The organism is Streptomyces sp. NPDC014995, from assembly GCF_043080745.1.
GTDB lineage: Bacteria > Actinomycetota > Actinomycetes > Streptomycetales > Streptomycetaceae > Streptomyces.
In genome coordinates this window covers 57,672-169,816 of record NZ_JBIBVX010000002.1, presented here as the reverse complement: position 1 = coordinate 169,816, position 112,145 = coordinate 57,672, and the positions used below count along the sequence as shown (strand labels likewise).

The following is a 112,145-nucleotide window of genomic DNA, read 5'->3' as shown; positions in this document are numbered from 1 at the left end:
TCGGCCGGCCGGCCGGGCCGGGGGCCGGCCGGTGCGTCAGCTGAGCGTCACCTGGCGGTTGGTCAGGCCGCCGCGCGCGCGTCGCTCGTCCCCGGTGAGCGGTGCGTCCGAGGCCAGGGCGGTGGCGAGGCGCTCGGCGAACTCGGCGGCCGGCTTCTCCACGTCGTCCGCGGACACCCCGCTCGGCAGGTCCCAGACCGGCACCGTCAGGCCGTGCGCCCGGAAGGAGCCCACCAGCCGGGTGCCCTCGCCCAGGTTCGAACGGCCCGCCGCGTGCAGCCGCGCGAGGGCGTCCAGAAGCTGCTCCTCCGGGTACGGCATGACCCAGCGCAGGTGGTTCTTCTCCGGCGTCTCGCACCAGTACGCGGCGTCCACACCGGTCAGCTTCACGGTCGGGATCGCCGCCGCGTTGGCCCGCTCCAGGGAGGCGGCCACCTCCGGAGTCGCGTTCTCCGGGTCCGGCACCCAGAACTCGAAACCGGTGTGCACAACTGGCTCGAAGACGCCTTCGGGGTCGAGCAGGTCCTGCATCCGCGGGCCGTCGGCCGGGGCGCGGCGGCCCTGCACGGGCGTGCCCGGCTGCGCCTCCAGGGCGCGCCGCAGGGTGTCGGCGAGGTCGCGGCTGATGTCGCCCGACGCCGTGTCGTTCTGCAGGCCGAGCAGGACCGAGCCGTCGTCGCGGCGCAGGGCCGGCCAGGCCATCGGCAGGACCGTGGCGAGCGTGACCGACGGGACGCCCTCGGGCAGGCCGTCCTTGAGCGTCAGCTCGACCGTGGCCGCCGGGACCAGCTCGCGCAGCGCCACCCAGTCGCACTCGGAGGGCAGGCCCTCGAACGGACGCTGCACCAGCTCGGTCACGGCGTGCGCGGCGGCCCGGCCGTGACAGGCCTTGTAGCGGCGGCCGCTGCCGCAGGGGCAGGGCTCCCGGGCACCGACGACCGGGACGTCTCCATCAGCGCCTCCGGCGCGGGCGCCGTCACTGAGCTGCGGCCGCTTGGCCTTCGTCTGGGGTCGCTTCTTGGCCATCTGGGTGTCTCCCGGGTACGGCTCGTCTGGTACGGCGGGAGCCTAGCCGTTCGTACCGGGAGTCACGGGAACCTGTGGACAACGGACGGGTTGTGGACATCGGACGGGCTTGTGGACAAACCGACGACCCTGTGGACAACCGTGTCACTCCCCGGTCGCCCGGGTGACCTCTGACCCCGGGACACCGGGCCGCGTCTTTCGGATCAAGCCGGGGTCGCGGGGCTCAGTCGAGGCCGTCGAACGCGTCCCCGAAGTCCAGGTCCGGCATCGACGACACCGAGGGCGCCGTGATCCGGGAGGCGAAGTCGTCGCGTCGGCCTCCGGCGTCGGGGTCGTACACGTCCGCGTGGACGACGACCCAGACGGTGACCTCGCCCCGTGTGTCGTCCCGGACGCCCCAGTCGTCGGCCAGCGCCGTGATGATGTTGAGTCCGCGGCCGCCGTGCGCGGTGACCGAGGGGGTCGCCGGGGCCGGGCGGGTCGGGCCGCCGCCGTCGGTCACCTCGACCACGAGCCGGCCACCGGGGTCCACCCGCCACGCGGCCCGCACGTCGCCGTCCCCGGCGAGAGCGTCGCCCAGGGGCCGACCGTGCTTGCACGCGTTGCTCAGAAGTTCCGACAGGATCAGTACGGCATCGTCGATGACCGATTCCGAGACCCCGCCGCTGCGCAGCTGGTCGCGCATGCGGTGTCTCGCCTTCCCCACGCCCGCAGGGCCATGGGGTACGGCCATGCTCGACGACGCGGGCACCTCCTGTGCCACCACCAACGCCACCCCCGAGACCTCCTTCGCCCCACGCCACGGTGTGGATGCCCCATTGGCCTGTACCGGAAACCGGCCAGTCCCTGTGCCGTGACGCACTCGCGACGATCGAACACGGACCGAACGCGCCGGAGCACTCCCCGTGAGGGGACGGTCCCTGTGTGGCTTGATTTCTTCGGTATGGCTGAGAACGGAGGATGCTTCAGTGGGCCTCTGTGGTCAAGAGGTGTGGATGGGGCTTGTGGGACTTCTGTGATTTCCTACGGCATGCCGGCCCGGCCTCGGCGTGTCGGGGGCGGACGAGACGGGCTCAGCGGCCCAGTCGGCGCAGCACCGCGCGCGGGCGGTTGGTGATGATGGCGTCGACGCCCAGCTCGACACAGAGGTCGATGTCCTCCGGCTCGTTCACGGTCCACACGTGGACCTGGTGGCCGGCCCGCTTCAGCCGCTCCACGTAGGTGGGGTGGCTGCGCACGATCCGGATCGAGGGACCCGCGATCCCGACGCCCGCCGGCAGCCGTCCGTCGCGCAGCCGGGGCGAGACGAACTGCATCAGGTAGACCGTCGGCAGCGTCGGCGCCGCCGCACGCACGCGATGCAGCGAGCGCGCCGAGAAGCTCATGACCCGCACCGGGGACTCGGCCGGTGTGGCCGGCGCGTCCAGGCCGAACCGCTTCAGGAGCGCCAGCAGCCGCTCCTCCACCTGCCCCGCCCAGCGCGTCGGGTGCTTGGTCTCGACGGCCAGTTCCACCCGGCGCCCGGCGTCGGCGACCAGTTCCAGCAGCCGCTCCAGCGTCAGCACGGAGGTGTTCTCGCGGTCCTCGGGGTGGACCTCCCAGTCGGGCTCCTCGCGCGTGCTCCAGGTCTTCCGCGTCGCACGGGTCCGCGGCCTCTCCCGGGCCTCTCTCACCTCCCGGGCCTCCCTGGCGGCCTCCCGCGCCTTCCACGAGCCGAAGTCGAGCGCCGCGAGGTCCGCGAGCTCCAGGGCGGAGACGGCTCCGCGGCCGTTGGACGTACGGTTGACGCGGCGGTCGTGCACACAGACGAGATGCCCGTCCGCGGTCAGCCGTACATCGCACTCGAGGGCGTCCGCACCGTCCTCGATCGCCTTCTTGTACGCGGCCAGGGTGTGCTCGGGGGCCTCCTCGGAGGCTCCGCGGTGGGCGACGACCTGAATCGGGTGCTGCTGCCGTGCGTGGGTCACCGCGTCATGGTGCCACCGGCGCGGGGTACGCGTCCGGCCGGAGGCAAACCAGGGTGCCGGGGACCGGCTGTCTGAGAACCCTCTGAGATGTTCCGGCGAAGTGTCCGGATTATAGAAAAAGCCCCATATAAAGAATGGCCATGGACCCACAGCCACCGCTTATGGTGCTCTGACGGCCCGTGGGAAAAGCTGAGCGATACAAAAAGGCACATGCACAGCTGCAGCGCGCCGGGTCGACGACGAGCGTGAACGAGCGTGACCCAGTGCGACCGAGGACAACAGCCGTGGATCGAGGAGAAGAGCTGTGAGCACCGAGAACGAGGGCACCAGCGAGGGCACCGCGGTTCCCCCGGCCCCGTCCGCACCCCCCGTGCCGGTGGAATCTCCCTCGGCCTCCCCGCAGACGCCGGCCCAGACACAGACACAGGCACAGCAGGCACAGGTGCAGCCCGCCCAGGCGCCGCAGGCCCAGCCGCCGGCGCCCGACGCCGCCGCGCCCACCACCCCGCTCCCCGTGACGCCCCCGAGCGCGGCGTACAGCACGGCCGGCGCGCCCCAGGGTGACTGGCCGCCGCCCACCGTGCCGCAGGGCGCCGCCCCGCAGGGCGCCGTCCCGCACGGTTCCGCCACGCCCGAGGGTGCCTGGCCGCCGCCCCCGCCGCCGAACACCCCGTCGTACGCCGACGGCTTCGGCGGGCACTCGGGGGGCGAGCCCGTCTGGGGCGCGGCCTACCAGCAGCCCACGCCCCCCAAGGCCCGCCGCGGTCGCGGCGGACTCGTCGCCGCGCTCCTGGTGGCCGCGCTGGCCGCCGGCGGCCTGGGCGGCGGTCTCGGCTACACCCTCGCCAAGAACGAGGACACCGGCTCCACCACCGTCTCCGCCTCCGACAGCGGCGGCTCCGTCAAGCGCGACCCCGGCACGGTCGCCGGGGTGGCCGCCAAGGCGCTGCCCAGCACCGTGACCATCGAGGCCGAGTCCAGCAGCGGCGAGGGCGGCACAGGCACCGGCTTCGTGTTCGACACCCAGGGCCACATCGTCACCAACAACCACGTCGTCGCGGACGCCGTCGGCGGGGGCAAGGTCACGGCCACCTTCCCGAGCGGCAAGAAGTACGACGCCGAGGTCGTCGGCCACGCCGAGGGCTACGACGTGGCGGTCATCAAGCTCAAGAACGCCCCCTCGGACCTGAAGCCGCTGACACTGGGCGACTCCGACAAGGTCGCCGTCGGCGACTCCACCATCGCGATCGGCGCGCCCTTCGGCCTGTCCAACACGGTGACGACGGGCATCATCAGCGCGAAGAACCGCCCGGTGGCCTCGTCCGACGGCACCGGCAGCAGCTCCTCCTACATGAGCGCCCTGCAGACGGACGCCTCGATCAACCCCGGCAACTCCGGCGGCCCGCTGCTGGACGCGCAGGGCAACGTCATCGGCATCAACTCCGCGATCCAGTCCACCGGCAGCGGCGGTCTGGGCGGCACCACCCAGTCCGGTTCGATCGGCCTCGGCTTCGCCATCCCGATCAACCAGGCCAAGTACGTCGCCCAGCAGCTGATCAAGACGGGTGAGCCGGTGTACGCCAAGATCGGCGCGTCCGTCTCCCTGGAGGAGTCCACGGGTGGCGCGAAGATCAGCGACCAGGGCGCGGGCGGTGCCGCCGCGGTCGAGACGGGCGGCCCCGCGGACAAGGCGGGCCTCAAGCCCGGCGACGTCATCACCAAGCTCGACGACACGGTGATCGACAGCGGCCCGACCCTCATCGGCGAGATCTGGACCCACCAGCCCGGCGACAAGGTCACGATCACCTACGAGCGCGACGGCAAGTCCCACACCGTCGAACTCACCCTCGGCTCCCGCAAGGGCGACAGCTGACCCACGCGCGCGTACCTCCCCGGTTCAGCCACAACCGACCCACACACGCGCGTGCCCACCCGTTACTCTTGTCCCCGCGCCGCCCTTGATCGGACGGCGCGGGGTGGGTTGCCCGAGCGGCCTAAGGGAACGGTCTTGAAAACCGTCGTGGCAGCGATGTCACCGTGGGTTCAAATCCCACACCCACCGCAGCAGGTCAGAAGCTTGCAGGTCAGAAGGGGTGCCACTCTCCGGAGGGGCACCCCTTCTGCGTTCACCCTGTCTCACCCTGGCTCGCCTGTATCCCGGGTTTGACCAGTGCGTATGGGCCATCTGTGGGCCAGCGTGGGGCGATCACCCGCCCTTGTTCAGCTCCTGCGCGATGAGCTGATTGGACCGTGCCTGCCCGCCCTGGAGGATCTTGGCGTAGAAGCGGAAGAGCACGGCGATGCTGTGGCCGGCCCGGCGGGCAACCTCCACCGGGTCCACCCCAGACTTGATCCACAGGGACACTCCTGCGTGCCGGAGCGAGTACGGCACTGCGGCGAGGGGCGAGGCCGCGTCTTCTTCGCTGAGGGCCTGCGCCCGTGCGGCATCCCACAGGTCGCAGTACTCGGTGGAGCGCACCCGCCCGCCCCTGGCAGCGCGGAACAGGCGACCGTCAGGGGCCGTCCCGTAGGCCGCCATGTGGTCGCGCAGCATGCGGACGAGGATGGGCGGAATCGGGACTGGGCGCGTTGCCTTGCGAGCCCGGCGTTTGAGACCTCTGGTTTCGTACGATGCTCCGTCGTCCGTCCAGCCTCCGCCCACCTCTGGGCGGCTTTCGGCGAGCAGCAACTCTCCCCAGTGTTCCGCCGCTTCGGGGGTGTCCGGCGGCAGCGTGCAGTCGGCAGCCTTCAGCGATGCGATCTCCGCTGGCCGCATGGCGGCGTAGTACAGGCACCCAAAGAACGCTGCCAGGTGCCGCCCCCGCTCCCCCGACTCGCTCACAGCCTTGATCAGTGCACGGGCCTGCGCTGGTCCGGGCACATACCGGAAGTCGATCTCGTCGTCCGTCTCGGCAGGCGTCCAGTCGACTCGGGGAAGAGGATTGGCGGAGAGCAGCCCTTTTTCCTCCACGGTGTACCGAAGAAGGTTGCTGAGGACCATGCGTTTCCGCCGGGCGGTGTTTTCGGCAGCCTTCTTCCCGTCCATGCGCCGCGACAGAGCGTCGAGCGTCGGCCGCAAGAGCGTGGGGTTTTCCAGGGACTTGACCTTCATGGAGTGCGCAGAGAGCCAAGATAAAGCCGCCGTGATCTCCTGCGGCGGCTCCTCGGCCTCGTGGCGCGCGACCAGCTTGCCTTCCGGGCCCTCTACCGCGCGGAACGCCCACTGGTAGAGCGCCTTGCGCAGCGTCTTCGGATCCGGCGCTCCGCGCGTCGTCGTGACCAGGGTGGGCGTGATGACCGAGAGAGCCTCAGCGATTCCCGCGCGGTGCTTGGCCGCAGCTCGCGGCCACTTCATGAGCGCGTACGCCGTGGCGTGCTCGAACCAGGTGGGGGAGTTGAGTGCGGCGAGTTCACGCGCCGGCAGGCCGGTGTCCTCGTCGAACTGCTCGCGCTCGCGCAGCGCGGTCATCAGTTCCGCGCGGCGGCCGTCTGCCTGCGGCTTTAACTTGAAGCTTTTGGAGTGGGGGCGGGATCCGACTCGCCAGCGCAGTTCGTACGGTTTCTGGCGACCGGTGCGCTTGCGGATGGACCAAATATCAACGTCGTACGTGAGCATCGATCTCCAATGGGCGAGGGGCCCGCGTATACGGGCCCCTCTGGTAGGTGAGTGAAGTTATGCAGCGTTCTCTCCGCACCGCTGCCACCAGGCGTCCAAATCGGCCCGACTCACGCGCAGTTGCCCGTTGGGGAGCTTGCGGAGGCGGGGCGCCTGCCCGCGGGCTCGCATGCGGTAGAAGGCAGCGCGGCTCATGCCGATCTCTTGAAGGACTTCGGGGAGCTTGAGCATCTGGGTGTGGGCCAAAGTGCGACTCCTTGTCTCCGTCTTCCTTCTGGGGAATCCGCCACGTCCGCCACGCCGCCACATCGCAGGTCAGAGCCTTGATCGTGTGGCGGATCGCGGTCTTGTGGCGGATAGGTGCCGCCACACCCCGCGGGGTATGGGGCGGCACCAGGGCGCTTGCTCGGTCAGTGGGCGAGGGTGGGCTGTGTGGCGGTTTCCGCGGGCGTGTGGCGGATGGCTGTGGCGGTATCCGCCACGCATTCATCCCTGTTGACCTGCGGTGTGGCGGACGTGGCGGACGTGGCGGATTCCTCCGGGGACGGAGGGCAGTACCGCGTCCAGGCGTCCGTGAGGTCGTCCGCGTAGTAGCCCTTGGGGAAGCCCGAGGGGGTGCGGATACCGCGCGGCTTGATCGGCTTGTTGGCCGGGGTGACGTACTGACCCAGCAGCCGGGCCAGGGTCCGGGAGTTGATCGGCTTGTCGTCCAGGTCACCCCAAGGGGCGTCGTCCATGCGCAGCAGGCATTCGATGATGGCGGCTGTCGGCATCCGGTCGGCGCCGCAGAACACCTTGTCGCGCAGGTCGGTCAGCAGCCGCACCCCGAGTGAGGCTTCGTCGTTGTCGTGGGCGGCGCTGATCAGTTCCAGGCAGGCGGCGCGGGCCCGGCCGGGCCAGTCGCCTCCGATCGCGTCCGCGACGGCAAGCAGGGGTTCCCACACGTCGGCGGGCCGGTCGGAGACTCCGTCGGGCATGGCCGGCCAGGCTTGGGCGACCTGGTCGCGGACGGTGTCGGCCCACTTGGCGAGCCGGTCGCGCAGGGCGTGCCCTTGCTTCTCGTGGATGCGCTGGCGGTAGGGCTCGACCTTCTCGTTCGGGGCGCGCTTGCGCATGCGGACGATGACCGACCTGGTCAGAACGGTGTCGGGCAGCGAACCGAGTCCGGCCATGGCGACCGCGCAGTAGGAGTTGAAAACCTGCGCGTTCTGGTTGGAGCCTTCCCCGACACAGCGCAGGGCGCCGCCGATGCGGCGGTAGCCAGCGTTCAGGAAGCCACGCAGTGCCTCGTCGGCGCCGGCCTTCGGGCCGAAGATGGTGTCCACCTCGTCGAACAGCACCGTGGGCAGGCCCTCGGCGGAGTCGACCAGCCGGTAGAGGGCATTGGCGGACGCGGACACCGTGGCGACCGGGCGGGGCGTGAGCAGTTCCACGATCTCCAGCGCCCGGGACTTCCCCGACCCCGGCTCCGGGGACAGGAACGCGATCCGCGGGGTGGTCTCGAAGCAGTCGATGAGGTGGGCGTGCGCGTCCCACAGGGCGACCGCGACGTAGGCGGCTTCGGTGGGGAAGACGTTGAAGCGGCGGTGGAAGGCTTCCACCTCATCGAGCAGCGCGGCGCCGTCGATGGCGTTCGGGGCGGTCATGCGGCGTTCCTCCCTTCGGCGGGCGCGGGGGGCGCCCCGGTGCAGGCGGACTTGTGGGCGTCGTACTCGGCGACCAGTGCGGCCACGTTCTCGGTGCCGGTGGCGGTGCCGGTCTGCCCGCAGGAGCAGGCGTAGGCGGCGGTGGGCAGGGCGCCGGGCTTGGTGGACCAGCGGGCGCCGTCGTAGTGGTGCCGGTAGACGGGCGGGGCAAAGACCCTGATGCCGGGGGCGTCCGGTGTGGGGTCGTCTCCCGGACGGGCCGGGGACCGGTTCGAGCGAAGAGCAGTGATGACGCCCTTACGGGCGGCGCCTTTCGGCTCGCCTACGCCCGCTGTGTCCACAGGCTGTGGAGCGGCGCGCGGGCCAGCGGTCGGGCCGGTGGGGCAATCCAGGCGGGGGGAGACGGGGGCGGTCATGAGGCTGCCTGCCGTGGGGTGGCGTGGGTGATGACCCAGTCCATGGCGCTGCGGATTGTCGTGCGGCACTCGGCCGACGGCAGGCCCGTGGACTCCCCCGCCCCCTGGATTGCCTGCTCCGCCACGTCTCGGGGGAGGTCGCCCCATGCGACGAACCGGGCGACCTTGCAGGCGCTCTTGTGCAGGGTGTTGTTGCGTCCGCCGGGTCCGCCCTCGGCCGCGGCGGCGATGACCGCGCATTCCCGCTCCAGTGCCACGCGAGCGGCCCGCGTGCCGTCCCTCAGCGGCGCCAGAGCGACGACGGCGGGCCTGGCCGGCTCGGTGAGCCGTTCGGCCAGCCATCCGGGCAGCGGTGCCACCGGAGCGTCGTCGACCACCTCGTACGCGCCGTCCGGGGTGGTGCTGCCCGGGGCGACGACGTAGCCGCCCCACGCGCGGGTGTCGAGGTGCGGTCCGAGACGGTTCGCGCTGCACTTCAGCCGCACACCGGCCGGGGCGGTGAAGTACAGGTGCTCCCCGCCGCGCGCGGTCCGCACCCGGTAGGTCGCGGGGATGGCCTGGCCGGCGCGCTCGCAGAGCGCTTGCAACGAAGTGGCGCCGTCAGGCGCTCCTTTCGGCTCTTCGGGCTTGCACACGTCCAGATCGACCACTAGCAGCCCCGCCGGACCGGTCGCGATCCCCACGTTGTAGGGGCGCGCCGCCCAGGTGGCGTGGATGAGGTCGGGGCTGGTGGTGGCGCGTTGCTCGGGCTTGCGGTGCCCGCCCGCGCACCGGCCGGTGCCGCGGCAGACGCGTTCGGCGTGCCCGGCGGGCCGCTTGGCCCTCGGGTGCAGGGGAATGACGGGCCAGCCGCGCTCTGCCGACGACAGTGCGGAGGCGAGCAGGGGCAGGCAGGCCAGATCGACGGTCAGGATGCCGCTCATGCCGCCACCCCCAGCACCGGGGCGAGCATGGTGAGGGCGGCGCGGCCGATGTGTTCGGCGTAGGCCGGGGGGATGCACTCGCGGATGCCGTCGCGGTTCATCCACGGCACACCCAGCGCCTCACGGGCGAGGGCGACACCGGAGAAGTTGCCGACGAACTGCCCGTAGTGGCCGGGCGGGACCGGGCGCCCCATCTTGGCCTGTGGAACCAAATGCGCGGGGTGGTCGGGCTGAGCGAGGGTGAAGCCGCCGCCGGTCTCGAAGTACCGGTGCCGGTAGTTGGCCAGCCGGAACATCTGCCCGCACAACATCACCGGAGCACGGAGCTTGGGTACCGCACCGCGCACGTTCTCCATCGCCCACGGCCGCCCTGTCGCTTCAAGAGCCGTGCGGGTGGGGGCGATCAGGTCGGGGTGGTCGTTGGACTGGATGCGCTGGCACTCGCTGTCGTGCTGGCACGGGGGCGAGGCATGGATGAAGTCGAACGCGGCGCCGTGTTCGAGGACGAACGCGATCGCGTCGGCTTGGACGAACCGGAACGGGTAGCGGGGCTGCGGGTCCTTGTCGACGCCGGTCACGTCGAACCCGGCGTCGTCGTAGCCCTTGCCTGCGCCGCCCTGGCAGCAGTACAGGTCCAGTAAGCGCGGGCGTCGGCCGCGCACTCGCCGGAAGGTGGCGGGTTGCGTCATGCTGGGAGACCTCCAACGGGTCTGTAGTGGGCTGGTTGGCCGGGGCGACCGCGCATCTTTGGCGAGAGGGGCGGTCGCCCCGGGCGTATCTAGGTGGTCTTGCCGCGGGCGAGCTTGAGGGTGATACCGCCGATGCCGATGGGCCCAGCGGCGCCCGCGATGACGGTGGCGGTGTGGGCCGCGGCGTCGAGCAGCAGGCACAGGCAGGCGACCAGTCCCCAGCCGCCGGCGACGGCGGCCCCGGCGATCGCGAACGGGATCAGAGCGCGGCGCCAGGGAATGCCGGCCGGGTGGGTGTCGTGGACGACGATGACGACCGGCTGTCCGGTGGCCTGCGCGCGGCGGTAGGCGTCGGCAGGTATGTGCGGGGCGATGTTCCCCGGCGGGGTGCGGTGGTCCATTTCGGGCTCCTTGGGTGAGCCGCGGGCCCGCACCACCAGGTGGTGCGGGCCCGCGCGGATGGGTGGCTGTGCTTGTCGCGTGGCTTGTCGTCTTCCTTGTCGCGTGCTTGTCGTGTGGCTTGTCGCTTGTCTTGTCTTGTCGCTTGTCGCCTTGCAGGTCACAAGCCGTTTCCGCGCCCTCAGACGCAGCCGGACGGCATGTCTTCTGGCGTGGGCGACAAGCGACAAGTGATCAGCCCTCGGGTGGCTGCTCGGGGGCGTGCTGGCGGTGGACGTAGCGGGCCTTGGTGCCCTCTCCGACGCGGACGGCGGTGCCGTCCTTCACCCAGTCCCGCAGCCAGCCCACGACCGTCTGACGGGACGTACCGTGCTCCGCGGAGAGCGCACGGGCGATAGCGGAAGCCCCGGTGCCCTCCCGGCCGGCGGCGAGCAGCAGCGCCAGGGCCGCCTGTTGCGCGGGGCTGTCCTGCTCGCCCCGCAGCGCCGACAGGTTCAGCCCGCCCGCGGCCGGCGGCCCGTCATTCGCGGGTGCCTGCGGTTCGGGGGCGGTGCCGAACTGGGCGTCGATCTGCTCGCGGAACTTGCGCAGCATCTCGTCTTCCGGCGACACCTGCGCCTGCTCCGGACTGCTGAGCGCGGACAGCTTCAGCCCCGTTCCCGCCGTGCCGGTGACGCTCGCGTCGTCGGTGGTGGCCTGGTCGCGCATCCATGTGGTGCGGTCCGAGTCCCAGCGGCGGGCGTAAGCGGGCCCGGCGGCCTTGGCCGACACTGCGTCCAGGGTGGGGTGCCGATCGGAGGTGGCAGCGATGATCTCCCGGATCTGGTTGGGCAGGATGCGCCATGCCTTAAACAGCGCGGCCGGCGACTCCGGGGTGCCCATGAACCCGGCGCCCTTGTGCGGGGCCTGGTCGACGCGCAGCCCGCGGGAGCCGGGGAACATCTTCGACAGGTCCATGCCCTCCGTCTCGCCGCCGGTCAGGGCGACGCGGACCTTGGCTTCCCGGCGGATCATGAGGTTGCTCAGCACGCTGCCGGTGGCCCCGAGGGCGGTGAGGACGGTGCGGATGCCCATGGCGCGGGCGATCCGGATCACTTCCAGGATCTTCTCGCCGAGCTTGCGGACCTGCCGGTCCGGGCTGGCCAGGATCTCCGCGCCCTCATCGATGACCAGCATGATCTGGGGAATCTTCGCGCTGATGGGCAGCAGGTCTGTGTTCGCGCGGGACAGGACGTCCTGGTAGCCCATCTTTCGCTGCTTGGCCACGCGCACGGCCACATCGAGCATGGTCATGGCCTCGTCGTACGTGCCGGCGAGCCAGTCGATGCCGGGCCGGACCGCCTTGCCGTCCGGGGCGTTGATCTCGCCGTTGAGGGCGGGAAGCACCCACGGGAGGCCGGCCGATCCGGCGTTGAGGTCGATGACCCAGGTCAGGATGTCGTCGGCGCGGGCGAACCCGGCGAGGATCGAGTGGACCATGTTGGTCTTGCCCGATCCAGTCGGGCCGACGATCAGGGCGCACTGCTCGCGCAGGTAGGCCAGGATCTGTTCCGCGTTGGTCCGATACCCCCACGGGATGCCGGTGTGGACGGAGAGCGGCCCGTAGTCGGACGGGTAGGTGCGCTCCTGCTCCAGCACGTTGACCGTGGTCACGTCGATGATGACGCGGCCCTGGTGGATGCCGGGGGAGGCGGTGGCGGTGCAGCCGTGCGGCAACCGCGCATCCGCCGACAGCCGCGCAGACTCCGCGGCGATCTTGTTCCAGGTGGCGCCGCCGGCCGGGAGCTCCGCGTCGATGGAGTAGCCGGCGCCGGTGGCCCACTGCTCGACGCCGACCACGCGCACGGTGATCGAGCACACTCGCTGGATGCGGTTGACCCATTCCGCAGCGATCGCTCGCCGGTCTGCGGACAGCTCGGCGGCGACCTGGCGCCGCTCCGCGGCGATGGCCTCCTCCTCGCGTGCCTCCTCGAACAGGGCGGAGGATCGGGCGGCGGCGCCGATGCCGACGCCCATGGTGGCGAGGGAGCCGAGGGCGGTCCAGGTGAGAGGCCCGGTGGTCATGGCCCAAGTGGTCCATCCGGCGCCGACCAGCCAGGAGGCGGCGCGGGTGGCCAGGGTGCGGCCGGCGTTGCGGACGCGCAGGCCGACGATGGTGTGGCCGAGGGCGCCAGCCGCGCCGACGGCCAGGGCCCAGCCGGGCGGCATGGCGGTGGCGGCGCCGGTGGTGGCGACGGCGAAGGCTCCGGTGGTGGCGGACAGGGCGCCGGTCACGGGTCCGTGACCGGCCGCCCAGTCCAGCACCGGGCCACTGCTCGCGTTCTGCTTGGCGGTGGCGGTGGTGGCCATGATCAGACGTTCCAGCCCTTCTCAGCCTCGGTGCCGTTGCGGGGGTCCTCGTGGCGGGCGATGTCCTGCTCGTGGGCCTGCCGGAACAGCGGTCCCATGTCTTCCGCGACCGCGACGGCGCTCATCAGGGCGCCGAAGATGTCGTTGAAGCCGTCCGCGACTTCCTTCTCCAACGGGAACTCACTGTCGGAGCGCTCGGCGAGGATCTTCATCACGTTCGCCACGCTCGTGAGCGCGGCGGGCAAGCCCTCGACCATGGCGAGGATCTCCATGGCGTTCTCGGGGTCGTACTGGGTGGCGGCCTGCTCCATTTCGGCGGCGGCCTCTTCGAACCGGAAACCGGACACGTGCTCTCCCTCGATCGACGGGTCGTTCGTGCTGGTGGGAACGGTGGATGCGGGTCGCTCGACGCTGTCGGCGATGCCGTCGGCGCCGTCCTTGGCGGCCTCCGCGTCGGCGGCGGCTTCCTGCTCGGCCTGCTCCTGCCGGATCGCCTCATCCCGCGCGGCCCGCTGCTCGGCAGCGACGCCGACCAGACGGCGGAACAGGCGCCGTCCGGGGTGGACGAGCCAAGGCAGTCCGAGCTTCCGGCCGATCGGGCTGGTGACCAGACCGAGCAGACCGAGCGGCAGGGCGAGCAGGGCGGCGAGCAGGCGCCGGCCGTGGAATCGGGCCGCAGACCGGCGCAACGCCTGCCGCGCCGCCCGCCGAGCGGGCGCCTTACGGACCGCGCTGCGCTTGGTGGCGACCGTGCCAGCGGTCTTGGCGTCGCGCTGGGCTCGGTTCTTGGCGATCGCCGCGTCCCGCGCGACGCGGGCCTTGCGGGCTGCACTGCCGAGCATCCGGCCACCCAGACCGCCCCGGCGACCGGCGCGGGAGGTGATTCCCCTGGTGCCGCGAGCGGTGGTGCGGGCCTTGGCGTTGCGGCGGGCGTCCGCGACCGCTCGGCGGGCAGCGGTGGTCTGTGCCCGCTGACCGGCCCGAGAGCCAGCCGCGGCCTGCTGCGCGGACCGCAGGGCCTTGACCTGCCCCATCTTGCCCGCAGCGTTCGCAAGGGTCCCGGCCGCACGCTTGGACGTGCCCGGGCCGGTCTTGCTGCGGGTCTTCCCGGTCATGCCGGTTGCGGTGTCGCTGTGGCGGGCGGTCGTGCCTGCTCCGCGGCGGTGCTGGCCGGAACCGTTGGCCGACTTGCTACCGGAGCGGCCAGCGCGAGAACCCGCCGAACGGTTGCCCCCGGCTGGGCTGCTGCCGACGGTGCCTGCTCCGGTGCGGCGCAGGCCCGCGCTGCGGGCGGCGGACCGGCCGGCCGTGCGGGCGGCGGTGCGGCGGGCTTCCTTGCGCGGGTTGGTCTTTCGGCTGCGGGAGCCTGCCACGGTGCCGAGGACGACGGCGCCGGTCGCGGCGACCATGGCGGCGATCGGGCCGCCGGCCAGGGCCGCGGTGGCGACCATGCCCACGGTGCTGTTCGCCCCGGCCAGAGCGAGCGGGACCACCGGCCACCCGCCGGGCGTGTGTTCCACACCCGTATCGGCCGGGGCCTGCTCGACCGGCGCGGGTGCGGGCGGGGGCGGGGGCGGTGCGGGAGCCGGGATGGCTACCGGCTCGGCGCTGAGTTCCGTCATGCTGTGAGCACTCCTTCAGGGGAGTAGGGCCCGGCCGGTGCTGTAGGAGGCGTGTGGCCGGGCCTGCCAACAGGGCTTATGCAGCGCGCTGTTCCTCGGGGTAGGCACACGGGGTGCACATGCCGAGCGAGGGCGGGACGACGTATCCGGCATCCCGCCCGCACTTCGGGCAGATCCGCCGGGCGGCGTTGGCCTTGCCCAGGGCCGCCCACTTCGCGGGCGTCATCGGCCTCACGGGCTTGGCCTGCTCGATGAGGTAGAGGTAGGCGACCAGCGGTTCTCGCCGTCGGCGGGGGCGTTCGAGCTGCGCGGCCACGTCCTGCCCGCCGGGCCGCAGCCCGAGCGCGCGCAGTTGGCGGCGCGTAGCCAATCCGTCCGGGGCGAGGCGCCACCGGTAGACCGGAACGGCGGGCATCAGACGCCCGCTGTGTCGACTGGCCGCAGGACCGGCCGGGCCGGCTGCTCGTCGTCGCGGACCGCGAGGATCTGCTTGCGTCCCCACGACTCGCTCATGCCGAATGCCTCACCCAGCGCACGGGCGCTGAGTGGGCGGCCCGCCTGTGCGGACTCGGCATACGCACGGCGGGCGTCCTGCCGCATCCGCTCCAACTCCGCCTCCTCGAACTGTGCCTGGCGCAGCGCGTCATCGGCGCTCTCAGCCTCGGGCGTGCTGGCGGTGTGCGGGGTGTGCGGATCACCCTCCCGTCCGTCATCCGCACGGGCCGCAACCAGCACAGACGCCGCAGGAATCGGAGCAGCGGCCAGCGGGACCGGGGCGCTCTGGCCGACGGGTGCGGGGGCGTGCGGGCGGGGTGCGGATTCCTCTCCGTCCGGCCCGCACACCTGCTCCTGTGCGGCGGGGCCGCGCTGGTGCAGCACCTTGGCCACTAGGTCGGAGCCGAAGTAGATGGAACCGACCGGAAGGGACGTGGCGAGCAGGACGAGCACCCAGTGCGCCATGTCCCACTCGGCCAGCCGCACTCGGCCGGCGCCGTGCGCGGCGGGGACGAGCCCGTGCACGTAGTTCAGCACCAGCGACGCGAGGGTGTAGGTGGCCAGCACCCGCAGCGCGAACCGCTTGTCGCGTTCCTCGGTCAGCACGAGCGTGGCCACCAGAGCCAGCGCCATCAGACCGTCCACCACAAACGGGTACAGCGTCGCCGCGGTCGCATCCGCGCCGACCACCCGGGCCACGTCCCGTAGCGCGTTCCACGAAACCCGGAACGCCATGGCCACCACGGCGACCAGCGCCAGGACCAGCAGCGTCTTACCGGAACGGTTCACGCCGCACCCCCCGCCGAAGCGGTCGCCGCCGTGTACACGGCGTAGACGCGGAAGTCGACGCCGTAGACGGTCGCCTCGAACTCCAGCGACGGCCGGTCGCCGATCCGGTCGGCGACGACCAGGCCGGCGTCGACACCCAACGCCTCCCGCCACGCCTCCAGCGCGGCGGGGCTGTCGAGCTGAACACTCAGCGCACGCGGTGAGTGCTGGCTGACAGTGATGTAGGCGCCGGGCAGGTGGGGGTGAGCGACGGCGAGACCGGCCAGGCACGTGATGGTGGCCGCCTGCGCGGCCAGGTTCTGCACGCTCACGCCGCCACCCCCGAAACGGTGGTGCAGCGCACGGTGCGCTGACGCCGGGAGCTCCCACGCGCACGGCGCACGTTCGGCCGCGCCTTGAGCGGGCTCGTGCGCAGCAGCGTGGCCGCGTACGCGGCGGCCTGCGGGTCCGTCTCGCGCAGCTCCGCGAGCACCTCGCGCGCCACGTCCAGACGGGCCGCCCGCTCCTCCTCGGACTCCGCCACGGCGGGACCGGCGAACAGCTCCCGGTCGAGACCGAACGCCAACTCCGCGAACTCGGCCGCCGTAACGGCTTCATGACCAGCAACGATGCACTTCATGGGTCGTCTCTCCTTCACGTGGAACGGCCCGAAAGCGGCTCCCGGGAGGCACCCCGGGAGCCGCGCGCCGTTGGAGCCGACGGCTCCCCGCACCCCGCCCGTACGGCCGCCGCACGAGGGGCGAGCCGGACGGGCGGGGGAGGCAACCGGCCGCAGCGCCGGCGACGCTGCGGCATGACCCCCGTACGCGGCACGAGACCACCGGTCAGAACCGGGGCACCCCGCACACGGGAGGGGCTGTAGAGACTCAGTGGGCGATGCCGTCTGTGTCGGTCCGGCACGGACGGTGCCCTAGGTATGTCGTCGGTTCATGACCGACCTCCCGCAGATCGCAGGGACACGGCTTCACCGGTTCGCCGTTGCCGCGGAGCACCGGTCCCGAGCCGGAAGAGTCGGGTGCGTCATCGTCACTGCTCTGACGCCAGCAGGGCGGCTTGCACGAAGCAGGTGCAGGTTGGCGTGCCGCCGACGACATCACCCGGTCGCCGCGGGGGCGGTCTCACTCTTGCCGCCACGTGCGTTGGGGCCCCGCTGTACTTCTCCACACCCGGAGACCGGGTGGCGCCTGCCAAGCGCGTAGGGGAGAGGCGACGTTCATCACGACGGTTTGCCCCCGGACCCTCGCCCTAGGCACCTGCCGCGACCGCCGCCTCCGCGTCAGCCCCGCACGATCACTGTTCAGTTCTCAAGCAATCAGCACTCAGGGTGCCTACAGGCCGTCAGAAGATGGTGCTGACCGAGCAGTTGGACTTGTTCCAACAACCTGATGGGTCATGAGTTTGCATGTCTCGCTTGGGGTGCGCAAGCGAATCGGCGTATGTTGTTGGAACAAGTCCGTCAAAGATCTAGGAGAGTCAACGTGGGTGAGCAGACGCCCCGTTACCACCGCATCGCCGATGAGCTGCGGCATCTCATCGACACGGGCGAGCTGAAGCCTGGCCAGCAACTGCCCACCGAACACCAGCTGATGGGCCAGTACTCGGCGAGTCGCAACACCATCCGGCTCGCTCTCAGGCGGCTCACGGACGAGGGATTGCTGGTTGCTGGTCAGGGGCGCGGCAGCTTCGTGCGGAAGAAGCACCCGGCCGCCGTCTGGGACTGGTCAGTGCTCGAGTCGCGATCACGACACAACTCGGCACATAGCAACGGCGATCAGTGGTCAACCGTGGTGGAGGAGAGCGGTAGGAAACCCCGCCAAGAGGTCAACGTCTCCATCAGGCGCCCACCGCCCGACGTGGCCGAACAGTTGGGTCTCGACCCTGAGACCGCCTTGACCGTTGTCCGGGAAAGGGTGAGGTACGTGGACCAGGAGCCCTACGCCATCGCGGATTCCTACTTCCCTGAAGAACTCGTCAGGGGGACGCCGTTGATGTTGCCCGAGGACGTGTCCGCACCCGGTGGTGTGCTCGCAGCCAGTGGCCTTATCACGGAGCGCTACCAGGATGAGATCACTGTGCGGATGCCGACTCGCGCGGAGTCCGAGAAGCTCGGCCTGCCGGCCGGGACCCCAGTCGCTGTGCACCGGCGCACTGGCTACGACAAGGACGGACGCGCACTACGCGTCATGATCAGTGTCTTGCCCGGGGACCGCCACATCATCCGCTACGACGTTTCGGCGGAGTAACCCCTTGATCATTCCTAGGCAACTGGACCGGTTTGCGCCGCAGTCCTCCGAGTCGGTCCACCCTCGGCAGGTTTGGTACGCAGCCTTCGGCTCCAACATGCACTTGGCACGGCTCACTTACTACCTCGTGGGCGGACGCCCGCCTGGGGGCCGTCGTACATACCCCGGATGTCGTGACGGCAGCCCGCCGGAACGCACGGTGCCCGTGATGCTCCCAGGCGCGTTGTACTTCGCCCTTGAATCCCAGGCGTGGACTGGAGGTATGGGCTTCTACGATCCGGACGTTGACGGCCAGATGGCCGCCCGGGCCTACCTGCTCACGGCAGAGCAGTTCTCGGATATCGCCGCTCAAGAGATGTACCGAAAGCCGGGGGAGAATCTCGACCTTGCCAAGGTGCTGGAGTCGGGGCGCGCTGTGATGGGTCCCGGACGGTACGAGACGCTGGTCTGTCCTGGGTATCTCGACGGGCACCCGGTCCTGACCTTCACGGCTCCCTGGTGCATGGGCGACGTCGAGTGGAACTCGCCGGCCGCTAACTACCTCCGGAATCTTGGCTCCGGTCTGGGTGAGTCTCACGGGTGGTCATGCGAGCGGATTGCCGAGTACTTGGCAAACCGTCCCGGGGCCGCTGGTCACTGGACCACAGAAACTGTGACTGCCCTCCTGGAGAGTGCGGGTGGTGCAGGCCTGCGGAACTGAAACTGATCGGTTACTTGTCAATTGCTCAATTAGGCAGTGACCCTTGCAGATACAGGCCGGCAAAGGGAAAGTCGCCGGTTCTTCCCCGCTTCCGAAGGCTGTACCTATGCAACGTGAACGCCTCTCAAAAGAATGCCAGGAGCGGACACGTCATGAGTGTCGGGCATCAAGGGTTGCGCCATGATGCCGCTAGCTACCATGCTTTCCCTTTCTCCGGGCACCTCCTGAACATCTGCGGTCACCCATACGCTTCTGCCACTCGCAAGCGGCAAGGGGCCTCCGATCAGCCGGATGCCATCAGGCAGGTCGACATCAGGCTCCGTCATCCAGATCTGTGCCATTGTGATCTGATCCCAGCGATCTTCTACGGCTATATGAGTGTCATTGGCGTCGAGCGGACCAGGTATAAGTGCCCCCCTTGAAGCAGCCACGACGAACGCGAGACGACGGCCATCTACGAACTCCGTGGGGGCGAATTTCCACGGTGCGCGATCCTCCGTTACGGGCCAAACTGGATTTTCGCTCCGCAGATGCTCGGCTGTCACGGCGATTCGCCATGCAACTTCTCCATGCAGCGAAACCTTCCATGTGCCATTGAGTGCAACGGAGGTCATGTAGGTGTCTTCTTTGCTGGTCCATACGCGAAGCGATCCGCTTGTCAGGCCACGATTTTCGCCGTGCTGAATAGTGAAGGCGAATCTAACTTTGCTCCTCTTGGACATTTGCACTACTCATCTCTGTCGTGTGGGTTGTCATATGGGTAATGCTGTTGCCAGCCGTCAGGCGTCCAGAGGAGTACTCGTTGCGCGAACTGGGGTGCTAGCCAGAGGTGCGTAACCGATATTGGCAGAGGAGGAGGGGTGGTTGGCAATGCATCTCCCTCCATCAAGCCGTATGCCACATTAAACGGCAGAGCGGTAAAGTGTAGCGGCACGAACAAATGACGTTCATCTGCCTCCGCTCTCGCGATTTTGTCGAGATGTTTATTCATGTGTGGGCGCAGAAACGCCTCATCGAGCGCCGACCGGAGCCCATTTAGCGAACGGTCAACGCCTCCACCTCGACCGCTCGGAACGACCATTACGTCTCTCTTCAAATTCCCTTCAACGGCCGGAACCGACGGGTAGCCGTGCATATCCGATGTGGAATCTTCGATTAGCCAGGAAAGATCCGGATCCTCGTAGTTCGCGCGCCAAAGGGCATAGGGGCTATTTACATTGTATTGCTCGCAGAGTAGTGCAAGACGTGCATAGCATTTTCGGAGTCGGGGGATGTCGTACGGGGAACCTATCTCGATCGACCACCACCAGCGACCGGGAGCAGGCCAGGCATGGTTGTCTCTGCCCAAGATGGAGTCAATTTGTAGGGCACCGTCGGCGGCAAGTTTGGTTACCTCAAAAGCAGCTCTTTTACCGGAAGGCAGGATCAGCATGGCGTCGACGGCCCCTTGGCGTCCGTCGACGTCCCAAGGGATCGCTGTGGCTCCAAGGACCCGTTCCGCGATCAGGCAGGCAGCTCGTTCGTCAGCAGGCAGATCGCGCGTTGTCTCACTCATCACGACATTGCAGCACGGGCGCTCCGCGGGCGACACACCTTTACGGAGGTGTTGGCCGGTGCGTGAGCGCGTCCACGTGCAATGTGGCGTGTGGATGTCTTGCCGAGCTACGTCGATGTGCCTGGAGACGTACGTTCGAGCAGGTTACGGGACGCGTGGGCGCAGTCGGCGCGACGCTCTGCGGGCCGTTCACAGACGGGCACGAATTGCCGAGCGGTCAGACTTCGCAGGGCGGTAGCTTGGCCGGGCTGCTAATCGTGACATCCGGGTCGGCTACCGCGAAGGGCAACCCATGAGCCAGCAGAGTCCTTACCCCTTCCTCAGCCTCTGGATGAAGAAGACGAAGCCCAGTCACCCGCTCATCGAAATGATCAAGGCAGACACCCAGAGTGGCGGTTCAGACAGCAACACCCGGGCGGTCCTCATGGCCTACGACAGCGTCATCGAGACACTGGAGGCGGCACAACCGCTCCGTCTCGATGGCGAACGGACCGAGTTTCAGAAGGCGCAGACTCACGGGGATCTACGGATCGTCCGGGCCGAGCTCGTGGCGGGTGCAAAGCTAGCGCGGGCGGCCGTGACCTTCGAGTTTGGCCGACGCAATGGAGCACCCCAACCTGATCTGATCCTGTGTCAGCGGAATCTCGCCATCGAAGTGAAGACGCGTCGGCTGGACGGGCTCGGGGACCTGTACGGGGAGCTAGAGGCCGCGTTGGCCGACATCCATGCGCCGGTCGTAGTGCACGTCATTTGTGACGAACGGCCGCTCGAAATAAAGGCTGCGGATCGGGCACGGCTGGTAGAGCAGACCATCCAACGCGTGCTTCGCGGGGAGCACGGCACGGTAGAGGTCTCGGTGCAACAACCTTGGACCGCTCGGAAGCGGCTCCTGATCGCCGTACAGATCATAGAGACGGCGGCTCCACCGACCGGTCGGCGAGTGGTGACCAGCACCGGTGGCACACTGAGCGGCCACTTCCAGGACCTGGAGAAGAAGGTTCTGGAAGTCCTGAACGAGGACCAGAAGCGGCAGCAGGCTATGTCCATTCCGACGATCTTGCTGGTGGAAGCGTCGCAGACCGGACTTGCCTGGATGAGGCCGCAGCAGACCTGGGCAACACGATTGGCTTCCCAGCTACCCGAGTCGACTCCGTTCCGGGGTGTGGGTGTGATGATTTCGTCTCTTGACAGCCCCGACGTATCACTGTCCATTGGAGTACACCCCAACATCTCGCTGGCGGACGCCAGCGCTATCCAGGGTCTGGCGAAGGACCTCGGGCTCTCGGGCCCCTGAGGGGCTGAGCACCGCCTGGCGTTGGCCAGGTATGGGCCATGTGTGGGCCAACGGTAGGCCGGACCGTCTCCCGCAGAGGGTTGACGCAGGTCAGGGAGCGGATCCCTAGCGACAGCGCAACGGTCTTGAAAACCGTCGTGGCAGCGATGTCACCGTGGGTTCAAATCCCACACCCACCGCAGGATGAACGGCCTCTGACCAGGTAAGACGGTCAGGGGCCGTCTTGCTGACGGCTGCCGGCCGACGACCGCCGTTCCGCGTGGGTCACCGCCGGCGGGCACGGAGGGGGCACGCGATCCGAGGGCCTCGGGCTCGCCGCCCCCGTGGCCGTCGCGGACGGGTACGGCACTCGCCGCCTTTTCGATTGTGGGGCCGGAGGCCGGCGGAGATCATTGGGGCATGAGTCCTGGATTACGTCGCACGGCTGGTGCGGCCGGCGCGCTGGTCGGCGTCGCCGTTGCGGTCTGGCTGGTCCTCGGTCCTCCCCGGGACTGGGAGGGCGGCATGAGGTGGTTGCGTCACGGCCTGGCACTGGGGTCCCTGGGAGTGATCGTCTTCTCCGCCCGGCTGATGTTTCCCGACACTCAGGACGGCACGGCGGACACGGCGTCCGACCGCCCCGGCCACGACGGGTTCTGATCCGACCTCTGCCTTCCCAGTCCAGTCCAGCCCAGCCCTGGCCTGGTGTTCGTGTTCGCCCCCCTGTGGGCGCCGACGCCCGCCCCGCGCCGCCGTGCCCTGCGCGGGCACCTCTGATCTCGATCGGACACGGACCCCGCTCGGCACTGCGCCCCCGTGGCTTCCCACGCGCCCCCCAGCCCAGCAGTTGAACATGTTCAAAAGAGCTGTCAACATGGCGGTCGTCATCGTCGAACGGTCGACTCGTGGTCGCCGTCGGTGCTGCCTCCTACGGGGAGGGGATGGTCGTGCCGGCCTGCTCATCCGGTCCTGCCCGAGGCCGAGGGTGGCGCGCGGTGTTCGTCGTCTGTCTGCTCGCGCTCGCGGGATGCGGTCCGCACACGTACGACGCAGTGCCCGCCCTGCATGACGCGAAGCCGGCCGAAGTATCGGGGTCGTGGATCGGCTACGACCGGACGAACGTCGTCTTCCGGCCCGACGGGAAGGCCGACATCCGTCTCCTGGACGGACAGGAGTGGGACTTCCATGACAGGTGGCGCCTGTCGGGTACGGGGAGCTGGAAGGTGACCGACCGGCGGACCGGGTGGAGCGACGGTCGGCACGTGCAGCTGACTCTCACCTCACGCACCGCGGTGGCGACTCGCGCGCCCGAGCCCGGCGAGCCTCTCGACCCGCCTGCGGACCGCTCCGAGGCGCCCAGGACCTACACATGGACGTTCGAGTTGGAGCGCGACGACAAGGAGGCGCTCACGCTCTACTTCTTCTTCGGCGACCCGGACTCGCGCAGCACATACGTCCTGGAGAGAGCGGAGCCCGGTCCCCCGGTGCTCACGAGCGGTGGATCGTCAGGCGCTCCGCCGAGGTGACCGTCGCGCGGGCCTCGCGTTCGGTCAGGCCGGTGTGTACGGCGGCGGCGACGAGGGCGTCGGACAGCTCCGGTCCGATGCCGTCCTCGTACGCCCGGCAGGCCGCCCAGAACAGCCGGGTGTTGCGCTGCCCCTCGTGCGCGGCGAGGACGAACTGGACCAGGCCGCGGCCGTGCGCGCCGCCCGCCGCAGGGGGCGCGGGGTGGTGCGTGCGGGGCGGGGGGAGCAGGAGGCGCAGGAGGGCGCGCGGGCAGGGCGCGGGAGCGAGGTGTGCGGTGCCGGGGGCGGTGGCGTACACGCCGTGTGCGGTGCGGGAGCCGGGGCCGACCAGGTAGCCGCCGGCGCCCCGGATGTCGATGCCGGGGGCGAGGCGGCCGGCCGAGTTGGGGACGACGACGTCGGGCGGGCCGGTGAGCCAGAGGTGGCGGCCGCCGGAGGGGGTGAGGACGACGACCGTGGGCGGGATCGTGAACAGGTGCCGCAGGGCCAGTTCGCGCAGGGCGGCCGAGGAGTCCGCGCCGGACTTGGTGTCGAGGTCGACGCCGATCAGATGGTGCGGGGGCAGGCCGCAGGCGATGCCGTAGCCGGTGGCCCAGGGGGCGGCGGCGAAGAGGGCGCGGATGCGGACCGGGTCGGTGGTGGCGTCGTACACACCGTGGCCGGGGCGGCCGCACTCGCCGTGGCAGGGCGGGGCGGTCGGGTCGTCGCGGTGGGGGGAGCGCAGCGCGGGGAGCTTCGTCCGGGACAGGGGGAGGACGGCCAGACCGCGTTCGGCGGCCGACAGGGCGTGGGCGAGGGCCAGCGTGGTGGCCTGCCGGGGGTACCGGTCGGTGGTGGCCATGGCTCCATGTTCGTATGTGTGTTCGAAAAAGGGAAGGGGTTGTCGCCGGGGTGGGTGCGGGCGGGCGGACCGGCGGGAGGTGCGAGCGGAACGCTCGCGCGGAGGTGCTTCGGTGCCGCCGTGCGCGGGCGGGGCCGGGTGACCTTGACAGGAGTCGGTATCTGACGGACAGTCAGGAAACCGTTCCGTACGGGTCCCGGGAGGAGTGCGGTCGTGGGTGACGACGAGCTCCACGCACGGCTGAAGGCCTACGAGGGGCGGCCCGCCGCCGTCGCCGGTACCGGCCGGGACCCCGTCAACGCGCCCATGATCCGGCACTGGTGCGAGGCGATGGGCGACCGGAACCCCGCCTACACCGGGCCCGACGCGATCGCCCCGCCCACCATGCTCCAGGCGTGGACCATGGGCGGCCTCGGCGGCCACGCGGGGCGCGCCCGGCCCTACGAGGAACTCCTCGCCCTCCTCGACCGGGCGGGCTGCACGTCGGTCGTCGCCACCGACTGCGAGCAGGAGTACGTCCGTCCCCTGCGGCCGGACGACGAGGTCACCTTCGACACGGTGATCGAGTCGGTGTCGGAGCGCAAGACCACCAAGCTGGGCACCGGCCACTTCGTCACCACCCGCACCGACGTGCGCGTGGACGGCGAACTCGCCGGCACCCACCGCTTCCGCATCCTCAAGTACGCGCCCGCGCACCGGAAACCGAAGGAGCGCCGCCCCCGCCCGGTGGTCAACCGTGACAACGCCGGCTTCTGGGAGGGCGTCAGCCGCCACCGCCTCCTCATCCAGCGCTGCGCCGCCTGCGCCACCCTCCGCCTCCCGTGGCTGCCCGGCTGCCACGCCTGCGGTTCCCCGGACTGGGACACCGTCGAGGCGGGCGGCGAGGGCACGGTCTTCTCGTACGTCGTGATGCACCACCCGCCCTTCCCGGCCTTCGACCCGCCCTACGCGGTCGCCCTGGTCCAGCTCGCCGAGGGCGTCCGCATCGTCAGCAACGTGGTCGGCGTGCCGTACGACGAGGTCCGGGTCGGTATGCCGGTGCGGCTCGACTTCCGGCGCTACGACGAGGAGCTGGTGCTGCCGGTCTTCCAGGGGGTGGCGGCGTGCGGCCCGGGGACGAGCTGAGGCCGCTGGAGATCCCGGTGACCCGCACCCTGATCGTGGCCGGTGCGGTCGCCTCCCGCGACTACCAGGACGTGCACCACGACCCGGAGGCCGCCCGCGCGAAGGGCTCGCCGGACGTCTTCATGAACATCCTCACCACCAACGGCCTGGTCGGCCGCTACATCACCGACCACTTCGGCCCGACGGCGGTGCTCCGCAGGGTCGCCATCCGGCTCGGCGCCCCCAACCATCCGGGCGACACGATGGTCCTGCGGGGCACGGTCGAGGAGGTCGACGGGGACACGGCGGTGGTGCGCGTCACCGGGGAGAACGGCATCGGACGGCACGTCACCGGCACGGTCACCGTCACCGTCCCCCGCCGCGCCCCCGTCCCGCCGGGAGGCGCGGCATGAGCGTCCGGACCCGGGACGCCCTCGGCGGGCGGGCGGCGATCGCCGGGATCGGGGCGACGGAGTTCTCCAAGGACTCGGGGCGCAGCGAGCTGCGGCTGGCGGCGGAGGCGGTGCGGGCGGCGCTGGACGACGCGGGGCTCACCCCGGCCGACGTGGACGGTCTGGTGACGTTCACCATGGACACCAGCCCGGAGATCACCGTGGCCCAGGCCTGCGGCATGGGCGAGCTGTCCTTCTTCTCCCGCGTCCACTACGGGGGCGGCGCGGCCTGCGCGACCGTCCAGCAGGCGGCGCTCGCCGTCGCCACCGGGGTGGCCGAGGTCGTCGTCTGCTACCGCGCCTTCAACGAGCGCTCGGGCCGCCGCTTCGGCGCGGGCGTACGGCACCGGGAGCCGTCGGCGGAGGGCACGGCGCTCGGCTGGACGCTGCCGTTCGGGCTGCTCACCCCGGCCTCCTGGGTGGCGATGGCGGCGCAGCGCTACCTGTACGCCTACGGGCTGACCCCGGAGGCGTTCGGGCCGGTGGCCGTCACGGCGCGCCGGCACGCGGCGGCCAACCCGGCGGCGTACTTCCACGGCCGGCCGATCACCCTCGCCGACCACGCGGCCTCGCGGTGGATCGCCGAGCCGCTGCGGCTGCTGGACTGCTGCCAGGAGACCGACGGCGGCCAGGCGCTGGTCGTCACCTCCGTGGAGCGCGCCCGCGACCTGCCGCATCCGCCCGCCGTCGTCGCCGCGGCGGCGCAGGGCGCCGGGCGGGCCCAGGAGCAGATGACCGGCTTCTACCGCGACGACCTGACCGGCCTGCCGGAGATGGGCGTGGTCGCCCGCCAGCTGTGGCGGACCTCGGGCCTCGCGCCCGCCGACATCGACGTGGGCATCCTGTACGACCACTTCACCCCGTTCGTGCTGATGCAACTGGAGGAGTTCGGCTTCTGCCCACCCGGCGAGGCTGCCGCCTACGTGACCGAGGACCGCCTCCCCCTCAACACGCACGGCGGCCAGCTCGGCGAGGCCTACCTCCACGGCATGAACGGCATCGCGGAGGCCGTACGGCAACTGCGCGGCACGTCCGTGAACCAGGTGCCGGGGGCGGCCCGGACCCTGGTGACGGCGGGCACCGGGGTGCCGACCTCGGGGCTGGTGCTGGAGGCCGACGGCTGAGCCGGGCCGCGCTTCCTCCCCGGGGGGCCACGCACGATCACCGGACCGGTGCTCGCCCGCGCGGGCCTCACCGCCCACGGCCGACGCATGCCTTACCGCCCCGTGCCCTTAGGCGCCCCCCATGCCTTACCGCCCCTCATGCCCTTACTGCCCGCATCTCCTTCCGGCCCGCATGTCTTTCCTGCCCGCAGCCGACTCGCAGGCCCTTGTCGCCCACAGACCCGCAGGTTCGCACTGCTGCCCACAGCCGACCCGCAGGGGTGATCCCGCAGTAGCCGTCGCCCGCTCGTCCACCTTCAGGAGGTGGACCCGGCACCACCCCTACAACCTGAGGCGGACTCTGCTTCGGCACCTGCGGCCGATCCGCCGCACGGGGGTCCGCTCCTAGCGTGGAGCCATGACCACACCCGTCTGCACCCGCGCTTCGAACGGCATGACGCGGCCTTCTCCGTACCCGTCCTTCGCGTCGTACGTCAGAGCCCGTCAGCCGGTGCTGCTGCGCACCGCCCGGTCGCTGACCGCGAACCCGAGCGACGCCGAGGACCTGTTGCAGACCGCGCTCACCAAGACGTACGTCGCGTGGGAGCGGATCGAGGACCACCGGGCGCTCGACGGCTACGTCCGACGGGCCCTGCTGAACACGCGCACCTCGCAGTGGCGCAAGCGCAAGGTCGACGAGTTCGCCTGCGACGACCTGCCGGAGCCGGAGCCGCAGCCCGGCGACGACGATCCGGCCGAGCGGCAGGCGCTGCACGACGCGATGTGGCGGGCGATCATGAAGCTGCCCGCCCGGCAGCGGGCGATGGTCGTCCTCAGGTACTACGAGGACCTGAGCGAGGTGCAGACGGCGGAGGTCCTCGGCGTCTCGGTGGGCACGGTGAAGTCGGCGGTCTCCCGGGCCCTCGGAAAGCTCCGGGACGACCCTGAGCTGGGCGTTGTTCGATAGCGCGCGGAAGTGCGGTTCTGTGTTCAGGGCAACGTGACCTGATCGATCATCGCCTCCTAGTGACATACCACGCGGTATGTGCGCAGAATCAGCGCAACCGTTACCACCGCGTAGGCAATGTCGCCGCACCTGGGAGGACGCCGTGCTGAGCACCATGCAGGACGTACCGCTGCTGATCTCGAGGATCCTGACCCACGGGTCCACGATCCACGGCACATCGCAGGTGACCACCTGGACCGGCGACGGCGCCCCGCACCGCCGCTCCTACGCCGAGATCGGCGCCCGCGCGGCGCAGCTGGCGCACGCCCTGCGCGAGGACCTCGGGGTCGAGGGCGACGACCGGGTGGCGACGCTCGCCTGGAACAACGCCGAACACGTCGAGGCGTACTTCGCGATCCCCTCCATGGGCGCGGTCCTGCACACCCTCAACCTGCGGCTGCCCCCCGAGCAGCTCGCCTGGATCGTCAACCACGCGGCCGACCGGGTCGTGATCGCCAACGGTTCGCTGCTGCCGCTGCTGGCGCCGCTGCTCCCGCACCTGAAGACGGTCGAGCACGTGGTCGTCACCGGTCCCGGCGACCGTTCCCTGCTGGCGGGCGCGAGCGCCCAGGTGCACGAGTACGAGGACCTGATCGCCGGAAAGCCCACCGCCTACGACTGGCCCGAGCTGGACGAACGCCAGGCCGCCGCGATGTGCTACACCTCCGGCACCACGGGTGACCCCAAGGGCGTGGTCTACAGCCACCGTTCGATCTACCTGCACTCCATGCAGGTCAACATGGCCCAGTCGATGGGCCTGACCGACCAGGACACCTCGCTGGTCGTGGTCCCGCAGTTCCACGTCAACGCCTGGGGCCTGCCGCACGCCACCTTCATGACCGGCGTCAACCTGCTGATGCCGGACCGGTTCCTCCAGCCGGCCCCGCTCGCCGAGATGATCGAGGGCGAGAAGCCGACCCACGCGGCCGCCGTCCCCACCATCTGGCAGGGCCTGCTGGCCGAGCTGACCGCCAAGCCGCGCGACGTCTCCTCCCTCACCCAGGTCACCATCGGCGGCTCGGCCTGTCCGCCCTCCCTCATGGAGGCCTTCGACAATCTCGGCATGCGGGTCTGCCACGCCTGGGGCATGACGGAGACCTCCCCGCTCGGCACCATCGCCCGCCCGCCGGCCCATGCTGTCGGCACGGACGAGGAATTCGCCTACCGCCTCACCCAGGGCCGCTTCCCGGCCGGCGTCGAGGCCCGCCTCACCGGCCCCGGCGGCGAACGCCTCCCCTGGGACGGCGAGTCCGCGGGCGAGCTGGAGGTCCGCGGCCCCTGGATCGCCGGTGCCTACTACAACGGCCCCGACGCCGAATCCCTGCGCCCCGCCGACAAGTTCAGCGAGGACGGCTGGCTGAAGACGGGCGACGTCGGCACGATCTCCCCCGACGGCTTCCTCACCCTCACCGACCGCGCCAAGGACGTCATCAAGTCCGGCGGCGAGTGGATCTCGTCCGTCGAGCTGGAGAACGCCCTGATGTCCCACCCGGACGTCGCCGAGGCGGCCGTCGTCGCCGTCCCCGACGACAAGTGGGGCGAACGCCCGCTCGCCACGGTCGTCCTGAAGCAGGGCGCCACCGCCGAGTTCGCGTCCCTGCGCGCGTTCCTCGCCGACGAGGCCGGCATCGCCAAGTGGCAGCTCCCGGAGCGCTGGACGATCATCGAGTCGGTCCCGAAGACGAGCGTGGGCAAGTTCGACAAGAAGGTGCTGCGCAGGCAGTACGCCCAGGGAGAGCTGGACGTCACCCAGCTCTGACGCCCCCGCACGCCGGGCAGGGCACCTCGCGGCCCCTGCCCGGCGTGCGGTCTGTCACGACTGTCACAGGCAGTCGCGGGCACGTAGGCAGTCGCCGGCATGTAGGCAGTCGTCGGCAGTCGCACGCGGCCCCAGGCCGTCGCACGTCCTGCGCAGGCCGTTGGACGGCGGCCGTACGACCACCTCACGGCCGTGGGCCCCGCACGCCCGCACGCCCGCACGCCCGCCCGGGCGTTCGTGCACTTCGGTTCCCCTGCCGAAGCGGCGGGCCTTGCGTCGTACGGCCACTTCACGGCCGTAGGGCCCGGCGCGCCCGCCCGGCTTGCGTGCACCTCGGGGCGGCGGGCGGCGGGTCGCAAGACCAGCTTCCTCCGGTGCCGTCCGGCCGACTCACCGCCGGCCCGCCGTCGTCCCCCACCCCAGGGCCAGCCACACGCCGGCGACCGCGACGACTCCGCCCCAGTCCCAGTGGGTGAAGGCGAGGGCTGCCAGGGCCGAGGCGGTGGCGCCGCCGGTGAAGCCCGCGACGACGTACGCGCTGTTGGCGGTGGCCGGGGCGGCGGTCGTGGTCAGGGCGAGGGTCTGGTTGGCGACGTGGGAGGCGACGAGGGCCGCGTGGATCGCGATCGCGGCCACGAACAGCGCCGGCATCACCCGGCCGCCCAGCCAGAACAGCGGGACGGACACGGCGGCGAGCAGATAGGCGTTGCGCACGATCTTCGCGGCGCCGAAGCGGTCGACCAGCCCGCCGGCGAGGGGTGCCACGACGCTGGCCGCCAGCCCGAAGAGGCCGAAGAGGCCGGCGGTCGCCGTGGAGAGGCCGTACGGCCGGCCCGTCAACAGCAGGGCCAGCGAGGTCCACAGGGCGCTCCACGCGCCGTACATCCCGGCCTGGCGCAGGCACGCCCGCCACAGGTCGGGCGAGTGGCGGACCAGACCGGGCATCGCGCGCAGGCCCGCGAAGAGCCCGCCCTCACGAGGCCGACGGCGTTCGGCGGGCAGGGCGGCGGCGGTCAGCAGGCCGAGGGCCGCGGTGAGGACGGCCGCGCCGGCGAACACCGCCCGCCAGCCGAAGGCCTGTCCGGCGAGTCCGCCCAGGACGCGGGCCGCGACGACGCCGGTGAACAGGCCGGAGATGACGGCGGCGACGTGCCGGGCGCGGCGGTCGGCGGGCGCGCGTTCGGCGACCAGCGGCACGAGCAGCTGCGGAACGACGGTCGCGGCCGAGGCGACGAGCACGGCGGCCGCGAGCGCGGCGGTCCCGGCGGCCACGGCCCCGGCGGCCAGCGCCGCCGTGGTGACCAGGGAGAGCGCGGCGACCAGCGGGCGCCGGTTCAGCCGGTCGCCGAGCGGCGCGAAGAAGAGCAGGCCGGCCGCGTAGCCGAACTGCGCGACCGAGGCGATCCAGGCCACGGCCGAGGGCGCGGAGCCGAAGTCGCGGGCGATGAGGGGGAGCAGCGGGGCCGCGACGTAGATGTTGGCGGCCGTGACGGCGGTGCAGAGAGCGATGAGGGGGAGGAACAGGCGGCCGGCGGCCGGGGTCCGTCGGCCGTGTTCGGTGGGCTGCCGGGTGCTGACTGCGGACGGCATGGCGGAGATGCTCCTTCGAGCCGACTTCAACAACTAACCAGTTGGTTGGAACAGGGGAGGGAACAGTCTGGAACCGCTCCGCATTCCCTGTCAACCAACCAGTTGGTTACCTGCCGCTACCATGTCCCCATGGCAACCAGCAGGCCCGGTACGACCCCCCGCGACCCCGGGGCCACCAAGGCGCGGATCTTCGACGCGGCGGTCGCCGAGTTCGCGCGGTACGGCATCGCGGGCGCCCGCGTCGACCGCATCGCCGCCGAGGCCAAGGCCAACAAACAGCTCATCTACGCCTACTTCGGCAACAAGGCGGAGCTGTTCACCCGGGTCCTCGGCCGCTGCATGGTCGACCTCGCCGCCGCCGTCCCCGTCGACCCGGACGACGTCGAGGGCTGGGTGGACCGGCTGATGGACTACCACGCCGCCCACCCCGAACTGCTGCGCCTCCTCTACTGGGAGGGCATCGAGTACGGCACCGCCGAGCTGCCCGACGAGGCGGAACGGCAGGAGCACTACGCCCGCAAGGTCGCCGCCGTCCGGGACGCCCAGGACCGCGGGGTGATCAGCGACGCCATCCCGGCCCCCGACCTGCTGTTCCTGCTGGTCGCCCTGGCGAACTGGGCCACCGTCGTACCGCAGATGAGCCGCATCCTGGTCGGCGCCGGGGACGACGACCGCGCGCGCCTGCGCGCCTCCGTGAAAGAGGCGGCGCGCAGGCTGTTCGCGCGTTAGCCGGCCCGGTCAGTTGGTCCCGATCCGGGCGAGCAGTTCCACGATCCGGGACTGGACCTCCGCACTGGTGGACCGCTCCGCGAGGAACAGCACCGTCTCGCCGGAGGCCAGCCGCGGCAGGTCGGCCTGGTCGACGGCGGCGGTGTAGACGACCAGCGGAGTGCGGTTGAGCTGCTGGTTGGCCCGCAGCCAGTCGATGATCCCGGCCCGGCCCCGGTGCACCTGCATCAGGTCCATCACGACCAGGTTCGGCCGCAACTGCGAGGCCAGCGTGACCGCGTCCGCGTCGCTCGCGGCCCGCGCCACCTGCATCCCGCGCCGCTCCAGCGTCGCGGTCAGCGCCAGCGCGATCTCCGCGTGCTCCTCGATCAGCAGCACCCGCGGCGGATGCTGCTCACTGTCACGCGGGGCGAGCGCCTTCAGCAGAACGGCGGGATCGGCGCCGTACGCCGCGTCGCGCGAGGCCTGTCCGAGTCCGGCCGTGACCAGCACCGGCACCTCGGCGGCCACCGCCGCCTGCCGCAGCGACTGCAACGCGGTCCGGGTGATCGGCCCGGTCAGCGGGTCCACGAACAGCGCGGCCGGGAAGGCGGCGATCTGCGCGTCGACCTCCTCCCGCGAGTGCACGATCACCGGGCGGTACCCGCGGTCGCTGAGCGCCTGCTGCGTACTGACGTCCGGAGCCGGCCACACCAGCAGCCGACGCGGGTTGTCCAGCGGCTCCGGCGGCAGTTCGTCGTCCATCGGCTGCGGCCGCGGGGGATCCGCCACCTCCACGGCACCGCCCGGCCCGTCGAGCGGCTCGGGCCCCTCGGCGGCGTTCTCGTCCGGCGCGCCTATGGCGTACGACCGCCCGACTCCCTCGGTCCCGGGCGCGAGCCGCGTCTGCCCGGCCGACGACTGCCCGGGGAGCGGCTGCCCCGCGAGCGAAGGCTGGGAGACAGCCGGTTGCGGGGCGGCGGGGGCCGCCGGGGCCTGCGGTACGACCGGCTGCTCGGCCTGCGGGTGCGGACGGGCCGTCTGCTCCGGGCGCCCGGCCGGGTCGGGCGGCGTACCCAGCTTGCGCCGCCGCCCGGAACCGCCGGGGGCGTGCGGGGCGGGGGTTCCGGTGGACTGGGGCGCCTGGGCCTGCGCCACCTGCTGGATCTGCTGCGCCTGCTGGACCTGGGCGGCCTGGCGGGTGAAGGGCACCCCCTGGCCGAGGGTCCGCACGCTGATCGCCCGGCCCTGCGTGGAGTTGGGGTCCATGGGCGCGGCGGCGGGCAGCGGCTGCGCCGCCCGCTGCGGCTGCGCTGCGGCTTCGGGCGGCAGCGGGGTGCCCGTGCCCGGGGTGGGCGTCGCGGGGGCCTCGGCGGCGGGAGCGGGTGCGGGGGCGGGGGTCGCTTCGGCGGGCAGCGGCTGAACCGGGGCGGGCTGGGCGGTGGGGGTGTGCGGGGTGGGGGTCTGAGTGGCGGGTGCCTGGGTGGCGGGTGCCTGGGTGGGCACGCCGACTTGCCCGGAGGCGTTCGGCAGGGGAGCGGCCGAGGCCGGCTGACCGGGGACGGGTGCGGGGGCGGCCGGCTGACCCGGGGCCGGTTGTACAGGGACGGGCTGCACGAGCGCGGGCTGCCCGGGGACCGGGTGACCGGCGGACGGCTGATCGGGGAGCGGCTGCGCGGGCAACGGCTGGCCCGGCATCGGCTGTCCGGGCATGGGCTGTCCGGGCATGGGCTGGGCCGGAAGCGGCTGGCCCGGGACGGGCTGTGCGGGTGCGGCCTGTCCACCGGGAGCCGTAACCCCCTGTCCTGCGCCACCCTGCGCGGGCGCCACACCACCGGGCTGCTGCACGGCCGCCCCCGGCTGAGCCTGCGCGACCGGCTGAGCGACCGGCTGCCCGGCACTGTCCGCAGCCTGAGCCGGAATCGGAGCCTGAGCCTGGGCCGGAACCTGAGCCTGAGCCTGAGCCGGAACGGGAACCGCCCCCGGAGGAACCGGTGGGGCCACTCCAGCCGCCGCCTCCGCCGTCTCCGCCGCCGGCTGGGCCACCGCCCGCCGCCGACGGCCCGTGGGTGCGTTCGTCGGATGCGGCTGCGGCGGCGTGTGGTCGTCGGCCTGGTCCTGCGGGACGGCGTCGTGGCGGCCGTGGTCGATCGGCGCGTCCTCGGGCGTGCCCTGAACGGGCACCTGCGCCTGCGGGGGAACCGGGACCTGCCCCGGCGCGGGCATCTGCCCGGGAACCGGAACCGGAACCGGCTGCCCAGGCACGGGCACCGGCTGCCCGGGAACCGGCACCGCAGGCGGAACAGCCCCAGCGGCCGGCACCTGACCCGGAGCCGGCACCTGGCCCCCCGCCTGCGCCTCGGCGACCCCGTCCGCCTCGTCGGACGCCCGGTCCGCCTCCGCCGGCGGCAGGGCGAACACCGTACGAGGCCCCGCCTCCTGCGCGGCGGCACGTTCCGTCGCCGCCGCCAGCGCCCGCCGACGACGTCCCGTCGGCTGCGCGCCCTCCGCGGGAACCCCCGCCTCGCCCCCCGCGACCGCGGGCAGCGCGGCCGGCAGGGCCTGCGGTTCGTCGTCGGGACGCCGGGCCCGCCGTCCGCCGGGCGCGGGCACACCCTGCGGCGGAACGGTGCCGCCGAGTCCCGTACCCGACGCGGCGGTGCCCGCCGCGTGTTCGGCCGCCGTCATGACGGCTCCTTCGGCCACCCCGGCCTCGGCGCCCGCGCCGGACGCCGGACCCGCGGCCGGCTCGGCCGACCGCCCGCGCCGCCGCCCGGTCCCGCCGTTGCCACCGGTTCCGCCGGGGGCCTCCGGGTCGTCCGCCGACGCCGCGACCGGCGTCTCCTCGGCGGCCGGGCCACGCCGACGGCGCCGTCCGGTCGGAGCCACGGCCTCCACCTCGGCACCACCGGCCGCGCCGGCGCCCGGGACGTCACTCTCCAGGAATGCGTCCACGGAGGCCCGCCGGGCCCGCCGCCGACCCCCACCGGGGCCCTGCTCGGCCGAGGCACCCTCCGCCGCACCGTCCCCGGTCCCGGCCGCCCCGGCCAAGTCGTGGGCCGGGGCCGGGGGCTGCCCCTCCGTCCCCGCCGGCAGGGCGACCGCGGAACCGGCGGCCGCGCCGGCCGGTGCGGTGGCGACGGCTCCCGCACCACCGCCCAACGGCACCTCGAGGACGTACGCGTTGCCGCTCATCCCCGGCACCTCGTGCGTCTGCAGCACCCCACCGTGCGCCCGTACGATCCCGCGCACGATCGGCTCGTGCACCGGGTCGCCCCCGGCGTACGGCCCGCGCACCTCGATGCGGACGACCTCACCGCGCTGGGCGGCGGCCACGACGACGGTGTTGTCCATGTAGCCGCCCGCCGAGACGGGCGCGTTTCCGGTGGCGTCGACGCCGGCCACGTCGGCCACCAGGTGCGCCAGCGCGGTCGCCAGGAGCCGCGCGTCGACCTCGGCCTCGATGGGCGGCGCGTGCACCGCGAACTGCACGCGCCCCGGCCCGACGAGCTCCACGGCCCCGTCGACACCGGCGGCGACGACGGCGTCCAGCATCACCTTCGTACGGCTGATCTCCTCGCCGCCGGTGTCGAGGCGCTGGTAGCCGAGGACGTTGTCGATGAGGGTGGTGATGCGCGCGTACCCCGCCGACAGGTGGTGCAGCACCTGGTTGGCCTCGGGCCACAGCTGCCCGGCGTCGTCCGCGGCGAGCGCGGACAACTCGCGGCGCAGCTCGTCGAGCGGCCCGCGCAGCGACCGCCCGAGCAGCGTCAGCAGTTGCTCGTGCCGGGCGGCGAGGGCCTCGTACCGGTCCTTCTCCCGCTCGCCGAGCGCGGCGTAGCGCTCCTCGCCGGCCGCGAGCTCCTCCGCGTGCTGCTCGCGCAGCTCCTCCAGCTCGGTGACGTGCTGCTGGCGCAGGGCGGTGAGGTCGGAGGCGTGCTCCTCGGAGAGCCGTTCCAGCTCCTCCGCATGCTTCTTCTCGAGGGAGCCCTTCTCGTCGGCGAGGGTGTCGAAGGGCCGCCGGTCGGTGAAGGTCATCACGGCCCCGACGAGCTGGTCGCCGTCCCGGACGGGGGCGGTCGTCAGGTCGACGGAGACCTTGTCCCCGCTCTTCGACCACAGCACCTGACCGCGTACCCGGTGCTTGCGCCCGGAGCGCAGGGTGTCGGCGAGCGGCGACTCGTCGTACGGGAAGGGGGAGCCGTCGGCGCGTGAGTGCAGCACCAGCGTGTGCAGCTCCTTGCCGCCGAGATCACTCGCCCGGTACCCCAGGATCTGGGCGGCGGCCGGATTGACGAGCACGATCCGCCCGTCGGTGTCGGTGCCCACGACGCCCTCGGACGCGGCCCGCAGGATCATCTCGGTCTGCCGCTGCGAACGCGCCAGCTCGGCCTCGGTGTCGACGGTTCCCGACAGGTCGCGTACGACGAGCATGAGCAGCTCGTCGCTGGCATAGCCGTAGCTGTCGTAGGCCTGCTGACCGTTCTCGAGGTTGGCGCTGGTGACCTCGACGGGGAACTCCGACCCGTCGGTGCGCCGGGCGATCATCCGCGTCGGCTTGGTCCGCCCGCGCGGATCCATGTGGTCCGGCCGGCGCATGGACCCGGGGATGAGCCTGGAGTCGAACTGCGGCAACAGGTCCAACAGCCCGCGCCCCACGAGCGCCGTCCCCGGCGCCTCGAAGGCCTCGAGGGCGATGGTGTTCGCGTTGACGACGGTCCCGTTGGCGTTGACCAGCACCAACGCGTCGGGAAGGGCGTCGAGTATGGCTGCGAGGCGAGCAGCGCCTCGGGATGGCCTGCTGCTCACGAGTCGCTTCCTCCCTGTTACCGCACCTTGCCGACCGCTCGGGCCATCTTGCCAACCGTCCCGCAGCGTGTCACGCGAGGGAGTCTAAGGGCTGGGGCGGCGCCGGTGGCGCCGGATGAGAGGGAGCTCGCACGACGAAGTGACACAGAACATGTGACCACGTGCTCCTGCTTCGCGAGACCTTCGCTTGACGTTTACGGGACGGGTGCTTTTGCCATGGGGAAGCCGTGCGCGCGGGCCCTCCCGCCGGAGCGGAACCCGGGCAACCGCCCTCGCGGCCCTCCCCGTCGTCACCGCCCCACCGATCCCACCTCCGGCAGCAGCGGCACGAACCGGTCCCACCGCTCGATCTCACACCCGTCGCCCGGGGCGTACGTCGCGTCGACGGCCCGCCCGGCCCACCGTCCGGTGACACGCGCGGTGGCCGGCCCGCCGTACCGCATGGTGCGCATGCCGCCGTCCGGCACCGGCGCGCTGGTCCCTCCCCCACCGCGTGTTCCGGTCCACCGCCCGACAGGCCCCTGCCACGTCCGGGTGACTCCCGCCCGTCGGACGGCAGTACACCCCGAACGTCCCGTCCACCCCTTCCCCCGCACCCCTGACGGTCCCGGTGAGTCGACCACCGACGCCCGCGGAGGCGAGCGCCGCGGCCGACCGGTCCCGGCGACCAGCGAGCCGATCAGGGGCGGACGAGGGAGCCGATGAGGGAGCCGACGAAGGAGAGGGACACGGCGGATACGGCGAGACCGGCCCGCCGGACCCGAGTGACCTGGGACGGGGGCCGGGGGACGGGGGCCGGGGCGCGACTCGGAACACCACGGGGAACATGGCCTGACCAACGCCCCGCCCCCGGCGGCGTTGCGCCCCACAAGGCCTTTGCCCTGCGGCCCACCCGCCTAGTACCGTGGAGGCCGATTGGTGACACGACGCTCGACTGTGTCATCATCTGCACGCACCACTCGCACGCACGCGAGCGGTTGTGCTGGAGGCGTCGCCTAGTCCGGTCTATGGCGCCGCACTGCTAATGCGGTTTGGGCCTTAAAGCCCATCGAGGGTTCAAATCCCTCCGCCTCCGCTCCATGACGAAGCCCCGGTCCCCGCGACCGGGGCTTCGCCGTTGTGTCCCTCCGGACCCCGTTCTGGACGTTTCCGCAGGTCACAAGGGGTTTACGAATCGGATTTCACATGACGGCGGCAGTCATGTAATGTTCTTCCTGTCGCCGCGAGCGGGCCGGAAGGGCCGGGAGCGAAAGACAAAAAACAGAAGATAGACAAGCACTCGTAGCTTAACGGATAGAGCATCTGACTACGGATCAGAAGGTTGCAGGTTCGAATCCTGCCGAGTGCACACAGGTCAAAGGCCCCGGAGAGATCCGGGGCCTTTGGCGTTTCGGGGCGTACAGCAGCGAAGTACAGCAACGGTTGATGTCAGACCTTGACGTCAGCCTGCTTCGCTGCCGCCCATCGCTGCCGACAGCTTCCCGAGCGCGGCACGCACCTCCTCCTCGCTCGCCTCCGCGTAGAGCTCCATCGTCATGGCGATCCGATCCGTGAGTGCCGGGGGATGCGCTGTGCCACCTTCGGGTGGACCTTGAGAGCTACGAGGAGCGAGCTGCACGTGTGCCGGGTGGTCCGGAGTGGGATCACGCGGAGGCCGGCGGCGGTGGGCGCGCAGGGCGAACATGCGGGTGAGCTTCCCCGGCTCGATGGGCGTCCCGTGCTTCGTGGTGAAGACCAGGCCGCGGGTGTCCTGCCGGAGCTCCCCGGCCACGTTCCGGTCGCCGGTCTGCTGGGCGCGGCGCATGCGGGGCGCCTTCAGGCAGAACGCTGGGAGGCGAAGGAAGCCGTCGGACTCCTCGGTCTTGGTCTCCCGGTGGAGGATCTGACGGCCCGCCCGCTGGATCTGGTGGTCCACGTACAGCTCACCGGTCTCAAGTCGATCGATCAAGCCTTGACGGAGCACGACATCGACGTCCCTGCTCCGGCAGGGGGGCGAGGCATCAGCCGCACCGAGATCACGGACGACTGGCGGGACTGGTAGCCGTTGCTGTACAGCAACGAAGTGCAGCAACCCCAGCGACCGGCAGCACCCAACACCGGCCCCCATGGTTCTCCCTGCAGCCTGCATGACATCCAATGACCGATCCCTGCAGAGCTACGGATCAAAAGGTTGCAGGTTCGAATCCTGCCGGGTGCACAGCAAAAGGCCACCGTCGGATCCCCCCGCCTACGCAAGCCCGCTCTCTTGTGCTTGGTTGGTCGTGAGGGGTGGATCGCACCGCTGCTAACCGTGGTTGTCCGCTCCTACGGGCACGCTGTGGGCACGGGTCGCCATGACCGGTGTGCAGAGCACGTGCACGAACGGCGCTGTGCTCGGTTGGGCTCGTCGGAGGTCCGGTCGGGATGCGTCTTCGAGTGGGCACAGACCTTCGAGGGATGCCCGTTTTCCGTCGCGAGGCCGATGGCCGCGACTTACTCGGAACAGCCGACGCCCGGCCCCTTGGCTCATTTGCCGGCTTCCGGGCCGTACCACTGGAGGGCCTGGCCGGTGACGGCGGCGATGCATTCGAAGCCCCGGTCGCGGTGCAGGAGGGTCAATCCCCGCAACTCGGCCGTGGCGGCCACCACGAGGTCGACGGCTCCGGCGCTGCGGTGCTGTCCGTGTTGGGTGAGGAGCTCCTGGACCTGCCAGGCGCGGTCGTAGGCGCGGTCGTCGACCGGCACCCAGCCGAAGAGCAGGCGCATGTCTTCGATACCTTGTGCACGGAAGTCGCCGCCGGCCAGGCGTGAGACGCAGTGGGCGCGAAGACGGTGCATTGAAATCCGGGAGGCGCCCCAACGTAAGCCGAATCGGTCGACACCGCTGACCGTCATGCGTTTCCACCTGGCAAGACGTGTTCCCCTGAAGGGGAGTGAGGGGCCTTCGATGAGGTTCGGTGGATGAGGTAGTGGACCGCCACCCGGAATGCCTCTGGTTCGATGTCTACCGCCTCGGTCCTGCGAAGGCGTAGGCCGTGGTGCCGGCGACCGTGAGGACCACGGCCGTCCAGGTGCCCGCTGCCGTGCCGGGTGGCAGCAGCATCCAGGTCGCCACCCGCGTCGGCGTACTCGTGGCGGGCGGGGCGAAGAACGAGAACGAGAGCCAGACGAACGGCAGCGTCCATGCGTACTGTCCGCCCGAGAGCGCCGCGCCCAGGGCGACCAGTCCCATCAGGCCCGCGCTGTCCCGGACGACGAACGCGGTGGTGGCCATGTCCTCGCCCATGGTCTGCACGCTCAACAGCACCGCGCCGACGACCGCGCCGGCGAGCAGCACGTGCGCCGCTCTGCGGGGCACCCAGCGGATCGCGCCCGTCCGGTCCAGCGCGACATCCTGTCCGCTGAGCCCTATCGAGGCTGCCATCGCCCCCGCGGCGAGGACGAGCACAGGCAGCCGCAGGTCACCGGGCCCCTCGCCCCCGTCCCGGGCGAGTGCCCACACCGCCACCGCGCTGATCACCACCGCGGTGAGCGACGCGGGTATGTGACGCGAGCGCGCGTACAGCGTCAGCCATCTCACCGGGACGCACCGCCCTTCAGCGCGTCGAACGCGTCGCCCTTGCAGGAGAGCGCGGCGGCGCGCATCGCGTTGATCCGCGAAAGCTGCTCGGCCCGTGGCAGTGCCCTGAGTTCCTTCCACACCGGGCGGGTCTCGGCGTCGACCTCGCGGCGCAGACTTGCCGACAGGGTGCCGGGAAGCGGCCTGAGGTCCCCGAGGACCCAGCCCACCGCGACGGTCTGCGCGAATTCATCTCCCCCGAAGCCGCTCCAGCCGACGGGGGTGCACCCTGGCACCATGCCTTTGGCGATCAGGGCCCAGGTCAGCTCCTCGCCCTTCGCGGCGGCGATGATGTCGTCGTCGAAGTCGAAGAGCACGGTCTCGCGGGACCACCGCGGCGTGGAGCCCTCCGGCAGTACGGCGGTGTTCTCCCGGACCGAGACCGGAGCCTGACTGCCCAGGGCACCGTGCAGCAGGCGCAGCGCCTCCTTACCGGGACCCGCCAGGTCGGCGAGTCGCGCCCGGTGCGTCCTGGCCACGCACACCGGGCCGTCGCACACCGGCTCCGCGGCGGCCTCGTCGACGACATACATCCGGCGCGGGTCGGAGGGGAGGACGAGCAGGGCGAGCGCCGCGCCCGCCAGGACAGGCGTCAGGGCGATCAGCCGGGCGCGCGGGGTCGCGGCGACCAGCAGCGCGAACCCGGTCGCGGCCATACCGAGCAGCCAGATCGTCTGCCCGACGTGCACGGAGGCGGAGAGTGTGACGAGCGCGTCGCGCACCTCCTGCACCCCCGGTGACAGCAGCGAGACCCGGTTCGGCTCCGTGCTCGGGATCCCCGTCGCCGTGGTCGTCTCCGTCCGGCCCAACGACATGTGCATGAGGGCCGTGAACACGAAGGCGACCATGGCCAGGGCGGGCGGGGTGAGCACGGACGGCAGGGCCCGCCCGGCGCCCATGCCCAGCACGGCACCCGCGACGAGGAAGAATGCCCCCACCAGCGAGATCGGCAGCCATCCGAGGTGCGTGTACTCGGTGTGGGCGAGTACCTGGACCCCACCCACGAGGACGAGGAGCGCGAAGGCCGAGGCCAGCGTGGTCGCCGTCGTGCCCGCCAGCGTGGCCGCGCGGTGCCGGGCGGGCCTCGGTGTGCTGGTCAGCAGCTCGGACATCCTCGAGCGGTGGTCGCGCAGGCCCTGCAGCGCCCCGAGCCCCACGGCGAGCGGCCACAGGTAGAACAGCAGGGAGCGGGTCCACAGGGCCAGGGACGTCCACTGGGCCGTCCACGCCGTGGTGCCGCTCCACCACGCGCCGTTCAGCAGGTACAGGAACGCCAGCGCGCCCGTCAGGACCACGGCGCCGGCCCACGGGGCGACGGAGCGCCTCAGCTCGATGCGCAGGACACGGATGTTCACCAAGTGCCCCTTTGCCGCTTGGGGTTGAGCAGCGTGGCCGAATAGCCGCGCTCCAGCGGGCTGTCACCCTCGTGCTCCGGGCCGCCCACCGAGGCCAGTTCGTCCGGCGGGCCCTGGAAGACCAGCCGGCCCTCGGCGAAGAGCACCACGTCGGTGCAGGCGGCGGCGACATCCTCCACCAGATGGGTCGAGACGACCACGCAGGTGTCCGTACCCAACTCCTGCAGCAGCTCGCGGAAGCGCAGCCGCTGCGCCGGGTCGAGGCCGGCCGTCGGCTCGTCCAGCAGCAGGATCGACGGATCGTTGACGATGGCCTGAGCGATGCCGACCCTCCGCACCATGCCGCCCGACAGGGCCTTCATCTTGTCGTCGGCGCGGTCCGCCAGACCCACCCGCTCCACGGCGCGCTGCACCGCCGCGGGGATGTCCGCCTTGGGCACCTCCTTCAGCCACGCCATGTACTCGACGAACTCGCGCACGGTGAAACGCCTGTAGTAGCCGAACTCCTGCGGCAGGTAGCCGATCCGGCGGCGCAGCGCACGATGCTCGCCCCTGCCGCCCGCGGACTCGCCGAGCAGCTCCAGGGCGCCCTCGGTGGGGCGCAGCACGGTGGCCAGCGTCCGGATGAGGGTGGTCTTGCCCGCCCCGTTGGGTCCGAGCAGACCGTGTACCCCGGTGCCCAGCGACAGATCGAGCCCGTCGACGGCCATCCGTTTCCTGCCGACCCTGACCTTCAGCCCGGAGGCCCGGATCTGCCAGGCGTAGGTTGTCGGTGCGATGTCGGCCGCGCTCACTGCGGACGTCATGTGATGGTCCTTCCCGATGGTCATCGATGGGCTCCCAGCACGGAGTACGCGCCCCTGCGGGCGATCAGGCCACCGATGCCGAGCGCGAGGATCAGTCCCCACACAGGCAGACCGTCCGTCCGCAGGGCGAAGGTGATACGGCCGGCGGCCAGGGTCGGCGTCACGATCACGGCGGCCCACACGGCCACCAGCGCGCCGGCGGCACGGGTCACACCGACGACACCGCCGAGCGCCAGGGTCGTCGAGGTGAAGGCCAGACAGGGCAGCAGCCACTGGGCGACCATCACCCCCGTCGCCAAGCCGCCCACCACAAGCGCGGGGACGACCAGGGCGAGCACGGACGCGGTGCGCCGCAGCACCAGGTGGAGCCCGGCCCTGGGTACCGAGGCCGTCAGCTCGTAGACCGGGTCCAAGCCGCGCGACCAGGACGCAGCGACGCCGAGCACGGGCAGGACCGGGGCGAGCAGCAGCACCAGCGACACCTCGCCGGAGCCGGGGCCGACCAGGTCCAGCACAAGCGCGAGCAGCGTCACGGTCGCGACCATGGCCAGCCACGGCACCATCACCGGCGTCAGCCACAGCGACAACCGTGCCAACCAGCGCCTGCGGGGTGGCATGGAGGCTGTGGCGGCCAGTTGGGGCTCCAGGTCGGCCCACACGGTCTCGACCAGCGATGTCACGGCGGGCGCCGCGGCAGTGACGGCGGCCGACAGCCGGTCACGGCACAGTCCGCACGCCTCCAGGTGGGCCTCCATGGCCCACACCTCGTCGGCGGCGAGGTCCGTGCCGCCGCGCGCGTAACCGTCGATGATCCGCATCGACGCGTGCTCCACGCTCATGTCAGCGCCTTCCGCATCGCGATCCGAGCCCGGCGGGCACGGGTCTTGACCGTGCCCTCGGGAATCCTGAGCAGGACGGCGGTCTCCCGGACGGACAGCCCGTCGAGGACCATGGCCTGCAGCACCTGCCTGAGTTCCGGTGCCAGACGCCGCAGCGCGTCACCGAGGTCCCCGCCGACAGTCACCGCGAGCGCCTCCTCCTCGGCGGCGGGCGCCGCGTCGGCGAGAGCGGCGGCCGGCGGCGGTTCGGCATGGTGGGCCCTGCGCCGGAAGGCGTCGACGAGGCGGCGCGCCGCGATCGTCCACAGCCATCCGACGGCCGTCCCGCCCACCGAGCCCCCCGTGAACGCACCCGCCGCGCGCCACACGGCCAGATACGTCTCCTGCATGACCTCGGCGACGATCTGCTCGTCGGCACAGCGGCGGCGCAGCCGCACCGCCATCCATGGCGCGGTGCGCCGGTACAACTCCTCGAACGCCGCGCGGTCACCCGTGGCCACCAGCCGGACAAGACGCTCCTCGTCCAGCTCGCCTGGTGCCTTCCTGACTGATCTCACACCCGCTAGACGCCGGGCCCGGACCGTCGGTTTTCCCTATCGCGTGATCCCCGTCACATGTCTGGCGGCGCACACCTCGGCCTGGTCATCGCGCAGCGTGCCGAGTTCCTCCGCAGTGCCGGGGGGAGGAGCACTTTGCCGTCGGCAGGGGCGCGGCAGGTGAGGCCGGGCAGGTCGACGGCGTCGATGCGGATGCGTAGAGCGGCCGCCATCCCGCCTTCACCACGTCCGTCCTCCTTCGAGGACGCCGCCACGGCACAGCCGTGCCACAAGCGGCACATCGACTGTGGACGGCGGATTGTCGATGCACCGCCTTCCGTCATACGGGCACATGCACCGTCTCCACGCGGCTCGCCACCACAGAACGTGAGGGACTGCGAGACGGCGCTCGGCGCACATGCCCGCACGGGGCGTGGACCGGTCTCGGGAACACTCGCGGAAGCGATCGCGGCAGGGAGGCTCGTACCGCTGCTGAACGCGGCGTCCGCACGGAAGGGCACGTCGTGGGCACGCGGCCTCGGACCAGCGAGGGCCTCCGGTGGGGGCCGGTACAGACCGCGTCGGCATCTCCGGCCTCTCGTCCACAGATCCGCAGCGAGCGCACACGACGGCCGTGCCTCACTCGGCGCACGTCACGGGGTTCGGGGGTCCGTGTGCCGGACCTGGGGGAGCGTGATCGTGAACACGCAGCCCTTGCCGGGCTCGCTCTCGACGGTGACCTTTCCCCCGTGCGCCTCGACGAACTGGCGGACGATGGACAGGCCCAGGCCGCCGCCGGTACGTCTGCGGCAAGACTTCTCGGCTCGCCAGAAGCGCTCGAGAACGTGCGGGAGGTCTTCGCAGCGATGCCGCTGTCCGTGTCCTGGACAGACAGGACGGTCACGTTTCCGGCTCGACGGGCGGTGAGGGTGACCGTGCCGCCCGCCGGGGTGTGCCGGAGCGCGTTGGACGTCAGGTTGCCCAGGACCTGACGCATCCTCACCGGGTCGGCGTCCAGAACGATCCCGGGGTCGGTGCGGGCGCACAGCCGGACGCCCGAGGACTCGGCCTGGGTGCCGTGGGCCGACACCGTCCGGTTGACGAGGTCTTCCGCGGGTACGGGTTCGCGGTGCAGTGCCAGGGTGCCCGCATCGGCGGCTGCGACGTCCCGTAGATCGTCGACGATGTGCTGCAGGAGCAGCGCCTCGTCGTGTAGGGAGGCGATGAGGTCCGGATCCGGTTCGAGCAGCCCGTCGCGGGGTGACCTCCAGCCACCCGCGGATATTGGTCAGCGGGGTCCGCAGCTCGTGGGTGATGTCGCTGACCATGGCCTTGCGCTGGTCGCGGATACGCCCGCCCCGTCACACCGAAGTAAGCGTGACCGCGGTTGCCGTGCCCAGCGCGCCGCCGGCGGGGATGGTCCGCACGGTGGTGTCGCGGTCACCGATGAGGCGGGCCAGGGCGGTGTCGTCCGGTTGCAGGCGGCCGTGTTGGAAGAGGACCAGCGTCACCCGGGTTCCTGGAGGCGGGGTCGTGTGGCGGTACTGGGCGTAGGTGACCGCGTCGCAGCCCGAATACCAGCCCATCTCCGGTTCGTACCCGGTGACCAGGAGGCACGGGCCGTCCGCCGCGAGCCGCTCGGCGACCGGGACGGTGGAGCGGCTGAGGCGGTCGGGGCCGGGCATCGCTCCGTGGGCCACCACTTGGGCCGTGCCGACGGTGGTCAGACCGGCCAGTCCGGCGACGGCGGCGAGCAGGCCCCTGTTCCTGCGGCCGGTCAGTTCCGCCAGGGCTTCGACCCCCAGGATGGTGAGCAGGATGACCGCGAGGTAGACGAACCGCGGTTCTCCGTCCGTCACCAGGCCGAGGACCACGAAGACGAGGACGGACGTCGAGCCCAGGAACACACGGCGGGCGGCGTGCGCCCCGCGGTCCTGGCCGCGCAGGGCCCGTACCGCCAGCAGCAGCCCGCCGGTCATCACCACGGCTCCGAGGTCTCCGGCCAGGCGGTAGGGGAAGATCGCGAGGTAGTAGACGAGTCCGTCGCCCACGTATGCGCGGTTGGCCTGGGAACCGGCCGAGAGAATCAGGCCCAGCGGTGATCCGGTGATCAGCGTGGCGTGCACGAAGTGCGGCAGCAGGCCGAGGGCGAGGACGGCCAGCGCGGTGGCGAGGCGGCGGCCCTGGGCGAGCCAGGCGCGCGGGCCGTAGGCGAACAGGGCGGCCAAGGCTATCGCCAGGAGGTTACCCACGCTGCCGTAGCGCAGGTAGAAGGCGCCCACCGCCACGGCGGCCGCCATGGGCAGGGCGTACGAGCGCCGTACTTCCTGGGCGCGTGTGACGAGGAGGACGACGATCAGCAACAGGCCGGTGGCGCCGATGTCGTTGAGGAACTCCGGTACACGGCGCAGGAATCCGAGGCCGGAGAGCAGCAGAAGGACGACCACGACCGCGCGGCGGGGCGTGGTCCAGCGGGCCGTGACGAGGTAGGTCGTGGTCAGGGTGAAGAGGGTGAGCAGCAGGGCCACCGCGCGCAGGCTGCCCACGTCGTCGTGGACGGCGAGCGCCAGGCGTCCCAGCGCCGGGAGGCCGGGGGGACGGTAGCTGCCCCAGCCGGCGTCGGGGGTGCCGTCGGCCCAGGAGCGGGCCTTGTTGGCGTACACGGCCTCCTCGTGGGCCATGTACGGCTCGTGGTCCTGGAGCGTGGCCCAGATTCCGGCCGTCAGCGCCAGCACGGCCACCAGATACACGGGGCCGGGTATGCGGCGCAGCCCGCGTATCGCCCGTATCAGCCAGCGGTGTGGGTCCGCCCGCCGCCACCGGGGGCGCGCGAGCCACCAGGCCGGGGCCGCGCCCAGCAGGAAGGGCCATGGCTGCCAGCCGGGCAGCAGACCGCCCAGGCCGGCGATCAGCAGGAGCTGCTGGCCCGCCGCGACGAGGGTCAGCGCGACGGCGATGACGAGGGCCGCTCGGGTAGTGCTTCTGATTGACATCCCTGCGACGCCTCCATCATGATTGTGCTAATTCATTAATGGAAGCACACTGAGGCGGGTGGAAGGTGACGTGGTCGACTACCGGATCGACCGGGGCAGCGGCGTACCGGCCTACGTGCAGATCGTCGAGCAGACCGAACGAGCGCTCCGGATGGGCACGTTGAAGGTCGGGGACAAGCTGCCCACGGCCAAGGAGGTGGTGGCGGCGACCGCCATCAACCCCAACACCGTGCTGCGGGCCTACCGCGACATGGAGCAGGCCGGCCTGGTCGAACTGCGCCGCGGGCTGGGCACCTTCGTCACGCGGTCGCTCGTCCGGCCCGGCGCGGAGGACGACTCACCCCTGCGCGCGGAACTCACCGCCTGGACGGCACGCGCACGGGCCGCGGGTCTGGAACGGGCCGACATCTTGGCCCTGGTCACAGCCGCCCTGGACGACGAAGGCGGCGAGCAGGACGGCAATCCGAGCAAGCCAAGCAACACCAGCGCTCCCCGGGAGACCGGGAGCCGGAAGAGGAGGACGCATGACCGGGCCTGACGCGCCGGCCGCGCTGCGCGCCACGGGACTCGGGTTCCGGTACCGGGCGCGGGGCGGCTGGACCCTGCGTGACTGCGGGTTCACCGTGCCGAGCGGCCGTATCACCGCACTCGTCGGACGCAACGGCGCCGGCAAGAGCACCCTGCTGCACCTGGCCGGCGGCCTGCTGCACGCCGACGTGGGGGACCTGCGCGTACTGGACGCCGTACCGGGAACCCGCGAGGCGCGTGCCCGGGTCTCCCTGCTCACCCAGGACAAGCCGCTCTACCCCCGCTTCACCGTGGCGGACACCCTGCGGATGGGCGAGAAACTGAACTCCACGTGGGACCGGGCCGCCGCCGAGCAGATCGTCCGCGAGGGTGGCATCCCGCTTGCCGCCCGCGTCGGCGAACTGTCCCCCGGACACCACACCCGCGTCGCGCTCGCCCTGGCACTCGGCAAGCGGCCCGAACTGCTGCTGCTCGACGAGCCGATGGCCGACCTCGACCCCGTCGCACGGGGCGAGATCACGGCGGCGCTGATGGCCGAGGCCGCCGAGCGTGGCACGAGCATCGTGCTGTCCTCCCACGTCCTGTCCGAACTGGAGCAGACCTGTGACTGGGTGCTGGTGCTGCGGAACGGCAGCGTCGAGCTGAGTGAGGACTCCGACGCGCTGCGCGAGAGCCACGCCGTGGTGACCGGACACGCCGACCAGGACGACGCCCTGACCGGACCGCACACCGTCGTACACCGCCGGGTAGGCGGCCGCCAGATGACTGCCCTGATACGACAGCGCGGACCCCTGCGCGGCGACTGGCACGTCGAGCGGCCCAGACTGGAGGACATCCTGGGCGGCTACCTCCAGGCCGACGACGCGGTGCGTCCGGCTGGCTCCGAGCGGACGGAGGCGGCGGCGTGAAAGGCTCCCTCTGGAACGGCTCCATCTGGCTCGCCTGGCGTCAGCAGCGGGTGCTGGTCGGCCTCGGCGCGGCCGTAATGGCCGTCACCGCGGCGATCGCCGCGTACTCCCGCTCGGGCATGCTGGACGCCCTGCGCAGCGGGCTGTTCGACCACTGCGATCCCGGGCCGCTGTCGTGCACGCGGTCCGACACCGGTCTGCCCCTGCTGCTCGATGTCGAGCCGCTGAAATACCTCGGCGCGCTGAACATCGTCCTGCCCGTCATCATCGGCGTCTTCTGGGGCGCCCCCTTGCTGGGCCGTGACCGGGAACTGGGCACGCACCGCATGGTCCTCGCCCAGGGCGTGAGCCGGGGCCAGTGGTTCGCCTCCCGGCTGGCGCTCGCCGCGGTGAGCACGGTGGTCCTCTCCGGCGTGCTCGCTGTGGTGTTCGCGTGGTGGTGGCGACCGGCCGCGGACCGGAGCTACGGCGTGTTCTGGTACGAGAACACGGCCCTGAGCGGCTCCGGCCCGCGCGTCGTGGCCGCCGCCCTGTTCGGCCTGGCAGCCGGCACGCTGCTGGGGCTGCTGGCCCGCCGGGTCCTGGCCGCCATGGGTCTGACCCTCCTGGTGACCGGGGCGGTGACGCTCCTGCTGGAGTGGACGCACCGGACGCGCCTGCTGGTCCCGCCGCACACCTACACGAGCGCCGGCAGCACCCCCAAGCCGCCCATGGGCGAGAAGTGGTCTACCGGCAACTACGGCCTCGTCACCGCCTCCGGCAACCGTGACGACGTGCTCAAGTGCCCCTTCCCGTCCAGTGCCGAGCTCCGGGAGTGCATGACCCAGCACGGGTACGTCGCCCGCTTCTACGAGGCCAACCCGGCTGGCGACTACTGGGTATTCCAGTGGACCGACACCGCCCTCCTCGGCGGTCTCGCCCTCCTGCTCACGGCCGTCACCGTGCTGCTCCTGCGCCGCCGCGTCTGACCGGGCCGCACCACCGGACCTGCTCCACCACCGGGCCCCCTTGTCCCGGCCCCCTTGTCACCTTGTCACCGGTCCCCATCTCCGGGATCCCTCTCGCACGGAGGTCGCTTCGCCATGCCTGCCGACGCCACGTCACCCAGGAAGCTGCGGAACAACCGCGCCGCCCTCACCCACAAGATCGGCTACGCGCTGCGCCACCCCGGCCGCGTCGTCCCGTACCTCGGCCGGGCCGGCCGGGACGCCTGGCTCAGCCTGAAACACCGCGACCACGTCGGCTACTACCGGGCCGTGATGGCCTCGGACACCCGCCGCAACCCGGAGGCCGCGGTCGGCAGCCGGACCCACGACCGCTGGCTCGCGCTCGGGCAGATGCAGTTCGACTACCTCGTCGAGCACGGGCTGCGTCCCGAACACCGCATGCTCGACATCGGCTGCGGCAACCTGCGCGGCGGCTGGCGCTTCATCAGCCACCTCGACAGTGGCAACTACTACGGGATCGACATCTCGCCCGACATCCTGATGGCCGCCAAGAAGACCCTCAGCGAGCGCCGCCTCCAGGACAAGCTGCCGCACCTGACCATCACCGGCGACCTCACACTGGACTTCCTGCCCAGCAACCATTTCGACGTCGTTCACGCGCACAGCGTCTTCTCCCACTCGCCGCTGGAGGTCATCGACGAATGCCTCGCGCACGTCGGCCGCGTGCTGACCGACACCGGGTTCTTCGACTTCACCTTCGACCGCACCGAGGGCACTGAACACCAGGTGCTGCGCGAGGACTTCTACTACCGCACCGAGACCCTCCTGGCCCTGGCGCGCCAGCACGGTCTGCACGCACGCTTCATGGAGGACTGGGAGGAGCGCCCGCACGGCCAGTCGAAGATACGCGTCGGCCGTTCAGCCCTGGCCGTGGCGTAGGCCATCCGCCGGCGTTCGGGTGCGGCTCGCGCCGCGCCCGAAGGCGCGCTTCGCGGCCGTTTGAAGGCGGCCGCGCGGGCAACGTCCTGGATCGCGGCATGTCGGGACTCGACCCGCCTCGGTCTTCCCGGACCATCCGCCGAGCGCCGCCGTCATGCGGTCGAGGTCGGCGAGGAGGGCGGCCAGGCGCCGCTGCGGGATCGCGTCGATCATCTGTCGCTCGATGGCGTAGACGGCGGGCCGGGAGATCAGATCCGCTTCCGGAGCGTGCCCACCGCTCGGCCTCCTGGGGCTGTCGCTCCTGCTGCAGGAAGTCCTTCCCACACAGGCCACGTAGTCCTGGTCCAAGCAGTCCTGGTGTGGCGCATGCCATAGGAACCCCGCCGGAGCCGCGGAGAGTAACGGGTGTGAGGCAAACAGAACCATCGGGGTCGATGCGTGCTCGCATACGGGCGGGGGACCGTGCGGCGTTCGCCGACCTGTACGACGAACACGCGCGGGCGGTCTACAACCATGCCCTGCGCCTGACCGGCAACTGGTCGGAGGCCGAGGAAGCCATGTCCGAGACCTTCCTCGCCGCCTGGCGTACCCGGGACAAGGTGGAGCCGGAGGGTGGTTCACTCAAGCCGTGGCTGCTCGGCATCGCCACGCACAAGGCGCACAACGCCAACCGTGGGTTGCGCCGTCGGCTCGTCTTCCTGGCGCGCAGTCCGGCACCCCGTCCCGTCGAGGACTTCGCGGATGAGACGGTAGGCCGGATCGACGACGCCCGCCGGCTCGTGGTGGTTCACGAGGCGCTGCACCACCTGCGCCGCCAGGACCGGGAGGTGTTCGCCCTCTGTGTCTCGGCCGGACTGGACTACCAGCAGGCCGCCGAGGCGCTCGGCGTCCCGGTCGGCACCGTGAGGTCGCGGCTGTCGCGCGCCCGGGCGCGGCTCGCCCGGATCAGCTCCGGTGAACTCGACCGCACCGGGGCGGAACCGCGGGGCCCTCGCGGAGAGAAGGAGAGTGAAGCCGCGTTCGCGGCCATGTTTCTGCAGGAGGAAACCGGATGAACAACAGCAATCCGCCGTACGCCGCTCCCACCGGGCGTGAGGTCGAGGAGTTGCTGTCGGCTCCGGCCGAATGGGACCTCCCGCCGAGCAGACACCTCCACTACAAGGACGTACTGATGCAGCACATCGACCACGACCGCACCCCCTCCACCCAGGCTCGCCCGACACCACACCGTCGGCTGACGCGTGCAGTCGTGCTGTTGCCCCTCGCGTCGATGGCACTGGCCGGGGCGTTGATCGTCACGCTCTCCGGCGCTGACGACACCTCCGTCCCGATGACCCGGGCCGACCAGGCCAACAGTGCCTCCGCCACCCTCAACCGGATCGCCGTCGCAGCCATGGCAACCGATGCGACGCCGGTGAAGGACGGGCAGTACGTGTATGTCGAGAGCCTGACCCGTTCGAACGAGGGCACCTTCGGCGGTCCCGTGCGGCTCGGTGCCCTGCACGAGCGGGAGGTCTGGATGTCGCAGGACTCCGGCCCCGTCACCAGGACCGGGTGGATCCGTGAATCTGGCAAGGGTGCCGTGATGCCCGGTCAGACCATTCCCATCGACTCCTCCGACGCCGTCCGGGCGGGCATCGACCACCCCACCTACAAGTGGCTGGCCTCGCTTCCCACCGACCCCGACGCGCTGCTCGAACTGCTCTACAAGCAGACCAGGGTGGACGACGGCCAGTCGAAGGAGCAGGTCGTCTTCTCCAGGATCGGCCAGTTGGTGGGCGAGACGATCATGCCGCCCGCGAACGCCTCCGCCTTCTACAAGGCAGCCGCGAAGATCCCCGGAGTGCAGGAGATCCCCGACGCCGTCGACGCCGCCGGCCGTCACGGCATCGCCGTCACGCGGGAAGACGCCTCCTCCGCCACGCGCGACGAATGGATCTTCGACAAGAACACCCTCGCGTTCCTCGGCTCGCGCTCGTACATCACCAGGGATGAGTCCAAGGGGGTCACTTCCGACACACTGTTCGGGACCGACGCCATCATGCGGCGCACGGTCGTCGACCAGCACGGCAAGGCACCGGCCAGGACCGACAGCTGACCGGAGGGGACAAGGGCGTCACTGGAAATCAGACCCAGCTGGCCGAATCCGGCTGACACCCCGTCGCTAGGATCGCCGCCCATGGACACCAGGGGCGGGGCTTCCTCACATCAGAACACGGACTTCGGTACGGCCGTGGAGTTCGTGTACCGGCCGACGGCCGCGGACTTCGAGGAGGCGCTCCGGGCGAGGGCCCGTCGGTCACCGGCGGGGCGGGCCCAGGCGCTCATGGCGCCGCTGATGGCGGCAACCAGCGTAGTCGTATTCTCGGCTTTCAGCGGTGCCCCGCTGCCCGTGTGGATCGTCTCGCTGGTCATCGCCGTGCCAGTCGCGTTCTGGGGCACTGTACGAGGGCTGCGCACCATGGCCCGCCGGATGTTCAGCATGGTGGAGCCGTACGGGCAGTGCCGCACGGTGGCCGACGACCGCGGTGCGGTCTCCACCGGCGAGCGGGCTTCCTTCAGCATGGACTGGACGGTGTTCCGGGAGTATCTGGAGACGCCTGGACTGTTCGTGCTCCTCGGCGGTGAGCGTGCGGCCGGAGTCGCGCTGCTTCCCAAGCGGGGCGCTCAGGACCCTGCGGACGTGGAGCGGCTCCGGGTGATCCTGGACCGGAACCTGAAGCGGCTCTAGACGGCTGCGGGGACCCCCGCCGCCTCCCGGCGGGGGCCTCCTGCGTGGGCCTCAGGCCCTGACCGTGAGGTAGAGCCAGGTGCCCCACGTGCTCAGGTTGGTGTTGTCCTTCGTGCTGCGCTCGTACTGGGAGCGGACCCGGAACTTCTGGTTCAGCGCGTTGGTGAGGCTCAGCTGGGTCTTCGCGGTGCTGTTCGCGGTCAGGGTGAAGCAGCCCGACGTGGTGAGCGTGCGCCAGGCTCCGCTGGAGTACTGCTGGACCTGGAAGCGCTGGCACTGACCCGCCTTGTTCGGCGTCACGGTCGCGGTCACCGTGGGCTTCACCGTGCGGTGGTAGACGCGGTAGGTGATGCCGCTGTACGTGGTGCTCGTGTAGTAGCCGCCGAGCGTTGTCGCGACCTTCACATAGGTGTTGGCCGCGCGGGTGACCGTCGCCGGCGCGTAGCGGTAGTCGCCCGCGAAGTACGCCGTGAACGTCGTGTTGCGGGTGAGCTTGTAGGCGGCCGTCAGGTTGCCCTGGGCGTCCACGGTCCCCGTCTTGACCAGCGTCTTGGTGCCGCCGTAGGGCGTGGCGTAGAGCGAGACCGTACGGCTGTTGTACGTGGTGCCGAGGTGCGCGGTGACGGTGGCCGTCGCGCCGTACGCGTACGAGGACGCGTTGGTGGTGACGGACACGGCCGTCGCCGCGCGGGACACCTGGACGATGGCGGACGCGGTGGCCGCCCGGTGGGAGGCGTCGCCCGGGTAGCTCACCGTGTAGGTGTTGGCGCCGCCGATGGACGGCGTGTCCTTCACGGTGATCGTGCCGTCGGCGCCCACGGGCACGGTCCACTTCACCGGCGTCGTGGTGTGGGCGGCGTCCGTGCGGGAGACGGTGACCGTCTGGCCGCTGCCGTAGGGGGCGTCGCTCAGCCCGCCGCCGAAGGACAGGGCGGCCCCGCGTGTCGCGGTCGCCGGGGCCTTGAGGGTCAGGGCCGGGGCGTACGGGGAGACCATCACGCTCATGCCGGCGGATGTCGGCTGGTGGGTGGCGTCACCCGCGTACGACAGGATGTAGGTGAACTGTCCGGCGCTGCCCGGCGCGTCGGTGACCGTGAACCGGGTGGTGGCCGGGTCGACCGGGACGGACGGGAGCTGCACCGTCTCCTGTGTGGCGTCGTTCCTCCTGTCCACCTGGACGGTGGTGCCCTCGGGGAGGCTGCCGAGGCCCAGTTGGGTCAGGAGCGAGCCGGTGAAGACGACCGAGCCGGGGCTCGCCGAGGTGAGGTCCGGGCCCGTGAGGGTGGTCGGCAGCTTCGCCACGTGCACCGTCAGGGAGGCCGTCGCGGCCCGGTGCGTCGCGTCACCGGCGTACGACACCTGGTAGGTGTACGTTCCCTCGTCCTGCTGGGTGTCGCTGAGGGCGAACGTCCCGTCCTCGCCGACCGTGGTGTCGGGCAGGGCCGTGCCGTCGCGGGTGACCTGGAGGGCTGCGCCGGCCGGCAGGAAGCCGCGGGTGCTCAGCGAGCCGGTGATCGTGTACTGCTGGGTGGGGACCGCGTACTTCGGGTGTTCCAGGGAGAGTTGGGTGTCCGTCAGCTTGGCGGTGCTCAGCACGTTGAGGGTGTGAGCACCCGAGGAGTCCCGCGTGACGGCGTAGAGCGTCGTGCCGTCGGTTCCCCATTCCAGGCCGTCGGGGGCGACGGTGGTGCCGGACGGGAAGGTGACGCGGTTCTCGGCGAGGGTGTTGGAGCCGGCGTAGAGGTAGACGCCGGAAGTGCCGGCGACGGCGATCGTGCCGTCGGTGTCGGCCGCGACCGCGTTCGGGGCGGAGTTCGCGCCGCCGGTGAAGTACCCGGCGGGGTCGGCGCCGGCCAGGTCCGAGCTGCGGTACGCCTTCAGAGCGAGCTGCTGCGGGGCGGCGAGCAGCACCTTCGTGCCGTCGCCGGTGACCTCGAACCCCGTCGCCGTGCCGCCGTGGACAAGGGTGTCGGCCTTGGCCGACGGGGTGCCGGAGGAGACGTCGAAGGTGGCCACGTGGCTGAGGTTCTGCTGCGGCTCCTCCGCCGCGAGTACGTCGCCGCCCGTCGTGAGCAGCGGTGCGACCGACCAGTGCGACATGGCGGGCTGCGGGGTCGCCGCCGGGGCGGCGGCGGACGGGTCGACCGATCCGATGCCGCCCTTGCCGTCGGCCGTGTATCCGTACCAGACCCGGCCGCCGGCCACGGCGACGGAGACCGGGGCGCTGCCGGTCCCGGTGGACCAGCGGCCGGTCTCGGTGAGCGTCGCCGCGTCGATGGCGGCGATCGCGTCGCCGTCCGCCAGGGCCGCGTACAGCGTGCCGCCGTCGGACGACAGCGCCAGTCCGGTGGCGCCCTGCTCGCCCGGGATGGTGGCGACGGGGGCGCCGGACAGGTCGGTGACCACGATGCCGGTCGAGCCGGCGCCCTGGCTGAAGAAGACGCGCTGGTGAGCGGTGTCGACCAGCATGTCCGCGTAACCGGACAGCGGCAGCACCGCGGTGCCGTCGGCGAAGGCGGCCGAGCCGGCCAGGCCGACGGTGGCGGTGGTCAGCCCGGCGACGAGGGAGAGGGCCGCGGCGAGCGAGACCTGCTTGAGGCGCATGAAGCTCCTGTGAAAAGAGTGAGACAAGCAGGCCGGACAATAGCTCTTGCCGGTGACAGGCCACCTCGCGGGGGCCCCTCACGCTCCCTTGAGAGGTCCCGACGAAGGCGTCGGACGTGGCGGTGGGTGATCAGGCAGGTGCCGAGGCCGAGGAAGGCTTCGTGGATGTCGTCGCGTCGTTCCCGGCGGACGCGCTGCCGGCGGAAGCCGTGGAGTCAGGAGACGAAGCCAGGAGATGGACGGGCGGGGTTGCGGAAGGCGAGGCCGACGGAGGTCGCCTACCGCCGATCCGGGCCGGACGGCCCCTCGTCCGCGGCCCCAGGAGACGGAGTCGGGACACCGTGAGCGGGATGCCCTGGGCTCCGGCCGAGAGATGGACGCGCGGCGTTACCAGCCGAACTCCGGTGGGCCCATGACTTCCGTGCCGACCTGCTGCGCCAGCCATGCCGCTCGGTCGTCGTGTCCGGGGCGGGCGTGGATGAAGACGGTGTGGTCCGGTGTCCATTCCTCGCAGTGGATGTCGTGGCTGTGACAGGCGATCTCCAGCTCGGCGTACTTGTACTCCTCGTCCAGCCCGAGGCCGGGGACGGGGGGCCACTTCAGGTCGTGCCAGAGGATGTGGCAGCTGGTGATGGCCGCCCAGGACCGGAGGTTCTCGCGAGCCTGCTCGGAGTCGTCGGCGGCGAGTTCCAGGCTCGCGGGGAGGGTGGCTCCGTCCGGGCCGTACGGCGTGACGAGGGCCGTGGGGTGTGTCTCCGTCAGGCGGCGCAGCTCGTCGTCCGTGGTGGCCCAGGCGTTCAGGTAGCAGGCGTCCGGGCGGTACCAGGACGCGGCCTTCAGGAGTGCGGTCGCGAGGTTCCAGGCCTCGTTCAGGTCCGTGGTGTGCAGGACCGGCCACGCGTGTGTGTTCCCCATGGGCGGCATCCTGCCAAGCCGCGCGTCCACCCGGGCGTTGTGGCGGCTCGTCGGCGGGGGCGGTGGAGCGAGGGGCGTTGTCAGTGGTGGGGCCTACCGTGGTGGGTGATGGCACAGGCGTGGAAGTGCGCGGGGCTGCGGTGGTCGGCGCAGGGGCCCGTGCTGGTGTGGGACGGGGGGCGGCGTAGCCCGCTGTCGTGGGGGAAGCGGGTGGCCTTCGGGGTCCTGGAAGGGGGTGTGCGCGGGTGTGTGGGGGCTCGGGGGAATCCGTGTCCGGTGCGGGCTGTCGTGCCGGGGAGGAGCCCGGGTGGTCGGTGCGAGGAGTGTGCGCGGCTGGACCGGGCGCACTCCGTCGCCGCCGACGGGGTCGCCGACGACCCGCGGCCGTACCGCGTCTATCTGGCGTGGTTCGGGCCGGGCCTGGTCAAGGTCGGGATCACGGCGGTCGAGCGGGGGACGGCACGGCTGCTGGAGCAGGGGGCGGTCTGCTTCAGCTGGCTGGGTGTCGGCCCGCTGATGGCCGCCCGGCGTACGGAGGAGCTGCTGCGGGCCGCCCTGCGCGTGCCCGACCGGATTCCGTACGCCGAGAAGCGGGCGGTACGGGGCCGGTTGCCCGTAGGAGAGGAGGAACGGGCTCGTGAGATGGGGGAACTGCACGCGCGGGCCGTCGAACTGGGCGGCTGGCCCGAGTCGTTGACGCGGGAGCCGTTCCGGGCCGTCGACCATGTGCGGGCATTCGGGCTCGCGGGGGCGCCGGCCGCCCTCGGCGCGGTGAGTGAGCTGGTCGCCGGGGGCGCGGTGAGCGGGGAGCTGGTCGCGGCGGCCGGGCCGGATCTGCATCTGGCGACGGGGGCGGGGGTCCTCGTACTCGACACCCGGTTGATGACCGGCTGGGAGATCGTGCCGACCGCGGTGGGGGACGTCACCGTCCCCGTGAGGGAGTTCGAGGGGCAGGGGGGTGGGGACGCGCCTCTTCAGGAGGGGCTGTTCTGACCCGCTGTGATGCGGCGAGCGGCGGTGGGTGGCGGAGCGCGGCGGCCGGCGGTGGCCGGCGGTGGCAGGGGGAAGGACGGCCGGTTCCTGACAGCCTTCCCAAAGGTCCCGCATCGGGGAGTCAGTGCCTCCGGGTGATCATCCAGGGCGGGGAAACGGCGCGTAGGTGCGCATTCCTCCCGCTGCTGAGGGCTTCCCTGAGAGCTTCCTGTGTGTTTCTCAGGGAAATCACAGACAACGGAAAGGGCTCTCTCAGAGGGCCCCGACATGGTGTCTGCCATGACCACGACCTCGCCCCAGGGGCGCACCGAACTGCTGAGGCCGGACGGGAGCCCCGTCCGAGTGCTTGTGGTGGACGACGAACTGTCGATCACCGAGCTGCTGTCCATGGCCCTGCGCTACGAGGGATGGCAGATCCGGAGTGCGGGGGACGGCACGGGTGCCGTTCAGACCGCTCGTGAGTTCCGGCCCGACGCCGTCGTCCTCGACATGATGCTGCCCGACATGGACGGGCTGACCGTCCTGGGGCGGCTGCGGCGGGAGCTGCCCGACGTGCCGGTGCTCTTCCTGACCGCCAAGGACGCGGTCGAGGACCGGATCGCGGGTCTGACCGCCGGCGGTGACGACTACGTCACCAAGCCGTTCAGCCTGGAAGAGGTCGTCGCCCGGCTGCGCGGGCTCATCCGGCGTTCCGGCGCCGCCGACCGGCGGTCCGACTCCGTGCTGGTCGTCGGCGATCTCACCCTGGACGAGGACAGCCACGAGGTGTCGCGGGCCGGGGAGAACATCCACCTCACCGCCACCGAGTTCGAGCTGCTGCGCTTCCTCATGCGCAATCCCCGGCGTGTCCTCAGCAAGGCGCAGATCCTGGACCGCGTCTGGTCGTACGACTTCGGCGGTCAGGCCAACGTCGTCGAGCTGTACATCTCGTACCTGCGGCGCAAGATCGACGCCGGGCGCGAGCCCATGATCCACACCCGGCGCGGTGCCGGTTACCTGATCAAGCCGGCCGGCTGAGGCGGACCGGGCGGCAACCGGTGGGGCGGTCGGCACTGATGCCCACCGCCCGCCGTGCGGTGCACGCGGCGCCGGGAGGAGCGAGGGAAGCGTGATGAGCAGGCAGAGAAGACAGCGCCAGAAGCAGAAGCAGAAGAGGCAGCGCACCCCGCGGTCCCTGCGGTCGCGGCTGGTCGTCTCCGCGGTCACGCTGATCGCCGTGGTCTGCGCCGTGATCGGCACGGTGACGACGATCGCCCTCCAGCAGCACCTCTACAAGCAGTTGGACGGCCAGGTCCAGGAGGTCGCCCGGCGGGCCGGCGGCCCGAAGCCGGGCGGCGGCGCCCCCGGCGGCCCGGTGGTCCCGGACACGAGCACGTCGTCGGACGGCTCCTCCACGTCCTCGGCGTCGACCTTGTCGACGGGCGACAAGCTGGAGTTCGTCACCAAGGGCCCGACCCAACCGAACACGATCGTCGCCACCGTGAGCGGCAGCACGGTCGGCACGGCGGTCATCGCCACCGAGAACAGCACCGGCACGGGCATGACCGCCAAGGCGCTCTCCGCCGCCGTCGAGGCCGCGCTGGCGAAGGTGCCGAGGGACGACGGCACCCACACGGTGGAGATCCCCGGCAAGGGCGAGTACCGCGTCAAGTACGTCGACACCTACAGCGACCGCGGCGCCTTCTACGTCGCCCTGCCCACCGACTCCGTCAGCGCCACCATCAACACCCTCATCCTCGTCGAGGTCAGCGTCACCGCCGCCGGTCTCATCGCGGCCGGCATCGCGGGATACGTGCTGGTCGGCGTCGCCACCCGCCCCCTGCGCAAGGTCGCCGCCACCGCCACCCGCGTCTCCGAACTCCCCCTGCACACCGGCGAGGTCAACCTCAGCGAGCGTGTCCCGGAGTCCGAGACCGACCCGCACACCGAGGTCGGCCAGGTCGGCGCCGCGCTCAACCGGATGCTGGACCACGTCCACGGCGCCCTGCACGCCCGCCAGCAGAGCGAGACGCGGGTCCGGCAGTTCGTCGCGGACGCCAGCCACGAGCTGCGCACCCCCCTCGCCTCCATCCGCGGGTACGCCGAGCTCACCCGGCGCGGCCGGGAACAGGTCGGCCCCGACACCCGGCACGCCCTGGGCCGTATCGAGTCCGAGGCGGGGCGGATGACCCTCCTCGTCGAGGACCTGCTGCTGCTCGCCCGCCTGGACGCGGGCCGGCCGTTGCAGTTCGACCAGACCGACCTCGTACCGCTGGTCGTCGACACGATCAGCGACGCGCGGGCCGCCGGACCGGACCACGTCTGGCGGCTGGAGCTGCCCGACGAGCCCGCGCTCGTCTCGGCGGACGCGGCGCGCCTGCAACAGGTGCTCGTCAATCTGCTGGGCAACGCCCGTACGCACACCCCGCCCGGCACGACCGTCACCGCACGCGTCCAGCGGCGCGGCCCGTGGCTGTGCGTGGACGTGCAGGACAACGGCCAGGGCATCCCGTCGGACCTGCTCCCGCACGTCTTCGAACGGTTCGCCCGCGGCGACTCCGCGCGCTCCCGCTCCACCGGTTCGACCGGCCTCGGCCTCGCCATCGTGCAGGCCGTCGCGACCGCGCACGGTGGCGCCGTGACCGTCGACAGCGTGCCCGGACGGACCGTTTTCACCGTGCACCTGCCCGCGCTCGCGCCCGCCGTCCCCCGGCCCGCGCCCGAAACGAACTGGCAACTGGACTCACAGGGCCAGCACAGGGCCGGCACATGGGTGCAACAGGGCGCTTGACGAAAGTCGTCGACATGCGAACCGACTCTTCTTCCGGCACCCTGCCGGCGCGGGAGCACCTCCCGGCCGCCACAGCCGGTACGCCTGTCCTGGACGTAGTGATCCCCGTCTACAACGAGGAGAAGGACCTCCAGCCGTGCGTCCGCAGACTGCACGACCACCTCACCCGGACGTTTCCGTACCCGTTCCGCATCACGATCGCGGACAACGCGTCGACGGACGCCACCCCTGACGTGTCGCAGCTGCTGGAGACGCGGATCCCGGAGGTGACGTCCTTCCGGCTGGAGCAGAAGGGCCGCGGGCGTGCGCTGCGGGCCGTCTGGGCGGCCTCGGACGCCCCGATCCTCGCCTACATGGACGTGGACCTGTCCACCGACCTCAACGCGCTGCTGCCGCTGGTGGCGCCGCTGATCTCCGGCCACTCCGACCTGGCGATCGGCTCCCGCCTGGCCCGCAGCTCCCGCGTGGTGCGCGGCGCCAAGCGGGAGTTCATCTCCCGCTCCTACAACCTGATCCTGCGCGGCTCGCTCCAGGCCCGCTTCTCGGACGCCCAGTGCGGATTCAAGGCGATCCGCCGTGACGTCGCACAGATTCTGCTCCCCCTGGTGGAAGACACCGGCTGGTTCTTCGACACTGAGATGCTGGTGCTCGCCGAGCGTGCCGGTCTCCGTATCCACGAGGTGCCGGTCGACTGGGTCGACGACCCGAACTCCACGGTGCACATCGTGAGGACGGCGACCGAGGACCTGAAGGGGGTGTGGCGCGTAGGGAAGGCCCTGGCCACCGGTTCGCTTTCGCTGGACCGGCTGACCAGGCCGTTCGGCGACGACCCCCGCGACCGCGAGATCATGGACGTACCCAAGGGCCTGGCCCGCCAGCTCGTCGGCTTCTGCTTCGTCGGTGGCCTGTCCACCCTCTTCTACCTGCTGCTGTACAGCGGCTTCCGGCAGTTCTCCGGCTCCCAGGTGGCCAACGCGCTGGCGCTGCTCGTCTCCGCCATCGCCAACACCGCCGCCAACCGCCGGCTCACCTTCGGGGTGCGCGGCCGCTCCGGCGCCGTCCGCCACCAGGCGCAGGGCCTGGTCGTCTTCGGCATCGGCCTCTCGCTGACCAGCGGCTCGCTCGTCGCCCTCAACGCGGCGACGTCGGACCCCGCGCACTCCACCGAGCTGGCCGTCCTCGTCGCCGCCAACCTCGCGGCGACGGTGCTGCGCTTCCTGCTCTTCCGGGTGTGGGTCTTCCCCGACCGGCGGGAGAGCGAGGACCGGCCCGCGACGGCATCGCCCGGCCCGGCCTCGTCGACGTACTCCACCACCGCGTCGCAGGCGCCGCTCGGGCAGCGCCGGAACACCACTGCCGACCCGTACGACACCACCCAGTTCCGCGTCGGTGAAGCCGCGGACGGCACCTGGAGGGACGCCACCACGCGGTTGCAGCCGGTGCGCCCCCACGACACAGACCCGGGGGACGCCCGATGACCACCGACCTCGACCGGACGGCCACCTGGGGCCCGCCGGAGACAGCACCTGCCGTGCGCCGGGAACCGGCCGTCCCGGCCCCCGGGCCGGGTGAGCCGAAGCAGCCCTTCGTCCGCAGACTGTGGCGCGGCCGCCCCGAGGACCCGCGCTGGGCGCGCCCGGCCTTCCTCGGCCTGCTGCTCGTCACCTGCCTCCTCTACCTGTACGACCTCAGCGCCTCCGGCTACGCGAACTCCTTCTACTCCGCGGCCGTGCAGGCCGGCAGCCAGTCCTGGAAGGCCTTCTTCTTCGGCTCGCTGGACGCGGCCAACGCCATCACCGTCGACAAGCCCCCGGCCTCACTGTGGCCGATGGCCCTGTCGGTCAAGATCTTCGGCCTGAGCTCCTGGGCGATCCTCGTCCCCGAGGTGCTGATGGGCGTCGGCACGGTCGCCGTCGTCCATGCGGCCGTGCGCCGCCGCTTCAGCGCGGGCGCCGCTCTGATCGCGGGCGCGGTCCTCGCGCTCACCCCGGTCGCCGCGCTGATGTTCCGGTTCAACAACCCGGACGCGATGCTGGCGCTGCTGATGGCGGTGGCCTGCTACCTCGTGATCCGCGCCCTGGAGGACGGCCGCACGAAGTGGCTGGTGTGGGTGGGTGTCGCGATCGGCTTCGCCTTCCTCGCCAAGACCCTCCAGGCCTTCCTGATCCTGCCGCCGCTGGCGATCGTGTACGCGGTCTGCGCGCCGGTGAGCCTGAAGAGGCGTTTCGGGCAGCTGGCCCTGGCGACGGTCGCCCTGGTCGTCTCCGGCGGCTGGTGGGTCGCGATCGTCGAGCTGTGGCCGGCCACCTCCCGCCCGTACATCGGCGGCTCGCAGAACAACTCCTTCCTGGAGCTGACCTTCGGCTACAACGGTCTCGGCCGTCTCAACGGCGAGGAGACCGGCAGCGTCGGTGGTGGCGGCAACGGCGGCGGCAGCTGGGGTGAGACCGGCTGGGACCGTCTGTTCGGCTCCGGCATCGGCGGACAGATCTCCTGGCTGATCCCGGCCGCGCTGATCCTGCTGGCCGCGGGCCTGGTGGCCACCCGCAGGGCCCCGCGCACATCGGTGACGCGCGGATCCTTCCTGGTCTGGGGCGGCGCGCTGCTGATCACCATGGTGGTCTTCAGCTACATGCAGGGTATCTTCCACGAGTACTACACCGTGGCCCTCGCCCCCTACATCGCGCCGCTGATCGGCATGGGCGCGGCCCAGCTGTGGCAGGAGCGCGACAAGGCGTGGGCGTCGCTGACCCTGGCGGCCGCGACGACGGCCACCGCGGTCTGGGGGTACGTCCTCCTCAACCGCTCCTCCGACTACCTGCCGTGGCTGAAGTGGCTGGTCCTGGTGGGCGGCCTCGCCGCCGCGCTGGGCCTGGTCCTCGTGGCCCGGCTGGGGCGCCGGCTGGCCCTCGGTGCGGCGGGGCTGGGCCTGGCCGCGGCGCTGGCCGGCCCGACGGCGTACACCCTCACCACGCTGAGCGAGGGCCACAGCGGTTCGATCGTCACCGCCGGCCCGGCGGTCTCGGGCGGCCGGGGCGGTCTGGGCGGCGGTGGCGGGCCGGGCGGCGGCGGTGGCATGGGCGGCGGGATGCCCGGCCAGAACCAGCAGAACGGCAACGGCACCACGCAGAACCAGGGCAACGGGTTCCCGGGTGGCATGGGCGGCGGGATGCCCGGCCAGAACCAGCAGAACGGCAACGGCACCACGCAGAACCAGGGCAACGGCTTCCCCGGCGGCCAGACCGGCGACGGCGGCCGAATGGGCGGCGGCGGTGGCGGCATGGGCGGCCTGCTGAACGGCGCCAGCGTCACCTCCGAGGCCCAGAAGCTGCTGGAGACCGACTCCGACCAGTACACGTGGGTCGCGGCGGCCATCGGCGCCCAGAACGCGGCGAGCTACCAGCTGGCCACCGGCGACCCGGTGATGGCGATCGGCGGCTTCAACGGCACCGACCCGTCCCCGACGCTCGCGCAGTTCAAGGAGTACGTGGCCGACGGCAGGATCCACTACTTCGTCAGCGGCGGATCCGGCGGTGGCATGGGCGGCAGCGGCGACGGCACGTCCGCGCAGATCACCGAGTGGGTCGAGGCCAACTTCCAGCAGATCACCGTGGGTTCGGCCACCTTCTACGACCTCACGCAGAAGGCGAGCGGCTGACCCGCGGGACGACGGTTCGCCGACGACGGGCGGTGGCCCGGGGAGCTTCCAGCCCCGGGCCACCGCCTTTCCCGTACGGCCGGAAAGGCTGTTGTACGCCGTATGGGAACTGTTCTACGGTGTACAACATGTCCGCGCCCTCCACCTCCGCCGCGCCCTCCGCACACCCGTCCCCCGAAGGCCACCCCCAGCGCTGGCTGATCCTCGGCGTGATCTGCCTCGCGCAGCTCACCGTGGTGCTCGACAACACCGTCCTGAACGTGGCGATCCCGTCGCTGACCCGCGAGATGGACGCGGCCACCGCAGACATCCAGTGGATGATCAACGCCTACTCGCTGGTCCAGTCCGGACTGCTGCTCAGCGCCGGCAGCGCCGCCGACCGCTACGGCCGCAAGAAGATGCTGACCGCCGGCCTGGCGCTGTTCGGCATCGGCTCGCTGGGGGCCGGCCTCGCCGAGACCTCCGGCCAGCTGATCGCCGCGCGCGCCGGGATGGGCATCGGCGGGGCGCTGCTGATCACCACCACCCTCGCGGTCGCGATGCAGATCTTCGCGCCCGCGGAACAGCCGAAGGCGATCGGCATCTGGGCCGCGGTGAACTCGCTGGGCTTCGCGGCCGGCCCGCTCATCGGCGGCTTCATGCTCAACCACTTCTGGTGGGGCGCGATCTTCCTGGTCAACCTGCCGGTCGTCGCGCTGGGCCTGGTGGCGGTCGTCACCCTGGTCCCCGAGTCCAGGAGTCCCCGGGGCGACCGCCCCGACCTGCTCGGCGCGCTGCTCTCCACGATCGGCATGAGCTCGCTCGTCTTCGCGATCATCTCCGGCCCGTCGCACGGCTGGACGTCGGGGCGGGTGCTGGTGAGCGCGGCCGTGGCGGTGCTCGTCCTCGCCCTGTTCGCCCACTGGGAGAGCAGGATCCCGTATCCCATGCTCGACCCGCACTTCTTCCGCGACCGCCGGTTCACGGGCGCGGTGTCCGGCGCGGTCCTGGTCACCTTCGGCATGGGCGGCGCGCTGTTCCTGCTCACCCAGCACCTTCAGTTCGTCCTCGGCTACGGCCCCCTGGAGGCGGGCCTGCGGACCGCGCCGCTGGCGCTGACGGTCGTGGCCCTCAACTTCACGGGGGTGGCGGCGAAGTGGATGGCGAGGCTGGGCGGTCCCCTCTCCATCCTGCTCGGGATGACGCTGATGTCCGGGGGGCTGGTCTCCGTCGCCACGACGGCCTCCGGCGGTTACGCGGGCACGCTTCTGGGGCTGCTGCTCATCGGTACGGGCACCGCGATCGCCGGCCCGGCGATGGCCCACGCGATCATGAGCTCGATACCGCCCGCGAAGGCGGGGGTCGGGGCCGGAATCAACGGCACGCTCGCGGAGTTCGGCACCGGACTGGGCGTGGCCGTTCTCGGGGCCGTGCTCAGCTCGCGGTTCGCGGCGGTGTCCCTGCCGGTGGCCTTGGCGGCGGCGCACACGGCGGCGGAGCGGAAGCGGGTGGTCGACGCGTTCTCCTCGGGGCTGGAGACCAGCCAACTGGTGGGGGCGGCGGCCGTGTTCCTCGGGGGTGTGGTGGCGGCGGGGCTGCTGCGCAGGGCGGAGAAGAAGGACGCGGAGGCGGTGGGCGCCTCATGAGCCGCGTGCCAGGCCCCCCGGCCCCGGGATGATCCGAAGGACACGGCCTAGCATCGTCATCAGTGCCCGGAACCCCAGGAAGGTGCGCCATGGTGAAGGCTGCTGGCAAGGCCGCACGGTCCAGCGTGTGGCTGGACGGCAAGGCGCGCCGGGGTCGGGGCGGTGGTCAGCCGTCGGGGCTCGACCGGGAGCGGATCACCGAGGTCACCGTACGGCTGCTGGACGAGGAGGGGCTGGACAAGTTCTCCATGCGGCGGCTGGCGGCCGAGCTGAACGTGACGGCGATGTCCGTCTACTGGTACGTCGACACCAAGGACGACCTCCTCGAACTCGCCCTGGACGCCGCCTTCGGCGAACTGGAGCTGCCCGATCCGGAGGCCGGGGGCGCGGACTGGCGCGACCAGCTCCGCGCCCTGGCCACGGCGTACCGCACGCTGCTGGTGCGCCACCTCTGGCTGTCGCCGCTCGCCGGCCGGTACCTCAACATCGGCCCGCACTCCCTGGCGTTCTCCCGCACGATCCAGCAGGTCATCCGCCGCAGCGGCCTGCCCGCACACCGCGTCACGAGCGCCATCTCGGCCGTCTTCCAGTTCGTGTACGGCTACGGCACGATCGAGGGCCACTTCTTCGGCCGGGTCGCGGACGCGGGCATGACGCCGGACGAGTACTTCCAGCACTCCATGAACACGGTGACCGAGGCCCCGCAGATCGCCTCGGTCGTCGAGGAGTCCAAGGACATCATGGCGGCCCGCGGCGGCGACACGGTCACCGAGATGCTCGACCGGGACTTCACCTTCGCCCTGGACCTGCTGGTGGCGGGCATCGAGGCGATGGTGGAACGAGGCTGACCGGCCCCCCGGCCGGCCACTCCTGAGCCGCTCCCCGGGTTACTCCTGCGGCGCGAGCCGCTCCCCGGCCTACTCCTGGGGCGCGAGCCGGGCCGGGAAGCCTCCGGTCGCCACCGGCCCCCACCGCTCCGGGGTGATCCGGATGATCGACTTGCCCTGCTTGACCATCGCCTCCCGGTACTCGTCCCAGTCCGGGTGCTCGCCCGCGATGTTGCGGTAGTACTCCACCAGCGGCTCGACGGAGTCGGGGGCGTCGATCACCTCGGCCGTGCCGTCGATCTGGACCCATGGTCCGTTCCAGTCGTCGCTCAGGACGATCAGGCTGACCCGTTCGTCCCGCCTGGCGTTGCGCGTCTTGGCCCGCTCCGGGTACGTGGACACCACGATCCGGCCCGAGTCGTCGACCCCGCAGGTCAGCGGCGACCCCTGGGGGCCGCCGTCGGCCCGCCGGGTGAGCAGGATCGCGCGGTGGCGGGGGCGTACGAAGTCCAGCAGCTCGTCGAGGCTGACGGAGGTGTTGGTCGCGATGTTCGGTGCCATGGGGTCAGCGTAGGCGCAGCGGCGTCCACCGCGGCCGACCCCGCCGGTGTCACGCCCGGGGCAGGGACTCCCCCCGCACCGCCTGGACGTCCAGCTCCACCTTCAGCGTCGTGCCGATGGCGGCGATGCCCGCCTGGACGACCTGGTTGTAGTTCATGGCGAAGTCCTCGCGGTGGAGTTCGGCCGTCGCGCGGAAGGCCGCGCGGGTGCCGCCCCACGGGTCGGCGCCGGTGCCGAGATGGGCGAGGTCGAGGTCGACGGGGCGGACGACCCCGCGCAGGCTCAGGTCGCCGTGGACCGTCCACCGGTCCGGGCCCGCGGCCGTCAGGCCGGTGGAGCGGTAGGTGATCTCCGGGTACGTCTCGACGTCCAGGAAGTCCGCGGAACGCAGGTGGGTGTCGCGCGTGCTGTTGCCGGTGTCGATGGACGCGGCGCGGATCACCGCCTCCACGCGGGACCTGGTGACGTCGTCCGGGGCGATCTCGACGCTCGCCGAGAACTCCGTGAACCGGCCGCGCACGCTGGAGATGCCCAGGTGCCGGGCGACCGCGCCGACCGTGGAGTGGGCCGGGTCGACGGTCCACGGGCCGGGCGGGGGCAGTTCGGTGCCGCCCTGCCGGGCCAGCGTGACCGTGCCGACCCGGACCGACCCTCCCGCACTCCCGGCTTCGCTCGAGCGGGAGGTGCCCCCGGCGGTGACGATCGCGCTGGAGGCGGTCGGCGCGTACCCGACGGCCGTGACGATCACGGTGTACGCCCCCGGCGCCAGCGCCGTCGGGTCCCGGACGACGCCCTCCGCGTCGGCCTCGGCGCGCAGCACCTGCGTGCCCGTCGTGTCGGTGACCGTGACGACCGCGTGCGACACGGCCCACCCGTCCCGGGTGCGGATCCTGGCGGTCAGTGCCATCTCAGGTAACTCCTCGGAGGGCACCGGCCCGTGGCGAGGCGCACCCCGCCACGGGCCGGTGCCGTGTCGTCCTACTCGCCGGGGTGGGCGAGTTCGATGTCGTGGCCGTCGACGCCGGTACCGCCGACGGTCAGCGCGGTGGCCACCGGCGGGTAGCCGGTCGCGATGACGGTGTACTCGCCGCCGTCGAGGTCGGTGAAGGCGTACGCCCCGTCCGCGCCGGTCGTGGCCGTGGCGACCACGTTGCCCGCCGCGTCCACCAGCGTCACCCGCGCGTCGGCCAGCGGGCCGTGCGGCGCCCGGACGACGCCCTGGACCTGCGCCCCCGCCTCGAGGACGGCCTCGACGCGGGTCACGCCGGTCGTGCCGATCTCGACGGGCAGCGCGCGGGGCCGGAACCCGGCGGCGTTCACCGCGACGGTCACGGCACCCGGCACCAGCTCCGCGAAGGAGAACTCGCCCTGGTCGCCGGTGGTTCCGGTGGCCAGCAGGTCCCCGCGCACATCGGTGACGATCACCATCGCGTCCTTGACGGGCTCCCCCGACCCGGCCGCCCGTACGACACCGCCGAGCCCACTGGTCCCGCTGAGCAGGATGTCGTACGCGACCGGCTCGCCGTTCACCACGACCGTGGACGCCTGCGGCTGGAACCCGTCGGCGGAGGCGATCAGCACGTACGAACCCGTGCCGGGCGCGTCCAGCGTGTAGGAGCCGTCGGCCTGGGCGACCGACCGGCCGAGCTGCCGGCCCGCGAGGGAGATCAGGGTGACGGCGGCCTGCGGGACGGGCGCGCTCTCCGCGCCGCGGACGAAGCCGCGGACGGGGACGCCGCCGTTGCCGGAGGACGCCGTGGGGGCGTCGACGGTGGCCACGGCCGCGTGCCGCCGCGTGCCGTCGGGGTTCGCCTCGGTGGTGGAGGCGGCGACGGCCCAGCTCGGGACCCTCTCCCGCGGCTGCTCGGCGGAAGCCGCGGCCCGAGCCGGGACGTCCGCCGGGGTTTGCGCCGAGGCCTCCGCCGGGGACTCCTCGGCCACCGCGGCCGTCTGCGCCAGCGCGCCCTTGGTCTTCAGCGGGACCTCCTTGATGAACAGCGTGATGAGGAGGGCGAGCAGCGCCATGACCGCCGCGATGAGGAAGACGTCGGCGATGCCGTGGCCGTACGCGCTCTCCATGACCGTGCGCAGGGGGACGGGCAGCTTGTCCATGTCGGGGATCTCGCCGGTGGAGCTGGAACCGGAAGCCTGCGAGGCGTACTCGGGGCCGAGGCCGGCGATGCCGTCCTGGGCGTAGTCGGTGATCCGGTTCGCCATGACCGCGCCGAGCGCCGAGACGCCCATCGCACCGCCGAGGGAGCGGAAGAAGGTGACGGTCGAGCTGGCCGAACCGAGGTCGCCCGGGTCCACCTGGTTCTGCGTGGCGAGCACCAGGTTCTGCATCATCATGCCGACGCCGAGCCCGAGCAGCGCCATGAAGACCGCGGTCTTCCAGTACTCGGTGTCGTAGCGGATCGTGCCCAGCAGCCCCAGACCGGCCGTGATGAGCACACCGCCGCTGACCAGCCAGGCCTTCCACCTGCCGGTGCGGGTGATGAACTGCCCGGAGACGGTGGAGGAGACGAAGAGCCCGCCGATCATCGGGATCGTCATGACACCCGACATGGTCGGCGACTTGTCGCGGGCCAGCTGGAAGTACTGCGCGAAGAAGACCGTGCCGGAGAACATCGCGACGCCCACGAACATCGAGGCGATCGACGACAGGGTGATGGTGCGGTTGCGGAACAGCCGCAACGGGATGATCGGCTCCGTGGCCCGGGACTCCACGAGCACGAAGACCAGCGCGAGGACGACCGAGCCGGCGACCATCGCGTACGTCTGCCAGGACAGCCAGTCGTACTTGTCACCGGCGAAGGTGACCCAGACCAGCAGCAGCGAGACCGAGGCCGAGACGAAGAACGCGCCGGCCCAGTCGACCTTCACGTCCCGCTTCACGACCGGCAGGTGCAGGGTCTTCTGGAGCACGATCAGGGCGATGACGGCGAAGGGCACGCCGACGTAGAAGCACCAGCGCCAGCCGAGCCAGCTGGTGTCGGTGATGACACCGCCGAGCAGCGGACCGCCGACGGTGGCGACGGCGAAGGTCGCGCCGAGGTAGCCGGAGTAACGACCGCGCTCACGCGGGGAGATCATCGCCGCCATCACGATCTGCGCGAGGGCGGAGAGCCCGCCGACGCCGATGCCCTGCACCACACGGCAGGCGATCAGCATGCCGGCGTTCTGCGACAGACCGGCGGCCGCGGAGGCGAGCACATAGATGACGAGCGCCAGCTGGACGAGCGCCTTCTTGCTGTACAGGTCGGCGAGCTTGCCCCACAGGGGAGTGGCGGCCGTCATGGACAGCAGGGTGGCGGTGACGACCCAGGTGTAGGCGGACTGGCCACCGCCGAGGTCGCCGATGATCTCCGGGAGGGCGTTCGAGACGATCGTGGACGACAGGATCGCCACGAACATCCCGAGCAGCAGCCCGGACAGGGCCTCCATGATCTGCCGGTGGGTCATCGGCGCGTCGCCGGAGCGCCCGGCGGAGCCTCCCCCGTGCTTGGCGTGAGCCCGCACACCGGCTGGTGTGGTCGTTGCCATGGGCTTCCTTCTCTTACGTCGCTTGTGCGGGTGTACGGGTGGACGGTTCGCGTACGGGAACGGGCGGTGCGGGCGGTGGCCGGTGCGGGGCGGACCGGCAGTCGCCGAAGCCGGCGCGCAGCCGGGCCATCAGCCGGATGAGCTGCCCGACCTCGTCCTCGGTCCAGTCGCTCAGGCGCTCCGCCAGCAGGTCGGTGCTCCGGCGGGACAGTTCGAGGAGAATCGCCTCGCCCTCGGGGGTGAGGCGCAGGATGCGGGAGCGCTTGTCCGCCGGGTCGGGTGAGCGCTCGAGCCAGCCCCGCTCGGCGAGGTGCGCGGCGTACCGGCTGGTCACCGACATGTCGACGGCGAGCAGCTCGGAGAGGGCGCTCATGCGCAGGTCGCCGTGGCGGTCGAGCAGCGCCAGGACCCCCGCCGAGCCCGCCGAGCAGTCGGGCGGCAGGATCCGCCCGAGGTCCCGCTTCACGGCCCCGAGGGCACTGAGCTGACGCGCCAGCTCCTCGTACTGCTCGTACTGCGCCTGCCCGGCCATCACACCTCCCGTTTCGTTGCTTAGGGCAACCATAGAAGCGCTTGGTTGTTACAGGCAAATAAAACGTCGGGGTGGCCGACAAAAACTTGGCAAAGGCAAGTATTGGGGAGTAAACGTGCTGATGAGCCCGGCGGAGCGGGAGGACGCCCTCCGGCGGAGCGTGTACCGGCGGACCTTGTAGAGGTGAGGGAAAGGGTCCGAGGGGGCGTGACGACCCCCACTTGGGCTGCCCCGCCCGCTTTCGCTAGTGTCTCGGCCCATGGCTAACACCCAGGGCCCCCAGGGCAACCAGGACCCCGCAGGCAGCACCCAGATGTTCCGCGCGTTCGTCGACGAGGGCGCCCCTCAGTCCTCCCGCCAGGCCCCCGCGCCGGCCGGCCCCCGCATCGGCCTGATCGTGGGCGTGGTCGTCGCGGTGGCGATCGTGGCGGCGGTGGCCTGGCTGGCGCTCAAGTAGCCCGACCCGCTCCTGCGGCCCGCGGCGTGCAGTTCGCGCCGTTCCCGTGGCTCACGAGGCCGCCGGGCTGAGGCGGCTTCAGCAGCTGTCGCGCGCCCCGCTCTCACTCCCAGCGCACCGACACCACCCGCGTCTCCACCCGCATGCCCAGCGGCACGCGCCAGGCGTCGACGCAGACCGTCCAGGTGCCCTGCTCGCGTGCGCCGGGGGAGACCGGCGCCGGCACGGGCCCGGTCGACTCGACCGTGGACCAGTCGGTGCCCAGGGCGTCGATGATGTGCGTCCCGAAGGTCACGGTGCCCGAACGGACGGCGGTGCCCCCGGAGTTGTGGAACTCCAGCGTCACCTGCTCGCACCACCGCCGGTCCGTGGCCGTCCGCACGGGTTCGCCCACGCTCAGGACGGCCGGGCCGGGAGTCCCCGAGGGCCCGGTGGAGGGCGCGGAAGGACCGGAGGGCGTGGAGGGATCCGTACGCGGGACCGTGGCCGTCGGCGAGGGTGAACGTGTCGACGCCCGAGGCGACTGGGAGCGCGGCCCGGGCGCCGGGCCGACGGCACCCCCCTCATGTGACGAGGCCGCGGTGCTCCCCGGTGCGGGCGCCGGACGGCCGGTGTCCGCAGGGGAGTCGGCACCGCCCTCCAGCGGCACCAGCCTCACTTCCCCCGTCGGCGAGGCCGCGGCGCCCGACGCCCCCGGCGCCGCCCCCACCGCCACGTACCCCTCGCCCCCGCCATCCCGGCCCACGGCCACTACCGCTCCCGCGCACACGACAACGGCCGCCGACGCGCCCAGCAGGGCGCCCCGGCGGCCATGTGTCCATGGAGGTCGGCGCATCGCGCCAGTGTGGCTGACGGTCCGTCAGGAGGGAAGCCCGTGTCGGCGCCGTTCTAGTCGGAGATCAGGCCGTCGCGGAGCTGGGCCAGCGTGCGGGTCAGCAGCCGGGAGACGTGCATCTGGGAGATGCCGACCTCCTCGCCGATCTGCGACTGGGTCATGTTGGCGAAGAAGCGCAGCATGATGATGCGGCGCTCACGGGGCGGCAGCTTGGCCAGGAGCGGCTTCAGCGACTCGCGGTACTCGACGCCCTCCAGCGCGGTGTCCTCGTAGCCGAGGCGGTCGGCCAGGGAGCCCTCGCCGCCGTCGTCCTCGGGGGCCGGGGAGTCGAGGGAGGAGGCCGTGTAGGCGTTGCCGACGGCCAGGCCGTCGACCACGTCCTCCTCGGACACGCCCAGGACCGCCGCCAGTTCGGCGACCGTCGGGGAGCGGTCCAGTTTCTGGGAGAGCTCGTCGCTGGCCTTCGTCAGGGCCAGACGCAGTTCCTGGAGGCGGCGAGGCACCCGCACCGACCACGACGTGTCGCGGAAGAAGCGCTTGATCTCGCCGACGACCGTCGGCATCGCGAACGTGGGGAACTCCACGCCGCGTTCACAGTCGAAGCGGTCGATCGCCTTGATCAGGCCGATGGTGCCGACCTGGACGATGTCCTCCATCGGCTCGTTGCGCGAGCGGAAGCGGGCCGCGGCGTAGCGCACGAGCGGGAGGTTGAGTTCGATGAGCGTGTCCCGGACGTAGGCACGCTCGGGGCTGTTCTCGTCGAGTGCGGCCAGCCGCAGGAACAGGGAGCGGGACAGGGTGCGGGTGTCGATGGCGCCCGTGGCCGGCAGAGCCGGGGTGGGCGCGGCCTCGAGGGCCGTGACGTCGTCGAGCAGGTCGGGCTCGACGGGCGTGACGGGCTCGGTGGGCGCGGATTCGCTCTTGGTGAGCGTGAGCACCTTCGAGCTGCCCTGGTCTGCGGACATGCCACCCCCTTTGGGTCGCGGGACGGTCGCGGCGGACTCTCCCGGAGAGGAAGGTCAGCCTTCACCTGAATACCGGAGCCGAAGCCTCGGCAAACGCGCTTCCCGCAGAATGTCACATGTCGGCAACACGCTGTAGTGACATGTCGACATCTGGGTAACGAATCGGCCCTGGAAAAAGGGGGTGTGACGGTGTTTCAGCGCAGTTCTGTCGGGATCCTCCCTGGTGAGCGATTCGCTCGCAACGGTGACCACTCGCTCCCGCATTCGGTTACGGCCGATCCCTCGGACGGACTACGCGTCGATCCTGTTCGCCGAGCGCAGCCGCTGGAAGCTACGCGCCAGTAGCCGAGAGACGTGCATCTGGGAGACGCCGAGTTCCGCGCTGATCTGGGACTGGGTGAGGTTGCTGTAGTAGCGCAGCAACAGGATCCGCTGTTCCCGTTCGGGGAGTTGGACCAGGAGGTGGCGGACCAGGTCGCGGTGCTCCACGCCGTCCAGTGCCGGGTCCTCGTAGCCGAGGCGGTCCAGCAGGCCGGGCAGCCCGTCGCCCTCCTGCGCGGCCTCCAGGGACGTCGCGTGGTACGAGCGGCCCGCCTCGATGCACGAGAGCACCTCCTCCTCGCTGATCCGCAGCCGCTCGGCGATCTCGGCCGTGGTCGGCGTGCGGCCGAAACAGGTGGTCAGGTCCTCGGTCGCGCTGGTGACCTGCACCCACAGCTCGTGCAGCCGGCGCGGTACGTGGACCGTGCGGACGTTGTCGCGGAAGTACCGCTTGATCTCGCCGACGACCGTCGGCATCGCGAACGTCGGGAACTGCACGCCCCGGTCCGGGTCGAAGCGGTCGATGGCGTTGATCAGACCGATGGTGCCGACCTGGACGACGTCCTCCATCGGCTCGTTGCGGGAGCGGAAGCGGGAGGCGGCGTAGCGCACGAGCGGGAGGTTGGCCTCGATGAGCGCCCCGCGCACCCGGTGGTGCTCCGGTGTGCCCGGTTGCAACTCCTTGAGCTGGCCGAAGAGCACCTGGGTCAGTGCCCGGGTGTCGGCGCCGCGGCGCTTCTCCGGACCGGGGGCGGGCGCGGATGCTTCCTCCTGGGGCGGCGCAGTACTGGCCGACACGGTCAACGCCACCTCTTCATCGGTCTTTGTCGGGCTTCATCGGAACTTCATCGGTCCACTCATCCGTCAAAAGCGGTCATAGCATCACAAGACAGTCCATTGTGTGCAAGCACCCCATAACGCCGTGTTGAGGGACAAGTTGAGGGCCGGTCGCATGCGAAAGCCCCCCGTCGTTCAGGCGGAGGGCTCGGTACGTCCGAAGGGGCGCGGCTTGGTACGCGGCCTAGAACTCGTAGTCCGCGACCACCCAGGTGGCGAACTCACGCCACAGGGCGACGCCCGCCTGATGGGCCGGGTGCTCGAGGTACCGCTTGAGGGCGGCCGCGTCCTCGACCGCCGAATTGATGGCGAAGTCGTAGGCGATGGGGCGCTCGCTGATGTTCCAGCCCAGCTCCCAGAAGCGCAGCTCCTCGATCCGGTCGCCCAGGGACCGGAAGGCCGCCTCGCCCTCCACGACCCGGGGGTCGTCGCGCTCGACGCCCTCGTTGAGCTTGAAGAGGACCAGGTGGCGGATCATGGAAACTCCCAGCGTGGTCGGCGGCCCCGGCTCCTTCGCCGTTACTGCGCCCCGTCGGCGAGCCAGGTGAAGAAGTCGCCGATGGCCTGCGCGGCGTCCGATATGCCCTGGAACCCTATCTGGACGTAGTCCGCGGCCTTGGCCGGGTCCGTGATGATCACGTACAGCACGAAGACCACGAGTACGTAGACGGCGATCTTCTTGGCGTTCACCGCCACCGCGGCCTCCCTGTGAGTGCTGACCCTAGGGCCCCCTATTGCCGGCGGCGAGTGTAACCCTCAGATCATCATGTACGACCAGCGGCTCGACGATCGAACGTCTCTCCCGAACGTCCCGAACATCTCCCGACCGTCTCCCGAACGCCACGCGAATGCCTCGCGGACGACGCGGACGAGGCGGACGAGGCGGACGAGGTCCCGAACGCAGAACACCCCCCGACCGCGTTCCCGCGGTCGGGGGGTGTTGTCAGCGGTAGCGGAGGGATTTGAACCCTCGGTGACTTGCGCCACACTCGCTTTCGAGGTCTGTTCGTGCTGGTCAGGCGGTCGTTCAGGACGGTTCGACCTCGTTCGTTCTCGCATCCTCGACCACTCGTTGAACGGCTGTGGACGATGCCGTACGAGGCTGAATGAGACGGGAACTGAGACGGGCGGCCGCAGCATCAGGGCTGTTCAAATGATGTGTAGCTTCTCGGGTGAACCGCCCGGCGGGCGAAGCAGCAAGTCTGCCCCGTCTTGTGTTTGAGCCTCTAGGTACGCGTAGATCTGTACAGCGCGATTGATGACATCAGCTTTTGACAAGCCGGTGCTTGCAGTCAGGTCGGCGATGGCGTCCACTGCGGGCGGAACGAACGTCACCGAGTAGCGCTCGTTCGCCGTACTACGCGAGCGGTTGGCGGACTGAGACATGCGCTTCCTCCTGTGTACTGGCCTGTGCATCGTAGCCGCACCAGATTGGTGCGTCTATGCACCACTCCTGCTAGAGTTCCGGAGCCGGGGCTATCGTGACCAGCCCTGGTGGCCTTAGTCGCGCTGTCTATGGCCTTCTGTTTCGAGTACGGCTGTCTCGGGTTCCATGCGTGATTGAGCAGCCGGAGTTCTGGTCCACCGCGGGAGTGATGTTCGCTCCCGCGTTGGGGCGTCGAGTAGCAGCACCAGCAGCCAGCAGCAGCAAACCCGCCGAGAGGTTTACTATGCACGGCCGCATGATCTCGTCGTCCGACGAACAGCCGACTCCGGCTGCCCACGTCACCTTCACGACTACTCCTGAAGGTCCCTCAATTGCTGTTGGGGTCCCGGCGGAACAGTCTCACTTGTTGATGAGGGCTCTCGGGGTCGCCACGGGGATTGGAGGTTCGGCCCTCGGGCCGTACCTCATGGCGCGCGCTCTGAACTTGGTGCACGCGGGTATGCCGTGGCAGCTAGAGGCTGGCCTGGTCCTTCTGGCCACGCTGCTGCCGCTGGTGTACTTCCTGCTCGGTCGGCGAAACTCCTCAACGGCATAGTTGAACGTAGTGATCCCCCTGACCTTGGTCAGGGGGATCACTACGTTAGAGGCGAGAGGCTTCGAGGGCTGCTATCACGGCCGTCGGGTCACCCTCATACAACAGGTGCGGTTCGTCTGCCTGAGGAGGGATGAAACGGGTTCGATACCGCTGGAGGTCGCTCTCGGAGAAGTAGATCGAGTTGGGATCGTCCGCGTGGAATTCGTTCCGCTTGCTGATCCTCGCCCACAGTTCGTCATGGCTTGCCTCGAGGTAGACGACTACTGGGGTGGCGCCGGAGTCTGTGGCGATCGCTCGCCATTTAGCCCGGTCCTCCGGGGTCCAAAAGCCGTGGTCAACGACGACATCGTGCCCGGCTTTGAGCTGCTCCCTGAGGTCGACCGCCACGTCTTCCAGGACCGGTCGCTCAAGGGTAGGGAAGACGCCCCTAGGAAAGTCCACTCCATAGACGCCATGCCGGCGGAACATCTCCTCGTCCGGGCACAGTCGGACGAACCCACGGTCGGTGAGGGCGCGGGAAAGCGTCGTCTTGCCGGAGCCGGGGAGTCCGGCCATCAGGACACAGAACGGCGGGCGTGGGGGCATCGGTCTCGTCATGGTTCGGGAGATGGCGGCCACCTCCGCTTCAGCTTCGGGCGTGATTGTGCCAGCCCTGCGGGCCGTAAGCAGTGCTTCTAGGCGGTCTTCGAGCACGCGCACGAGCGTGTCGTCCACGACCGTCACGGGGAGACCTCCGATTCTGTGCGCCATGTCCGGCCGGGACCCCCGAGGTCCACGCCGTATTCCACGATGTTGCCCTCGCTGTCCACGAACTTGGCTGTCATCACGACCACCGGGTCCGTCGGCGGGTTGTCAGGGTCCAGTTCCAGGAGCCGGGCGTACTCCGGCGTCAGTAGGCGCGCGGAAGCGGTGTCGATGCGGTGGCTGATCGGGTGACCGGTCGCCTGGGCGATGAGCTGGAGCGACGTTCCTCCCGTCAGGCGCTCGCTCACTGCTAGCTGAGGGATCAGCTTCCCGTATCGGGCGGGAATCCACGACGTGCTGTGAGCGACGATGCCGTGCCGGTCCCGGTACACGCGGCTACGGCGCACTACGTCGGAGCCGGGCTGAATGTCCAGCGCTTGTGCCACTTCCTCGGGGGCGGGCACCACGGCCGCCTGGTGTGAGTCGGATCGCTCGCCTGCTCCCCAGCTAGACCCGGTACGGCGTCCCCGGTCCTGCCGCTGCGCCCCGGATGACATCGGAGTCGGCTGGTCCAGCACTTCGGTACCGATGCCGTGGATGCCACGAACAAGCCCTTCGTTGCGCAGCTTGCGAAGGGCTTTCTCGGCTGTCGCCGTACTCACCTTCCACTCTTCCGAGAGGTTCTTGATGCTCGGCAAGAGGGTCCCTGGCTGTAGCTGACCAGACGTAATCAGCTGCGTGTAATGGGCGGCGATCTTCGCGTACGGCGCCCGATTGTCGGCCTGGCCTGCCATGTCGTCCGCTCCTTGTCGTCACTTCCCTGAGGTTCCCTAGCTTACCGCTTGACACCGCAGGGAACCCTAGGGAACCTTAGGGATGTGCCCGCCGGTCGGTTCGCCCGATCGGGGGTGCAGGACCTCAATGCGCTCTGAGTCAGGGGCCGTTCGGGGTCAAGGGGCCCGGGACAGAGCGGGCCGAGGGCGCACCCGACCCTGGTCATTCGGGAGGGCTTAGACCGAAAGGTCACGTCTCCATACGCCTACAACGGGGTCATGCCGCGCTACCTGATACGGGCGCTGCACCCCCGAAGGAGACACGTTCACCGCCCCGGTATTCCGCCGTGAAGGGCGCCGGATCGAATCCGGCCCGGGGCACTGGCCGCGCACGCGGCCCGCCGCACCGCTCAGGTGCGGCTCTTTCCCTCTCAACGGCGCGCGCCCCTGGAGCTGGCACTCCAGGGGCGCTGTTCGGGCCGCTCCTCTCTGGAAGGAACCACGACCCAATGAGCCACATCGTCACTGTTCAGGATGCTGTTACCGCGTTCGCCGACTTCATGGAGCCGACGAACGCCGAGCTGGACGCGATCGAGCAGGAGATGCCCGTGATCCTGGCGGACGTCGACCTGTTGGACGCGCACATCGTCACCCTGGACCGCACCCCGACCGAGCTGGACGTCCGCCGCATCCGCCGGGCCCGCCGCAGGGCGCTCGCCGCCCGTGTCGCGCTGCTCAACCGCACGGCCGGCACGAGCGTTCCCGGGGATGCCGCGTGAGCCTGAACCGCAAGGGGCGCGCCGCCCTGGTGCTGGCGCTGGTCGCCGTGGTCGGCATGGCGTTCCGGGTGTCCTGGAACGCGCTGCGGGACATCGCGAACGCGGTCGGCGCCGACGACACGGCCGCGACGCTGTACCCGTTCGTGGTCGACGGACTGATGGCGCTCGCTCTGGTCGCCACCCTCGTGCTCGCCGGCGACGCCCGCCGCTTCGCCCTGCGCGTTCTCGGCGCCTACACGATCGCCTCCCTCGTACTGAACTACGTGCACGGGCTGGTCCCGGAGCTGCACGGCCGTACGGTCGACTGGGGACGGCTGGCCGACTGGGACCCGGCGAACTGGGCCCTGGTCCTGCTGGCCACCTCGCTGCCGGTCGGGTCGATCTACTTCGGTTCCGACCTCGTCGCCAAGGTGCTGCACCACCGCCCCGCCCCGATCCCGGTCACGGCCGCGAATGCGGAGGAATCCACCGAGACCGAGAGGAAACGGTCTACGGCTGACCTCGTGGAATCGACCCCGCCGCAGGTCACCGCCACGGTGGTGCGGGTGCCCGACCGGTCGCCGGTCGACCACCGCAAACCGGGACTCGCCCTCAAGCCGATCCCACAGATCGCCCCCGCGCCGGTCGCCCCGATCGAGCGGCGGGCGGTGGCGGCGGAGTCGACCCGACCGCGACGCGCGACGGGCCGCGTCCCGGCCGCCGCGAAGTCGACCCGCCCCAAGCGCACTCCGGAACAGTTGCTGAACGAGGCACGGTCGGCGACCGCTGGTCTGCCCGACGAGAAGGTGACCGCCGAGGGCATCCGCCGCGCCGTCCATACGTCGCCGGTGAACGCCCGCAAGCTGCGTGACGCCCTGCTCGCTGAGCGGGCCGCCGCCCCGGCCGCCTGATGGGTGCGCTGCCGGTCTACCGGTGGCACCTCGCCCCGGACGGCTACGCCACCCGCCGCCAACTCCGCGAACGCGGGCTGCGGCCCGGCGGGCAGTGCGTGGCCGCGCAGCTCGAACGCCCCCGGCGGCGCCGGGGGCCGCTGGTCGCCTACCTCTACCGCATCGACCTCGCCCTGCCGGTCCGGCCGATGACGCCGGCTCGGCGGGCGGCGCTCGCCGCAGCGAACCGGGCCCGCCGCACCTGCCCCGCCTGCCGGCGCGATGCCGGATACGTCATCCCCACGTCGCTCGGCACCTGCGTGCCCTGCGCCTACCCCGACCCGGACAGGTCCGAAGGGAACATCTGATGGGCAACTCCGAGATCCGCCGCCTGGACCGCGAGATCGAGAAGACCGTGAAGAAGCTGGAAGCGGTCCGCCGGGGTGAGTGGTGGCCGCTGAACGGCAGCGAGCGCCGCGCCATGGCCCGCGCCCTGGCCGCCGGCGCCTACCAGATCACCCGGGGCCGCAGCGCCGCCCGCTCCGAGCAGCGCATGGACACCACCGGCACGGCCGCCGAGATGCGGCTGAACGCCGAGTTGACCGCGCTGCACGGCGAGCGGCAGCGGCTCATCACGGAGGCGGCCCGCGCCAAGGCCGCCAAGAAGTCGTCCGGCTGGTGGTGACCAGCCCAACCCCCGCACGCCGGGGTGGCCGCTCTTTCCACGGACCCGGCCACCCCGGCACCTGCACTCCCTCACTCCCGCCCCGATGGGGCAGTCAGGAGCAGTTCCAGCATGTCTGAGAACGTCGTTCACCTCCACAAGCCCACCGACCCCCCGGCCGACGACACGGCGCCCACGGTGCTCACCGTCGTGCCCGACGCCCCGCCGACGCCGCCCGTGCCCCTGTGGGTGCGCTCCGGGCGCGCGGTGAAGACGGCCGTCACGCACGAGACGACCAGGGCGACGGTCCGGGCGGTCGCCCGGCACTCGTCCTACACGTTCAACGGCGGGCGGATCGTGGCCCGCCGCACCTGGGACGGCAAGACCGGCGCCCGCTACGAACGCATGATCCGCGCCGCCGAAGCCGCGGGAAACCTGGAAGCGGCGGAAGAGTGGGAGGAGCGCCTGACGCGCTTCCGTGCGGCCCGCCACCACCGCCGCATGGACCTGCTCCACTCGCCCGTGGACGCCGCCAAGGGCGTCGCGGTCGGCGCCGGTATGAGCATCGGCCTGCTGGTCGCCCTCGGCGTTGTCATGGCGATCAACACGGGCGAGGTGCGGGACGTGGTCACCCCTCTGTCCGCGACCATCGACTTCATCGCCCTGCTGATCCGGATCGTTCAGATCGTCTGGGGACCGGCGCTCACGATCGGCCCGTTCCTCGCGCTGCTCGCCCTGTGGGCGGTCGGCCGCAAGCAGCACGCCGCACCCGCCTGGGCCCTCCCGGCCAACGTCCGGTCGGGTGAGGGTGAGCCGATCACTCCCTCCATCGTGGTCAAGGCCCTGCGTGACCTCGGCGTGCCCGCCCTGGCCAAGGCCATCAAGGAGATGGGCGACGCCGGCGCCTCCATGCTGGGACCGATCCGAATCGCCGGATGCGGCGTGGAGGTGGACGTCACCCTGCCCTCCGGGGTGGCGACGAACGAGGTGCAGAACAAGCGCCGGAAGCTCGCCGAGAACCTGACCCGGCACGAGCACGAGGTGTTCATCACGATCCCCGAGGCGGCCCGCACGGTCCGGCTGTGGATCGCCGATTCCGGGGCGCTGGACGAGCCGATCGGCCCGTCTCCGCTGGTCACCGACGAGACCCTGACCGCGAACTACAAGACGGGCAGGGCTCCTTGGGGGCAGGACCTGCGCGGCGACGCCGCCGCGATCAGCCTGTATCAGCGGCACCTGCTGGTCACGGGCCTGTCCAACCAGGGCAAGACCGCCGCCCTGCGCGCGCTGGCCCTGTGGCTGGCGCTGGACAAGTCGGTGCAGTTCTGGATCGCCGACCTGAAGGGCATCGGTGACTGGGCCATGTTCGACGGCATCGCGCAGGTGCTGATCGAGGGACCGTCCGACGACCACGTCATCCAGGCGACCGAGATGGTCGAGGACGCGGTGGAGGAGATGAACCGGCGGATCGAGGCACGCCGCCGTGACCCGAGCATCGTGTTCACGCCGCTGATCGTGCTGGTGGACGAAGCACAGTTGGCGTTCATGTGCCCGGTCGTCGGCGACGACAAGCGGCCCTACGGCGGGTCCAAGGCCACGTCCCGGTACTTCATGGCGGTCCGCAAGATTCACAACCAGGGCCGTGCGGTCGACGTGCTGATGTGGCAGGGCACGCAGGACCCCACCGACCAGAACCTTCCCAAGCTCGTGCGCGAGGGTGCCCACACCCGTGCCTCCCTCGTGCTGGGCACGGAGTCGCAGGCCCGGATGGCGCTGGGGGACAAGGCCGTGGACGGCGGAGCCGCTCCGCACCTGCTGCGCCAGGGCCTGGACAAGGGAACCCTCGTGGTTGCCTCCGACGGCATCGCCATTCCGGCCGGGCAGGCGTCCATCACGGTGCGGACCCACTTCATCGACGACGAGCCGGCCGCCGAGGTCGCCGACCGGGCCAAGGCCCTGCGCGACGGCGTCGCCACCCTGCGCGTGGTCGATCATGGCGAGGAGCGCGACGCGCTCGCCGACGTCGCCGACGTCCTCGGCGACGCCCCGCGCCTGCGGACCAACGAGGTCCTGAAGCGGCTGCACGCGCTGGACCCGGGCACCTACGGCGACCAGTGGACCAACGACCGACTGAAGCGGCTGCTGGAGGAGCACGGCGAGGAGCCGAAGAAGTCGCACGGGGTCATGGTCATTCACCGCGATCACGTTCTGCGGGCGCTCGTCAACCGCGACGCCGAGGGTTCCGCTTCCGCCGCCGAGTAGCGGGGAGGCACGGCCGTCCGGCCCGGGGAGGCGGGGAGAACTCCCCAACCCCCTCCCCGGACCACCTCCCCCGCGTTGATCAGCGAAAACACCGTTTCGGGGAGGCGGGGAGTCTCCCTGCTCAGACCCCCGAAACACCCCTCCACACGGCACCCCGAAGGGGGTGCCTTTGCCTCCCCGGCCAAGCACCGGAAGGGATTCCGTATGTACCCCGGCCACACGAACCACGCGCCCGTTCAGCGGGCCGTGGAAGTCCACCAGCCCACGCCGATCACCCCCGCCGCCGCGTACCCGGCGCCGGTCGTTCCCGTCCAGCCGGGCACGGTTCCGGCGGTCGCGAGCGTCGTCCTGCCGGACGGCCGTGTCGTCACCGGCTACGCCATCGACCATGCCCGCCCGGAGCCGGTGGCCGCGAAGCCGGCCGTCTCCCGCGCGGCGGTGAACGTCGCCCTCGGAGGCGTCGGGTTTCTCGCGGTGTGCGGCGGGCTGCTGCTGCTCACCTCGTTCATCGCCGCCCTCACCGCGTTCATCACCCAGCTCATCACCCTGGCCGCCGTCGTCTTCGGCGGATGGATCGCCGTGCAGGTGTTCAGCGCGAGCGGCCACCGGGGCGGAACCACCGTCAACATCCGCAAGGCCGTGATCAAGCGCAACCACTTCCACGGCTAGCTACGCCAAGAGCGGCCCCCCATTCCGCCAAGAAGTCGGGGCCGCTCTTGTCCACCTGCCATCACCTGACCTGTGGAGGTCTCCCAGCATGACGCAACCCGCCACCATCCGGCGAGTGCGCAGCCGACGGCCGACGCTGCTGGATCTGTTCTGCTGCCAGGGCGGCGCGGCCAAGGGCTACGCCGACGCCGGGTTCGACGTGACCGGCGTCGACAAGGACCCGCAGCCCCGCTACCCGTTCCGGTTCGTCCAGGCCGATGCCATCGCGTTCGTGCGCGCGCACGGCGCCGCGTTCGACTTCATCCACGCCTCCCCGCCCTGCCAGCACGACACCGAATGCCAGCGCCTCCAGGGCAACGCCCATCCCGACCTGATCGGTCCCACCCGCACCGCTCTGGAAGCCACCGGCCGCCCCTGGGTGATCGAGAACGTGCGGGGCGCGGTGCCCAAGCTGCGTGCACCGGTGATGCTGTGCGGGCAGATGTTCGGCCTGGACAACTACCGGCACCGGTACTTCGAGACCGGCGGCGACTTCCACCTCACCCTGCCGGACCACCCGGCGCACCTGGTCCCGCAGGCCAAGATGGGCCGCCCCGTCCCGCCCGGCCACTACGGCCAGTTCGTCGGCAACTTCTCCGGCGTCGACCTGGCCCGCCGCGTGCTCGGGGTGCCGTGGATGAACCGCGACGGCATCCGCGAGTGCATCCCCCCGGCCTACACCCAGCACATCGGCGCCGCCGCACTCGCCCTGCTGTCCGCCGACCGGCTGGAGGTGGCGGCATGAGCGCGCGCGTGCTGCCGCTGCGGCGCCCGAACGGCCTGCGCCTGCTGGACCTGTGCTGCGGAGCGGGCGGGCTGTCCATGGGCTACTACCTCGCCGGATTCGACGTGGTGGGCGTGGACGTCCGCCCGCAGCCCAACTACCCCTTCACCTTCGTCCAGGCCGACGGCCTGGACTACGCCGCCCAGTACGGCCACGCCTTCGACCTGGTCCACGGCTCCTGGCCCTGCGAGCGCTACGCCACTGTCACCAAGTGGCGCGGCAACCCGGAGTCGCACCCGGACCTGATCGGCCCGGGGCGAGATGCCATGCAGGCCACCGGCCGGCCGTGGGTCATCGAGAACGTCCCCGAAACGGCAGCCGCAGGCGTGCTGCGCCCGGACTACATCTTGTGCGGCTCCCAGCTCGGGCTGAACGTCCGCCGCCACCGCGTCTTCGAGACCTCGTGGGGCGGCGGCGGGGACCTGGTCCCGCCCTGCTGGCACCCCAAGGGCCGCAACAAGCTCATGTCGTTCGAGCACAAGGGCGAGCGCGCCTACGCCAACGCCATGGGCTGCACCTGGATGACCAACCTGGAAGCCCGCAAGGCCGTCCCCCCGGCCTACTCCCAGTGGATCGCCGCCCAGTTCCTCGCCCTCGAAGGGAGTGCCGCCGCATGACCGACTCCGAGCGACTGATGCGTGCCGCGCTGGACGCCGCCGAACGCGGCTGGCACGTCTTCCCGCTCCGTCCCGGCACCAAGCGCCCCGCCCTCCACGGAGAGCAGCGCTGCCCCGGCACCGGTCCCTGCTCCGACGGGCACCGGAAGTGGGAGCAGCGGGCCACGACCGACCCGGACCGTATCCGTGCGACGTGGGCGCGGGCGCCGTTCAACGTCGGTATCGCCACCGGCCCTTCCGGGCTGCTGGTGGTCGACCTAGACGTGCCCAAGGACAAGAGCAGTTCGGACACGTCTGACGGCATGACGACCTTTGCAGCGCTCTGCGAGCGCGCCGGGCACGCCGTTCCCGCCACCTACCGCACCCGGACCGCGAGCGGCGGTGAGCACCTGTACTTCACCGCACCGCCCGGGGTCCGGCTGTCCAACACCGCCCGCACCGTGGCCGCTTCAGTCGATACCCGCGCATGGGGCGGCTACGTCGTCGCCGCCGGCAGCACCACCCCGGCGGGAGACTACGAGGCTCTGTGCGGCCCTGAGGCGGCCACCGTGCCCGGATGGCTGCTGAGCATCCTCCGTCCGGCCCCCAGGCCGTCTGAGGCACCGTCAGCGGCCATAATGGGGCAATCCCGCCGATATGCTGACGTAGCACTCACCCGTGAGGCTCAGAACGTGGCGCGCGCCGCCCATGGCGGGCGCGAGGCCGCGTTGTTCCGGGCCGCGCGCGCCCTGGGGCGGTTCGTCGCGTGGGGCGACCTCCCCCGGCACAGGGTGGAGCAGGCTCTTCAGGAGGCGGGGGAGGCGGCCGGCCTCACCGTCGCCGAGTGCCGCTCAACCCTCCGCAGCGCCCTGAACTGGTCCATCGCCCACAACCAGCGGCGGAGGACAGCATGAGCACCCCTCCCCGCCCCTCCCTGAAGAGCGTCACCCCCACCCCGGACGGCCCGACGGGCGCCGTACCGGCCGCACCCCGACGGGCCGAGGGCGCCCCGAGGGGCGCCGCCCGTAAGGGCGTCGTGACTGCTCTTCGCTCGAACCAGCACACGGACACCTTCCCGACGCCGGACCGGCCCGGCATCCGGATCTCCGCCCCGCCGGTCTACCGCCACCACTGGGACGGCGCCCGCTGGTCCAAGCGATACGGCAGCACCCCCACCGCCGCCTACGCCTGCGCCTGCGGAGAAACCGGCACCGCCACCGGCCCCGAGGACATGGCCGCGCTGGTCGCCGACTACGACTACCACCAATCCACCTGCACCGGAACGCCCGCCGCCCCCACCGAAGGGAGGGCCGCCGCATGATCACCGCCATCGACGGCGCCGCGCTGCTGGACGAGGTGGAAGCCTTCCACCGTCGCTTCAACGTCTTCCCCACCGACGCCGCGTTCGTCGCGGTCGCCCTGTGGGACGCGCACGCTCACCTGCTCGACTGCTTCGACTCCACCCCCCGCATCGCCTTCCTGTCCCCGGAGCCGGGGTCGGGCAAGACCCGGGCGCTGGAAATCGTGGAAACCCTCGTGCCGCAGCCCATGACGGCCGTCAACGCCTCCGCCGCCGCCCTCTTCCGGTCCGTCTCCGGAGTCAACGGCAAGCCCACGATCCTGTTCGACGAGATCGACACCGTCTTCGGCCCGAAAGCCGGGGACAACGAGGAACTGCGCGGATTCCTCAACGCCGGCCACCGCCGCACCGGGGTCACGTACCGGTGCATCGGCGACGGCGGCAACCAGACCGTGCAGGCGTTCCCCTCGTACTGCGCAGTCGCGGTCGCCGGTCTCGGTTCGCTGCCCGACACGATCCTGACCCGCTCCGTCATCATCCGCATGCGGCGTCGGGCCAGGAACGAGAAGGTGGAGCCCTTCCGGGCCCGCATCCACGAGGCGGAGGGGCACAAGCTCCGTGACCGGCTCGCCCAATGGGCGGAGCAGGCGCGAGGGTTCGTCATGGGGGCATGGCCCGACATGCCGGACGGAGTCGCCGACCGGCCGGCAGACGTGTGGGAACCGCTGCTCGCCATCGCCGACGCGGCCGGCGGAGCCTGGCCCGACCGGGCCCGCGAAGCCTGCCTGACCCTGGTCAAAGCCTCCCGCGCCAACGACAAGGGCAGCCTGGGCGTCCGGTTGCTGACCGACCTGCGCGACCACGTCATGGTCGGCATCGACCGCCTGCCCACCGTCGCCATTCTGGACCGGCTCAACGCCATGGACGACGCCCCATGGGCCGACCTCAACGGCAAGCCGCTCGACAACCGGCGCCTGTCGAAGATGCTCGCCGAGTACATGACGGCCGACAACGAGCCCATCGCCTCCCGCAACATCAAGGCCGCCGGGAGTGTCCTCAAGGGCTACTACGCCGCCGATCTCTGGGACGCGTGGGCCCGCTACTGCCCCCCTCCCCCGGAAAGTCCGCTACCTCCGCTACCCGGCATGGAAAACGCCGCCTGACCAGCGGTTATGGGGTAGCGGCAAGCACCGGAATCTGCCGCTACCCCGCCGCTGCCTATCCGCTACCGCTACCCCTTCCCGCTACCTCGAACAGGCCTCTGACCTGCGAGGTAGCGGCGGTAGCGGAAGTAGCGGCCCTCAGAGGTACCCCCGAAGGACCAACCCAGAGGAGACCCCACGTGAGCATCGCCATCGTGGACACCGCGCCTCTCGCTGAGGTCAACGGCACGCCCCCCGTTCTCCTGACCGTCGAAGAAGCCGCCCGCTGCCTCCGGATAGGCCGGACCACCTGCTTCTCCCTCATCCGCACCGGGGAGCTGGAATCCCTGATGGTCGGCGGACTGAGGCGCGTCCCCGCCGACGCCCCGGCCGCCTACCTCGCCCGCCGTCGCGCTGAGCAGCAGGCGGCCTGACCGATCCCTCTCACCGGAGCGCCGCCCACGCGGGGTGGCGCTCCGGTCGTTTTCGCTCGCCTCAACCCCAAGGGAGTCCGCCAGTGGCGGAAGACAAGAAGCGCACCCGACAGCCCAATGGCCGCAGTTCCATCTACCAGGGCAGTGACGGCAAGTGGCACGGCCGCGTGACCGTCGGCGTCCGCGATGACGGCAAGCCCGACCGCCGCCACGTCGAACGCAAGACCCGCGCGGAGGTGACCGCCGCCGTCCGGGAATTGGAGCAGCAGCGCGACGCAAAGACCATCCGGAAGGCGGGCCGCCCCTGGACCGTCAAGACGTGGCTTACCCACTGGATCGAGAACATCGCCCCGCTCGCCGTCAACGAGAACACGATGGTCGGGTACGGCGTCGCCGTACGGAAGCACCTGATCCCCGCCCTCGGTGCTCACCGGCTGGACAAGCTGAAGCCCGAGTACATCGAGAACTTCTACGGGCGCATGGTGGCCGACGGCCGTAAGGCCGGGACGATCCACCAGATTCACCGCACATTCCGCACCGCGCTGAACGAAGCGGTACGGCGCGGCCACCTCGCCCGGAACCCCGTCCAGCTCGCCAAGGCCCCGCGCGTCAGCGAAGAGGAGATCGAGCCGTACACGGTCGAAGAGGTGCAGCGGCTGTTGCGCGCGGCGGACGACCGCCGGAACTCCGCACGGTGGGCCGTCGCGCTCGCCCTCGGACTTCGCCAGGGCGAAGCCCTCGGACTCAAGTGGGCGGATGTGGACCTGGCCCGAGGCGTCCTGATGGTCCGTCGGAGTCGCCGCCGACCGCGCTACGCCCACGGGTGCGGGGACACCTGCGGCAGGAAGGCCGGGTACTGCCCGCAGCGTCAGCGGACGAATCCGGAGACGGCCGACACGAAATCTCGCGCCGGACGGCGGGCCGTGGGGCTTCCCTCACAACTCGTAGACCTGCTGCGCATCCACCAGGCCAAGCAACAGGCCGAACGGACGGCGGCCGGCGCAGCCTGGGCGGACGAAGGATGGCTCTTCGCTACGCCGACCGGACGGGGCACATCCCCCCGGACGGACTACGACGACTGGAAGGAACTGCTTGACGACGCCAAGGTCCGAGACGGCCGGTTGCACGATGCTCGGCACACCGCCGCCACGGTCCTGCTGATCCTTGGAGTCTCCGAGCGCGCCGTCATGGGGCTCATGGGCTGGTCGACCACCGCCATGGCGGCGCGGTACCAGCACATGGTCGACTCCGTCCGTAGCGATGTCGCCCGGCAGGTCGACGGCCTCATCTGGTCGGCAGACGAGAGCACTGGACGCTGACACTGTGGGGCAGCTCGCGACTTACCCAGGGGTGCGTGAAACGACTCACGGACCCCCCTATTCCTAAAGGTCAGAGCCGCATTTTGACTCACGGATGAGTCGCGGGAGCGCGGCCCGGGAGGCAACTTTGTGAGTCCTTCCTCCCTCGCAAGGGAGGAAGGACCGCTACTCTGACGATGCAAACTTCGTGTCTCCCGCCAGGACACTGGTTGCAGTAGATCTCTGGAGAGCACCAGAGAGGACCCGAACAGAGGAACACCCGCGCAGCCCGGCATTGGACCCGCCACCAAGCCGGTGTCTTACTTCACTTAGACGCTGTTCCCCAAAGACGGAGGCCGCAGCGCCATTCGGCGTGCGGCCTCCTCCGACGCGTCGGGCTGTGACGCGTCGGCCTGCCTTACGGCAGGACTGGACTGCTTACGCAGTCCTTCTGGGAAGAGGGCCTGAGCTGAGGTTGCGGTTACTCACCGTTGTTCCACCAGTCGCGCCAAGTGCGCCACAGGTTGAGCGCGAACGAGCCCGCGGCCCAGCTTGGGCCCTTCTTTCGTTCCTCCTTCTCGTCCTCGGTTTTCCGAGTCGGCTCGGAGGGGGGCTGTCCGTCTTTCTTGCCTTCCATCGGTCACCTCCGGATCGGGGCCCGTCCGTGACGGGCACGGGACGTGATCTGGGGGCTGATGGACATGGCGTACGGCCATCCCAGCGGCAGCCTATGGGGCGCGTGGATCGGGTGTGGGCCGGTTTGCCAAACACGGCCAGACAGCTCCGCGGAAAGGCGATGTGAGGCCTCTGTGCGGAGTGACTGAGACGGGAAGTGAGACGGGACGCCGAAGGGGCGCCCGACTGGATCAGTCGGGCGCCCCTTCTACCTGCGGTAGCGGAGGGATTTGAACCCTCGGTGACTTGCGCCACACTCGCTTTCGAGGCGAGCTCCTTCGGCCGCTCGGACACGCTACCGAGGGAGACCTTACAGCACGGGGGGCCCTGCTTTGAAATCGGTATTCAGCGGGAGGGGAGCAACTCAGCGGGAGCGGAAGAACTCGGTGAGCAGTGCCGCGCACGTGTCCGCGAGGACGCCCTCGATCACCTCGGGCCGGTGGTTGAGCCGGCGGTCGCGGACGACGTCCCAGAGGGAGCCGGCCGCACCCGCCTTGTCGTCGCGGGCGCCGTAGACGACCCGGTCCACACGGGACTGGACGAGGGCACCCGCACACATCGTGCAGGGTTCCAGCGTGACGACGAGCGTGCAGCCGGTCAGCCGCCACTCGCCGACCTTCGCGGCGGCCCGCCGCAGCGCGAGGACCTCCGCGTGGGCCGTCGGGTCACCGCCGGCCTCGCGTTCGTTGTGGCCGGTCGCGAGGACGGTCGTGCCGTCGGCGGCGAGCACGACGGCCCCGACGGGGACGTCCCCGCCACGGGCGGCCCGGACGGCCTCTTCCAGGGCGAGCCGCATCGCGGCCCGCCAGCGGTCACGTACGGGGTCGGGGGCCACGGAGGTCGTCTCGGCGGCCTCGGGCGTCCGACCCGGCTCGGGTGCGGTCAGCGGACGGTCTCCAGGACCTCCGAGGCGCCCAGGGCCTCGGCGATCTCGGTGAGCGCGTCCTCCGTCAGCGACTTCAGCTCCTTCTCGCTGACGCCGAGGTCGTCGAGGATGGCGGCGTCACCGACCGGGCCGTGCGGTACGGCCTCGGCGGCGGAACCGGCGTCGACGTCGGCGTCGGCGGCGTCGTCGTCGTCCTCGCCGTCCTCGGTGCCGTCGAGGTCGAGGGCGTCGAGGTCGTCACCGGCGTCCCCGTCCCGGCCGAGCAGTTCGTCGGTGAGCAGGATCTCCCCGTACGAGCTGCGGGCGGCAGCGGCGGCGTCGGACACGAAGATGCGAGGGTCTTCCTCGCCGTCGACGCGGACCACGCCGAACCACGAGTCCTCCTGCTCGATCAGCACGAGCACCGTGTCCTCGTCGGGAGAGGCTTCCCGGGCCAGGTCGGCCAGATCCGACAGGGTCTCCACATCGTCGAGCTCTGTGTCGCTCGCTTCCCACCCGTCTTCGGTGCGCGCGAGCAGTGCGGCGAAGTACACCGTGACTCTCCCACTGGTCATAGGCGTGCCGGTTGGGGGTCCCCCCGGCGGAGGTTACGGGTGGAGAGAGCTGTGCTCCGAGCCCCACCCACTCGGAATCGTGGCAGAAACAAGGCGTTCAGGGGACGTCTTCGGCTCCCTGTGTCCGGCTGTTTTGATCGCGGGTCGGTACGGAGGTCCACAAGCAACTCACCAGCGCACTCGTTGCCGCCACGAGCGGGATCGTACGCGGCTTTCCGGTCCGTCCACGCACGCCCACCCCTCGCAACGCCCGCGACGTCGGCGATCTTCCCCGTCCGGGTCACGGGCGGGGGGCTACCAGCGGAACGTTCGCATGCGCATCGCGTGCCGCAGGCGGGCGGTCTTCGCCCGGCGCGGCTGGACGCGGTCGCGCAGCTCGCGGGCCTCGGCGAGTTCGCGCAGGAACTGGGCGCGTCGCCGACGGCGCTCGGCGTCCGTCTCCGGCGTCTCGTCCGCCTTCGACGTCGCGCGGTCTGGCAGGTCAGGCATTGGTCCACCACCCCGGTCCGTCCTCCCCACCTTCCCTCCGTCGGGCGGTTTGATGCCAGCGAACGGCCCAACCCGATCGAGGGGGAGAGGATCACCGTGTGTGCGGACACCGGGCGGGTTCGGCCCGGTTACTGTTGTGGGCATGCGTCTCCACGTCGTCGACCACCCCCTGGTCGCCCACAAGCTCACCGCGCTGCGCGACCAGCGCACGGACTCCGCGACCTTCCGCCGTCTCGCCGACGAGCTGGTCACCCTGCTCGCCTACGAGGCCACGCGTGACGTGCGCACCGAGGCGGTCGACATCCGGACCCCGGTCGCCTCGACGACCGGCGTCAAGCTCTCCCACCCGCGCCCGCTGGTGGTGCCGATCCTGCGGGCCGGCCTGGGCATGCTGGACGGCATGGTCCGGCTGCTGCCGACCGCCGAGGTGGGCTTCCTGGGCATGATCCGCAACGAGGAGACGCTGGAGGCCTCCACGTACGCCACGCGCATGCCGGAGGATCTCTCCGCCCGCCAGGTGTACGTCCTGGACCCGATGCTGGCCACCGGCGGCACGCTGGTCGCGGCGATCCGTGAGCTGATCAAGCGCGGCGCCGACGACGTCACCGCGGTGGTGCTGCTGGCCGCCCCGGAGGGCGTCGAGATCATGGAGCGCGAGCTGGCCGGCACCCCGGTCACCGTCGTCACGGCGGCCGTCGACGACCATCTCAACGAGCACGGCTACATCGTCCCCGGCCTGGGCGACGCGGGCGACCGGCTGTACGGGGCGGCCGAGTAGACGCTGCCGCCGAAGCGCCGGCGGCTCTCTCTCAGCAGTCCTTCTTCGTGGTCGCCTCGGGCCGCGGCGCGGTCAGGGCGGTCAGTGCCCTGGTGGCGTCCGCCTGGCTGGTCAGCGCCTGGAAGCCGTTGCCGAGGATCAGGTCGATCGCGGTGCCCGTGCGGGCGGCGTCGGTGCGGCGCTCGGCGGTGGAGAGCTGGGTGGCGAGGACGGGCAGCGACGTGTTGAGCGAGGACGCGGGACCCAGCAGAACGCCGGTGCCGGGGACCTTCTTGTCGTACTGCGCGCTCGCGTTGCCCACCTCGCCGATCTTGAAGCCGCGCTTGCGGAGTTCGTCCGCGGTGGTCTTGGCGAGGCCGCTGCGGGTGGTGGCGTTGAAGACGTTCACGGTGATCTGCGCGGGCTTGGGCAGCGCCGCCGGTGGGACGGTGGCCGCGGGGCTCGCCTTGACCGAGCAGGTCTTCGATCCGGCCGCCGAGGCCGTGCCCCCGCCGCCGGTGAAGACGTCGATGAGCTGAAGCGTCCCCCAGCCGGCCACACCGAGGACGGCACCACAGGCGACGACCACGACCACCAGCCGGCCACGCCGCCGGGACGGGCGCATCCGGGGGTACTTGTCCCCTGTGATCCGGTACTTGCCGCCCATGCCGGGGGGAGTCAGCATGCTCATGAACGCAGCGTAGTGCGCCCGGGCGAACATGCCTACTAGATGATCATTCGACACCCCTCAGTAGCACCCGAAAGGGTCAACCCGTGTCCGGGTCGGTGGTGTCGGTGCCGGTGAAGGAGGCCGCGCTGAGGTCGGACCGGTCGGTTCGGGGATCAGCGCAGGAAACCGGTCGAGCGGCACGGCGCAGGAGCAGTCGCCGCTCGGCCGCGCGGTTCCCCCGGCCCAGCCGTCGCCCGGCCCTGCCGTCGCCCGGCCCTGCCGTCCCTCAGTCCAGTTCCAGGACGCGCGCGTGCAGTACCTGTCGCTGCTGGAGCGCGGCTCGTACCGCGCGGTGGAGGCCGTCCTCCAGGTAGAGGTCGCCCTGCCACTTCACGACGTGGGCGAAGAGGTCGCCGTAGAACGTGGAGTCCTCGGCGAGGAGTGTTTCCAGGTCGAGCTGCTGCTTGGTGGTCACCAGCTGATCGAGGCGGACCGGGCGCGGCGCGACGTCCGCCCACTGCCGGGTGCTTTCCCGGCCGTGGTCGGGGTACGGCCGGCCGTTTCCGATGCGCTTGAAGATCACACGGAAAGCCTACCGGTCCAGACGTTCCGGGCGCAGCCATGGCGACCGAGTGTGACGTTGGAAAAGATGTAATGAACGGGGCGAAACGGGAACGAGGGGCTGCCCGGGCGGGCTGTCGGCGGTGCCCTTCCGTCCGGCAGGCGCCGTACACAGGCTGTGGACACGGGGCGAGTCGCCTCTCGTTGCCGCGAGGCGGAGGCGGTGGCGTCGCCTCCGCCGGCGTGTCAGCGGCCCCGGTCGCTCTTCCGGACCGGCTGCGGCTTCTCCTCGTCGGTGGCCTTCATCTGCGATTTCGGCGCGTTGCGCACGGCCTCCGCGCGCAGCAGGGCGCGCAGGACGGCGTATGGATCGGTGGGCATGGCTGGTTCCCTCGCATGTTCCTTCGCGTGTTCGTTGCGTTGTACTGGCCGGCCTCTTCGCGAGGGGCGGTCAGCAGCGCAGGACGACGGTGCGCAGGGCGTCCAGGGCGTACGGCGGCCCGGGCGGCGTCGGGAGGGGACGCCCCGGGGGGAGGCCGGGTGGCGGCTGCGGGCGGGGCGTGGAGCGCGGGGGCGGTGCGACGGCGCGGTGGGAGGTGCCGGGGGCGGGCCGCAGGGCCGTGTCCAGGGTGTCGTACTCGATGATCTCGGCGGCCACGGACGGCGTCGGGGCCGGCCCGGCGGGGACGACCGGCACGAGGACGGCGAGCAGCAGCACCACGACCCGTAGCCAGGCGTGGCCGAGCGGGAGGTTTCGTGTGCTGCTCATAGGAGGTCATTTCCCCGCGACACGCTGGGCGTTCAGCACGGTGGGCGCGAGAATCGCCCGTTCGGCTCACAGGGTGCGGGGGACCTGCCGGGCCCGGCCGCGGATGCGGACCGCGGTGACGATCTCGGCGACGCCGACCAACGCCAGCCAGATCCCGCCGACGAGGGTGAGCACCGCGACCGACTCGAACGGCGAGTCGATCAGCACGACCCCGCCGACGAAGGTGACGACCCCGAGGAGGATCTGCCAGCCGCGCGCGGGCATGCCCCGGTCGGAGACGGCGGCCAGGGTCTGGGTGATGCCGCGGATCAGCCAGCCGATGCCGATCCACAGGGCCAGCAGCAGGACCGACCGCATCGGGCCGCGGAAGCAGAACAGGCCCAGCAGCAGTGACAGGGCGCCGCTGACGAAGGCCAGGACGCGCAGCGAGGTCGTCCTGTGGGTGCCGAAGGCCGCCCCGAGCTGGAAGACGCCGCTGATGACGAGATAGACGCCGAAGAGGACACCGGCCGTCAACAGCGAGGCGCCCGGCCAGGCGAGGACCAGGATGCCGAGGGCCAGCGAGGCGATCCCGGTGGCCAGGAGGATCTGCCAGGCCGCGCGGGACAGGGCGTGCAAAGGGCCCTCGATGGGCGGCTCGGGTTCATGGCCGTGCGGCGGGGCGGCGGCCGGGGCCGTGGCCGGGGAGTGGTGGGCGTGGACCTTGCGGTCGTCGTACTCCGGACCCCAGGGGGAGCCGGTCGGTGGCTCGGTCATGATCCATGCTCGGACCGGGCCCGAGCCACCCGCCACCCGGGACGGGTCAACCGGCTGAGGTCTGCTTCTTGGCCTTGGCCGCCGCCTTCATCTCCTGCTTGTGGGCCCGGACCTTCGCCAGTGACTCCGGGCCGGTGATGTCGGCGACGGAGCGGAAGGACTTCTGCTCGCCGTAGGCACCGGCCGCCTCCCGCCAGCCCTTGGGCTGCACGCCGAGCTGCTTGCCGAGCAGGGCGAGGAAGATCTGGGCCTTCTGCTTGCCGAAGCCGGGCAGTTCCTCCAGTCGCTCGAGCAGTTCGCGGCCGGTGCCGACGCCGTCCCAGACGGCGCTCGCGTCACCGTCGTAGTGCTCGACGAGGTACTGGCACAGCTGCTGGATGCGCTTGGCCATGGAGCCCGGGTAGCGGTGCACGGCCGGCTTCTCCGAGAGCAGGGTGGCGAAGGCCTCCGGGTCCTGCGCGGCGATCTCGTGCGCGTCGAGGTCGTCCGCGCCGAGCCGGTCGGCGATCGTCCGGGGTCCCTTGAACGCCCACTCCATGGGCACTTGCTGGTCCAGCAGCATCCCGACCAGCGCGGCGAGCGGGGAGCGCCCGAGGAGCGCGTCGGCCTCGGGATCCTGGGCGAGGTGAAGGGTGACGTCCATGACTCCGATCATGCCGCGTGCGGCGTCAGGCCGCCCGCCAGTACCCCAGCGCGTGCACCCGCTGCCGGGGAACGCCCAGGTCCTTGCGGACGTACGACGCGAGGGCGCGGGTGGTGGCCGTGTCGCCGGTGATCCAGACGTACGGGTCCGGGGTGGCCCTCAGCAGTTCCGGGAGTTCCCTGCGCACCTCCGCGACGAGGTGCGCGCCGGAGTCCCGCCGGGGCACGTGGCGCACCTCGTGCAGGGCCGGGGCCGTGCGGAACGGCAGGCCGTCGGGGGAGCCCTCGTACCAGACCGTCACCGGCGAGGAACGGAACTCCTCGAGCAGGGAGTTGAGCGCGGGCAGCGACGCGGGGTCGACGATCGCGAAGACGTGCGAGGGCTCGGGCCGGGGCCGTTCGAAGCCGGTCCCCTGGACGGTCGCCTCGATGGTGTCGCCGGGCTTGGCCGCCCGCGCCCAGTCGCTGGCGGTGCCCTCGTGCAGGGCGAACTCCAGGGAGAAGGTGCCGGCCGCCGGATCGGGGTCGACCAGCGTATACGCCCGCTGGTGCGGCCTGTCGGCGTCGGTGAACCACAGCCGGACCCACATCGTCGGGTGGACGCCGGTCGCGGCGAGCAGGCCGCCGTCGGTGAGGTGCAGCCGGCGGTAGTGCGGGGTGACGTCCTCGCCGCCGGTGACGGTGAGGGTGAAGTCCTTCGCCCGCATCAACCTGAGGACCGCGCCCTCCCAGCCCCGCCCCTGCGCCATGGCCTGTTCACCTCTCGCGTACGATTCCTGGACCGATTGATTAGGTAAGGCTAACCTAAAGAATAGAAGGGTCACAGGGGTGACGAGCGAGACCGACAGACCTGACGGTGTCTTCCGGGACACCTGGGGCATCCCGCACCTGCGCGCCGGCAGCGCCCTCGAACTCGCCCGCCTCCAAGGGCTGGTCACCGCCCGCGACCGGGCCTGGCAACTGGAGGTCGAACGGCACCGCGCCCGCGGCACGTCGGCGTCCTTCCTCGGCCCCGAGGCCCTCCCCTGGGACCGCTTCGCCCGCCGCGTCCGCCTCGACGACACGGCCCGACGCTGCTTCGCCACGCTGGAGGAGCGCGACCCGGAGACCGCCGACTGGGTGCGAGCGTACGTCGACGGCGTCAACGAGGGTCTGGCGGGGACCGCCGGCGCCGTCAACGCCCACACGGGCCGGACCGTCAACGTCCACACGGGCCGGACCGTGAACGAGGACGTCGGCGGGACCGACGGCGAGGGCACGGGCGGGACCGTCGGCAGCGTTCTCCCGGATCCGCGCGGGGCCGTGGGCGGTGGTTCCCCGGATCCGTGCGGGGCCGTGGGCGGTGGTTCCCCGGAGGCGCAGCGGGCCGTCCGTGGCGTCCCGGCAGGTCCGCAGGGCGGCCCCGCCCCGGAGTTCCTCCGCGTCGGGCTCGCCCCGGGCCGGTGGGAGCCGTGGACCCCGCTCGCCGTCTGGCTCTCCACCCACATCCTCTTCGCCGGCTTCCCCGCCAAGCTGTGGCGCGAGGAGGCCGTCCGCCACCTCGGCCCCGAGGCCGTCGGCCTCTTCGCCACCGACGGACCCGGCACCTCCGGCAGCAACGGCTGGCTGGTCGGCGGCGAGCGCACCGGCACCGGGCAGGCCGTCATCGCCGGTGACCCCCACCGCTTCATCGAGGACCCCGGCGTCTACCAGCAGATCCGGCTGGCCTGCGAGGAGTTCGACGTCGTCGGGCTCGCCGTGCCCGGTGTCCCCGGCATCGCCCACTTCGGCCACACCGGCACGGTCGCCTGGGCCATCACCAACGCCATGGCCGACTACCAGGACCTCTACCGCGAACGGCTGCGCCGCACCGGCGCCGGTGTCGAGGCCCTCGGACCGGACGGCACCTGGCGGCGGGTCGCCCGGCACACCGAACTCGTCCGCGTGGCGGGAGAGGAGACGGTGGAGGTCGAGGTGCTGGAGACCGAGCGCGGACCGGTGATCGCCGGCGGGCCCGAGGGCCTCGACGACGGCACCCCCCTCGCCCTCGCCCTGCGCTACCCGCCCCGCGTCACGGGCGACCTGGGCTTCAGCGCCCTGCTCCCGCTGCTGCGCGCCCGCCGGGTGGCCGACGTCGACCGTGCCTTCGACGTGTGGACCGAGCCGGTCAACGTCGTCCAGGCCGCCGACACCGAGGGCGGCCTGCTGCACCGGGTCGCGGGCCGGGTCCCGGTCCGCGCCGAGGCCAACCGCATCCGGCTCGTCCCCGCCTGGGAGCCCGGCCACGAGTGGACCGGCTGGCACGAGATGCCCCGCGCCGGACTGACCGACGGCATCGCGGTCATGGCCAACCAGCGCGGCCCGGCCGCCCCGCTCGGCGTCGAGTTCGCCCCGCCGCACCGCGCCGACCGCATCCGGGAACTGCTGGCGGAACGCCGGGAGTGGTCCGCCGACGACATGCCCGCCATCCACACGGACACCCGTCTCGCGTCCGCCGCCCCCCTGCTGGACCACCTCGCCGCCCTCGACGACCTGACCGGCCCGGCGGCCGAGCTGCGTGACCGCCTCCTGCGCTGGAACCGCCACATGGACGCCGACAGCCGGGAGGCCGCGCGGTTCGCGGCCCTGCGCGGCGCGCTCGTCCGCCGCCTCGCCGCCCAGCCGGCCTTCGCCGCGCTGACCACCCCGCCCGCCTACCCCGAGGTCCTCCTGCCCTGGCTGGACCTGGTCACCCGCGTCGGCTTCGCCCTCGAACACCTGCTGCGCGCCGAGGAGCTGTACGGCATCGACCGGTCCGCCCTGGTCCGGGAGGCCGTGGAGGAGGTCGCCGGGCAGCCGGCCGCCCGCTGGGGCGACACCCACCGCCTGGTTCCCTGGCGGGCCCTGCCCGACCCCGCGCAGGAGGCCCCGGCCGTCTCCGGCGACCACGACTGCGTACTGTGCACCACGGCCGTGCCCGGCCGGACCGACCTCGCCGCCCGCGGCCCGGCCGCCCGCTACGTGTGGGACCTGGCCCGCCGCGAGAACAGCCGCTGGGTCGTCCCCCATGGCGCCTCGGGCCACCCCGACAGCCCCCACCACCACGACCAGCTCCCCCTCTGGCTCAGGGGCGAGCTGGCCCCGGTCGTCACGGACTGGGCGCACCTGGAGAAGGAGAGCGATGTCTGACCCGCACGTGTACGAACAGGTGCTCGACGGCTTCGGCACCGTCGGCATCCGGCCCCTCGACGCCGAGGGCGACGCGGACGTCGTCCACGGGTGGGTGAGCGAGGAACGGGCCGCGTTCTGGGGCATGAACGGCCTGACGAGGGACCAGGTCGCCGAGATCTACGCCCATATGGCCGGCCTCGACACCCACCACGCCTTCCTGGCCGAACTGGACGGCACCCCGGTCGCCCTGCTCCAGACGTACGAGCCGACGGAGGACCGGGTCGGCGAGTGCTACGAGGTCGAGCCCGGCGACATCGGCGTGCACGTCCTCCTCGCGCCGGCCGGCGCGGAGGGCGCGCGGACGGGCTGGTCGGCCGCGTTGCTGGGCGCCTTCACGTCGTACGTGCTGGTGGGGCTGGGCCGGCGGCGGATCGTGGTGGATCCGGACGTGCGCAACGAGAAGGCGGTCGCGCGTTTCCTCCGGCACGGCTTCGAGGCCGGGCCGGTCGTCACGCTGCCGGAGATCGACCTGCCGGACGTGTACCTGCCGGAGAAGAAGGCCCAACTGGCGTTCCTGCGGCGGGAGGTAGCCTTCCCCGGGTGACTGCCCAAGGTCCGGTGACCCCCGAAGCCCTCGTCGCCCACTACGGGATGGAGCCGATCCCCCGTGAGGGGGGACTGTTCCGCCGTACCTGGGCGGGTCCCGAGCGGGCCGACGGACGCCCGGAGGGCTCGGCGATCGTCGCCCTGCTCACCGCGGACGACTTCTCGGCCCTGCACCGGCTGCCCACCGACGAGGTCTGGCACTTCTACCTCGGCGACCCGCTGGAACTGCTTCTCCTCGCCCCCGACGGCACCTCACGGACGGCGGTGCTGGGCCCGGACGTCCTCGGCGGGCAGCAGCCGCAGCTCACCGTCCCCGCGCGCACCTGGATGGGCGCGCGGGTGACCGCGGGCGGCGCGTGGACCTTCTTCGGCTGCACCATGGCCCCCGGTTTCACCTACGGGGACTACGAACACGGCGACGCGGCCGACCTCACGGCGCGTCACCCGGACCGGGCCGCGCTGATCAGGGAACTCTGCCGTCCATGACGTTGCTGGCGGGCCAGGTGGCCCTCATCACGGGAGCGAGCGGCGGAGTCGGCCGCGGGATCGCGCTGCGGTTCGCGCAGGAGGGCGCCCAGGTGGCGCTCCACTGCCGTACGGGGGTGGAGGCGGCGCGTGAACTCGCCCGACGGGTCGCCGAGTCCGGGAGCCGGGCGGTGGTCCTGCGGGCCGACCTGTCCCGCCCGGACGAGTGCCGACGGCTCGTGCGGGAGGCCGCCGAGTGGGGCGGAGGGCGGCTGACGACCCTGGTCAACAACGCGGGCGTGCAGCCCGTGCAGCGACTGGAGGCGATGACGGCGGAGGACTGGCGGACGGTCGTGGACACCAACCTGACCAGCGTCTTCGCCTGCACACAGGCGGCCGCCGAGGTGATGCGGGGCGGGGGCGGAGAGGTGGGGGGCGGGTCGGGCGGTGCGTCGGGCGCCGTGCGGGGTGGCGGGCTGAGAGTCGGGCCGGGCGGCGGGCTGGGCGGCGGCCAGGGCGTGGGGTCGGGCGGTGGACCGGGCCTTGGGCCGGAAGTCCGATCGGGCGGCGGCCAGGGCATGGGATCCGGTGGTGGACCGGGCCGTGGGCCGGGAATCCGACCGGGCGGCGGCCAGGGCGTGGAGTCGGGTGTTGGGCCGGGCGGTGGACCGGGCGGCGGCCAGGGTGTCGGGCCGGGCGTCGGGCCAGGCACCGGCCAGGGCGTCGGGCGGGGCGGCGCCGTCATTCACATCGCCTCGGTCGAGGCCGGGATGCCCGCCGAGGGGCACGCCCACTACTCCGCCTCGAAGGCGGCGGTCGTGGCGCACGCCCGCGCGGCGGCACGGGAGTACGGGGCGTGGGGCATCCGCGTCAACACCGTCTCGCCCGGCCTGATCGAACGGGAGGGTCTGGCCGAGGCCTGGCCCGACGGGGTGCGGCGGTGGCGGGAGGCGGTCGCGGTCGGTCGGCTGGGCCGCCCGGAGGACGTCGGCGACGCCTGCGTCTTCCTCGCCTCACCGCTCGCCTCCTGGATCACCGGTCACGACCTCGTGGTGGACGGCGGGGTGTCCGCGCGGACGACGTGGTGAGCAGGACCGGGCCCCTGTCCGTACGTACTCCCGAGCACACGAGTCCGAGGTACGGAGCGGTGACGTGAGCGAGGGGCGCGATGACGGACGACGAGGCGGTACCTCAGGGGGAATCCGGGCCACGAAGAGCACAGCGACCTCAGGGACCGCAGCTGCCTCAGGGATCGCCGGCGCCGCAGGTCCCGCACGACGCGGTGGCCGGCGACTTCAAGGGCTGGTGCTGCTGGGCACCCTGCTGGTCCTGTTCCTCTTCACAGGCGCGGGCCGGGCGTCGGCCCATGCCGCCCTCCGCGGTGCCGACCCCGCCGATGGATCCGTCGTCGGCACCGCTCCCCGCAGCATCACCCTGACGTTCACCGAGTCCGTCGGCCTGCTCGACGACTCCTTCCGCGTCCTCGACCCCGACAACCGACGGGTCGACACGGGCAGGGCGCGGCACGCGGACGGCCGGGCGGACACCGCGCGGGCCACCCTGCCCGAGAAGCTCGGCACCGGCACCTTCACGGTGGCCTGGCGGGTGGTGTCCGAGGACGGCCACCCGATCGCCGGTGCCTTCACCTTCTCCGTGGGCGAACCGTCCGCGACCCGCGCTCCCCTGCCCACCGGCTCCGTCGAGGACCCGGCCACCGCCAGCCTCTACAAGATCGGCCGCTATCTGGCGTACGGCGCGGCGGCCCTGCTCATCGGCACGGCGGTCTTCGTCGCCGTCTGCCGGCCGACGGACGTGCGTCCCCTGCGCAGGCCGCTGGTGGTGGGCTGGTCGGTCTTCACCGGTTCGACCGTCCTCCTGCTCCTGCTCCGCGCCCCCTACGAGACGGGGACGGGCCCGTCGCAGGCCCTCGACCCGTCGGGCCTGACCAGCACCCTGTCCGGCCGCCCCGGCCTCGCCCTGGTGGTGCGGCTGGCCCTGCTGGCGGTGGCCGCCGTCCTCCTCGTACGACAGCGCGGGCGCGAGCGGGTCTCCCGCCCGACCCTCGCCGTCGGCGCCGTCCTCGCGGTGGGCCTGGCCCTGACCTGGGCCGCGGCCGAGCACGCGTCGGCCGGCATCCAGGTCCCGGCCGCGATGACGTCCTCGGTGCTGCACCTGCTGGCGACGGCGGCGTGGCTCGGCGGCCTGACGGCCCTGCTGACCCTCCTCCACCGGGGCGCCCTCCCGGCGAGCGTGGCCGCCCGCTTCTCCCGGCTGGCCGCCGCCTCGGTGGCCGTCCTGGCGGTGACCGGCGTCTACCAGTCCTGGCGCGGGCTCGGCTCCCTCGACGCGCTGACCGACACGACGTACGGCCGGCTCCTGCTCGCCAAGCTGGCCGTGGTGACGCTGCTGCTGGCGGCGGGGGCGCAGTCCCGCCGCTGGACCGGACGACTGGCGAGAGCGGAGGCGGAAGGCACGACGGCGCAACGGACGGCGGCAGAAAGCAGGACGGAAGGCACCACGGCGCAACGGACGGCAGCAGAAGGCAGGACGGAAGGAACGACGGCGGAAGGAACGACGAGGGAGGGAACCATGACGGCGGTGGAGACGGAGAAGGCGAAGGCGAAGGCGACCGTGGACGCAGGCATGAAGAACCGGGCACCGGTACGGCAGCGCGTCCCGCAGCCGGTGGGCGGCCCCGCGCTGCCGGACGAACCCCCGGCCGCCGACCCGCCGCTCACGCCGGCCGAGGACGCCCACCGCCGCGCCCTGCGCCGTTCCGTCCTGGCCGAGGTCGTCGTCTCGGTGGTGGTGCTGGGCCTCACGACCGTCCTGACCGGCACCCTGCCGGCCCGCGCGGAGGCCGAGGCGGCGATCGCCGAACAGGCGACCGGCCTGCCCGTCGCCTCCGTCACCACCGTCCCCTTCGACACCGGCGTCCCCGGCACCCCCGGCATCCGCGGCAAGGTCCAGATCACCCTCGACCCCGGCCGCGTCGGCGCCAACTCCGTCCAGGCCGTGGTCTACGGCCCCGACGGCGGCTTCATCAGCATCCCCGAGCTGCGTCTGTCCTTCACCCTGCCGAGCCAGGACATCGGCCCGCTCGACGCCAAGGTCACCGATCGCGGCGGCTACTGGAGCGCGACCTCCGTCAACCTGCCCATCCCCGGCGACTGGGAGATGAAGGTCACGGTCCGGACGACGGAGATCGACCAGGTGAGCGAGACGGCGACGGTGCCGATCGTGCGCTGAGGGCGGCGGTTTCAGGTGACGGCGGCGGGCCGAGGGATGCCGTGGAAGACCTGCCGGGTGTGCCAGGCCCGGTGGGCGGCCGCGACCGGCGGCGTACCCGGCTGAGGGCCGAGCAGCCGACGGCCCGCCAGGGAGGTCACGTGCTCACGGGCGGCCGCGCTCCGCCCGACGAAGCGCTGGGAGACCAGGATGCGGTGACCGTCGCCGACGCCCAGGACACCCTTGTCGAACAGCTTGTGGTGCAGTGCGCACAGGCAGAGCCCGTTGTCCACGGCGTCGGGTCCGTCGAAGGCCCACCAGCGCACGTGCGCGGCCTCCAGCCCGACCGGCATCGCGCCGACTCTCCCGTCGTAGCCGCAGAACGCGCACTGGTACTCGTAGGCGGTCAGCACCAGCTCCCGCATCCGCCGGTCCCGCTGCCGCCGGCCGGCCGCCACCGGCGCGGTCTCCGCGAGCTCCAGCTCGAGCCCCACGGCTTCGCAGAGTTCGCCGTGGAGCGACGGTGGGAAATGCAGGTCGAGCAGGGCGCGCGCCATCCTGCCGAGCAGCGAGGGATCACGCCGCAGCGCGGCGCGCAGCTCCGGTGCGAGCCGTCCCGCAGCGCCCGCCGCGCGCAGCCGCAGTATCCCGGTGCCGGGACTGCCGGGCCCGCGGTCGGTACGCACCTCCCACACCCCGTCGCTGACCAGGTGGTGGAAGGGGTAGGCGGGTGAGGTCCTGTTGGCGGGCCCGTACTCGGCCAGCAACCGCTTCAGGTCCTCCTCCACCGCGGTGTACCGCAACTCGCCGTCGGCGTCCTCCTGGAACCGTCCGAGGGCGTACAGGAGCAGAAGGGGCTTGTGGGGAGCGCGCACCCCGTTCCCGGTCCACTGCCTCAGCTTGGTGACGCGCTCCAGCCAGTCCATGACCGGCGATCGTAGTGACGCCCCGCCCACGCGGCGGGCTCGGAGTGCGGGGACGGGGAATGCATGAGATCAGTGGAGTGAAGAGGCACGCTCTCACCGCACGAAACGCGTCTCACCGCACGAAACGCATCTCACCGTATGAATGCGCACCGCGGGCATCGCTCACCAGGCATCGCATTCGCCGCGGAATCGCACCGAACCGCACGCGGCGCACCGCGCACCGCGTGGCATCCGTCGGGAGGAGGCCTCATGGACCTGACCGTTCCCGTCGTGAACGGCGCCGACGGCCGCCCCCGCGGCGCGCCGAGGGGCGTTCGCCATGCCTGAGCTGCCGGACGTCGAGGGGTTCCGGAAGGTGCTCGAATCCTGCGCCGAGGGCAGGGTCATCCAGCGTGTCGACGTGCGGGACACGGGTGTCCTGCACGGGGTGAGCGGGCGGCGGCTGCGGGACGCGTTGGAAGGCCGGCGCTTCACCGAGCCGGAGCGGCACGGGAAGTGGCTGCTGGCCCGTACCGGCGACGGCCCGACCCTCATGCTGCACTTCGGCATGACCGGTCGACTGGTCTGCGCACGCCCCGACGACGCCGTCGAGGCCCACGACCGCGTCCTGTTCACCGTGGGCGGCGACCGCCAGCTCCGCTACCGGGACCAGCGCAAGCTCCAGGGTCTTTGGCTGGCCGCCGACGACTCCGACGTCGCACGGCTGCTGGCCGACCAGGGCCCCGACGCGATGGCGGTGGACCGCGCGGAGTTCGAGGCCGCGCTCTCCTCACACCGCGGCAGGGTCAAGACCGTCCTCACCGACCAGTCCGTCCTGGCCGGACTCGGCAACCTGCTCGCCGACGAGATCCTGTGGCGCGCCAAGCTGCGCCCCGCCGACCGGGCGAGCGATCTCACCGAGGCCGAACGCCGTCGCCTCTACACCCACATGCGCCGCACACTGCGCTCCGCGGTCACCGCCGGCTGCGTCCCGCCGCGCGACTCCTGGCTGACCGGCCACCGCGACGACCCGGCCCCGACCTGCCCGCGCTGCGGCGGCCCGCTACGCCGGTCCCGCATGTCGGGCCGCAGCACGGTGTGGTGCCCAGGGTGCCAGCCGGACGGGTCCTGAGCACCGCGTCCGACGGCGCCTTCGGGGTGGCGGCCTGCGCCTTGGCGCCACAACGCGCTCCTGAGCATCCTGGGCGGCAGGCCCGTCCACGCGGCCCTGGCCGGTACGGCCTTCACCCACTGAGCCCGTACGGCACGGCCGACACCGAACCCCTCTCACCGAACCCCGGTCACTCACCACCTGGAACGAGTTCTTCGCCGCCCGCCGACCCGCCGACCGCTGATCCGATGGGATGGGATGGGATGGGATCCGAATCCGGTGATACGACGCGATCCGACGCCATGCGATGCGATCCGATCCGAAACCGGCCATGGCCGACTCGCGCCCTTCTCGCACTGCCCAGGGCTGCTCAGACTGCCGTACACGGACTGTCGGGGGAGGGGCTTCGAGCGTGGCTGGACGTGGACGTGGACGGGGTGCGGCCGCTCGCCGGCGGCGGGTGGCGCGGCTGAGGGCGGTGGCCGTCGGCGGTGGCCTGGTGCTGGTCCTGCTGGTGGTGTTCTGGTCGGTCGTATGGCCGTACCTCACGGCGGCCATGCTCCTCGGCGGTGTCGCGGCGGCAGGGTGGTGGCTGTGGCGGACGGACCGGTTCCTGCGCGGCCGGGACCGCATGTGGCGGCACGAAGAGGCGGTGAAGGCCGGTCACCGGACACTCGCCGAGGTGGACGCGATGACCGGCACCGAGTTCGAGGAACTGGTCGCGGGTCTCTGCCGACGGGACGGGTGCACCGACGTCCGGCGGGTGGGCGGTGCGAACGACAACGGCGCCGACGTCGTCGGCCGCCTCCCGGACGGCCGGAGCATGGTGATCCAGTGCAAGCGCTACGCCCCGACCAGCACGATCGCGAGCCGTGAGCTGCGCGATCTGCTGGGCGCCAAGGTGCACTTCGACGCCGACCTGGCCGTGTTCGTGACGACCACGCGGTTCAGCCGCCCCTCCGAGAACTTCGCGCTGCGGCACGGAATCCTCGCCGTGCACCGCGATCACCTCGGGCTGTGGAACAACGGGACCTCCCTGCTGTCCCTGAGCGCGGTGAACGGTCAGGGACAGGGCGACTCCCGCCACCGGGCCCGGTGGAAGCAGGCGTAGGGCAAGTAAGCCGTCCTGCCGTTGCCCCAGCAGACGGGCCTGTTGCTCTTCAGCGGCGGCATCCCCTCCATGACGCTCGCCACACCGTCGCGACCCAGCCACCCGAGAGGGAAACGGAGACGGGCAACCGAGACGGACAAGCGAGACGGACAACGACGAAGGGCCCCACCGCGAACGGTGGGGCCCTTCGACATCGTGCCCGGTGAGGCACTGGCGGAGGATACGAGATTCGAACTCGTGAGGGGTTGCCCCCAACACGCTTTCCAAGCGTGCGCCCTAGGCCTCTAGGCGAATCCTCCGCCGGAAACATTACATGACCGAGAGGAGTGCTCGCGAACTCGTTCCCTGCCCCTGGCATCGGGTAACCTGGGCGCAGCCCCTCACGCGGCGCTATCTGACTGAACTCCCCCAGGGCCGGAAGGCAGCAAGGGTAGGTCGGCTCTGGCGGGTGCGTGGGGGGCGCTTGCGTTCCCGGGGGCTTACGCAGGGTGTGGGCCTGGGGTGGCTGTCCCTGGACGACTGCCCCGGGGTGGGTTCGCCGGGCGGGCTCGGGCGGGGCCGGTTGTCAGCGGGCGCCTATAACCTCGTATGCGTGTCGTCTCTCGCGCTGTACCGCCGCTATCGCCCGGAGTCGTTCGCCGAGGTCATCGGGCAGGAGCATGTCACCGACCCGCTGCAGCAGGCGCTGCGGAACAACCGGGTCAATCACGCGTACCTGTTCAGCGGGCCGCGTGGGTGTGGCAAGACGACCAGCGCGCGCATTCTGGCCAGGTGCCTGAACTGCGAGCAGGGGCCCACGCCGACCCCGTGCGGGGAGTGCTATTCGTGCCGGGACCTGGCCAGGAACGGGCCGGGTTCCATCGACGTCATCGAGATCGACGCCGCCTCGCACGGCGGTGTCGACGACGCCCGTGACCTGCGGGAAAAGGCCTTCTTCGGGCCCGCCCGCAGCCGCTACAAGATCTACATCATCGACGAGGCCCACATGGTCACGTCGGCCGGTTTCAACGCGCTCCTCAAGGTCGTCGAGGAGCCGCCGGAGCACCTGAAGTTCATCTTCGCCACCACCGAGCCCGAGAAGGTCATCGGGACCATCCGGTCGCGGACCCACCACTACCCGTTCCGGCTGGTGCCGCCGGGGACCCTCCGGGAGTACCTCGGCCAGGTGTGCCAGAAGGAGGACATCCCCGTCGAGGACGGTGTCCTGCCGCTCGTCGTGCGCGCCGGTGGCGGCTCCGTGCGTGACTCCATGTCCGTCATGGACCAGCTGCTCGCCGGCGCCGGGGCGGACGGTGTGACATACGCCATGGCCACCTCCCTGCTCGGATACACGGACGGCTCGCTGCTCGACTCCGTCGTCGAGGCCTTCGCCACCGGCGACGGGGCCGCCGCCTTCGAGGTCGTGGACCACGTCATCGAGGGCGGCAACGATCCGCGACGCTTCGTCGCCGACCTGCTGGAGCGGCTGCGGGACCTGGTGATCCTCGCCGCCGTTCCCGACGCGGCCGAGAAGGGGCTCATCGACGCCCCCGCCGACGTCATCGAGCGGATGCAGGCCCAGGCCGCCGTCTTCGGCGCCGCCGAGCTGAGCCGCGCCGCCGACCTGGTCAACGAAGGCCTCACCGAAATGCGCGGCGCCACCTCGCCCCGCCTCCAGCTCGAGCTGATCTGCGCGCGCGTCCTGCTGCCCGCCGCGTACGGCGACGAGCGGTCCGTCATGGCCCGCCTCGACCGCATCGAGCGCGGCGTGAACTTCTCCGCGGGCGCCGCCGCCGGCATGCCGCCCATGGGGTACGTGCCCGGACCCGAGGCACACGGGGGAGCGGCGGTGGCTCCCGCCGCGGGCGCGCCGCTCCCACCCGGAGGCGGCGCGGCAGCCGCCCGGGCGGCGGTACGGGGCCCGGCAACCCCGGCAACCCCGGCAACACCCGCAACCCCGGCAGCAGCCTCGGGCGCCTCCGCTGCGCCTCCCGCGCCCGCGACGCCGGCGCCGGCCCCGGCGCCCGCGCCCGTACAGCCCCCGGCCACCACTGCGCCTGCCCCTGCCCCCGCTCCGGCCGCGGCCTCGGCGCCGGCCGACGCAGCCCCGGCCCCCTCGGCCCCCTCCGTGCCCTCAACCCCCTCAACCCCCTCAACCCCCTCAACCCCCTCGGCCCCCGCCCCCGGTGCCTGGCCCACCGCCACCGCCGCAGGCAGCGGACGCCGACCCGGCGGCTGGCCCACGGCCACGCCCGCGGGCGGCGGGGCCCGCCCCCCGGCGTCGTCTCCGGCGTCGTCTCCGCAGGCGACCCCCGCGGCCCCGCCCGCCGCATCCCCGGCCGGCCCCGCACCGACCGGACCGGCCGCCCCGTACGCGCCTCCCGTCGGCGGCCTCGACCCCCGCATGCTCTGGCCCAACATCCTGGAGGCGGTCAAGAACCGCCGCCGCTTCACCTGGATCCTGCTCAGCCAGAACGCCCAGGTCACCGGCTTCGACGGCACAACCCTCCAACTCGGCTTCGTCAACGCCGGCGCCCGTGACAACTTCGCGAGCAGCGGCAGCGAGGACGTGCTGCGACAGGCGCTGGCCGAGCAGTTCAACGTCCAGTGGAAGATCGACGCGACCGTCGATCCGTCCGGCGGCTCGGCACCCCCGCCGGCCGGCGGCTTCGGCGGCTCCCCCGGTCCTTCCGCCCCCTCCGGTTTCGGCGGAGGCGGCTCCCCTGGCGGTGGTTACGGCAACTCCGGCGGTTACGGCACGTCCGGTGGCGGCAGTTCCGGTGGATACGGCAGCACCGGTGGTCACGGCGGTGGCGGTACGACCTCCCAGCCCGCGACCTCGTCCGCTCCCGCCGCCCCCAGCCCGGCCCCGGGCCGATCCGCGCCCCCGGCGGCATCCGCCCCCGCCTCCGCCCAGCGATCGTCGGCCCCGGAACACGTGGCCCTCGAGGACGACATCCCCGAGGACGACGACCCGGACCTCAACGAGTCCGCTCTCTCCGGTCGCGAACTGATCGTGCGGGAGCTGGGGGCGACGGTGGTGGAGGAGTTCACCAACGAGTAGGCCCAGCCTGCCCAACGAGTAGGCCCAGCCCGCGCCGGCCCCAGGAGCGGTGGCACCGCGTACCCCACCTCTCTTCGGAGAAAGCTACGAACACCTCGACCCCCACCCTTCGGAAGCCCGCACAAAGACTTCCGGCCGACGCCAGCTAGGCTGACTCCCGTGAACGTCCTCGTCATCGGCAGCGGCGCCCGCGAACACGCCCTGTGCCGCTCACTGTCCCTCGACCCCGCCGTCACCGCGCTGCACTGCGCTCCCGGCAACGCCGGCATCGCCGAGGTCGCCGAGCTGCACCAGGTCGACGCCCTGGACGGCGGGGCCGTGACCGCGCTGGCCAGGGAGCTCGGCGCCGACCTCGTGGTCGTGGGTCCCGAGGCCCCCCTCGTCGCGGGGGTCGCCGACGCCGTGCGCGAGGCGGGCATCCCCGTCTTCGGCCCCTCCGGGGAAGCCGCGCAGCTGGAGGGTTCCAAGGCGTTCGCCAAGGACGTGATGGCCGCGGCCGGCGTCCCGACCGCCCGCTCCTACGTCTGCACCACGCCCGACGAGGTGGCCGTGGCCCTCGACGCCTTCGGCGCCCCGTACGTCGTCAAGGACGACGGCCTGGCCGCCGGCAAGGGCGTCGTCGTGACCAGCGACATCGAGGCCGCGAAGGCGCACGCGGCGGGCTGCGAGCGCGTCGTCATCGAGGAGTTCCTCGACGGCCCGGAGGTCTCCCTCTTCGCGATCACCGACGGCGAGACGGTCGTCCCGCTCCAGCCCGCGCAGGACTTCAAGCGCGCGCTCGACGGCGACGAGGGCCCGAACACCGGCGGCATGGGGGCGTACTCCCCGCTGCCCTGGGCCGACCCGAAGCTGGTCGACGAGGTCGTGCAGACGGTGCTCCAGCCGACCGTCGACGAGATGCAGCGCCGCGGCACGCCCTTCTCGGGGCTGCTCTACGCCGGTCTCGCGATCACCAGCCGGGGCGTGCGCGTCATCGAGTTCAACGCCCGCTTCGGCGACCCCGAGACCCAGGTCGTGCTGGCGCGTCTGAAGACCCCGCTCGCCGGTGTCCTGATGGCCGCCGCCACCGGCAACCTCGCCGACCTCGCGCCCCTGCGCTGGAGCGACGAGGCGGCCGTCACGGTGGTCGTCGCCTCCCACAACTACCCCGGCACCCCGCGCACCGGCGATCCGATCACCGGCCTCGACGAGGTGGCCGCCGAGGACGCCCCGCACGCCTACGTCCTGCACGCCGGCACCAAGCGCGACGGCGACGCCGTGGTCAGCGCGGGCGGCCGGGTCCTCTCCGTCACCGCGACCGGCAAGGACCTCACGCAGGCCCGCGAGCGGGCGTACCGCTCGGTCGCGCGCATCGGTCTCGACGGCTCCCAGCACCGTACGGACATCGCGGCGAAGGCGGCGGCGGGGGCGTAGCGCGCCCCCTGGTTCCCGCTCCCGACGGCACCGCACCTCCCACAGCGGGCAACCCCCCCGAGCCGCCTCCAACCCCCTCCAAGCCTCTTGCAGGCGCCTTCCAGGCCCCGGATCCAGCAGGGAATCACCCATGGAATCCGGGGCCTTTCCCTTGCCCACGGTCATCCACCTTTCCCCAAAGCCATTCCATCGAGTGAGCGCTGCCCCATCCGGCTGACGGGGGGCGAGGGGCCAACTAGGGTGCCGCGCAAGCGTTCCGGCACTTGGCCCACCGGCATTGCGATGTCAGCGGCGGGTGCCACAGTGGGGGAGTGAGCAAGACCAGGAGAGTCGACACAGCCAGCACTGCGGGGAGGCGGTGAGGTCCGGACGTGACCGGTATGGGAATGGAGGTGGGCGCGCAGGCCGCGCGGGCCCGTGCGCTGGCCGTGCTGCGCATCCGCAGCCGGGCGCTCGCGGTCGCGCTGCTGCCCGCGGCGACCGCCGTGATCCTGCTGGCGGGTGGTTCCTCCGGGCACCTGGTGGGTCCCGGCTGGGACGTCGCCCGCTGGGCCGTGTCCGTGCTCGCGCTCCTCGTGCTGGTCGCCGCCGGCGTCATCGCCCTGGTGGTCGCCCGGGCCCGCCCCGCCGTCAGCCCCACGGTCGCGATCGCCGAGGGCGCGGCCCCCGACCTGTACCGGCTGGTGCGCGACCTCGCCGACCGGCTCGACGTCCCGGCGCCGTCCGCGATAGCGCTCACCCCCGACTGCGACAGCTGGCTGGAGGACCGCGCCCATCCGGCCCACGGCCCGCCCGCACCCCGGGACCCGGACGAGATAGCCGGGCCGGGCCGGGCCCTCCACCGCCGTACGCCGACCGCGCCCGTGCTGGTCATAGGCTCCCCGTTCCTGTGGTGGATGCGGGTGGGCGAGCTGCGCGCCGTCCTCGCGCCGGTCGTCGCCGGTACGGGACCCTCGGCGCACCCCGACATAGCCGCGGCCCGGCGCTTCGTGCGCGGGCTGGACGCCGCGCTGGCCGTCTCCGCCGACCGCGGCCGCTGTCCCGGCGTGCGTCTGGTCTGTGCGGGCATCGGCTGGGTCGCGCGGCTGCTGCTGCGCGGCTGCCAGGTCCATGCGGCGGAGATGGAGCGGGGAGTGGCCGCGGCGGCCGCCGAGCGTGCACAGGCTGTGGACTACGGTCTGCGGATCGTCGCCCAGGAGCAGGTGGGGCTGGCGTACGCGGGCTGGGACCGTCTCCTCACGCGCGTGGCGCTGCCCGCCTGGCGGATGGGCCGCTGGCCGTCCCGGCTGGACGCGGGCGTCGTCGCCGCCCTCACCGAACTGTCCCGGCGCGACCGCCTGGCCGAGGGCTTCGCCTCGCGGCTCGGCGAGCGCCCCGCCTGCGACCTTCTCGAAGAGCCCGGCACGGTCGACGAGGCCGCCTCCCTGCTCGCCGCCCGCCTCTTCCACGGCGGTCCCGCCGGGTCCGGCCCGGACTGGTCTCCCGTGGACTGGCGGGAGTACCCGGACGAGGTCGTGGACCGCAAATGGCGCACCGACGCGGCCCGTCTCCACCGCGTCCTGGACGCCCTGGGCGTCCGCCGCATCCCCGACCCGGCGGCCCGGACCTCCGACGGCCCGACCCTGGCCCGCGTGCTGGACCACCTGACGGGCGCGGAGGGCACGGCTCCCGGCTGGGACGGCCGCCGCCCGCCTCCGACCCTCACCCCGGAGACCCCCGCCCGCACCCCGGAGACGCCCACCCCGGAGACCCCCACCGTCACCGAGGGCTCCGCCCCCACTCCGGAGGCCTCCCCACCCCCGCCCACGGCACCCGCCACTGCGCCTGTCACCCCCGCCAGTACGGGCGCACCCGCCACTTCCCGCTCTCCC

General features: G+C 71.6%; 103 protein-coding genes, 6 tRNA genes, 1 other RNA gene and 4 pseudogenes (1 of these 114 only partly in view). 56 read left to right on the top strand and 58 right to left on the bottom strand.

The genetic code is table 11. From position 1 onward, the window contains the following. Positions 1–36: 36 nt before the first annotated feature. From ACF1A1_RS05185 to ACF1A1_RS05175, 3 genes are all read right to left on the bottom strand, one after another. Positions 37–1,026 carry a DUF5926 family protein gene (locus ACF1A1_RS05185; protein WP_391645606.1) on the bottom strand — a complete coding sequence of 330 codons (990 nt, stop codon included), beginning with the start codon at positions 1,024–1,026 and terminating at the stop codon, positions 37–39. Between the two features lie 223 nt (positions 1,027–1,249). Further along, positions 1,250–1,888: an ATP-binding protein gene (locus tag ACF1A1_RS05180; RefSeq protein WP_391645604.1), complete on the bottom strand. Its 639-nt coding sequence runs from the start codon at positions 1,886–1,888 to the stop codon at positions 1,250–1,252. Positions 1,889–2,099: 211 nt separating this feature from the next. Then, entirely contained in the window at positions 2,100–2,993 is an 894-nt protein-coding gene (locus ACF1A1_RS05175; RefSeq protein WP_391645602.1) for a glycerophosphodiester phosphodiesterase, read from the bottom strand. Positions 2,994–3,297: 304 nt separating this feature from the next. On the opposite strand from ACF1A1_RS05175, the gene ACF1A1_RS05170 reads away from it, so the two are divergent. Together ACF1A1_RS05170 and ACF1A1_RS05165 are read left to right on the top strand one after the other, a co-directional pair. Further along, entirely contained in the window at positions 3,298–4,866 is a 1,569-nt protein-coding gene (locus ACF1A1_RS05170) for a S1C family serine protease (RefSeq protein ID WP_391645600.1), read from the top strand. A 102-nt stretch (positions 4,867–4,968) separates the two neighbouring features. Further along, positions 4,969–5,055: transfer RNA gene (locus ACF1A1_RS05165), tRNA-Ser, on the top strand. Positions 5,056–5,199: 144 nt separating this feature from the next. Here ACF1A1_RS05165 and ACF1A1_RS05160 read toward each other — a convergent pair. The 13 genes from ACF1A1_RS05160 to ACF1A1_RS05100 form a co-directional block, all read right to left on the bottom strand. After that, complete coding sequence (locus ACF1A1_RS05160; protein WP_391645598.1) at positions 5,200–6,609, bottom strand: tyrosine-type recombinase/integrase; 1,410 nt, start codon at positions 6,607–6,609, stop codon at positions 5,200–5,202. A gap of 57 nt (positions 6,610–6,666) precedes the next feature. Further along, positions 6,667–6,855 carry a helix-turn-helix transcriptional regulator gene (locus ACF1A1_RS05155; protein WP_391645596.1) on the bottom strand — a complete coding sequence of 63 codons (189 nt, stop codon included), beginning with the start codon at positions 6,853–6,855 and terminating at the stop codon, positions 6,667–6,669. A gap of 164 nt (positions 6,856–7,019) precedes the next feature. Further along, positions 7,020–8,255, bottom strand: a complete 1,236-nt coding sequence (locus ACF1A1_RS05150; protein WP_391645594.1) for a DUF3631 domain-containing protein — start codon at positions 8,253–8,255, stop codon at positions 7,020–7,022. Further along, entirely contained in the window at positions 8,252–8,596 is a 345-nt protein-coding gene (locus ACF1A1_RS05145) for a hypothetical protein (protein WP_391645592.1), read from the bottom strand. The genes ACF1A1_RS05150 and ACF1A1_RS05145 overlap by 4 nt, the downstream gene beginning before the upstream one ends. A gap of 71 nt (positions 8,597–8,667) precedes the next feature. Beyond that, the gene (locus ACF1A1_RS05140; protein ID WP_391645590.1) at positions 8,668–9,594 is read right to left on the bottom strand and encodes a bifunctional DNA primase/polymerase; all 927 of its coding nucleotides are present in this window, start codon (positions 9,592–9,594) and stop codon (positions 8,668–8,670) included. Then, positions 9,591–10,283 (bottom strand): SAM-dependent methyltransferase, encoded by a 693-nt coding sequence (locus ACF1A1_RS05135; RefSeq protein WP_391645588.1) that lies wholly within the window; start codon positions 10,281–10,283, stop codon positions 9,591–9,593. Before ACF1A1_RS05135 ends, ACF1A1_RS05140 begins: the two co-directional genes overlap by 4 nt. Before the next feature lie 89 nt (positions 10,284–10,372). Continuing rightward, positions 10,373–10,684 (bottom strand): hypothetical protein, encoded by a 312-nt coding sequence (locus tag ACF1A1_RS05130; RefSeq protein WP_391645586.1) that lies wholly within the window; start codon positions 10,682–10,684, stop codon positions 10,373–10,375. A 232-nt stretch (positions 10,685–10,916) separates the two neighbouring features. Beyond that, a complete protein-coding gene (locus tag ACF1A1_RS05125; protein ID WP_391645584.1) occupies positions 10,917–13,031 on the bottom strand; it encodes a hypothetical protein in 2,115 nt (704 codons plus the stop codon). A gap of 2 nt (positions 13,032–13,033) precedes the next feature. After that, positions 13,034–14,653, bottom strand: a complete 1,620-nt coding sequence (locus ACF1A1_RS05120) for a hypothetical protein (protein ID WP_391645582.1) — start codon at positions 14,651–14,653, stop codon at positions 13,034–13,036. Between the two features lie 76 nt (positions 14,654–14,729). After that, on the bottom strand, positions 14,730–15,068 hold the full coding sequence (locus tag ACF1A1_RS05115) for an RRQRL motif-containing zinc-binding protein (protein WP_391645580.1): 339 nt from the start codon (positions 15,066–15,068) through the stop codon (positions 14,730–14,732). Continuing rightward, positions 15,068–15,937 carry a DUF2637 domain-containing protein gene (locus ACF1A1_RS05110; RefSeq protein ID WP_391645578.1) on the bottom strand — a complete coding sequence of 290 codons (870 nt, stop codon included), beginning with the start codon at positions 15,935–15,937 and terminating at the stop codon, positions 15,068–15,070. The genes ACF1A1_RS05115 and ACF1A1_RS05110 overlap by 1 nt, the downstream gene beginning before the upstream one ends. Then, entirely contained in the window at positions 15,934–16,248 is a 315-nt protein-coding gene (locus ACF1A1_RS05105; RefSeq protein ID WP_391645576.1) for a hypothetical protein, read from the bottom strand. The genes ACF1A1_RS05110 and ACF1A1_RS05105 overlap by 4 nt, the downstream gene beginning before the upstream one ends. Further along, positions 16,245–16,556, bottom strand: coding sequence for a hypothetical protein (locus ACF1A1_RS05100; protein WP_391645574.1), 312 nt, complete (start codon positions 16,554–16,556; stop codon positions 16,245–16,247). The genes ACF1A1_RS05105 and ACF1A1_RS05100 overlap by 4 nt, the downstream gene beginning before the upstream one ends. Positions 16,557–17,415: 859 nt before the next feature. Between ACF1A1_RS05100 and ACF1A1_RS05095 the strand changes: the two genes are divergently transcribed. Together ACF1A1_RS05095 and ACF1A1_RS05090 are read left to right on the top strand one after the other, a co-directional pair. Then, positions 17,416–18,180, top strand: a complete 765-nt coding sequence (locus ACF1A1_RS05095; RefSeq protein ID WP_391645572.1) for a GntR family transcriptional regulator — start codon at positions 17,416–17,418, stop codon at positions 18,178–18,180. Positions 18,181–18,442: 262 nt separating this feature from the next. Next, positions 18,443–18,880 carry a hypothetical protein gene (locus tag ACF1A1_RS05090; RefSeq protein ID WP_391645570.1) on the top strand — a complete coding sequence of 146 codons (438 nt, stop codon included), beginning with the start codon at positions 18,443–18,445 and terminating at the stop codon, positions 18,878–18,880. 104 nt (positions 18,881–18,984) lie between these two features. Here ACF1A1_RS05090 and ACF1A1_RS05085 read toward each other — a convergent pair whose 3' ends face one another. Next, complete coding sequence (locus ACF1A1_RS05085) at positions 18,985–19,602, bottom strand: hypothetical protein (RefSeq protein ID WP_391645568.1); 618 nt, start codon at positions 19,600–19,602, stop codon at positions 18,985–18,987. Between the two features lie 5 nt (positions 19,603–19,607). After that, complete coding sequence (locus ACF1A1_RS05080) at positions 19,608–20,435, bottom strand: hypothetical protein (protein ID WP_391645567.1); 828 nt, start codon at positions 20,433–20,435, stop codon at positions 19,608–19,610. Positions 20,436–20,727: 292 nt separating this feature from the next. Between ACF1A1_RS05080 and ACF1A1_RS05075 the strand changes: the two genes are divergently transcribed. From ACF1A1_RS05075 to ACF1A1_RS05060, 4 genes are all read left to right on the top strand, one after another. Beyond that, positions 20,728–21,729, top strand: coding sequence for a hypothetical protein (locus ACF1A1_RS05075; protein WP_391645565.1), 1,002 nt, complete (start codon positions 20,728–20,730; stop codon positions 21,727–21,729). 77 nt (positions 21,730–21,806) lie between these two features. Further along, positions 21,807–21,905, top strand: a tRNA-Ser gene (locus ACF1A1_RS05070). A 223-nt stretch (positions 21,906–22,128) separates the two neighbouring features. After that, a complete protein-coding gene (locus tag ACF1A1_RS05065) occupies positions 22,129–22,368 on the top strand; it encodes a hypothetical protein (protein WP_391645563.1) in 240 nt (79 codons plus the stop codon). Between the two features lie 335 nt (positions 22,369–22,703). Beyond that, positions 22,704–23,234, top strand: a complete 531-nt coding sequence (locus tag ACF1A1_RS05060) for a hypothetical protein (protein WP_391645561.1) — start codon at positions 22,704–22,706, stop codon at positions 23,232–23,234. On the opposite strand, the gene ACF1A1_RS05055 is transcribed toward ACF1A1_RS05060, so the two are convergent. Further along, a complete protein-coding gene (locus tag ACF1A1_RS05055) occupies positions 23,197–24,075 on the bottom strand; it encodes a bifunctional DNA primase/polymerase (RefSeq protein ID WP_391645559.1) in 879 nt (292 codons plus the stop codon). The two genes, ACF1A1_RS05060 and ACF1A1_RS05055, sit on opposite strands and share 38 nt — an antisense overlap. A 213-nt stretch (positions 24,076–24,288) precedes the next feature. Between ACF1A1_RS05055 and ACF1A1_RS05050 the strand changes: the two genes are divergently transcribed. The 5 genes from ACF1A1_RS05050 to ACF1A1_RS05030 all read left to right on the top strand — a co-directional run bounded on the left by ACF1A1_RS05050 (position 24,289) and on the right by ACF1A1_RS05030 (position 29,499). Further along, entirely contained in the window at positions 24,289–25,200 is a 912-nt protein-coding gene (locus tag ACF1A1_RS05050; RefSeq protein WP_391645557.1) for a bifunctional MaoC family dehydratase N-terminal/OB-fold nucleic acid binding domain-containing protein, read from the top strand. Further along, a complete protein-coding gene (locus tag ACF1A1_RS05045; RefSeq protein WP_391645555.1) occupies positions 25,179–25,592 on the top strand; it encodes a MaoC/PaaZ C-terminal domain-containing protein in 414 nt (137 codons plus the stop codon). The genes ACF1A1_RS05050 and ACF1A1_RS05045 overlap by 22 nt, the downstream gene beginning before the upstream one ends. Then, on the top strand, positions 25,589–26,755 hold the full coding sequence (locus ACF1A1_RS05040; protein WP_391645553.1) for a lipid-transfer protein: 1,167 nt from the start codon (positions 25,589–25,591) through the stop codon (positions 26,753–26,755). The genes ACF1A1_RS05045 and ACF1A1_RS05040 overlap by 4 nt, the downstream gene beginning before the upstream one ends. Positions 26,756–27,152: 397 nt before the next feature. Beyond that, entirely contained in the window at positions 27,153–27,701 is a 549-nt protein-coding gene (locus tag ACF1A1_RS05035) for a SigE family RNA polymerase sigma factor (RefSeq protein WP_391645551.1), read from the top strand. A 142-nt stretch (positions 27,702–27,843) separates the two neighbouring features. Continuing rightward, on the top strand, positions 27,844–29,499 hold the full coding sequence (locus tag ACF1A1_RS05030) for a long-chain fatty acid--CoA ligase (RefSeq protein WP_391645549.1): 1,656 nt from the start codon (positions 27,844–27,846) through the stop codon (positions 29,497–29,499). A 390-nt stretch (positions 29,500–29,889) separates the two neighbouring features. Here ACF1A1_RS05030 and ACF1A1_RS05025 read toward each other — a convergent pair whose 3' ends face one another. After that, complete coding sequence (locus ACF1A1_RS05025; protein ID WP_391645547.1) at positions 29,890–31,089, bottom strand: MFS transporter; 1,200 nt, start codon at positions 31,087–31,089, stop codon at positions 29,890–29,892. 129 nt (positions 31,090–31,218) lie between these two features. Between ACF1A1_RS05025 and ACF1A1_RS05020 the strand changes: the two genes are divergently transcribed. Further along, on the top strand, positions 31,219–31,818 hold the full coding sequence (locus ACF1A1_RS05020) for a TetR family transcriptional regulator (protein ID WP_391645545.1): 600 nt from the start codon (positions 31,219–31,221) through the stop codon (positions 31,816–31,818). Positions 31,819–31,827: 9 nt separating this feature from the next. Here the strand turns inward: ACF1A1_RS05020 and ACF1A1_RS05015 are convergent, their stop codons facing one another. Beyond that, a complete protein-coding gene (locus ACF1A1_RS05015) occupies positions 31,828–36,606 on the bottom strand; it encodes a PAS domain-containing protein (protein WP_391645543.1) in 4,779 nt (1,592 codons plus the stop codon). Between the two features lie 290 nt (positions 36,607–36,896). Beyond that, positions 36,897–37,230 (bottom strand): annotated as a pseudogene (locus tag ACF1A1_RS05010) (SSI family serine proteinase inhibitor); the annotation flags it as partial. Positions 37,231–37,590: 360 nt separating this feature from the next. On the opposite strand from ACF1A1_RS05010, the gene ACF1A1_RS05005 reads away from it, so the two are divergent. Both ACF1A1_RS05005 and ACF1A1_RS05000 read left to right on the top strand, forming a co-directional pair. Then, positions 37,591–37,681 (top strand) — tRNA-Ser (locus ACF1A1_RS05005). Between the two features lie 200 nt (positions 37,682–37,881). Next, positions 37,882–37,954 (top strand) — tRNA-Arg (locus ACF1A1_RS05000). Positions 37,955–38,047: 93 nt separating this feature from the next. Here ACF1A1_RS05000 and ACF1A1_RS04995 read toward each other — a convergent pair. From ACF1A1_RS04995 to ACF1A1_RS04955, 9 genes and pseudogenes are all read right to left on the bottom strand, one after another. Continuing rightward, positions 38,048–38,539 (bottom strand): annotated as a pseudogene (locus ACF1A1_RS04995) (site-specific integrase); the annotation flags it as partial. A 572-nt stretch (positions 38,540–39,111) separates the two neighbouring features. Beyond that, positions 39,112–39,372 (bottom strand): annotated as a pseudogene (locus ACF1A1_RS04990) (PIN domain-containing protein); the annotation flags it as partial. 217 nt (positions 39,373–39,589) lie between these two features. Further along, a complete protein-coding gene (locus tag ACF1A1_RS04985; RefSeq protein ID WP_391645541.1) occupies positions 39,590–40,165 on the bottom strand; it encodes a hypothetical protein in 576 nt (191 codons plus the stop codon). Then, positions 40,162–41,559, bottom strand: a complete 1,398-nt coding sequence (locus ACF1A1_RS04980; RefSeq protein ID WP_391645539.1) for a hypothetical protein — start codon at positions 41,557–41,559, stop codon at positions 40,162–40,164. The genes ACF1A1_RS04985 and ACF1A1_RS04980 overlap by 4 nt, the downstream gene beginning before the upstream one ends. Then, a complete protein-coding gene (locus tag ACF1A1_RS04975; RefSeq protein WP_391645537.1) occupies positions 41,556–42,389 on the bottom strand; it encodes an ABC transporter ATP-binding protein in 834 nt (277 codons plus the stop codon). Before ACF1A1_RS04975 ends, ACF1A1_RS04980 begins: the two co-directional genes overlap by 4 nt. Further along, entirely contained in the window at positions 42,386–43,204 is an 819-nt protein-coding gene (locus ACF1A1_RS04970; RefSeq protein ID WP_391645535.1) for a zf-HC2 domain-containing protein, read from the bottom strand. The genes ACF1A1_RS04975 and ACF1A1_RS04970 overlap by 4 nt, the downstream gene beginning before the upstream one ends. Then, on the bottom strand, positions 43,201–43,761 hold the full coding sequence (locus ACF1A1_RS04965; RefSeq protein WP_391645533.1) for an RNA polymerase sigma factor: 561 nt from the start codon (positions 43,759–43,761) through the stop codon (positions 43,201–43,203). Before ACF1A1_RS04965 ends, ACF1A1_RS04970 begins: the two co-directional genes overlap by 4 nt. A 632-nt stretch (positions 43,762–44,393) precedes the next feature. Continuing rightward, positions 44,394–45,086, bottom strand: a pseudogene (locus ACF1A1_RS04960) (sensor histidine kinase); the annotation flags it as partial. A 15-nt stretch (positions 45,087–45,101) separates the two neighbouring features. Further along, positions 45,102–46,733 (bottom strand): glycosyltransferase, encoded by a 1,632-nt coding sequence (locus ACF1A1_RS04955; protein WP_391645531.1) that lies wholly within the window; start codon positions 46,731–46,733, stop codon positions 45,102–45,104. A 58-nt stretch (positions 46,734–46,791) separates the two neighbouring features. On the opposite strand from ACF1A1_RS04955, the gene ACF1A1_RS04950 reads away from it, so the two are divergent. The 7 genes from ACF1A1_RS04950 (at position 46,792) to ACF1A1_RS04920 (ending at position 52,786) form a co-directional block, all read left to right on the top strand. Further along, positions 46,792–47,271 (top strand): GntR family transcriptional regulator, encoded by a 480-nt coding sequence (locus ACF1A1_RS04950; RefSeq protein ID WP_391645529.1) that lies wholly within the window; start codon positions 46,792–46,794, stop codon positions 47,269–47,271. Further along, positions 47,258–48,169 (top strand): ATP-binding cassette domain-containing protein, encoded by a 912-nt coding sequence (locus tag ACF1A1_RS04945; RefSeq protein WP_391645527.1) that lies wholly within the window; start codon positions 47,258–47,260, stop codon positions 48,167–48,169. Before ACF1A1_RS04950 ends, ACF1A1_RS04945 begins: the two co-directional genes overlap by 14 nt. Beyond that, positions 48,166–49,137 (top strand): transporter, encoded by a 972-nt coding sequence (locus ACF1A1_RS04940; protein ID WP_391645525.1) that lies wholly within the window; start codon positions 48,166–48,168, stop codon positions 49,135–49,137. The genes ACF1A1_RS04945 and ACF1A1_RS04940 overlap by 4 nt, the downstream gene beginning before the upstream one ends. Before the next feature lie 114 nt (positions 49,138–49,251). Beyond that, positions 49,252–50,055, top strand: a complete 804-nt coding sequence (locus ACF1A1_RS04935) for a class I SAM-dependent methyltransferase (protein WP_391645523.1) — start codon at positions 49,252–49,254, stop codon at positions 50,053–50,055. A gap of 434 nt (positions 50,056–50,489) precedes the next feature. Continuing rightward, positions 50,490–51,110, top strand: coding sequence for an RNA polymerase sigma factor (locus ACF1A1_RS04930; RefSeq protein WP_391645521.1), 621 nt, complete (start codon positions 50,490–50,492; stop codon positions 51,108–51,110). Next, on the top strand, positions 51,107–52,153 hold the full coding sequence (locus tag ACF1A1_RS04925; RefSeq protein ID WP_391645519.1) for a CU044_5270 family protein: 1,047 nt from the start codon (positions 51,107–51,109) through the stop codon (positions 52,151–52,153). The genes ACF1A1_RS04930 and ACF1A1_RS04925 overlap by 4 nt, the downstream gene beginning before the upstream one ends. An 81-nt stretch (positions 52,154–52,234) precedes the next feature. Then, on the top strand, positions 52,235–52,786 hold the full coding sequence (locus ACF1A1_RS04920; protein ID WP_391645517.1) for a hypothetical protein: 552 nt from the start codon (positions 52,235–52,237) through the stop codon (positions 52,784–52,786). 51 nt (positions 52,787–52,837) lie between these two features. Here ACF1A1_RS04920 and ACF1A1_RS04915 read toward each other — a convergent pair whose 3' ends face one another. Both ACF1A1_RS04915 and ACF1A1_RS04910 read right to left on the bottom strand, forming a co-directional pair. Next, entirely contained in the window at positions 52,838–55,390 is a 2,553-nt protein-coding gene (locus tag ACF1A1_RS04915) for a YncE family protein (protein ID WP_391645515.1), read from the bottom strand. Positions 55,391–55,777: 387 nt separating this feature from the next. Further along, a complete protein-coding gene (locus ACF1A1_RS04910) occupies positions 55,778–56,305 on the bottom strand; it encodes a hypothetical protein (protein ID WP_391645513.1) in 528 nt (175 codons plus the stop codon). Between the two features lie 108 nt (positions 56,306–56,413). On the opposite strand from ACF1A1_RS04910, the gene ACF1A1_RS04905 reads away from it, so the two are divergent. The 7 genes from ACF1A1_RS04905 to ACF1A1_RS04875 all read left to right on the top strand — a co-directional run bounded on the left by ACF1A1_RS04905 (position 56,414) and on the right by ACF1A1_RS04875 (position 66,199). Then, positions 56,414–57,298, top strand: a complete 885-nt coding sequence (locus ACF1A1_RS04905) for a DUF2797 domain-containing protein (RefSeq protein WP_391645511.1) — start codon at positions 56,414–56,416, stop codon at positions 57,296–57,298. A gap of 279 nt (positions 57,299–57,577) precedes the next feature. Beyond that, positions 57,578–58,315, top strand: coding sequence for a response regulator transcription factor (locus tag ACF1A1_RS04900; protein WP_391645509.1), 738 nt, complete (start codon positions 57,578–57,580; stop codon positions 58,313–58,315). Between the two features lie 94 nt (positions 58,316–58,409). After that, a complete protein-coding gene (locus tag ACF1A1_RS04895; protein ID WP_391645507.1) occupies positions 58,410–60,068 on the top strand; it encodes a sensor histidine kinase in 1,659 nt (552 codons plus the stop codon). 14 nt (positions 60,069–60,082) lie between these two features. After that, positions 60,083–61,546 (top strand): glycosyltransferase, encoded by a 1,464-nt coding sequence (locus ACF1A1_RS04890; protein WP_391645505.1) that lies wholly within the window; start codon positions 60,083–60,085, stop codon positions 61,544–61,546. Further along, positions 61,543–63,726, top strand: coding sequence for an ArnT family glycosyltransferase (locus ACF1A1_RS04885; protein ID WP_391645503.1), 2,184 nt, complete (start codon positions 61,543–61,545; stop codon positions 63,724–63,726). The genes ACF1A1_RS04890 and ACF1A1_RS04885 overlap by 4 nt, the downstream gene beginning before the upstream one ends. Positions 63,727–63,854: 128 nt before the next feature. After that, positions 63,855–65,351: an MFS transporter gene (locus ACF1A1_RS04880; protein WP_391645501.1), complete on the top strand. Its 1,497-nt coding sequence runs from the start codon at positions 63,855–63,857 to the stop codon at positions 65,349–65,351. Positions 65,352–65,440: 89 nt separating this feature from the next. Further along, complete coding sequence (locus tag ACF1A1_RS04875; protein WP_391645499.1) at positions 65,441–66,199, top strand: TetR/AcrR family transcriptional regulator; 759 nt, start codon at positions 65,441–65,443, stop codon at positions 66,197–66,199. Between the two features lie 69 nt (positions 66,200–66,268). Here the strand turns inward: ACF1A1_RS04875 and ACF1A1_RS04870 are convergent, their stop codons facing one another. The 4 genes from ACF1A1_RS04870 to ACF1A1_RS04855 all read right to left on the bottom strand — a co-directional run bounded on the left by ACF1A1_RS04870 (position 66,269) and on the right by ACF1A1_RS04855 (position 70,814). Next, on the bottom strand, positions 66,269–66,739 hold the full coding sequence (locus ACF1A1_RS04870; RefSeq protein WP_391645497.1) for a PPOX class F420-dependent oxidoreductase: 471 nt from the start codon (positions 66,737–66,739) through the stop codon (positions 66,269–66,271). Between the two features lie 49 nt (positions 66,740–66,788). Then, on the bottom strand, positions 66,789–67,646 hold the full coding sequence (locus tag ACF1A1_RS04865; protein ID WP_391645495.1) for a YceI family protein: 858 nt from the start codon (positions 67,644–67,646) through the stop codon (positions 66,789–66,791). Between the two features lie 71 nt (positions 67,647–67,717). Then, the gene (locus ACF1A1_RS04860; protein ID WP_391645493.1) at positions 67,718–70,282 is read right to left on the bottom strand and encodes an MFS transporter; all 2,565 of its coding nucleotides are present in this window, start codon (positions 70,280–70,282) and stop codon (positions 67,718–67,720) included. Positions 70,283–70,295: 13 nt separating this feature from the next. Then, entirely contained in the window at positions 70,296–70,814 is a 519-nt protein-coding gene (locus ACF1A1_RS04855) for a MarR family winged helix-turn-helix transcriptional regulator (RefSeq protein ID WP_391645491.1), read from the bottom strand. 259 nt (positions 70,815–71,073) lie between these two features. Here ACF1A1_RS04855 and ACF1A1_RS04850 point away from each other — a divergent pair, with 259 nt between their 5' ends. Next, complete coding sequence (locus tag ACF1A1_RS04850) at positions 71,074–71,271, top strand: hypothetical protein (protein WP_391645489.1); 198 nt, start codon at positions 71,074–71,076, stop codon at positions 71,269–71,271. Between the two features lie 103 nt (positions 71,272–71,374). Here the strand turns inward: ACF1A1_RS04850 and ACF1A1_RS04845 are convergent, their stop codons facing one another. The 8 genes from ACF1A1_RS04845 to ACF1A1_RS04810 form a co-directional block, all read right to left on the bottom strand. Continuing rightward, positions 71,375–71,665 carry a hypothetical protein gene (locus ACF1A1_RS04845; protein ID WP_391645487.1) on the bottom strand — a complete coding sequence of 97 codons (291 nt, stop codon included), beginning with the start codon at positions 71,663–71,665 and terminating at the stop codon, positions 71,375–71,377. A 494-nt stretch (positions 71,666–72,159) separates the two neighbouring features. Then, a complete protein-coding gene (locus tag ACF1A1_RS04840) occupies positions 72,160–73,071 on the bottom strand; it encodes an RNA polymerase sigma factor SigF (RefSeq protein WP_391645485.1) in 912 nt (303 codons plus the stop codon). Between the two features lie 291 nt (positions 73,072–73,362). Further along, complete coding sequence (locus ACF1A1_RS04835; RefSeq protein WP_391645483.1) at positions 73,363–74,196, bottom strand: RNA polymerase sigma factor SigF; 834 nt, start codon at positions 74,194–74,196, stop codon at positions 73,363–73,365. Between the two features lie 217 nt (positions 74,197–74,413). Continuing rightward, positions 74,414–74,707 (bottom strand): Dabb family protein, encoded by a 294-nt coding sequence (locus tag ACF1A1_RS04830; RefSeq protein ID WP_391645481.1) that lies wholly within the window; start codon positions 74,705–74,707, stop codon positions 74,414–74,416. Between the two features lie 41 nt (positions 74,708–74,748). Further along, entirely contained in the window at positions 74,749–74,925 is a 177-nt protein-coding gene (locus tag ACF1A1_RS04825; RefSeq protein WP_391645479.1) for a hypothetical protein, read from the bottom strand. A 453-nt stretch (positions 74,926–75,378) separates the two neighbouring features. Beyond that, entirely contained in the window at positions 75,379–75,615 is a 237-nt protein-coding gene (locus ACF1A1_RS04820) for a hypothetical protein (RefSeq protein ID WP_391645477.1), read from the bottom strand. A gap of 641 nt (positions 75,616–76,256) precedes the next feature. Beyond that, complete coding sequence (locus tag ACF1A1_RS04815; protein WP_391645475.1) at positions 76,257–76,934, bottom strand: AAA family ATPase; 678 nt, start codon at positions 76,932–76,934, stop codon at positions 76,257–76,259. Beyond that, positions 76,931–77,689: a GntR family transcriptional regulator gene (locus tag ACF1A1_RS04810; protein ID WP_391645473.1), complete on the bottom strand. Its 759-nt coding sequence runs from the start codon at positions 77,687–77,689 to the stop codon at positions 76,931–76,933. Before ACF1A1_RS04810 ends, ACF1A1_RS04815 begins: the two co-directional genes overlap by 4 nt. Positions 77,690–78,177: 488 nt before the next feature. On the opposite strand from ACF1A1_RS04810, the gene ACF1A1_RS04805 reads away from it, so the two are divergent. From ACF1A1_RS04805 to ACF1A1_RS04745, 13 genes are all read left to right on the top strand, one after another. Continuing rightward, positions 78,178–78,447, top strand: a complete 270-nt coding sequence (locus ACF1A1_RS04805) for a DUF6284 family protein (protein ID WP_391645471.1) — start codon at positions 78,178–78,180, stop codon at positions 78,445–78,447. A 2-nt stretch (positions 78,448–78,449) separates the two neighbouring features. After that, positions 78,450–79,337, top strand: coding sequence for a DUF2637 domain-containing protein (locus tag ACF1A1_RS04800; protein WP_391646377.1), 888 nt, complete (start codon positions 78,450–78,452; stop codon positions 79,335–79,337). Beyond that, positions 79,337–79,684, top strand: a complete 348-nt coding sequence (locus tag ACF1A1_RS04795; RefSeq protein ID WP_391645469.1) for an RRQRL motif-containing zinc-binding protein — start codon at positions 79,337–79,339, stop codon at positions 79,682–79,684. Before ACF1A1_RS04800 ends, ACF1A1_RS04795 begins: the two co-directional genes overlap by 1 nt. Further along, positions 79,684–80,001: a hypothetical protein gene (locus ACF1A1_RS04790; protein ID WP_391645467.1), complete on the top strand. Its 318-nt coding sequence runs from the start codon at positions 79,684–79,686 to the stop codon at positions 79,999–80,001. Before ACF1A1_RS04795 ends, ACF1A1_RS04790 begins: the two co-directional genes overlap by 1 nt. Positions 80,002–80,112: 111 nt before the next feature. Continuing rightward, entirely contained in the window at positions 80,113–82,242 is a 2,130-nt protein-coding gene (locus tag ACF1A1_RS04785) for an FtsK/SpoIIIE domain-containing protein (RefSeq protein ID WP_391645465.1), read from the top strand. A 204-nt stretch (positions 82,243–82,446) separates the two neighbouring features. After that, complete coding sequence (locus tag ACF1A1_RS04780; protein WP_391645463.1) at positions 82,447–82,911, top strand: hypothetical protein; 465 nt, start codon at positions 82,447–82,449, stop codon at positions 82,909–82,911. An 88-nt stretch (positions 82,912–82,999) separates the two neighbouring features. Further along, complete coding sequence (locus ACF1A1_RS04775) at positions 83,000–83,695, top strand: SAM-dependent methyltransferase (protein ID WP_391645461.1); 696 nt, start codon at positions 83,000–83,002, stop codon at positions 83,693–83,695. After that, entirely contained in the window at positions 83,692–84,351 is a 660-nt protein-coding gene (locus tag ACF1A1_RS04770) for a DNA cytosine methyltransferase (RefSeq protein ID WP_391645459.1), read from the top strand. Before ACF1A1_RS04775 ends, ACF1A1_RS04770 begins: the two co-directional genes overlap by 4 nt. Beyond that, the gene (locus tag ACF1A1_RS04765) at positions 84,348–85,244 is read left to right on the top strand and encodes a bifunctional DNA primase/polymerase (RefSeq protein WP_391645457.1); all 897 of its coding nucleotides are present in this window, start codon (positions 84,348–84,350) and stop codon (positions 85,242–85,244) included. The genes ACF1A1_RS04770 and ACF1A1_RS04765 overlap by 4 nt, the downstream gene beginning before the upstream one ends. After that, entirely contained in the window at positions 85,241–85,651 is a 411-nt protein-coding gene (locus tag ACF1A1_RS04760) for a hypothetical protein (RefSeq protein WP_391645455.1), read from the top strand. Before ACF1A1_RS04765 ends, ACF1A1_RS04760 begins: the two co-directional genes overlap by 4 nt. Beyond that, positions 85,648–86,793: a DUF3631 domain-containing protein gene (locus ACF1A1_RS04755; protein WP_391645453.1), complete on the top strand. Its 1,146-nt coding sequence runs from the start codon at positions 85,648–85,650 to the stop codon at positions 86,791–86,793. Before ACF1A1_RS04760 ends, ACF1A1_RS04755 begins: the two co-directional genes overlap by 4 nt. Positions 86,794–86,972: 179 nt before the next feature. Beyond that, positions 86,973–87,206 carry a helix-turn-helix domain-containing protein gene (locus ACF1A1_RS04750; protein WP_391645451.1) on the top strand — a complete coding sequence of 78 codons (234 nt, stop codon included), beginning with the start codon at positions 86,973–86,975 and terminating at the stop codon, positions 87,204–87,206. An 83-nt stretch (positions 87,207–87,289) separates the two neighbouring features. After that, positions 87,290–88,525 (top strand): tyrosine-type recombinase/integrase, encoded by a 1,236-nt coding sequence (locus ACF1A1_RS04745; protein WP_391645449.1) that lies wholly within the window; start codon positions 87,290–87,292, stop codon positions 88,523–88,525. A gap of 869 nt (positions 88,526–89,394) precedes the next feature. On the opposite strand, the gene ACF1A1_RS04740 is transcribed toward ACF1A1_RS04745, so the two are convergent. The 4 genes from ACF1A1_RS04740 to ACF1A1_RS04725 all read right to left on the bottom strand — a co-directional run bounded on the left by ACF1A1_RS04740 (position 89,395) and on the right by ACF1A1_RS04725 (position 91,108). Then, positions 89,395–89,479 (bottom strand) — tRNA-Ser (locus tag ACF1A1_RS04740). A 64-nt stretch (positions 89,480–89,543) separates the two neighbouring features. Then, positions 89,544–89,975 (bottom strand): tRNA adenosine(34) deaminase TadA, encoded by a 432-nt coding sequence (tadA, locus tag ACF1A1_RS04735; RefSeq protein ID WP_391646375.1) that lies wholly within the window; start codon positions 89,973–89,975, stop codon positions 89,544–89,546. An 86-nt stretch (positions 89,976–90,061) separates the two neighbouring features. Beyond that, positions 90,062–90,598 (bottom strand): hypothetical protein, encoded by a 537-nt coding sequence (locus ACF1A1_RS04730; protein WP_391646373.1) that lies wholly within the window; start codon positions 90,596–90,598, stop codon positions 90,062–90,064. A gap of 315 nt (positions 90,599–90,913) precedes the next feature. Further along, positions 90,914–91,108, bottom strand: coding sequence for a hypothetical protein (locus ACF1A1_RS04725; RefSeq protein WP_391645447.1), 195 nt, complete (start codon positions 91,106–91,108; stop codon positions 90,914–90,916). Positions 91,109–91,250: 142 nt separating this feature from the next. On the opposite strand from ACF1A1_RS04725, the gene upp reads away from it, so the two are divergent. Beyond that, positions 91,251–91,886 carry a uracil phosphoribosyltransferase gene (gene upp, locus ACF1A1_RS04720; protein ID WP_391645445.1) on the top strand — a complete coding sequence of 212 codons (636 nt, stop codon included), beginning with the start codon at positions 91,251–91,253 and terminating at the stop codon, positions 91,884–91,886. Between the two features lie 31 nt (positions 91,887–91,917). Here upp and ACF1A1_RS04715 read toward each other — a convergent pair whose 3' ends face one another. The 7 genes from ACF1A1_RS04715 to ACF1A1_RS04685 all read right to left on the bottom strand — a co-directional run bounded on the left by ACF1A1_RS04715 (position 91,918) and on the right by ACF1A1_RS04685 (position 96,012). After that, complete coding sequence (locus ACF1A1_RS04715) at positions 91,918–92,532, bottom strand: LytR C-terminal domain-containing protein (RefSeq protein ID WP_391646372.1); 615 nt, start codon at positions 92,530–92,532, stop codon at positions 91,918–91,920. 289 nt (positions 92,533–92,821) lie between these two features. After that, positions 92,822–93,118, bottom strand: a complete 297-nt coding sequence (locus ACF1A1_RS04710; protein WP_004943146.1) for a type II toxin-antitoxin system VapB family antitoxin — start codon at positions 93,116–93,118, stop codon at positions 92,822–92,824. A 224-nt stretch (positions 93,119–93,342) separates the two neighbouring features. Beyond that, positions 93,343–93,477, bottom strand: a complete 135-nt coding sequence (locus ACF1A1_RS04705) for a hypothetical protein (protein ID WP_391645443.1) — start codon at positions 93,475–93,477, stop codon at positions 93,343–93,345. Between the two features lie 70 nt (positions 93,478–93,547). Then, positions 93,548–93,865 carry a hypothetical protein gene (locus ACF1A1_RS04700; protein WP_391645441.1) on the bottom strand — a complete coding sequence of 106 codons (318 nt, stop codon included), beginning with the start codon at positions 93,863–93,865 and terminating at the stop codon, positions 93,548–93,550. Positions 93,866–93,931: 66 nt separating this feature from the next. Beyond that, complete coding sequence (locus tag ACF1A1_RS04695) at positions 93,932–94,621, bottom strand: HdeD family acid-resistance protein (RefSeq protein WP_391645439.1); 690 nt, start codon at positions 94,619–94,621, stop codon at positions 93,932–93,934. Positions 94,622–94,667: 46 nt separating this feature from the next. Next, complete coding sequence (locus tag ACF1A1_RS04690; protein ID WP_391645437.1) at positions 94,668–95,264, bottom strand: HhH-GPD-type base excision DNA repair protein; 597 nt, start codon at positions 95,262–95,264, stop codon at positions 94,668–94,670. 25 nt (positions 95,265–95,289) lie between these two features. Continuing rightward, positions 95,290–96,012 carry a siderophore-interacting protein gene (locus ACF1A1_RS04685; RefSeq protein WP_391645435.1) on the bottom strand — a complete coding sequence of 241 codons (723 nt, stop codon included), beginning with the start codon at positions 96,010–96,012 and terminating at the stop codon, positions 95,290–95,292. 139 nt (positions 96,013–96,151) lie between these two features. Between ACF1A1_RS04685 and ACF1A1_RS04680 the strand changes: the two genes are divergently transcribed. The 5 genes from ACF1A1_RS04680 to ACF1A1_RS04660 all read left to right on the top strand — a co-directional run bounded on the left by ACF1A1_RS04680 (position 96,152) and on the right by ACF1A1_RS04660 (position 102,712). After that, positions 96,152–98,410 (top strand): penicillin acylase family protein, encoded by a 2,259-nt coding sequence (locus tag ACF1A1_RS04680; RefSeq protein ID WP_391646370.1) that lies wholly within the window; start codon positions 96,152–96,154, stop codon positions 98,408–98,410. Continuing rightward, positions 98,403–98,996 (top strand): GNAT family N-acetyltransferase, encoded by a 594-nt coding sequence (locus tag ACF1A1_RS04675; RefSeq protein ID WP_391645433.1) that lies wholly within the window; start codon positions 98,403–98,405, stop codon positions 98,994–98,996. The genes ACF1A1_RS04680 and ACF1A1_RS04675 overlap by 8 nt, the downstream gene beginning before the upstream one ends. Positions 98,997–99,010: 14 nt before the next feature. Further along, positions 99,011–99,484 carry a cupin domain-containing protein gene (locus tag ACF1A1_RS04670; RefSeq protein ID WP_391646368.1) on the top strand — a complete coding sequence of 158 codons (474 nt, stop codon included), beginning with the start codon at positions 99,011–99,013 and terminating at the stop codon, positions 99,482–99,484. Beyond that, positions 99,481–100,551, top strand: a complete 1,071-nt coding sequence (locus tag ACF1A1_RS04665) for an SDR family NAD(P)-dependent oxidoreductase (protein WP_391645431.1) — start codon at positions 99,481–99,483, stop codon at positions 100,549–100,551. The genes ACF1A1_RS04670 and ACF1A1_RS04665 overlap by 4 nt, the downstream gene beginning before the upstream one ends. Before the next feature lie 217 nt (positions 100,552–100,768). Continuing rightward, positions 100,769–102,712, top strand: coding sequence for a copper resistance CopC/CopD family protein (locus ACF1A1_RS04660; RefSeq protein WP_391645429.1), 1,944 nt, complete (start codon positions 100,769–100,771; stop codon positions 102,710–102,712). Between the two features lie 11 nt (positions 102,713–102,723). On the opposite strand, the gene ACF1A1_RS04655 is transcribed toward ACF1A1_RS04660, so the two are convergent. Then, on the bottom strand, positions 102,724–103,617 hold the full coding sequence (locus ACF1A1_RS04655; protein WP_391645427.1) for a phosphorothioated DNA-binding restriction endonuclease: 894 nt from the start codon (positions 103,615–103,617) through the stop codon (positions 102,724–102,726). Between the two features lie 319 nt (positions 103,618–103,936). On the opposite strand from ACF1A1_RS04655, the gene ACF1A1_RS04650 reads away from it, so the two are divergent. Beyond that, the gene (locus tag ACF1A1_RS04650; protein ID WP_391645425.1) at positions 103,937–104,728 is read left to right on the top strand and encodes an Fpg/Nei family DNA glycosylase; all 792 of its coding nucleotides are present in this window, start codon (positions 103,937–103,939) and stop codon (positions 104,726–104,728) included. 391 nt (positions 104,729–105,119) lie between these two features. Continuing rightward, on the top strand, positions 105,120–105,818 hold the full coding sequence (locus tag ACF1A1_RS04645; protein WP_391645423.1) for a restriction endonuclease: 699 nt from the start codon (positions 105,120–105,122) through the stop codon (positions 105,816–105,818). 211 nt (positions 105,819–106,029) lie between these two features. Here the strand turns inward: ACF1A1_RS04645 and ACF1A1_RS04640 are convergent. After that, positions 106,030–106,117, bottom strand: a tRNA-Ser gene (locus ACF1A1_RS04640). Between the two features lie 72 nt (positions 106,118–106,189). Here ACF1A1_RS04640 and ffs point away from each other — a divergent pair. The 4 genes from ffs to ACF1A1_RS04620 form a co-directional block, all read left to right on the top strand. Continuing rightward, positions 106,190–106,288, top strand: an RNA gene (gene ffs / locus ACF1A1_RS04635) — signal recognition particle sRNA small type. Between the two features lie 122 nt (positions 106,289–106,410). Further along, entirely contained in the window at positions 106,411–108,861 is a 2,451-nt protein-coding gene (locus tag ACF1A1_RS04630) for a DNA polymerase III subunit gamma and tau (protein ID WP_391645421.1), read from the top strand. 159 nt (positions 108,862–109,020) lie between these two features. Continuing rightward, positions 109,021–110,274, top strand: a complete 1,254-nt coding sequence (gene purD / locus ACF1A1_RS04625; protein ID WP_391645419.1) for a phosphoribosylamine--glycine ligase — start codon at positions 109,021–109,023, stop codon at positions 110,272–110,274. A 380-nt stretch (positions 110,275–110,654) separates the two neighbouring features. Then, positions 110,655–112,145, top strand: partial view of a hypothetical protein gene (locus ACF1A1_RS04620; protein ID WP_391646366.1) — the 5' portion only. Its footprint extends 450 nt past the window's final position; only the first 1,491 of its 1,941 coding nucleotides appear in the window; its start codon is at positions 110,655–110,657; the stop codon falls past the right edge of the window.

Excerpts from the sequence above, each read along its gene's own strand:
- ACF1A1_RS04780 (WP_391645463.1), top strand. The coding sequence starts at position 82,447 with ATGTACCCCGGCCACACGAACCACGCGCCCGTTCAGCGGGCCGTGGAA.
- ACF1A1_RS04805 (WP_391645471.1), top strand. The coding sequence starts at position 78,178 with ATGAGCCACATCGTCACTGTTCAGGATGCTGTTACCGCGTTCGCCGAC.
- ACF1A1_RS04650 (WP_391645425.1), top strand. The coding sequence starts at position 103,937 with ATGCCTGAGCTGCCGGACGTCGAGGGGTTCCGGAAGGTGCTCGAATCC.
- ACF1A1_RS05125 (WP_391645584.1), bottom strand. The coding sequence starts at position 13,031 with ATGGCCACCACCGCCACCGCCAAGCAGAACGCGAGCAGTGGCCCGGTG.
- ACF1A1_RS04755 (WP_391645453.1), top strand. The coding sequence starts at position 85,648 with ATGATCACCGCCATCGACGGCGCCGCGCTGCTGGACGAGGTGGAAGCC.
- ACF1A1_RS04935 (WP_391645523.1), top strand. The coding sequence starts at position 49,252 with ATGCCTGCCGACGCCACGTCACCCAGGAAGCTGCGGAACAACCGCGCC.
- ACF1A1_RS05185 (WP_391645606.1), bottom strand. The coding sequence starts at position 1,026 with ATGGCCAAGAAGCGACCCCAGACGAAGGCCAAGCGGCCGCAGCTCAGT.
- ACF1A1_RS05150 (WP_391645594.1), bottom strand. The coding sequence starts at position 8,255 with ATGACCGCCCCGAACGCCATCGACGGCGCCGCGCTGCTCGATGAGGTG.
- ACF1A1_RS04760 (WP_391645455.1), top strand. The coding sequence starts at position 85,241 with ATGAGCACCCCTCCCCGCCCCTCCCTGAAGAGCGTCACCCCCACCCCG.
- ACF1A1_RS04795 (WP_391645469.1), top strand. The coding sequence starts at position 79,337 with ATGGGTGCGCTGCCGGTCTACCGGTGGCACCTCGCCCCGGACGGCTAC.
- ACF1A1_RS04970 (WP_391645535.1), bottom strand. The coding sequence starts at position 43,204 with ATGAGCGTGGAGCACGCGTCGATGCGGATCATCGACGGTTACGCGCGC.
- ACF1A1_RS04685 (WP_391645435.1), bottom strand. The coding sequence starts at position 96,012 with ATGGCGCAGGGGCGGGGCTGGGAGGGCGCGGTCCTCAGGTTGATGCGG.
- ACF1A1_RS04665 (WP_391645431.1), top strand. The coding sequence starts at position 99,481 with ATGACGTTGCTGGCGGGCCAGGTGGCCCTCATCACGGGAGCGAGCGGC.
- ACF1A1_RS04770 (WP_391645459.1), top strand. The coding sequence starts at position 83,692 with ATGAGCGCGCGCGTGCTGCCGCTGCGGCGCCCGAACGGCCTGCGCCTG.
- ACF1A1_RS04865 (WP_391645495.1), bottom strand. The coding sequence starts at position 67,646 with ATGGCACTGACCGCCAGGATCCGCACCCGGGACGGGTGGGCCGTGTCG.
- ACF1A1_RS04930 (WP_391645521.1), top strand. The coding sequence starts at position 50,490 with ATGCGTGCTCGCATACGGGCGGGGGACCGTGCGGCGTTCGCCGACCTG.
- ACF1A1_RS05025 (WP_391645547.1), bottom strand. The coding sequence starts at position 31,089 with ATGCCGTCCGCAGTCAGCACCCGGCAGCCCACCGAACACGGCCGACGG.
- ACF1A1_RS05115 (WP_391645580.1), bottom strand. The coding sequence starts at position 15,068 with ATGCCCGCCGTTCCGGTCTACCGGTGGCGCCTCGCCCCGGACGGATTG.
- ACF1A1_RS04900 (WP_391645509.1), top strand. The coding sequence starts at position 57,578 with ATGACCACGACCTCGCCCCAGGGGCGCACCGAACTGCTGAGGCCGGAC.
- ACF1A1_RS04790 (WP_391645467.1), top strand. The coding sequence starts at position 79,684 with ATGGGCAACTCCGAGATCCGCCGCCTGGACCGCGAGATCGAGAAGACC.
- ACF1A1_RS04850 (WP_391645489.1), top strand. The coding sequence starts at position 71,074 with ATGGCTAACACCCAGGGCCCCCAGGGCAACCAGGACCCCGCAGGCAGC.
- ACF1A1_RS04890 (WP_391645505.1), top strand. The coding sequence starts at position 60,083 with ATGCGAACCGACTCTTCTTCCGGCACCCTGCCGGCGCGGGAGCACCTC.
- ACF1A1_RS04810 (WP_391645473.1), bottom strand. The coding sequence starts at position 77,689 with ATGGCAGGCCAGGCCGACAATCGGGCGCCGTACGCGAAGATCGCCGCC.
- ACF1A1_RS04775 (WP_391645461.1), top strand. The coding sequence starts at position 83,000 with ATGACGCAACCCGCCACCATCCGGCGAGTGCGCAGCCGACGGCCGACG.
- ACF1A1_RS04905 (WP_391645511.1), top strand. The coding sequence starts at position 56,414 with ATGGCACAGGCGTGGAAGTGCGCGGGGCTGCGGTGGTCGGCGCAGGGG.
- ACF1A1_RS04725 (WP_391645447.1), bottom strand. The coding sequence starts at position 91,108 with ATGCCTGACCTGCCAGACCGCGCGACGTCGAAGGCGGACGAGACGCCG.
- ACF1A1_RS04875 (WP_391645499.1), top strand. The coding sequence starts at position 65,441 with ATGGTGAAGGCTGCTGGCAAGGCCGCACGGTCCAGCGTGTGGCTGGAC.
- ACF1A1_RS05080 (WP_391645567.1), bottom strand. The coding sequence starts at position 20,435 with ATGAGTGAGACAACGCGCGATCTGCCTGCTGACGAACGAGCTGCCTGC.
- ACF1A1_RS05120 (WP_391645582.1), bottom strand. The coding sequence starts at position 14,653 with ATGACGGAACTCAGCGCCGAGCCGGTAGCCATCCCGGCTCCCGCACCG.
- ACF1A1_RS05135 (WP_391645588.1), bottom strand. The coding sequence starts at position 10,283 with ATGACGCAACCCGCCACCTTCCGGCGAGTGCGCGGCCGACGCCCGCGC.
- ACF1A1_RS04715 (WP_391646372.1), bottom strand. The coding sequence starts at position 92,532 with ATGGGCGGCAAGTACCGGATCACAGGGGACAAGTACCCCCGGATGCGC.
- ACF1A1_RS05160 (WP_391645598.1), bottom strand. The coding sequence starts at position 6,609 with ATGCTCACGTACGACGTTGATATTTGGTCCATCCGCAAGCGCACCGGT.
- ACF1A1_RS04695 (WP_391645439.1), bottom strand. The coding sequence starts at position 94,621 with ATGACCGAGCCACCGACCGGCTCCCCCTGGGGTCCGGAGTACGACGAC.
- ACF1A1_RS04655 (WP_391645427.1), bottom strand. The coding sequence starts at position 103,617 with ATGGACTGGCTGGAGCGCGTCACCAAGCTGAGGCAGTGGACCGGGAAC.
- ACF1A1_RS04700 (WP_391645441.1), bottom strand. The coding sequence starts at position 93,865 with ATGAGCAGCACACGAAACCTCCCGCTCGGCCACGCCTGGCTACGGGTC.
- upp (WP_391645445.1), top strand. The coding sequence starts at position 91,251 with ATGCGTCTCCACGTCGTCGACCACCCCCTGGTCGCCCACAAGCTCACC.
- ACF1A1_RS05090 (WP_391645570.1), top strand. The coding sequence starts at position 18,443 with ATGGGCTTCTACGATCCGGACGTTGACGGCCAGATGGCCGCCCGGGCC.
- ACF1A1_RS04955 (WP_391645531.1), bottom strand. The coding sequence starts at position 46,733 with ATGTCAATCAGAAGCACTACCCGAGCGGCCCTCGTCATCGCCGTCGCG.
- ACF1A1_RS04870 (WP_391645497.1), bottom strand. The coding sequence starts at position 66,739 with ATGGCACCGAACATCGCGACCAACACCTCCGTCAGCCTCGACGAGCTG.
- ACF1A1_RS04690 (WP_391645437.1), bottom strand. The coding sequence starts at position 95,264 with ATGGACGTCACCCTTCACCTCGCCCAGGATCCCGAGGCCGACGCGCTC.
- ACF1A1_RS04820 (WP_391645477.1), bottom strand. The coding sequence starts at position 75,615 with ATGTCTCAGTCCGCCAACCGCTCGCGTAGTACGGCGAACGAGCGCTAC.
- ACF1A1_RS05055 (WP_391645559.1), bottom strand. The coding sequence starts at position 24,075 with ATGGCCACCACCGACCGGTACCCCCGGCAGGCCACCACGCTGGCCCTC.
- ACF1A1_RS04975 (WP_391645537.1), bottom strand. The coding sequence starts at position 42,389 with ATGACCATCGGGAAGGACCATCACATGACGTCCGCAGTGAGCGCGGCC.
- ACF1A1_RS04880 (WP_391645501.1), top strand. The coding sequence starts at position 63,855 with ATGTCCGCGCCCTCCACCTCCGCCGCGCCCTCCGCACACCCGTCCCCC.
- ACF1A1_RS04830 (WP_391645481.1), bottom strand. The coding sequence starts at position 74,707 with ATGATCCGCCACCTGGTCCTCTTCAAGCTCAACGAGGGCGTCGAGCGC.
- ACF1A1_RS05130 (WP_391645586.1), bottom strand. The coding sequence starts at position 10,684 with ATGGACCACCGCACCCCGCCGGGGAACATCGCCCCGCACATACCTGCC.
- ACF1A1_RS05035 (WP_391645551.1), top strand. The coding sequence starts at position 27,153 with ATGACCACACCCGTCTGCACCCGCGCTTCGAACGGCATGACGCGGCCT.
- ACF1A1_RS04915 (WP_391645515.1), bottom strand. The coding sequence starts at position 55,390 with ATGCGCCTCAAGCAGGTCTCGCTCGCCGCGGCCCTCTCCCTCGTCGCC.
- ACF1A1_RS05065 (WP_391645563.1), top strand. The coding sequence starts at position 22,129 with ATGAGTCCTGGATTACGTCGCACGGCTGGTGCGGCCGGCGCGCTGGTC.
- tadA (WP_391646375.1), bottom strand. The coding sequence starts at position 89,975 with ATGCGGCTCGCCCTGGAAGAGGCCGTCCGGGCCGCCCGTGGCGGGGAC.
- ACF1A1_RS05140 (WP_391645590.1), bottom strand. The coding sequence starts at position 9,594 with ATGAGCGGCATCCTGACCGTCGATCTGGCCTGCCTGCCCCTGCTCGCC.
- ACF1A1_RS04885 (WP_391645503.1), top strand. The coding sequence starts at position 61,543 with ATGACCACCGACCTCGACCGGACGGCCACCTGGGGCCCGCCGGAGACA.
- ACF1A1_RS05100 (WP_391645574.1), bottom strand. The coding sequence starts at position 16,556 with ATGAAGTGCATCGTTGCTGGTCATGAAGCCGTTACGGCGGCCGAGTTC.
- ACF1A1_RS04785 (WP_391645465.1), top strand. The coding sequence starts at position 80,113 with ATGTCTGAGAACGTCGTTCACCTCCACAAGCCCACCGACCCCCCGGCC.
- ACF1A1_RS04945 (WP_391645527.1), top strand. The coding sequence starts at position 47,258 with ATGACCGGGCCTGACGCGCCGGCCGCGCTGCGCGCCACGGGACTCGGG.
- ACF1A1_RS05075 (WP_391645565.1), top strand. The coding sequence starts at position 20,728 with ATGAGCCAGCAGAGTCCTTACCCCTTCCTCAGCCTCTGGATGAAGAAG.
- ACF1A1_RS04925 (WP_391645519.1), top strand. The coding sequence starts at position 51,107 with ATGAACAACAGCAATCCGCCGTACGCCGCTCCCACCGGGCGTGAGGTC.
- ACF1A1_RS04860 (WP_391645493.1), bottom strand. The coding sequence starts at position 70,282 with ATGGCAACGACCACACCAGCCGGTGTGCGGGCTCACGCCAAGCACGGG.
- ACF1A1_RS04855 (WP_391645491.1), bottom strand. The coding sequence starts at position 70,814 with ATGGCCGGGCAGGCGCAGTACGAGCAGTACGAGGAGCTGGCGCGTCAG.
- ACF1A1_RS04895 (WP_391645507.1), top strand. The coding sequence starts at position 58,410 with ATGAGCAGGCAGAGAAGACAGCGCCAGAAGCAGAAGCAGAAGAGGCAG.
- ACF1A1_RS04910 (WP_391645513.1), bottom strand. The coding sequence starts at position 56,305 with ATGGGGAACACACACGCGTGGCCGGTCCTGCACACCACGGACCTGAAC.
- ACF1A1_RS05085 (WP_391645568.1), bottom strand. The coding sequence starts at position 19,602 with ATGTCCAAGAGGAGCAAAGTTAGATTCGCCTTCACTATTCAGCACGGC.
- ACF1A1_RS05020 (WP_391645545.1), top strand. The coding sequence starts at position 31,219 with ATGGCAACCAGCAGGCCCGGTACGACCCCCCGCGACCCCGGGGCCACC.
- ACF1A1_RS04705 (WP_391645443.1), bottom strand. The coding sequence starts at position 93,477 with ATGCCCACCGATCCATACGCCGTCCTGCGCGCCCTGCTGCGCGCGGAG.
- ACF1A1_RS05040 (WP_391645553.1), top strand. The coding sequence starts at position 25,589 with ATGAGCGTCCGGACCCGGGACGCCCTCGGCGGGCGGGCGGCGATCGCC.
- ACF1A1_RS04765 (WP_391645457.1), top strand. The coding sequence starts at position 84,348 with ATGACCGACTCCGAGCGACTGATGCGTGCCGCGCTGGACGCCGCCGAA.
- ACF1A1_RS04675 (WP_391645433.1), top strand. The coding sequence starts at position 98,403 with ATGTCTGACCCGCACGTGTACGAACAGGTGCTCGACGGCTTCGGCACC.
- ACF1A1_RS04840 (WP_391645485.1), bottom strand. The coding sequence starts at position 73,071 with ATGTCCGCAGACCAGGGCAGCTCGAAGGTGCTCACGCTCACCAAGAGC.
- ACF1A1_RS04920 (WP_391645517.1), top strand. The coding sequence starts at position 52,235 with ATGGACACCAGGGGCGGGGCTTCCTCACATCAGAACACGGACTTCGGT.